At 66.3% G+C, this 113249-nt stretch carries 106 protein-coding genes and 2 tRNA genes (2 of these 108 only partly in view); 58 read left to right on the plus strand and 50 right to left on the minus strand.

Annotation, left to right across the window (positions count from 1 at the left end):
* Nucleotides 1-841, plus strand: the 3' portion of a protein-coding gene (locus ACFQRC_RS11955) for an S-methyl-5'-thioadenosine phosphorylase (RefSeq protein ID WP_379961501.1). It extends 35 nt beyond the left edge of the window; the window shows 841 of its 876 coding nt (coding positions 36-876); the start codon falls outside the window, past its left edge; its stop codon occupies nt 839-841.
* Here ACFQRC_RS11955 and ACFQRC_RS11960 read toward each other — a convergent pair.
* Together ACFQRC_RS11960 and ACFQRC_RS11965 are read right to left on the minus strand one after the other, a co-directional pair.
* Complete coding sequence (locus tag ACFQRC_RS11960) at nt 832-1485, minus strand: TIGR04283 family arsenosugar biosynthesis glycosyltransferase (RefSeq protein ID WP_379961503.1); 654 nt, start codon at nt 1483-1485, stop codon at nt 832-834. The two genes, ACFQRC_RS11955 and ACFQRC_RS11960, sit on opposite strands and share 10 nt — an antisense overlap.
* A complete protein-coding gene (locus ACFQRC_RS11965) occupies nt 1482-2498 on the minus strand; it encodes a radical SAM protein (protein ID WP_379961505.1) in 1017 nt (338 codons plus the stop codon). Before ACFQRC_RS11965 ends, ACFQRC_RS11960 begins: the two co-directional genes overlap by 4 nt.
* A 34-nt stretch (nt 2499-2532) precedes the next feature.
* Between ACFQRC_RS11965 and ACFQRC_RS11970 the strand changes: the two genes are divergently transcribed.
* The 3 genes from ACFQRC_RS11970 to ACFQRC_RS11980 are packed head-to-tail and all read left to right on the plus strand — an operon-like array spanning nt 2533 to nt 5698.
* Complete coding sequence (locus tag ACFQRC_RS11970) at nt 2533-4668, plus strand: FAD-dependent oxidoreductase (RefSeq protein ID WP_379961507.1); 2136 nt, start codon at nt 2533-2535, stop codon at nt 4666-4668.
* Nucleotides 4665-5312 carry a TIGR04282 family arsenosugar biosynthesis glycosyltransferase gene (locus ACFQRC_RS11975; RefSeq protein WP_379961509.1) on the plus strand — a complete coding sequence of 216 codons (648 nt, stop codon included), beginning with the start codon at nt 4665-4667 and terminating at the stop codon, nt 5310-5312. The genes ACFQRC_RS11970 and ACFQRC_RS11975 overlap by 4 nt, the downstream gene beginning before the upstream one ends.
* Nucleotides 5309-5698 carry a PaaI family thioesterase gene (locus ACFQRC_RS11980; RefSeq protein ID WP_379961511.1) on the plus strand — a complete coding sequence of 130 codons (390 nt, stop codon included), beginning with the start codon at nt 5309-5311 and terminating at the stop codon, nt 5696-5698. The genes ACFQRC_RS11975 and ACFQRC_RS11980 overlap by 4 nt, the downstream gene beginning before the upstream one ends.
* A gap of 31 nt (nt 5699-5729) precedes the next feature.
* Here the strand turns inward: ACFQRC_RS11980 and ACFQRC_RS11985 are convergent, their stop codons facing one another.
* From ACFQRC_RS11985 to ACFQRC_RS12000, 4 genes are all read right to left on the minus strand, one after another.
* The gene (locus ACFQRC_RS11985; RefSeq protein ID WP_379961513.1) at nt 5730-6152 is read right to left on the minus strand and encodes a hypothetical protein; all 423 of its coding nucleotides are present in this window, start codon (nt 6150-6152) and stop codon (nt 5730-5732) included.
* Between the two features lie 12 nt (nt 6153-6164).
* The gene (locus tag ACFQRC_RS11990) at nt 6165-7010 is read right to left on the minus strand and encodes a TIGR02587 family membrane protein (protein ID WP_379961515.1); all 846 of its coding nucleotides are present in this window, start codon (nt 7008-7010) and stop codon (nt 6165-6167) included.
* Between the two features lie 71 nt (nt 7011-7081).
* Nucleotides 7082-8197, minus strand: coding sequence for an acyl-CoA dehydrogenase family protein (locus tag ACFQRC_RS11995; RefSeq protein WP_379961517.1), 1116 nt, complete (start codon nt 8195-8197; stop codon nt 7082-7084).
* Nucleotides 8198-8351: 154 nt separating this feature from the next.
* Entirely contained in the window at nt 8352-9515 is a 1164-nt protein-coding gene (locus ACFQRC_RS12000; protein WP_379961519.1) for an acyl-CoA dehydrogenase family protein, read from the minus strand.
* 77 nt (nt 9516-9592) lie between these two features.
* Here ACFQRC_RS12000 and ACFQRC_RS12005 point away from each other — a divergent pair, with 77 nt between their 5' ends.
* The 3 genes from ACFQRC_RS12005 to ACFQRC_RS12015 all read left to right on the plus strand — a co-directional run bounded on the left by ACFQRC_RS12005 (nt 9593) and on the right by ACFQRC_RS12015 (nt 12666).
* The gene (locus ACFQRC_RS12005; RefSeq protein ID WP_379961521.1) at nt 9593-10840 is read left to right on the plus strand and encodes an acyl-CoA dehydrogenase family protein; all 1248 of its coding nucleotides are present in this window, start codon (nt 9593-9595) and stop codon (nt 10838-10840) included.
* Nucleotides 10841-10973: 133 nt separating this feature from the next.
* Nucleotides 10974-11753, plus strand: coding sequence for an SDR family NAD(P)-dependent oxidoreductase (locus ACFQRC_RS12010; protein ID WP_379961523.1), 780 nt, complete (start codon nt 10974-10976; stop codon nt 11751-11753).
* Nucleotides 11754-11871: 118 nt separating this feature from the next.
* Nucleotides 11872-12666, plus strand: a complete 795-nt coding sequence (locus ACFQRC_RS12015; RefSeq protein ID WP_379961525.1) for an SDR family NAD(P)-dependent oxidoreductase — start codon at nt 11872-11874, stop codon at nt 12664-12666.
* On the opposite strand, the gene ACFQRC_RS12020 is transcribed toward ACFQRC_RS12015, so the two are convergent.
* Nucleotides 12663-14555 carry a sulfatase-like hydrolase/transferase gene (locus ACFQRC_RS12020; protein WP_379961527.1) on the minus strand — a complete coding sequence of 631 codons (1893 nt, stop codon included), beginning with the start codon at nt 14553-14555 and terminating at the stop codon, nt 12663-12665. The two genes, ACFQRC_RS12015 and ACFQRC_RS12020, sit on opposite strands and share 4 nt — an antisense overlap.
* Nucleotides 14556-14768: 213 nt before the next feature.
* Between ACFQRC_RS12020 and ACFQRC_RS12025 the strand changes: the two genes are divergently transcribed.
* Nucleotides 14769-16829 (plus strand): 3-hydroxyacyl-CoA dehydrogenase NAD-binding domain-containing protein, encoded by a 2061-nt coding sequence (locus tag ACFQRC_RS12025; RefSeq protein WP_379961529.1) that lies wholly within the window; start codon nt 14769-14771, stop codon nt 16827-16829.
* A 161-nt stretch (nt 16830-16990) separates the two neighbouring features.
* Nucleotides 16991-18496 carry a calcium-binding protein gene (locus ACFQRC_RS12030; protein ID WP_379961531.1) on the plus strand — a complete coding sequence of 502 codons (1506 nt, stop codon included), beginning with the start codon at nt 16991-16993 and terminating at the stop codon, nt 18494-18496.
* On the opposite strand, the gene ACFQRC_RS12035 is transcribed toward ACFQRC_RS12030, so the two are convergent.
* Entirely contained in the window at nt 18487-18813 is a 327-nt protein-coding gene (locus ACFQRC_RS12035) for an ArsR/SmtB family transcription factor (RefSeq protein WP_379961533.1), read from the minus strand. The genes ACFQRC_RS12030 and ACFQRC_RS12035 overlap by 10 nt on opposite strands.
* 87 nt (nt 18814-18900) lie before the next feature.
* Here ACFQRC_RS12035 and ACFQRC_RS12040 point away from each other — a divergent pair, with 87 nt between their 5' ends.
* On the plus strand, nt 18901-19509 hold the full coding sequence (locus ACFQRC_RS12040) for an alpha-ketoglutarate-dependent dioxygenase AlkB (protein ID WP_379961535.1): 609 nt from the start codon (nt 18901-18903) through the stop codon (nt 19507-19509).
* On the opposite strand, the gene ACFQRC_RS12045 is transcribed toward ACFQRC_RS12040, so the two are convergent.
* From ACFQRC_RS12045 to ACFQRC_RS12060, 4 genes are all read right to left on the minus strand, one after another.
* Entirely contained in the window at nt 19478-20932 is a 1455-nt protein-coding gene (locus tag ACFQRC_RS12045) for a calcium-binding protein (protein WP_379961537.1), read from the minus strand. The genes ACFQRC_RS12040 and ACFQRC_RS12045 overlap by 32 nt on opposite strands.
* Nucleotides 20933-21127: 195 nt before the next feature.
* Entirely contained in the window at nt 21128-21505 is a 378-nt protein-coding gene (locus ACFQRC_RS12050) for a hypothetical protein (protein WP_379961539.1), read from the minus strand.
* 68 nt (nt 21506-21573) lie between these two features.
* Nucleotides 21574-22281, minus strand: a complete 708-nt coding sequence (locus ACFQRC_RS12055; RefSeq protein ID WP_379961541.1) for a cell wall hydrolase — start codon at nt 22279-22281, stop codon at nt 21574-21576.
* A gap of 241 nt (nt 22282-22522) precedes the next feature.
* Nucleotides 22523-22975 (minus strand): hypothetical protein, encoded by a 453-nt coding sequence (locus tag ACFQRC_RS12060; protein ID WP_379961543.1) that lies wholly within the window; start codon nt 22973-22975, stop codon nt 22523-22525.
* Between the two features lie 108 nt (nt 22976-23083).
* Here ACFQRC_RS12060 and ACFQRC_RS12065 point away from each other — a divergent pair, with 108 nt between their 5' ends.
* Entirely contained in the window at nt 23084-23692 is a 609-nt protein-coding gene (locus ACFQRC_RS12065) for a cytochrome b (protein ID WP_379961545.1), read from the plus strand.
* 115 nt (nt 23693-23807) lie between these two features.
* Complete coding sequence (locus ACFQRC_RS12070; RefSeq protein ID WP_379961547.1) at nt 23808-24206, plus strand: EVE domain-containing protein; 399 nt, start codon at nt 23808-23810, stop codon at nt 24204-24206.
* Between the two features lie 311 nt (nt 24207-24517).
* Here the strand turns inward: ACFQRC_RS12070 and ACFQRC_RS12075 are convergent, their stop codons facing one another.
* Both ACFQRC_RS12075 and ACFQRC_RS12080 read right to left on the minus strand, forming a co-directional pair.
* Nucleotides 24518-24934, minus strand: coding sequence for a hypothetical protein (locus tag ACFQRC_RS12075; RefSeq protein WP_379961549.1), 417 nt, complete (start codon nt 24932-24934; stop codon nt 24518-24520).
* A 48-nt stretch (nt 24935-24982) separates the two neighbouring features.
* A complete protein-coding gene (locus ACFQRC_RS12080; protein ID WP_379961551.1) occupies nt 24983-25516 on the minus strand; it encodes a DUF7010 family protein in 534 nt (177 codons plus the stop codon).
* Nucleotides 25517-25671: 155 nt separating this feature from the next.
* Here ACFQRC_RS12080 and ACFQRC_RS12085 point away from each other — a divergent pair, with 155 nt between their 5' ends.
* Nucleotides 25672-28122: a DUF305 domain-containing protein gene (locus tag ACFQRC_RS12085; protein ID WP_379961553.1), complete on the plus strand. Its 2451-nt coding sequence runs from the start codon at nt 25672-25674 to the stop codon at nt 28120-28122.
* Nucleotides 28123-28279: 157 nt separating this feature from the next.
* Complete coding sequence (locus ACFQRC_RS12090) at nt 28280-28492, plus strand: hypothetical protein (RefSeq protein ID WP_379961555.1); 213 nt, start codon at nt 28280-28282, stop codon at nt 28490-28492.
* A 73-nt stretch (nt 28493-28565) separates the two neighbouring features.
* Here ACFQRC_RS12090 and ACFQRC_RS12095 read toward each other — a convergent pair whose 3' ends face one another.
* Both ACFQRC_RS12095 and ACFQRC_RS12100 read right to left on the minus strand, forming a co-directional pair.
* Nucleotides 28566-30692, minus strand: a complete 2127-nt coding sequence (locus ACFQRC_RS12095; protein WP_379961557.1) for a peptidase domain-containing ABC transporter — start codon at nt 30690-30692, stop codon at nt 28566-28568.
* A complete protein-coding gene (locus tag ACFQRC_RS12100) occupies nt 30689-31933 on the minus strand; it encodes an HlyD family secretion protein (RefSeq protein WP_379961559.1) in 1245 nt (414 codons plus the stop codon). The genes ACFQRC_RS12095 and ACFQRC_RS12100 overlap by 4 nt, the downstream gene beginning before the upstream one ends.
* Nucleotides 31934-32123: 190 nt before the next feature.
* On the opposite strand from ACFQRC_RS12100, the gene ACFQRC_RS12105 reads away from it, so the two are divergent.
* Nucleotides 32124-33587: an efflux transporter outer membrane subunit gene (locus ACFQRC_RS12105; RefSeq protein WP_379961561.1), complete on the plus strand. Its 1464-nt coding sequence runs from the start codon at nt 32124-32126 to the stop codon at nt 33585-33587.
* Between the two features lie 11 nt (nt 33588-33598).
* On the plus strand, nt 33599-34345 hold the full coding sequence (locus tag ACFQRC_RS12110) for a 2OG-Fe(II) oxygenase (protein WP_379961563.1): 747 nt from the start codon (nt 33599-33601) through the stop codon (nt 34343-34345).
* Nucleotides 34346-34358: 13 nt separating this feature from the next.
* Here the strand turns inward: ACFQRC_RS12110 and ACFQRC_RS12115 are convergent, their stop codons facing one another.
* Complete coding sequence (locus ACFQRC_RS12115) at nt 34359-34949, minus strand: urate hydroxylase PuuD (protein WP_379961565.1); 591 nt, start codon at nt 34947-34949, stop codon at nt 34359-34361.
* A 79-nt stretch (nt 34950-35028) separates the two neighbouring features.
* Between ACFQRC_RS12115 and maiA the strand changes: the two genes are divergently transcribed.
* Both maiA and ACFQRC_RS12125 read left to right on the plus strand, forming a co-directional pair.
* Nucleotides 35029-35679: a maleylacetoacetate isomerase gene (gene maiA / locus ACFQRC_RS12120; protein WP_379961567.1), complete on the plus strand. Its 651-nt coding sequence runs from the start codon at nt 35029-35031 to the stop codon at nt 35677-35679.
* A gap of 161 nt (nt 35680-35840) precedes the next feature.
* Nucleotides 35841-36659 carry a class II aldolase/adducin family protein gene (locus tag ACFQRC_RS12125; protein WP_379961569.1) on the plus strand — a complete coding sequence of 273 codons (819 nt, stop codon included), beginning with the start codon at nt 35841-35843 and terminating at the stop codon, nt 36657-36659.
* Nucleotides 36660-36919: 260 nt separating this feature from the next.
* On the opposite strand, the gene ACFQRC_RS12130 is transcribed toward ACFQRC_RS12125, so the two are convergent.
* Genes ACFQRC_RS12130 through ACFQRC_RS12140 form a run of 3 tightly spaced genes read right to left on the minus strand, consistent with a single transcriptional unit; the run spans nt 36920 to nt 39335 of the window.
* Nucleotides 36920-37957, minus strand: coding sequence for a succinylglutamate desuccinylase/aspartoacylase family protein (locus tag ACFQRC_RS12130; RefSeq protein WP_379961571.1), 1038 nt, complete (start codon nt 37955-37957; stop codon nt 36920-36922).
* 2 nt (nt 37958-37959) lie between these two features.
* Nucleotides 37960-38865: a 30S ribosomal protein S6--L-glutamate ligase gene (rimK, locus tag ACFQRC_RS12135; RefSeq protein ID WP_379961573.1), complete on the minus strand. Its 906-nt coding sequence runs from the start codon at nt 38863-38865 to the stop codon at nt 37960-37962.
* Nucleotides 38862-39335, minus strand: coding sequence for an ATP-dependent zinc protease (locus ACFQRC_RS12140; RefSeq protein ID WP_379961575.1), 474 nt, complete (start codon nt 39333-39335; stop codon nt 38862-38864). The genes rimK and ACFQRC_RS12140 overlap by 4 nt, the downstream gene beginning before the upstream one ends.
* 179 nt (nt 39336-39514) lie before the next feature.
* Here ACFQRC_RS12140 and ACFQRC_RS12145 point away from each other — a divergent pair, with 179 nt between their 5' ends.
* On the plus strand, nt 39515-42451 hold the full coding sequence (locus ACFQRC_RS12145) for a beta strand repeat-containing protein (protein WP_379961577.1): 2937 nt from the start codon (nt 39515-39517) through the stop codon (nt 42449-42451).
* A 109-nt stretch (nt 42452-42560) separates the two neighbouring features.
* Nucleotides 42561-45593, plus strand: a complete 3033-nt coding sequence (locus tag ACFQRC_RS12150; RefSeq protein WP_379961579.1) for a hypothetical protein — start codon at nt 42561-42563, stop codon at nt 45591-45593.
* Between the two features lie 37 nt (nt 45594-45630).
* Here the strand turns inward: ACFQRC_RS12150 and ACFQRC_RS12155 are convergent, their stop codons facing one another.
* The 5 genes from ACFQRC_RS12155 to ACFQRC_RS12175 form a co-directional block, all read right to left on the minus strand.
* The gene (locus ACFQRC_RS12155) at nt 45631-46878 is read right to left on the minus strand and encodes an alpha/beta fold hydrolase (protein WP_379962425.1); all 1248 of its coding nucleotides are present in this window, start codon (nt 46876-46878) and stop codon (nt 45631-45633) included.
* A gap of 75 nt (nt 46879-46953) precedes the next feature.
* On the minus strand, nt 46954-47556 hold the full coding sequence (gene wrbA, locus ACFQRC_RS12160) for an NAD(P)H:quinone oxidoreductase (RefSeq protein ID WP_379961581.1): 603 nt from the start codon (nt 47554-47556) through the stop codon (nt 46954-46956).
* 123 nt (nt 47557-47679) lie between these two features.
* The gene (locus ACFQRC_RS12165; protein ID WP_379961583.1) at nt 47680-49353 is read right to left on the minus strand and encodes an MFS transporter; all 1674 of its coding nucleotides are present in this window, start codon (nt 49351-49353) and stop codon (nt 47680-47682) included.
* Nucleotides 49350-49964 carry a hypothetical protein gene (locus tag ACFQRC_RS12170; protein ID WP_379961585.1) on the minus strand — a complete coding sequence of 205 codons (615 nt, stop codon included), beginning with the start codon at nt 49962-49964 and terminating at the stop codon, nt 49350-49352. Before ACFQRC_RS12170 ends, ACFQRC_RS12165 begins: the two co-directional genes overlap by 4 nt.
* A gap of 254 nt (nt 49965-50218) precedes the next feature.
* A complete protein-coding gene (locus ACFQRC_RS12175; protein ID WP_379961587.1) occupies nt 50219-50707 on the minus strand; it encodes an Lrp/AsnC family transcriptional regulator in 489 nt (162 codons plus the stop codon).
* Nucleotides 50708-51039: 332 nt separating this feature from the next.
* Between ACFQRC_RS12175 and ACFQRC_RS12180 the strand changes: the two genes are divergently transcribed.
* Entirely contained in the window at nt 51040-51369 is a 330-nt protein-coding gene (locus ACFQRC_RS12180; protein ID WP_379961589.1) for a GNAT family N-acetyltransferase, read from the plus strand.
* 210 nt (nt 51370-51579) lie between these two features.
* On the opposite strand, the gene ACFQRC_RS12185 is transcribed toward ACFQRC_RS12180, so the two are convergent.
* From ACFQRC_RS12185 to ACFQRC_RS12200, 4 genes are all read right to left on the minus strand, one after another.
* Nucleotides 51580-54003, minus strand: a complete 2424-nt coding sequence (locus tag ACFQRC_RS12185; protein WP_379961591.1) for a membrane-bound PQQ-dependent dehydrogenase, glucose/quinate/shikimate family — start codon at nt 54001-54003, stop codon at nt 51580-51582.
* Nucleotides 54004-54198: 195 nt separating this feature from the next.
* The gene (locus tag ACFQRC_RS12190) at nt 54199-54687 is read right to left on the minus strand and encodes a Dps family protein (protein WP_379961593.1); all 489 of its coding nucleotides are present in this window, start codon (nt 54685-54687) and stop codon (nt 54199-54201) included.
* A gap of 60 nt (nt 54688-54747) precedes the next feature.
* Nucleotides 54748-54921 carry a hypothetical protein gene (locus ACFQRC_RS12195; protein WP_379961595.1) on the minus strand — a complete coding sequence of 58 codons (174 nt, stop codon included), beginning with the start codon at nt 54919-54921 and terminating at the stop codon, nt 54748-54750.
* A 4-nt stretch (nt 54922-54925) separates the two neighbouring features.
* On the minus strand, nt 54926-55822 hold the full coding sequence (locus ACFQRC_RS12200) for a VOC family protein (protein WP_379961597.1): 897 nt from the start codon (nt 55820-55822) through the stop codon (nt 54926-54928).
* Between the two features lie 153 nt (nt 55823-55975).
* Between ACFQRC_RS12200 and ACFQRC_RS12205 the strand changes: the two genes are divergently transcribed.
* On the plus strand, nt 55976-56896 hold the full coding sequence (locus ACFQRC_RS12205; protein ID WP_379961599.1) for a LysR family transcriptional regulator: 921 nt from the start codon (nt 55976-55978) through the stop codon (nt 56894-56896).
* A gap of 164 nt (nt 56897-57060) precedes the next feature.
* Here the strand turns inward: ACFQRC_RS12205 and ACFQRC_RS12210 are convergent, their stop codons facing one another.
* The gene (locus tag ACFQRC_RS12210; protein WP_379961601.1) at nt 57061-57669 is read right to left on the minus strand and encodes an outer membrane beta-barrel protein; all 609 of its coding nucleotides are present in this window, start codon (nt 57667-57669) and stop codon (nt 57061-57063) included.
* On the opposite strand from ACFQRC_RS12210, the gene ACFQRC_RS12215 reads away from it, so the two are divergent.
* The gene (locus tag ACFQRC_RS12215) at nt 57653-58048 is read left to right on the plus strand and encodes a catalase-related domain-containing protein (RefSeq protein ID WP_379961603.1); all 396 of its coding nucleotides are present in this window, start codon (nt 57653-57655) and stop codon (nt 58046-58048) included. The two genes, ACFQRC_RS12210 and ACFQRC_RS12215, sit on opposite strands and share 17 nt — an antisense overlap.
* A gap of 208 nt (nt 58049-58256) precedes the next feature.
* Here ACFQRC_RS12215 and ACFQRC_RS12220 read toward each other — a convergent pair whose 3' ends face one another.
* From ACFQRC_RS12220 to ACFQRC_RS12235, 4 genes are all read right to left on the minus strand, one after another.
* Entirely contained in the window at nt 58257-59771 is a 1515-nt protein-coding gene (locus tag ACFQRC_RS12220) for an amidohydrolase family protein (protein WP_379961605.1), read from the minus strand.
* Between the two features lie 233 nt (nt 59772-60004).
* Nucleotides 60005-60081 (minus strand) — tRNA-Pro (locus ACFQRC_RS12225).
* A gap of 83 nt (nt 60082-60164) precedes the next feature.
* A complete protein-coding gene (locus ACFQRC_RS12230; RefSeq protein ID WP_379961607.1) occupies nt 60165-61466 on the minus strand; it encodes an FAD-dependent oxidoreductase in 1302 nt (433 codons plus the stop codon).
* 61 nt (nt 61467-61527) lie between these two features.
* Nucleotides 61528-61857 (minus strand): polyhydroxyalkanoic acid system family protein, encoded by a 330-nt coding sequence (locus tag ACFQRC_RS12235; protein WP_379961609.1) that lies wholly within the window; start codon nt 61855-61857, stop codon nt 61528-61530.
* 179 nt (nt 61858-62036) lie between these two features.
* Here ACFQRC_RS12235 and ACFQRC_RS12240 point away from each other — a divergent pair, with 179 nt between their 5' ends.
* The 3 genes from ACFQRC_RS12240 to ACFQRC_RS12250 are packed head-to-tail and all read left to right on the plus strand — an operon-like array spanning nt 62037 to nt 64218.
* Nucleotides 62037-63284, plus strand: a complete 1248-nt coding sequence (locus ACFQRC_RS12240; RefSeq protein WP_379961611.1) for a pilus assembly protein TadG-related protein — start codon at nt 62037-62039, stop codon at nt 63282-63284.
* Entirely contained in the window at nt 63281-63781 is a 501-nt protein-coding gene (locus ACFQRC_RS12245) for a TadE/TadG family type IV pilus assembly protein (RefSeq protein ID WP_379961613.1), read from the plus strand. The genes ACFQRC_RS12240 and ACFQRC_RS12245 overlap by 4 nt, the downstream gene beginning before the upstream one ends.
* Complete coding sequence (locus ACFQRC_RS12250; protein ID WP_379961615.1) at nt 63781-64218, plus strand: TadE/TadG family type IV pilus assembly protein; 438 nt, start codon at nt 63781-63783, stop codon at nt 64216-64218. Before ACFQRC_RS12245 ends, ACFQRC_RS12250 begins: the two co-directional genes overlap by 1 nt.
* A gap of 12 nt (nt 64219-64230) precedes the next feature.
* On the opposite strand, the gene ACFQRC_RS12255 is transcribed toward ACFQRC_RS12250, so the two are convergent.
* From ACFQRC_RS12255 to ACFQRC_RS12265, 3 genes are read right to left on the minus strand one after another with little or no spacing between them, the layout of a single operon-like run.
* A complete protein-coding gene (locus ACFQRC_RS12255; protein WP_379961617.1) occupies nt 64231-64686 on the minus strand; it encodes a GNAT family N-acetyltransferase in 456 nt (151 codons plus the stop codon).
* Nucleotides 64687-64705: 19 nt separating this feature from the next.
* Nucleotides 64706-64912 carry a KTSC domain-containing protein gene (locus ACFQRC_RS12260; RefSeq protein ID WP_379961619.1) on the minus strand — a complete coding sequence of 69 codons (207 nt, stop codon included), beginning with the start codon at nt 64910-64912 and terminating at the stop codon, nt 64706-64708.
* A gap of 31 nt (nt 64913-64943) precedes the next feature.
* Entirely contained in the window at nt 64944-65204 is a 261-nt protein-coding gene (locus ACFQRC_RS12265) for a hypothetical protein (RefSeq protein ID WP_379961621.1), read from the minus strand.
* A 124-nt stretch (nt 65205-65328) separates the two neighbouring features.
* Here ACFQRC_RS12265 and ACFQRC_RS12270 point away from each other — a divergent pair, with 124 nt between their 5' ends.
* Nucleotides 65329-65763 (plus strand): ExbD/TolR family protein, encoded by a 435-nt coding sequence (locus ACFQRC_RS12270; protein WP_379961623.1) that lies wholly within the window; start codon nt 65329-65331, stop codon nt 65761-65763.
* A 57-nt stretch (nt 65764-65820) separates the two neighbouring features.
* Here the strand turns inward: ACFQRC_RS12270 and ACFQRC_RS12275 are convergent, their stop codons facing one another.
* Nucleotides 65821-66867, minus strand: coding sequence for a PRC-barrel domain-containing protein (locus ACFQRC_RS12275; protein WP_379961625.1), 1047 nt, complete (start codon nt 66865-66867; stop codon nt 65821-65823).
* Nucleotides 66868-67053: 186 nt separating this feature from the next.
* Here ACFQRC_RS12275 and ACFQRC_RS12280 point away from each other — a divergent pair, with 186 nt between their 5' ends.
* On the plus strand, nt 67054-69024 hold the full coding sequence (locus tag ACFQRC_RS12280) for a M1 family metallopeptidase (RefSeq protein ID WP_379961627.1): 1971 nt from the start codon (nt 67054-67056) through the stop codon (nt 69022-69024).
* A gap of 248 nt (nt 69025-69272) precedes the next feature.
* The gene (locus ACFQRC_RS12285) at nt 69273-71558 is read left to right on the plus strand and encodes a putative bifunctional diguanylate cyclase/phosphodiesterase (RefSeq protein WP_379961629.1); all 2286 of its coding nucleotides are present in this window, start codon (nt 69273-69275) and stop codon (nt 71556-71558) included.
* A gap of 30 nt (nt 71559-71588) precedes the next feature.
* Here ACFQRC_RS12285 and ACFQRC_RS12290 read toward each other — a convergent pair whose 3' ends face one another.
* Nucleotides 71589-73118 (minus strand): fumarate hydratase, encoded by a 1530-nt coding sequence (locus ACFQRC_RS12290; protein WP_379962426.1) that lies wholly within the window; start codon nt 73116-73118, stop codon nt 71589-71591.
* 79 nt (nt 73119-73197) lie between these two features.
* Nucleotides 73198-75003 carry a DUF885 domain-containing protein gene (locus tag ACFQRC_RS12295; RefSeq protein WP_379961631.1) on the minus strand — a complete coding sequence of 602 codons (1806 nt, stop codon included), beginning with the start codon at nt 75001-75003 and terminating at the stop codon, nt 73198-73200.
* Between the two features lie 126 nt (nt 75004-75129).
* On the opposite strand from ACFQRC_RS12295, the gene ACFQRC_RS12300 reads away from it, so the two are divergent.
* The 4 genes from ACFQRC_RS12300 to ACFQRC_RS12315 all read left to right on the plus strand — a co-directional run bounded on the left by ACFQRC_RS12300 (nt 75130) and on the right by ACFQRC_RS12315 (nt 78278).
* Nucleotides 75130-76944: a DUF885 domain-containing protein gene (locus ACFQRC_RS12300; protein WP_379961633.1), complete on the plus strand. Its 1815-nt coding sequence runs from the start codon at nt 75130-75132 to the stop codon at nt 76942-76944.
* 115 nt (nt 76945-77059) lie between these two features.
* Nucleotides 77060-77443, plus strand: coding sequence for a hypothetical protein (locus ACFQRC_RS12305; RefSeq protein ID WP_379961635.1), 384 nt, complete (start codon nt 77060-77062; stop codon nt 77441-77443).
* A gap of 73 nt (nt 77444-77516) precedes the next feature.
* Complete coding sequence (locus tag ACFQRC_RS12310; protein WP_379961637.1) at nt 77517-77765, plus strand: hypothetical protein; 249 nt, start codon at nt 77517-77519, stop codon at nt 77763-77765.
* A 51-nt stretch (nt 77766-77816) separates the two neighbouring features.
* Nucleotides 77817-78278, plus strand: a complete 462-nt coding sequence (locus ACFQRC_RS12315; protein ID WP_379961639.1) for a hypothetical protein — start codon at nt 77817-77819, stop codon at nt 78276-78278.
* A gap of 54 nt (nt 78279-78332) precedes the next feature.
* Here the strand turns inward: ACFQRC_RS12315 and ACFQRC_RS12320 are convergent, their stop codons facing one another.
* Nucleotides 78333-78989 (minus strand): glutathione S-transferase family protein, encoded by a 657-nt coding sequence (locus tag ACFQRC_RS12320; protein ID WP_379961641.1) that lies wholly within the window; start codon nt 78987-78989, stop codon nt 78333-78335.
* A gap of 471 nt (nt 78990-79460) precedes the next feature.
* Here ACFQRC_RS12320 and ACFQRC_RS12325 point away from each other — a divergent pair, with 471 nt between their 5' ends.
* The 7 genes from ACFQRC_RS12325 (at nt 79461) to ACFQRC_RS12355 (ending at nt 85612) form a co-directional block, all read left to right on the plus strand.
* A complete protein-coding gene (locus tag ACFQRC_RS12325; RefSeq protein WP_379961643.1) occupies nt 79461-81326 on the plus strand; it encodes a ribonucleoside-diphosphate reductase subunit alpha in 1866 nt (621 codons plus the stop codon).
* A 217-nt stretch (nt 81327-81543) separates the two neighbouring features.
* A complete protein-coding gene (locus ACFQRC_RS12330; RefSeq protein ID WP_379961645.1) occupies nt 81544-81855 on the plus strand; it encodes a hypothetical protein in 312 nt (103 codons plus the stop codon).
* Entirely contained in the window at nt 81855-82355 is a 501-nt protein-coding gene (locus ACFQRC_RS12335; RefSeq protein WP_379961647.1) for an endonuclease domain-containing protein, read from the plus strand. Before ACFQRC_RS12330 ends, ACFQRC_RS12335 begins: the two co-directional genes overlap by 1 nt.
* Nucleotides 82356-83405 carry a ribonucleotide-diphosphate reductase subunit beta gene (locus tag ACFQRC_RS12340; RefSeq protein WP_379961649.1) on the plus strand — a complete coding sequence of 350 codons (1050 nt, stop codon included), beginning with the start codon at nt 82356-82358 and terminating at the stop codon, nt 83403-83405. It begins immediately after the preceding gene.
* 304 nt (nt 83406-83709) lie between these two features.
* Nucleotides 83710-84576 carry a DNA-methyltransferase gene (locus ACFQRC_RS12345; protein WP_379961651.1) on the plus strand — a complete coding sequence of 289 codons (867 nt, stop codon included), beginning with the start codon at nt 83710-83712 and terminating at the stop codon, nt 84574-84576.
* Entirely contained in the window at nt 84576-85187 is a 612-nt protein-coding gene (locus ACFQRC_RS12350) for a BglII/BstYI family type II restriction endonuclease (RefSeq protein ID WP_379961653.1), read from the plus strand. Before ACFQRC_RS12345 ends, ACFQRC_RS12350 begins: the two co-directional genes overlap by 1 nt.
* Complete coding sequence (locus tag ACFQRC_RS12355) at nt 85184-85612, plus strand: DUF1937 family protein (protein ID WP_379961655.1); 429 nt, start codon at nt 85184-85186, stop codon at nt 85610-85612. Before ACFQRC_RS12350 ends, ACFQRC_RS12355 begins: the two co-directional genes overlap by 4 nt.
* On the opposite strand, the gene ACFQRC_RS12360 is transcribed toward ACFQRC_RS12355, so the two are convergent.
* Nucleotides 85547-86275 (minus strand): hypothetical protein, encoded by a 729-nt coding sequence (locus tag ACFQRC_RS12360; protein ID WP_379961657.1) that lies wholly within the window; start codon nt 86273-86275, stop codon nt 85547-85549. The genes ACFQRC_RS12355 and ACFQRC_RS12360 overlap by 66 nt on opposite strands.
* Before the next feature lie 257 nt (nt 86276-86532).
* Between ACFQRC_RS12360 and ACFQRC_RS12365 the strand changes: the two genes are divergently transcribed.
* Nucleotides 86533-87225 (plus strand): hypothetical protein, encoded by a 693-nt coding sequence (locus tag ACFQRC_RS12365; protein WP_379961659.1) that lies wholly within the window; start codon nt 86533-86535, stop codon nt 87223-87225.
* A 185-nt stretch (nt 87226-87410) separates the two neighbouring features.
* Here ACFQRC_RS12365 and ACFQRC_RS12370 read toward each other — a convergent pair whose 3' ends face one another.
* Nucleotides 87411-88517, minus strand: coding sequence for an alpha/beta hydrolase family esterase (locus ACFQRC_RS12370; protein WP_379961661.1), 1107 nt, complete (start codon nt 88515-88517; stop codon nt 87411-87413).
* A 76-nt stretch (nt 88518-88593) separates the two neighbouring features.
* Between ACFQRC_RS12370 and ACFQRC_RS12375 the strand changes: the two genes are divergently transcribed.
* Nucleotides 88594-88839, plus strand: a complete 246-nt coding sequence (locus tag ACFQRC_RS12375; RefSeq protein WP_379961663.1) for a hypothetical protein — start codon at nt 88594-88596, stop codon at nt 88837-88839.
* Nucleotides 88840-88854: 15 nt separating this feature from the next.
* Here ACFQRC_RS12375 and ACFQRC_RS12380 read toward each other — a convergent pair whose 3' ends face one another.
* Nucleotides 88855-89385, minus strand: coding sequence for a thermonuclease family protein (locus tag ACFQRC_RS12380; protein WP_379961664.1), 531 nt, complete (start codon nt 89383-89385; stop codon nt 88855-88857).
* Nucleotides 89386-89657: 272 nt separating this feature from the next.
* On the opposite strand from ACFQRC_RS12380, the gene ACFQRC_RS12385 reads away from it, so the two are divergent.
* Entirely contained in the window at nt 89658-90263 is a 606-nt protein-coding gene (locus ACFQRC_RS12385; protein WP_379961666.1) for a hypothetical protein, read from the plus strand.
* Nucleotides 90256-91092: a hypothetical protein gene (locus tag ACFQRC_RS12390; RefSeq protein ID WP_379961668.1), complete on the plus strand. Its 837-nt coding sequence runs from the start codon at nt 90256-90258 to the stop codon at nt 91090-91092. The genes ACFQRC_RS12385 and ACFQRC_RS12390 overlap by 8 nt, the downstream gene beginning before the upstream one ends.
* 13 nt (nt 91093-91105) lie before the next feature.
* On the opposite strand, the gene ACFQRC_RS12395 is transcribed toward ACFQRC_RS12390, so the two are convergent.
* Genes ACFQRC_RS12395 through ACFQRC_RS12405 form a run of 3 tightly spaced genes read right to left on the minus strand, consistent with a single transcriptional unit; the run spans nt 91106 to nt 95888 of the window.
* The gene (locus ACFQRC_RS12395) at nt 91106-93601 is read right to left on the minus strand and encodes an ABC transporter permease (protein ID WP_379961670.1); all 2496 of its coding nucleotides are present in this window, start codon (nt 93599-93601) and stop codon (nt 91106-91108) included.
* Nucleotides 93602-93654: 53 nt separating this feature from the next.
* Nucleotides 93655-95481 carry a DUF885 domain-containing protein gene (locus ACFQRC_RS12400; RefSeq protein ID WP_379961672.1) on the minus strand — a complete coding sequence of 609 codons (1827 nt, stop codon included), beginning with the start codon at nt 95479-95481 and terminating at the stop codon, nt 93655-93657.
* Between the two features lie 35 nt (nt 95482-95516).
* Entirely contained in the window at nt 95517-95888 is a 372-nt protein-coding gene (locus tag ACFQRC_RS12405; protein ID WP_379961674.1) for a hypothetical protein, read from the minus strand.
* A 350-nt stretch (nt 95889-96238) separates the two neighbouring features.
* Here ACFQRC_RS12405 and ACFQRC_RS12410 point away from each other — a divergent pair, with 350 nt between their 5' ends.
* The 5 genes from ACFQRC_RS12410 (at nt 96239) to ACFQRC_RS12430 (ending at nt 103768) form a co-directional block, all read left to right on the plus strand.
* Nucleotides 96239-96886 carry an outer membrane protein gene (locus ACFQRC_RS12410; RefSeq protein WP_379961676.1) on the plus strand — a complete coding sequence of 216 codons (648 nt, stop codon included), beginning with the start codon at nt 96239-96241 and terminating at the stop codon, nt 96884-96886.
* A 155-nt stretch (nt 96887-97041) separates the two neighbouring features.
* A complete protein-coding gene (gene dnaN, locus ACFQRC_RS12415; RefSeq protein ID WP_379961678.1) occupies nt 97042-98154 on the plus strand; it encodes a DNA polymerase III subunit beta in 1113 nt (370 codons plus the stop codon).
* A 202-nt stretch (nt 98155-98356) separates the two neighbouring features.
* A complete protein-coding gene (locus tag ACFQRC_RS12420) occupies nt 98357-98599 on the plus strand; it encodes a hypothetical protein (protein WP_379961680.1) in 243 nt (80 codons plus the stop codon).
* Nucleotides 98600-98847: 248 nt separating this feature from the next.
* The gene (rplQ, locus tag ACFQRC_RS12425) at nt 98848-99270 is read left to right on the plus strand and encodes a 50S ribosomal protein L17 (RefSeq protein ID WP_379961682.1); all 423 of its coding nucleotides are present in this window, start codon (nt 98848-98850) and stop codon (nt 99268-99270) included.
* Between the two features lie 175 nt (nt 99271-99445).
* Complete coding sequence (locus tag ACFQRC_RS12430) at nt 99446-103768, plus strand: Ig-like domain-containing protein (protein WP_379961684.1); 4323 nt, start codon at nt 99446-99448, stop codon at nt 103766-103768.
* Between the two features lie 50 nt (nt 103769-103818).
* On the opposite strand, the gene ACFQRC_RS12435 is transcribed toward ACFQRC_RS12430, so the two are convergent.
* Together ACFQRC_RS12435 and ACFQRC_RS12440 are read right to left on the minus strand one after the other, a co-directional pair.
* Nucleotides 103819-104628 carry an undecaprenyl-diphosphate phosphatase gene (locus ACFQRC_RS12435; protein ID WP_379961686.1) on the minus strand — a complete coding sequence of 270 codons (810 nt, stop codon included), beginning with the start codon at nt 104626-104628 and terminating at the stop codon, nt 103819-103821.
* 12 nt (nt 104629-104640) lie between these two features.
* Nucleotides 104641-105585 carry a complex I NDUFA9 subunit family protein gene (locus ACFQRC_RS12440; RefSeq protein ID WP_379961688.1) on the minus strand — a complete coding sequence of 315 codons (945 nt, stop codon included), beginning with the start codon at nt 105583-105585 and terminating at the stop codon, nt 104641-104643.
* A gap of 106 nt (nt 105586-105691) precedes the next feature.
* Between ACFQRC_RS12440 and ACFQRC_RS12445 the strand changes: the two genes are divergently transcribed.
* From ACFQRC_RS12445 to mnhG, 9 genes are all read left to right on the plus strand, one after another.
* Nucleotides 105692-105778, plus strand: a tRNA-Leu gene (locus ACFQRC_RS12445).
* Nucleotides 105779-105898: 120 nt separating this feature from the next.
* Nucleotides 105899-106156 (plus strand): hypothetical protein, encoded by a 258-nt coding sequence (locus ACFQRC_RS12450; protein WP_379961690.1) that lies wholly within the window; start codon nt 105899-105901, stop codon nt 106154-106156.
* Between the two features lie 2 nt (nt 106157-106158).
* Complete coding sequence (locus tag ACFQRC_RS12455; protein WP_379961692.1) at nt 106159-107034, plus strand: universal stress protein; 876 nt, start codon at nt 106159-106161, stop codon at nt 107032-107034.
* Between the two features lie 89 nt (nt 107035-107123).
* Nucleotides 107124-110027: a monovalent cation/H+ antiporter subunit A gene (locus ACFQRC_RS12460; protein ID WP_379962427.1), complete on the plus strand. Its 2904-nt coding sequence runs from the start codon at nt 107124-107126 to the stop codon at nt 110025-110027.
* Nucleotides 110027-110368, plus strand: coding sequence for a Na+/H+ antiporter subunit C (locus tag ACFQRC_RS12465; RefSeq protein ID WP_379961694.1), 342 nt, complete (start codon nt 110027-110029; stop codon nt 110366-110368). The genes ACFQRC_RS12460 and ACFQRC_RS12465 overlap by 1 nt, the downstream gene beginning before the upstream one ends.
* On the plus strand, nt 110368-111996 hold the full coding sequence (locus ACFQRC_RS12470) for a monovalent cation/H+ antiporter subunit D (protein WP_379961696.1): 1629 nt from the start codon (nt 110368-110370) through the stop codon (nt 111994-111996). Before ACFQRC_RS12465 ends, ACFQRC_RS12470 begins: the two co-directional genes overlap by 1 nt.
* On the plus strand, nt 111993-112475 hold the full coding sequence (locus ACFQRC_RS12475; RefSeq protein ID WP_379961698.1) for a Na+/H+ antiporter subunit E: 483 nt from the start codon (nt 111993-111995) through the stop codon (nt 112473-112475). Before ACFQRC_RS12470 ends, ACFQRC_RS12475 begins: the two co-directional genes overlap by 4 nt.
* Entirely contained in the window at nt 112472-112756 is a 285-nt protein-coding gene (locus tag ACFQRC_RS12480; protein ID WP_379961700.1) for a K+/H+ antiporter subunit F, read from the plus strand. The genes ACFQRC_RS12475 and ACFQRC_RS12480 overlap by 4 nt, the downstream gene beginning before the upstream one ends.
* Nucleotides 112753-113118 (plus strand): monovalent cation/H(+) antiporter subunit G, encoded by a 366-nt coding sequence (gene mnhG, locus ACFQRC_RS12485; protein WP_379961702.1) that lies wholly within the window; start codon nt 112753-112755, stop codon nt 113116-113118. Before ACFQRC_RS12480 ends, mnhG begins: the two co-directional genes overlap by 4 nt.
* Before the next feature lie 42 nt (nt 113119-113160).
* Here mnhG and ACFQRC_RS12490 read toward each other — a convergent pair whose 3' ends face one another.
* On the minus strand, nt 113161-113249 hold the 3' portion of the coding sequence (locus tag ACFQRC_RS12490) for a LytR/AlgR family response regulator transcription factor (protein ID WP_379961704.1). It continues 679 nt past the right edge of the window; 89 of the gene's 768 nt are visible here — the last part of the coding sequence; the start codon falls outside the window, past its right edge; its stop codon occupies nt 113161-113163.

The following is a 113249-nucleotide window of genomic DNA, read 5'->3' on the forward strand; positions in this document are numbered from 1 at the left end:
CGGCCTCTACGCAATCGACGCGCTGGAGGAGGCGCAATGGGTCGCCGTCGATACCCCATGGGGGCCGCCTTCCGACGAATTGCTGATCGGCCGCATTCATGGGATCAAGTTCGCCTTCCTGCCCCGTCACGGCCGCGGCCATCGGCTGCCGCCGACCGACGTCAACGCGCGCGCCAATATCGACGCGCTGAAGCGCGCCGGCTGCACCGATATCCTCGCCGTCTCCGCCGTCGGCTCGCTGAGGGAAGAGCTGCCCCCCGGCCGCTTCGTCGTCGTCGATCAGTTCATCGACCGCACCTTCGCGCGCGACAAGAGCTTCTTCGGCCCCGGCCTCGTCGCCCATGTCTCGATGGCCGACCCGGTCTGCCCCCGCCTGTCCGCTGTCGCCGCGGCCGCCGCCGAAACGGCGGGCGCCGACGTGACGCGGGGCGCGACCTATCTCGCCATGGAAGGCCCGCAATTCTCGACCCGCGCCGAAAGCGGACTGTACCGTGCCTGGGGATGCGATGTGATCGGCATGACCGGCATGCCCGAAGCCAAGCTCGCCCGCGAGGCCGAGCTTCCCTACGCGCTCGTCGGCATGGTCACCGATTACGATTGCTGGCGCGGCGGCGGCGAGGAGGTCGAAGTGTCGGCGCTCATCGCCCAGCTATCGGCCAATGCCGGGACCGCAAAGCGGCTGATCGAGGCGCTCGCCGAAGCGCTGCCCAGGGAACGCCCCGCATCGCCCATCGAGACGGTTCTCGACACGGCGCTGATCACCGCGCCCGACGCGCGCGACCCGGCCTTGCTGGCCAAGCTCGACGCGGTCTGCCGGCGCGTGCTGGACGCTCAGCCGTAAAGAGCGGCGACCCGCTCGGCCGGCACCCCCAGCCGGTAGAGGAGCAGGCAGAAGAGATTCCGCGCCGAGCGCGCGAACCAGCCGTCCTTGCGCCACCGGCCGGCGCGGGTCACCGCGTCGGCGGCCAGAACATCCGGGCGGCCGAGCCGCCGCACCAGATCGACATCCTCCATCAAGGGCAGCGGCCGGAAGCCGCCGACGCGCTCGTACAGCGCGCGCGGCACGAGCAGGCCCTGGTCGCCATAAGGAAGGCCGAGCAGCCGCACCCGCGCCGTCACCCCCCTCTCGATCACCCTCGCCTGCCAGGCGGGATCGTCGAGCCGGAAACGGAAGCAGGCGGGCGCCTCCGGTCGCCGCGCTATGTGGGCCGCGGCGGCTTCGCGCCAGTCGGAGTCCAGCCGGGTGTCGGCGTGCAGGAAGAGCAACCATTCCCCCCGCGCGGCTTCGCCGCCGGCCCGAAGTTGCGCGCCGCGCCCCCTGGGAGCGGCGAGAACCCGCGCGCCCTCGGTTTCGGCGATGGCGACCGTGGCGTCGGCCGAACCGCCATCGACGACCAGGATTTCGTCCGCGCCCCGAACCGCCTCCAGCGTATCGGCCAGATGCGTCGCCGCATCGAGCGTCGGAATGACGACGGACAGCCTCACCCCGAGCAGCTGGCCCCGCCCAGCACGCAGAAACGCGCGCAATGAGGGTGATTGAGCGTCACGTCCCCGCCCGCTCCCGCCAGCGTCTCGCCCATGGCGAATTGCGGGTCGTAGGGAAGCAAGGTGCAGGTCACGACGTGGGGCCGCGCCGCGCCTTTCGCCTTCACCACCATCCGGCTCGACGCGCACATCATCGCCGAGGGGGAGACGTCGAGGATGTTCCAGCAGGCCTCGGTGATTTCCGCCACATCGGCGGCGGCATCCATCTCCGGGAACAGGACGAGCCCCGCATCGACGCGGACGCCCAGTTCGTCGAACAATGCCGCATAGCCCGCGCGGGCCGCTTCCGCGCTCTCGCGCCCAAGCGTGCGTCCCGCCACGGCGAGCCGGAAGCCATGGTCCGAAAGCCATTTCAGGCCGTCCAGCGCCTTCGCCCAGCTGCCGGCGCCGCGTTCCGCCTCGTGCACGGCCGGGCTGTAATGATCGAGGCTGACCCGCATCGTCAGCCTGTCTCGATGCTCCGGCAGCGCCTTCAGCGCCTCCTCGAACCGCCGCATCGGCCGCATCGCATTGGTCAGCACCAGCACATCGAAGCCGCGCTCCAGCGCCGCGCGCATCATCGGCACCATGTCCCGGTTCATGAAGGGCTCGCCGCCGGTGAAGCCAATCTCGCGCGTGCCGAGCACCTTCGCCTCGTCGAAATAGGCCTCCGCCTCGGCGAGGCTCAGATAGACGAGCGCGTCGTTTGTCGGTGAGCTCTCGATATAACAGGTCGCGCAGGCGAGGTTGCAGAGCGTGCCGGTGTTGATCCACAAGGTGTCGAGCCGCTCCAGCGCGACATGAGCGCGCCTTTCCCCCTTCGCGGTGACGAGCGGATCGCGAAACTTGGCCGGATCGAGCGTCCGCGCCCGGGGGTCCGCGAACGGCGATGACAAGGCGGTGGCGATCTCGTCTCTCCTTCGCGGGCCGGGATAAACCAAAGGGCGCGCATATTCGATGCCAAAGCGAGGCATGCTTGCTAAACAGCCGTCCGGCAGCGGAGGAACGATGAAAGGCCAGGGCAAGATCATCCTCCTGCTGCTGATCGCCGCGGCCATCGCGGCGTTCCTCCTGTCGGGCGGAGCGGACCGGCTGAGCGTCGCGGGACTCAAGGAGGACCGCGATGCCCTGCTCGGCGTCGTCGCGGCCTGGCCGGTCGCGTCCGCCCTGGTCTTCGGCCTTGCCTATGTCGCCGTCACGGCTTTGTCGCTACCGGGCGCGGCCGTCATGACATTGGCCGCCGGGGCGTTGTTCGGCCTGATCGAGGGCACCATCGTCGCCAGCATCGCCTCGACGGTCGGCGCGACCCTGGCGATGCTGGCATCGCGCTTCGTCGCGCGGGACTGGGTGCGGGCGCGCTTTCCCAAGGCGGTCCGCGCGGTCGATCGCGGCGTCGAGAAAGACGGCAATTTCTATCTGCTGACGCTGCGCCTGGTGCCGCTCTTCCCCTTCTTCCTCGTCAATCTCGCCATGGGCGTCACCGCCATGCGGGTCGCGGCCTTCGCGGGGGTGAGCTGGATCGGCATGCTGCCCGGAACCGTCCTCTATGTGAATGCGGGCACACAGCTCGCCGAGATCGACAGCGCGGCCGGCATCCTCTCGCCCGGGCTGATCGGCTCGCTGATCCTGCTCGGCCTCTTCCCGCTCGCCGCCAAGCTCATCGTCGACCGGCTCAGGCGTCGCCGCGTCTACAAGGGCTGGCGGCGCCCGCGCCGGTTCGACCGAAATTTGATCGTGATCGGCGCGGGCGCGGGCGGGCTGGTCACCGCTTACATCGCCGCCACCGTCCGCGCGAAGGTCACCCTCATCGAAGCGAACAGGATGGGCGGCGACTGCCTCAACACCGGCTGCGTCCCCTCCAAGGCGCTGATCCGCACCGCCCGGCTGGCGCACGAGATCCGCACCGCCGACTGGTTCGGCCTCGATCCGCGCGAGCCCGTTTTCGACTTCAAGGCGGTGATGAAGCGCATCCGGACGATCATCGCGGTGATCGAGCCGGCCGACAGCGTCGATCGCTACACCGCGCTCGGCGTCGACGTCCGGCTCGGCCATGCCCGGATCGTCGATCCCTGGACGGTCGAGATCGACGGCGCCGAACGGTTGACCACGCGGGCCATCGTCATCGCCGCCGGCGGCGAACCGGCTTTGCCCGACATTCCCGGCCTCGCGACATCGGGCTACCTCACCAGCGACACGATGTGGGACATACTCGCCCACCGCGACGAGTTGCCCGCCCGCATTGCCATTATCGGCGGCGGCCCGATCGGCACCGAAATGGCCCAGGCCTTCGCCCGCCTCGGCGCGAAGGTGACGCAGGTCGAGCATGGCCCCCGCCTTCTTTCAAAAGAAGATGAGGACGTCTCGAACTTCATCGCCGAGCGGCTGGGAAGCGAAGGCGTGGACATCCGCACCGGCCACGAGGCGGTGCGCGTGGAGGACAAAAGCCTGATCGTCCGGTCGACGGCCGGCGAAGAGGCGATCCCGTTCGACGAGATCATCGTCGCCGTCGGCCGCAAGGCGCGGTTGACCGGTTACGGGCTGGAAGACCTAGGCATCGAGACGCGGAAGACAATCGTCACCAACGACTATCTGGAGACGCTCTATCCCAACATCTTCGCCGCCGGCGACGTGGCCGGCCCCTATCAATTCACCCATTTCGCCGCGCACCAGGCCTGGTATGCCGCCGTCAACGCCCTGTTCGGCACGTTCCGCAAGTTCCGCGCCGACTATTCGGTCCTGCCCTGGGTCACCTACACCGACCCCGAAATCGCCCATGTCGGCCATAACGAATTGTCCGCCAATGAGGCGGGCGTCGCTTTCGAAGTCGTCCGCTACGATCTCGCCCATCTCGACCGCGCTGTGACCGAAGGCGCCAATGCGGGCTTCGTCAAATTGCTGGTCGCGCCGGGCAAGGATCGCATCCTCGGCGCCACCATCGTCGCCCATAATGCCGGCGAGATGATCGCCGAATATGTGCTGGCGATGAAGCACGGGATCGGCCTGAACAAGCTGCTCGGCACGATCCACGCTTACCCGACCATGGCCGAGGCGAACAAATATGCGGCCGGCGAATGGAAGAAGGCGCACAAGCCCGAGCGGCTGCTGCGCTGGGTCGAGCTTTACCACCGATGGCGACGCGGATGACGCGGATCATCATCTTCGCCAAGGCGCCGGTGCCGGGAGAAGTGAAGACGCGGCTGATCCCCGCCCTCGGCGCGAAAGGCGCGGCCGAACTGGCGGAACGGATGCTGGCCGCTACGTGCCGGGAAGCGGTCGCCGCCGCCGTGGGGCCGGTCGAACTCTGCCTGAGCGGCGTTCCGGTCGGCATTCCCGCCGGCGTCGGTGTGACCGATCAGGGCGAAGGCGATCTTGGCGAACGCCTGTGGCGCGCCGCCGCGCGGGCCGACCCGCCTCTGCTGCTGATCGGGACCGACTGCCCCGGCCTCGACCGGCATCGGCTCCGAGCGGCGGCGGAAAGCCTGCGGGACCACGACGCCTTCCTCCATCCCGCCGAGGATGGCGGCTACGCATTGCTGGGCCTGAACAGGCTGGCCCCGTCGCTCTTCGCCGACATCGCCTGGAGCACCGACACCGTCGCGCGCGACACCGTCGCCAGGGTCACGGCGCTCGACTGGTCGCTCCACGTCGGCGAGACGCTGCGCGACATCGACGAGCCCGAGGACCTGGTCCACCTCCGTCATTCCAGCGAAAGCTGGAATCTCGATGGGCAAGAAAGGCGGGATTCCGGCTTTCGCCGAAATGACGGTGTAGCTAGGCTAGGCCCGTGAATCCCCTTCCTCCCTATGCCGAGCTGCTCGGCCTCAGCACGCGCCGCTCCGACGACGGCGAATTGCTGTGGGTGATGCCGTTCCGCGAGGCGGTGGTCGGCAGGCCCGGCTTCCTCCACGGCGGCGCCATTGCCGGGCTGCTGGAATTCGCCGCGCTCGGCACGCTCTACGACGCGCTCGGAGAAAAGGACGAAGTCAAGGTCAAGCCGATCAACGTCACCGTCGATTTCATGCGCGGCGGCACCGAGCACGAGACCTTCGCCGCCGCCACCGTCACCCGGCTCGGCAACCGCGTCGCCAATGTCGAGGCCCATGCCTGGCAGCAGGACCGCGCCAGGCCGATCGCGGCGGCGCACATGAATCTGCTGCTGAAGCGGGGTCGGTAGGTTCGTCCGCTTTGTCCCCCTACCGACGACGTCAGGGCTCCGCAAAACCGAGCACCCGCACCTCCAGCCGGGCGCGGCGCGGATCGTCGGTGAAGGACAGGACGGCGCGCCGGGTCGACTCGCCGGGCACATAATCCACGGTCGCCTGGCTGGTCGCGACCGTGCCGTCGGCCTTGGTCATCTCGCCCTCGATCTGGACGGCCGCCGCGGTGGTGGGAGAATCGTTGCGGAGCGCGATCTCGGCCACATAGCCGGCGCCGGCCGGGACGATACGCTCGACCCGTGTCTCGATCGCCGCCGGCCTGTCGCCGCCGCCAGTCATCGCCTCCCAGCCCATCGAGCCCAATATGCCCAATGTCATCACCAGTCCCACGGCCGCCGCGATCCATTCCAGCGCCGGCGTCTCGGCATGGCCGGGTTTCTTTCCACCCGCTGATTTCCGGCCTTCGCTCACATCCTGTTCCTTTCAGACAACCAGCCGCGCGATCGCCGCTCCGACCGCGGCCGGAAAGCCGAGCACCGCCGTCATCGTCGCTATCCGCGCCATATCCGCGCCGTCGGTGCGGCCGAAGGTCCACAGCACATAGAGGCTGACCAGCAGCGCGATGCCGTAGCCCGCGATCGTGTAGACCAGGAAGCGCCTGCGAAAGCCGTGCTCCGCGACCGGATCATGCTGTCCGGCGAAGCCGATCGAATAGACGAAGGCGTGAAGGATAAGGACGGAGAGCAGCACCAGCGCCATGCTCTGCCACGGCGACATCTTGAAGGCGATCAGGACCATTTCTTCCGTCGGCGCCACGTTGAAGGCGAGGAACAAAGCGCCCGCCATCATCAGGAACAGCTCGCCGCCGTAGCTCGTCTTCTGGAGCGCCTCCTCTTCCTCATCCGTGTCCTCGTCGCTGCCGCCCAATTGCTTGCGGGCGATGATGGCGCCGAAGCTTGCCGGCACGCTCTGCACCGCTATCTTGCCGACAATCTCGCTCCAGGGCATTTCCCAGTCCACTATCCCGAAGACGACGAGAATGACGGCCGAGGCGGTCACGCCGACGGCGAAGGCGGCGAATGCGTCGAGTACGTCTTCGAAGAGAGACGACGTGCGCTCGAACCCGCCGAACCGGGACAGGCCGACCAGCATGAAGAAATTGAGGACGAGAAAGAGAAGGAGACGGCCCCTGTCGAGATAGAAGCCGAGAAACCACATCTCCATCGTCATCAGCAACGGGATGCCGAATATGATCGCGCCACCAAAGGCCCGGGCCAGGCCGACCGCATAAGCGCGATTGCCCCCCTGCGCTTCGGCTCGGCCGACCATTTTGACCCTTCCTCCGCCAGCCCGTCGTTACAGAGGCAGAACGGACGCCGAAAGTCCGGGTTCCTTGGGGCTCAATATCCGTTGAGCCGGGCGACTTTGTCGGCGTGATAGCCAGCATCGCCGAACAGCTCGTTCAGCACGCGATCGCGCTTCATGTACAGGCCGATATCATATTCGTCGGTCATGCCGATGCCGCCGTGCATCTGGACGCCTTCCTGCGCCGCCAGCGTCGAGACCCGGCCGGCCTTGGCCTTGGCGACGGACACTATCATCTCCGCGTCCTCGCGACCCTCGTCCAGGAGCTGCTGCGCCTTCAATGTCGCCGCGCGGGCAATCTCCAGCTCCGAATAGAGATGGGCCGAGCGGTGCTGGAGCGTCTGGAACTCGCCAATCAGCCGGCCGAACTGCTTGCGCTGCCGCAGATATTCGACCGTCATCTCCATCGCGGCGGAGCCGAGCCCGACCATCTCCGACGCCGCCCCAACGCGGCCCGCATCGAGCACGCGCGACAGGATGATTCCGCCCTGGCCCACTTCACCGATCACCGCGTCCGCATCGACTTCGACATCGTCGAATTCGAGGCGCGCGCCGATGCTGCTGTCGGCCAGCCGCACGCCTTCGACGGTAAGCCCCCTCGCCTCCTTCTCGACCGCGAACAAGGTGAGGCCGTCATCCGCCTTGGCCGCGACCACGAAGAAATCGGCCGAGGCGCCCTGGACGACGAATTGCTTGCGGCCGGAGAGGCGAAACCCATTGCCGGAACGCTCCGCCGTCATCGCGATCGCATCGGGCCGGTGCTTCGGCCCTTCGTCGATTGCAAGCGCGCCGACCGTATCACCAGCGAGGATTCCGGGCAGCCAGCGCGTCCGAAGCGCGGTGCCCTTCAGCGCCTCCACCACTGTGACGGCGGTGATGAGGAAGGGCGAGGGCGTCAGGTTTCGCCCGATCTCCTCGAGCACGATCCCGGCCTCGACGTGGCCGAGCCCGAGCCCGCCGTCGGCCTCGTCGACGAGGATGCCGGTAAAGCCCATCTCGCCAAACTGGCGCCACAGCGCGTGGCCGAAGCCGTCCTTGCAACCCATGTCGCGATATTTGCGATACTGGCTGGCGATCGAGCCTTCGGCGGCCATGAACTCGCGCGCCGTGTCGCGGAGTAAGGATTGGTCGTCGGTGAGGTAGAGGGGCATCGGCGATCCTAGGAAAGAGATAATCCGTTCGCCCCGAGCGAAGTCGAGGGGTCCTGCCGAGCGAAGCCGAGGCTGTTTTTTCGGCTTCGCTCGAATGGATGTCTCGACTTCGCTCGACACGAACGGTTGGGAAGATGAGTCTTTGCGGTCACCTTCAAGCCCCCGGCAGCCGCAATATATGCTTGGCGATAATGCCGAGCTGGATCTCGCTGGTCCCGCCCTCGATCGAATTGGCCTTGGTGCGCAGCCACTCGCGCGCCGCCTTGCCGCCTTTCGAGCGGTCGCTCTCCCATTCGAGCGCGCTGGAACCGCCCGCCGCCATCACCAGCTGGTGCCGCGCCTTATTCAACTCGGTGCCGGCATATTTCATCATCGAGGGCTGGGCCGGGTGCGCCTGACCCGCCTTCAACTCGTCGATGAACTTCTCGCTCATCGCCCGGAAAGCCATCGCATCGATGTCGAAGCGGGCGACCTCGGTGCGCAGGACAGGGTCGTCGGCGAGACGTTCCCGGAGCGCGGCGCCCAGGCTCTCGCCGTCGCCGCCCAGGCCCATGCCGCTGATCATCTCGCGTTCGTGGCCGAGCAGATATTTGGCGACGTCCCAGCCCTTGTTCACTTCGCCCACCACCTGGTCCTTGGGCACCTTCACGTCGTCGAAGAAGGTTTCGCAGAATGGCGAGGAACCCGAGATGAGCAGGATCGGCTTGGTCGAGACTCCCGGGCTCGCCATGTCGAAGAGGATGAAGCTGATGCCCTTATGCTTGGGCGCGGACGGGTCGGTGCGCACCAGGCAGAATATCCAGTCGGCCTTGTCGGCGTAGCTTGTCCAGACCTTCTGGCCGTTGACCAGCCAATGGTCGCCTTCATCCTCGCATTTCGTTTGCAGGGAGGCGAGGTCGGAGCCGGCGCCGGGCTCGGAATAGCCCTGGCACCAGCGAATTTCGCCGCGCGCGATCTCGGGTAGGAAGCGCTTCTTCTGTGCTTCGGTGCCATATTTGAGCAAAGCCGGCCCGAGCATCGAGATGCCGAAGCTCATCAGCGGATTGCGCGCGCCGAGCGCCGCCATCTCCTGCTTCAATATCCTGGTCTCGGCCGCCGAAAGGCCGCCGCCGCCATATTCGGCGGGCCAGTCCGGCACCGTCCAGCCGCGCGCGCCCATCGCCTCCATCCAGTTCTTCTGCGCCTCGCTCTGGAACACCGCCTGGCGCCCGCCCCAGCAGGCGTCGCTCTCGCCGTGCATCGGCTCGCGCATCTCGGCGGGGCAGTTCGCCTCCAGCCACGCGCGCGTCTCTCGCCGAAAATCGTCCTGTTCCGCCATGGCCCTTGTCTCCGCTGCGCGTCCGCTATAGCCCGATGATAGGTTGACGGTAACGTAAAGCAAGCGAGAGGCCGGCGATGGATTTCACCCTGACGGAACGCGAGGCTTTCTACCGCGACAAGGTCCGCGCCTTCATCGAGACTCACGTCCGCCCCCGCGCCGGCGACTATCAGAAGCAGATCGCGACCGGTGATCGCTGGCAACCCGTCCAGGTGATCGAGGAGCTGAAGCCCAAGGCAAAGGCGGCCGGCCTGTGGAACCTGTTCATGCCACCCGCCCCGGCGCTGCCGCATGTCGACGACAGTTTTGAGTTCGAAGGGACGCAGCTCACCAACCTCGAATATGCCCTCTGCGCCGAGGAGATGGGCCGAATCCTCTGGTCAGCCGAAATCTTCAACTGCTCCGCCCCGGACACGGGCAATATGGAAGTGCTCCACCGCTACGGTACGCGGGAGCAGAAGGAGCGGTGGCTGCGGCCGTTGATGAACGGCGAAATCCGCTCCGCCTTTTTGATGACCGAGCCTGCCGTCGCCTCGTCGGACGCGACGAACATCGAGACCGCGATTATCCGCGACGACGACGATTATGTCATCAACGGCCGCAAATGGTGGTCGTCCGGCGCCGGCGATCCCCGCTGCAAGGTCGCCATCGTCATGGGCAAGACCGACCCGGAGGCGCATCGCCACCAGCAGCAGTCGATGGTGCTGATGCCGCTCGACGCCCCCGGCGTCACGGTAGAACGCGCGCTCACCGTCTATGGCTATGACGACGCGCCGCACGGCCATATGGAGATCGAACTGAAGGACGTTCGCATCCCGGCCGGCAATCTCCTGCTCGGCGAAGGGCGCGGCTTCGAGATCGCGCAGGGGCGGCTGGGGCCCGGCCGCATCCACCATTGCATGCGCACCATCGGAGCGGCCGAGGAAGCGCTGGAAGCGATGGTGCGAAGGCTCCAGACCCGCGTCGCCTTCGGCAAGAAATTGATGGAGCATTCGATCTGGGAGCAGCGTGTCGCCCGGGCGCGGATCGATATCGAGATGTCGCGGCTGCTGTGCCTGAAGGCCGCGGACATGATGGACAAGGCCGGCAACAAGGCCGCCGCCGCCGAAATCGCGATGATCAAGGTCCAGGCCCCGCAAATGGCGCTCCGCATCATCGACGACGCGGTCCAGGCCCATGGCGGCGCCGGCGTCAGCCAGGATTTCGGGCTTGCGGCAAGCTGGGCCGGCATCCGCACCCTGCGGCTGGCGGACGGGCCGGACGAAGTCCACAACAGGGCGATAGCGCGGGCGGAATTCGCGAAACACGCAGCGAAGGTGCGATGAGAAAGACCAAACTCTTCCGTTCGTCCCGAGCGAAGTCGAGGGACCAAGCCGAGCGCAGCCGAGGCATTCTTCTCGGCTGCGCCCGAATGGATGTCTCGACTTCGCTCGACACGAACGGATTTAGAAGGATTACATGACTACTTTATTCGACCTCACCGGCAAAGTCGCCATCATCACCGGCTCCTCACGCGGCATCGGCCGCGCCATTGCCGAGGCGATGGCGGAGCAGGGCGCGAAGGTCGTCATCTCCAGCCGCAAGGCCGAGGCCTGTGCCGAAGCGGCCGAGCGCATCAACGGCCAATATGGCGACGGCACCGCCATCGTCGTCCCCGCCAACATCTCGTCCAAGGACGACCTCCGGCACCTCGTCGACGAAACCCGCCGCCAGCTCGGCAGGATCGACATCCTCGTCTGCAACGCCGCGTCCAATCCCTATTACGGCCCGATGGCGGGCATCGCCGACGACCAGTTCCGCAAGATCCTCGAAAACAACGTCATCGCCAATCACTGGCTGATCGCGATGGCCGCGCCGGAGATGGTCGAGCGTAAAGAAGGCTCGATCATCATCGTCTCGTCGATCGGCGGCATGACCGGCTCGACGATGATCGGCGCCTACAACATCTCCAAGGCCGCCGACTTCCAGCTCGCCCGCAACCTCGCCGCCGAGTTCGGCCCCTCCGGCGTCCGCGTCAACTGCATCGCGCCGGGCCTCGTCCGCACCGACTTCGCCCGCGCCTTGTGGGAAAATCCGGACACGCTGAAGGCGGTGACCCGTGGCACTCCCCTCGGCCGCATCGGCGAGCCCCACGAAATCGCCGGGGCGGCGGTATTCCTCGCCTCCCCGGCCTCCACCTTCATGACCGGGCAGACGATCGTGGTGGACGGCGGCAGCACGATTGGAGTGGGACTGTGACGGCCCTGAACGGGAGGGAAACCCGCCATTCCAGCGAAAGCTGGAATCTCATTTCCTTTACCCCGGCAACGAGAAGAACAAGTGAGATCCCAGCTTTCGCTGGGATGACGAGGAGCGCATGACCCAACGCCTCGCCAACAAGATCGCCATCGTCACCGGGGCCGGTTCCGGCATCGGCCGCGCCACCGCCGAACTGTTCGCCGAGGAAGGGGCCACCCTCATCCTCGCCGATGTCACCGAAGCAGTCGATGAAACCGCCGCGCGCATCGGTCCCGCCGCCGTCCCGCTGCGCTGCGACGCCGGCAAGGAGAAGGATGTCGCCCATCTTGTCCGCTCCGCCGCCGCCCGCTTCGGCGGCCTCGACATTTTCTTCGCCAATGCCGGCATCTCCGGCGGCCTCGCCTCGATCTTCGAGCAGACGCCGGAAGATTGGGCCGAGATCCTTCGCGTCAACCTCACCGGCCCGGCGCTGGCGATCAAGCATGCCGCGCCACTCATCAAGGAGCGCGGCGGCGGCTCCATCATCTGCACCGCCTCGGTCGCAGGCCTGCGCTCGGGCGCCGGCGGCGCGGCTTATTCCGCGTCCAAGGCCGGCGTCATCAGCCTCGTGAAAACGGCCGCGCAGCAGCTCAGCGGCTCCAACATCCGCGTCAACGCGATCTGCCCTGGGCTGATCGAGACCGGAATGACCGAATTCGTCTACGAACGCGCCCGCGCCAAGGGCCAGGAAGAAAGACTCGGCCATCTCAATCCGCTCAAGCGCTGCGGGCAGCCGATCGAGATCGCCAACGCGGCCCTGTTCCTGGCCTCGGACGAATCCTCCTACGTCAACGGCCATGCGCTAGTAGTGGACGGCGGCCTGTCCGCGTCGCACCCGTATAACCGACAGGATTACGGCCGCACCGCGATCTAGCGCCGCGCCAGATGCGCCAGCCAGCGTTCGCGCGCCCACAGGTCGGTCAGGCGCCGGGAGCGGAGCGCCTCGGGCGAGCCCGCCGCCAGATCGGCGACGCGCACCCTTCGGCCCGTGTCGCTGAACCACAATTCGTCCGTCTCCAGCATCAGGGTCGTCCACGTGCCCTGCCCCTCGACCATGCCGATGGCGGTCGGCCAGTCGAGCCCCCCGATATGCTGGAACACGGGTCCGCCGCTCGCGCGCCCAGCGACATCGCCGCCCAGCGCGCGCAGGATAAGCGCCCGGTAATCCGCTAGTCCGACCGGCCCTTCAACCGGCACTTCCGGCGCGCTCAGCACCAGCGGTATGTGCGTCTGCTGCCGGTTAATGACATGGCCGTGGCCGAGGAAGGCGTCGTCGAACAGGGATTCGCCATGATCGGCGGTGACGACCAGCAACGTGTCCTCCCACACCCCCTGTCGCTTCAGCCGTTCGGCCACCTGGCCCACCAGCCAATCGCCATAAGCGACCGCGTTCCAATAGGTCGCTTCGACCCATTCGCGATTCTCGACCCCGATCTCGCCCCGCGGAATCGGATCGCCCGGAAGCAGGGCGGGCATATCCGGATGGTGATAGGGGAAATGGGCTTCCTGGAAGTTGAGATAGAGGAAATTCGGCCGCGCCCACGCCGCCGGCGCTCCGAACGCCCTGTCGAACTCGCGAAGCAGCTTGCGCCCGTCGACCAGCAGCGAGCCCTTGGCCGCGAAGCCGAAGGCGCGCTCGTCCTTCAACGTCTCGGCATCGACGAAGATATCGGCATTCTCCTTCATGCCGACCACGGCCGAAATGTCGCCGAAGCTCTCCGGCTGACCCGAATAGACGCCGATCCGATAGCCGTTCGCCTTCAAATCGCGGAACAGGGACGGGCCGCCCGCCGCCGGATCGAGCGCGCCCGAAAACAGGCTCTTCAGGGACGCGGTGGTGAAGCCGACATGGCTGTAGGCCTGGCGCGCGACGCTCCCTTCGCGGGCGAGCGCATTCAGCGTCGGCGTCACCGGTCGCCCCGCCACCTCCTTGCCGAGGGCGTCGCCGCGAACGCTTTCGAGGACGATCAGGACGAGATGCTTGCGACCCTCGGGCAATGTCGGGATCGGCGGGCCTGGCGCGACACCATCGAACCGGAAATCGCCGCCATAGCCGTCCTCGTCCACGCCATTGTTCGGCACGTCGAGCGCGAGCGGATGGCGGGCCGGGTCGAACGGGTGGCGGTCGATCCGGGCGCCGAACCAGCTATAGCCGTCGCCGTCGAAGTCGGTGAGGCCGGCGAGCGCCGTGTCGGCGATGGCGTATGCGTTGAAGCGGGTCAGCGCGTAGCGCGTGTCGGCGTCGCGATTGGCGGCGAAGGCGACGAAGGGCAAAGCGAGCGCCGGCCAGAGCAGGTGCTTCCATCGAAGCGGCGCCGGCGCGACCGAGGCTGGAGCGTAGCGCCGGACCAGTCGGAGGCCGACCCAATACGCCACCGCCGTCCACACCGCCGCCAGCCCAAGCAAGGCCGCCTCGTCCATCACGAACAGCAAGGCGTCGAACAGGCTGCCGCCGCCGAGGTTGCGGATCAGCTGAAACCCGATCGCGTCGCTGAAATAGCTCAGCACCTCATATTTGAGGGTGAGCAAGGCAATGCCGCCCGCGATGGCAAAAAAGACGAAGTTGAACAGGAACAGCGGCGTCCCGATCCGCCGCCCGTGGAGGGCGCGCATGACGAGGAAGAAGATGCCCACGGCCACCGCCTGCGAAAGAATCAGCGCGGCCGCGAACAAGAGCGCTTCCCCCGGCTGGTCGATCACGTGCGACGCGCCGAACCCGCCGCCGAATATGCCATATTTGCGTTCGACGAGCGCCGCCTCCACGCCCAGCAGGACGATGAAGACGGTCGCGGGGACCCACAGGGCTTTCAGGCGGGAAAGGATCGTGATCGGCCGGTCCCTGGCTGAGGAAAGCCCGACTGTAGAGCCGCCTGCCTTGAAAAAGCGTTGCCGCCCCCCGCCACGGCGGTCGCGCCTCTCCGATTGACGTTCACGTAAGGTCGCGCCTATCGCGGATACTATGCCAATACGGAGACCATGATGAGCCCCATCACCACCACGCGCCACGGCGATATCCTGATCGTCACCTCCAACAACCCGCCGGTCAACGCGCTCGGAAACGCGGTGCGCGAGGGACTTGTGAAGGCGATCGAGGAGGCCGATGGCGACGCGGCGGTGAAGGCGGTGGTCATACGCTGCGAGGGGCAGACCTTCTTCGCCGGCGCCGACATCTCCGAATTCGGCAAGCCGATGCAGATGCCGATGCTGCCGATGGTGGTCGACATCATCGAGAATTGCACCAAGCCGGTGGTCGCCGCGATCCACGGCACCGCCCTTGGCGGCGGGCTCGAGGTCGCCCTGGCCTGCCATTACCGCGTGGCCGTCCCCGATGCGAAGCTGGGCGTTCCGGAAGTGAAGCTCGGCATCCTCCCCGGCGCCGGCGGCACCCAGCGGCTGCCGCGCGCGGTGGGCGTCTCCAGGGCGCTTGAGATGACGACCAGCGGCAACCCGATCGGCGCCCGGGATGCCTTCGATCTTGGGCTGGTCGACCGGCTGATCGAGGGCGATCTGGAGCAGCATGCGGTCGCCTTCGCCGACGAGGTGAAGGCCGTCCGTCCGATCCCCAAGACCAGCGAGCGCGACGACAAGCTCGCCGAGGCGCGCGCCCATCCCGGCCTGTTCGACGAATTCCGCAAGGCCAATGCGCGGCGGATGAAGGGCTTCGACGCGCCCGAGGCCAATATCAAGGCGGTCGAGGCCGCCGTGGCCAAGCCCTATGCCGAGGGCGTCCTCGACGAGCGCCGCCTGTTCATGGAGCTGATGACCGGCACCCAGGCCCGCGCCCAGCAATATTTTTTCTTCGCCGAGCGCAAGGCCTCCAAGATCGACGGCCTGCCCGAAGGCACCAAGCCGCGCGACATCAGGCGCGCCGGCGTGATCGGCGCCGGCACGATGGGCGGCGGCATCTCGATGAACTTCCTCTCCGCCGGCATCCCCGTCACCATCGTCGAGATGGAGCAAGCGGCGCTCGACCGCGGAACCGGCATCATGCGCAAGAATTACGAAGCCACCGCCGCCAAGGGCCGCATGACCGCCGAGCAGGTGGAAAAGGCGATGGGCCTCCTGAAGCCGACGCTGAGCCTCGAAGACCTCGCAGACTGCGACCTCATCATCGAGGCCGTGTTCGAGAATATGGACGTCAAGAAGGACATATTCGGCAAGCTTGACAGGGTCGCCAAGCCGGGCGCGATCCTCGCCTCCAACACCTCCTACCTCGACATAGACGAGATCGCCGCTTCGACATCGCGGCCGCAGGATGTGCTCGGCCTCCACTTCTTCTCGCCGGCCAATATCATGAAGCTGCTGGAGGTGGTGCGTGGGGCGAAGACGGCACCGGACGTGCTCGTCACGGCGATGCAGCTCGCGAAGAAAATCCGGAAGGTCGCGGTCGTCGCGGGCGTCTGCTACGGCTTCATCGGCAACCGCATGCTGATCCCGCGCCAGATGCAGGCGATGCAGCTCCTGCTTGAAGGCGCGACGCCGGAACAGGTCGACAAGGTCCATGTCGAATTCGGCATGCCGATGGGTCCGTTCCAGATGGCCGACCTCGCCGGCGTCGACATCGGCTGGCACCGCGACCCGACCCGGATCGAGAATATCCGCGACGCGCTCTGCGCGATCGATCGCTGGGGCCAGAAGAAGGGCGCCGGCTTCTATGATTATGACGACAAGCGCCGCCCCTCCCCCAGCCCAAAGGTTCAGGAGATCATCGACGATTTCCGCGCCAAAGCGGGCGTCGAGAAGCGCGACATCTCCGATCAGGAGATCATGGAGCGCACCCTCTACACGATGGTCAACGAAGGCGCGAAAATCCTCGAGGAAGGCATGGCCCAGCGCGCCTCCGACGTGGATGTGGTGTGGGTCTACGGCTATGGCTGGCCCGTCTATCGCGGCGGCCCGATGTTCTGGGCGGATACGGTGGGGCTCCAGGAGATCGTCGCGGGACTGGAGCGCCAGAAGGAGCGGCTGGGTTCGGATTTCGCGCTTTCCGACCTGCTGACGCGAAAGGCCGACGCGGGCGAAAAGCTGACGCGCTGATCTGTCCCCCGGCAAGATCGGGGCCAAGCGAGCGGAGGGCGCGAATTTCGGATTGCTGAAATCCACATGTCGTGCTCGCGGGCTATTTCCCAAATCTTCGGAGGCAGCTAGATTGGCCGATGGCCCGTCGAGCATGACAGGGTGTGGGGAGAGCTTGGATCATGGCGACGCAGAACGGGACCGAGGGTGACGACACGCTGACCGGCGGCGGCGACGGCGACACGCTCAACGGGCTTGGCGGCAGCGACGATCTCGTCGGACTGGCGGGCAACGACATTCTCGACGGCGGCGCCGGCGCGGACCTTATGACGGGCGGCGCGGGCGACGACGATTATGTCGTCGACGACAAGGATGACGTCACCCGGGAAGCCGCCGGTGGCGGCGCGGACGGCGTGACCAGCAGCGCCGAAGGTTATTGCCTGCGCGACGAGATCGAAGAGCTGCTTCTCGCCGGCACGGCCGTTCTCGGCGTCGGCAATGCGGCCGCCAACACGATCACCGGCACGGTTGGGCTCAACCGCCTCAACGGCCGCGGCGGAACCGACACATTGAGGGGCGGCGCCGGCGACGACATCTATGTCGTCCGCAGCGCCGGGGCGGACGACCAGATCGTCGAGCTCGCTAGCCAGGGATCGGACACGATCCGCACCACCATCACCAATTACGCCCTGCCGGCCGAGGTCGAGAATATCCGCCTCGACGGCGTCGCCGATATCGACGCCAAGGGCAATGCCGGCAGGAATTCCCTGTTCGGCAACGAAGGAGACAATCTGCTCGACGGCGGCGCCGGCGCCGACCGCATGGGCGGCCGCGACGGCGACGACCGCTACCTCGTCGACCATGCCGACGACCGCGTCCTCGAAGGCGAGAATGGCGGCCTCGATCGCGTGACCAGCTCCGTCGATTATAATCTCACCACGAATGTCGAGGAAGTTACTCTGGCCGGCGCCGCGATCAGGGCCGTCGGCAACGACCTCGCCAATCGCCTGACCGGCACCGCCGGCAACAACGTCCTCGACGGGCGCGGCGGCAACGACATCATGGCGGGCGGCGCCGGCAACGACGTCTATGTCGTCGATCAGGCCGGCGACCAGATCACCGAGACCGGTGGCGTCGACCGCGTCATCAGCACCGTGACCTTCGTCGTCCCCAGCGGAATCGAGAATCTGACCCTGGCCGGCAGCGCCGCGATCGACGGCACCGGCGACGCCGCCGCCAACACCATCCTCGGCAACGTCGCGGCGAACGTCCTCAAGGGACTTGCCGGCGCCGACCGGCTTGTCGGCCGCGACGGCGACGACGATCTGCACGGTGGGGCCGGGAAGGACGAGCTGCTCGGCGGGCGCGGGCGCGACGATTTCTATTTCGACACCGCGCTCGACGCCGTCAACAACAACGACCAGCTTCCCGATTTCGCGGAGCAGGACGACACGATCCACCTCGATCGCGACATCTTCGCGGCCATCACCTCCAACGGCGTGCTGGGCGCGGCCGCGTTCCATACCGGCGCCACCGCCCAGGCGGCCGACGACCGCATCGTCTTCGACATCGCCACCGGCCAGATTTTCTACGACGCGGACGGCAGCGGCAGCGGCGCCGCCATCCTGTTCGCGACCGTCGACGCGGGAATCATGCTCAGCCACCTGGATTTCGTGGCTTATACCTGATCCGTGTCGTCCCCCGGTACCGCCAGCCGCCCGTCCCAGAAGCCTTCGTAAAAGGCGAGCCACTGGTGCGCCGCCTTGAGCGCGGCCGGATCGATCCTGCAGATATGCGAACGGCCCTCCCTTCGGCGGACGAGCAACCCGGCGGCTTCCAGCACGCGGACATGCTTGGAGGCGGCCGCGAAGGACATGGCGAAAGGGGCGGCGAGCTCGCCGATGCTGCGCTCGTCCAGCGCCAGGCTGCGCAACATCACGCGCCGGGTCGGATCGGCGAGCGCGTGGAATACGGCGTCGAGCGAGGCGGAGCTGGAAGCGGTCACGGATCAAGCCTAGACCGCTAAGACACGATTGGAAACCGGATGGTTGAGCGTCGGGAGCTTCGAGCGCGGCGATCCGTTCTCAATCCGATGGCTACCCAACCCGACCTCATTGGCGCCCGCTCCGGCTTGCCGGAGGGACTCGGCTACCAACCGGACTTCCTCACCCGCGACGAGGAAGCCGCCTTGGCGGAGCAACTGTCCGCCGTCCCCGTGACGCCGTTCGAATTCCAGGGCTTTCTCGGCAAAAGGCGCACGGCCTCGTTCGGGCTCCATTATGCCTTTGACGGCGGCGGGCTGGGCGAGGCCGAACCCATCCCCGCCTTCCTCCTTCCGATCCGCGACCGCGCCGCTCATTTCGCCGGCCTTGCCGCCGAAGCGCTGCGCCATGTGCTCGTCATCGAATATGATATCGGCGCCGGCATCGGCTGGCATCGCGACCGGCCGGAATTCGGCGACGTCGTCGGCATATCGCTGATCGCGCCGGCGCGGCTGCGCTTCCGCCGCAAGCGCGGCTCCGGCTGGGAGCGCGCCTCCCTGATGGCCGAGCCTAGCTCCGCCTACCTCCTGCGCGGCCCGGCGCGAAGCGAGTGGGAGCATAGCATCGCCCCGATGGACCGGCTGCGTTACTCGATCACCTTCCGCAGCCTTCGCGGCCCGGCGCCGGCTACAGGACCGGGATCAAAGCCTCGAAATTGAGGTGGCTGAGCTCCAGTCCGGGAGTCACGCTGGCGAAACCGATCGCGGCGCCGCCGCCATTTCCGTCCGCGTCGTAATAGACGATCCCGGTGGTCGGATCGTAGACGATGCGGTCGTCCGCGTCGTGGGCGGCGGCGCCGGAATGGAATTGCGCTTCGGTGATCGTCCCATCGGTGGCGAACTGGGTGAATATCCTGCGATCGAGGTAGAATTCGTCGTTCGCCACGTCGAAATCCTGGACCTCGTCGATCGGGCTGCCGAGCGGCGTCGCGAAATAATAATGATCGCCCCCGGCGCCGCCGATGAGGAGGTCGGTGCCGCCGCCGCCGAACAGCACGTCGCCGCCGCCGCCGCCTTCCAATATATCGTCGCCCTCGCCTCCGGCGACGACGTTGATGAGATTGTTGCCGATGCCGTGAAAGTCGCCGCTGCCGCCATATTGCAGGATTTCGACCTGATTCGGCAAGGTATAGGTCGACAGGATCGTGGCGATGGCGTCGCGCGTACCGCCACCCGACGCTTCGGTGACGATGTCGCCCGCATCGTCGACCCCATAAATGTCGTTGCCGAGGCCGCCGATCATCGTGTCGGCGCCGGTGCCGCCATCGATGATGTTGGCGGCGCCGTTGCCGGTGATCTTGTTGTTCAGGTCGTTGCCGATGCCGTTGATCGCGCCCGCGCCCGTCAGCACCAATTGCTCGACATGGTTGCCGAGCGTGAAGCTGATCTGGCTGTAGACGCGATCGACCCCGCCGCCGGCGCTCGTTTCGATCGCCTTGTCGCCGGCGTCGTCGACATAATAGAAATCGTTGCCGTTGCCGCCACGCATCGTATCGGCACCGCCGCGTCCGTCCAGCCGGTTGGCGCCCGCATTGCCGGTGATCGCATTGGCAAGCTCGTTGCCGGTCCCTCGCAGGTTCGCGGTCCCCTGCAGGGTCAGATTCTCGAGATTGGAACGGAGCGTATAGTCGATCCGGCTATAAACCCGGTCGTTGCCGCCCCCGCTCGTTTCGATCGCCCGGTCCCCGACGTCGTCGATATAATAAATGTCGTTGCCGAGGCCACCCTTCATCGTGTCGGCGCCGCCGCGGCCGTCCAGCCGATTGGCGCCGGCATGGCCGGTGATGGCGTTGGCGAGCGAATTGCCGGTGCCGCGCACCGCGGCGCCCGACAATATGAGGTCCTCGACATTGGCCGCGAGCGTGTGGTCGATGGTGCTGCGGACGAGATCCCGACCTTGGTTGAGCCTTTCGATCACCCGGTCGCCGACATTGTCGACATAATAAGTGTCGTTGCCGAGGCCGCCCTCCATCCTGTCGGCGCCGGCGCGGCCGTTGATCCTGTCGTCTCCGCCCAGTCCCTTCAGATCGTCGTCGCCAGACGTGCCATTGATGACATCATTGCCTTCGGTTGGATCGGCCACCGGACATCTCCCATGCTTGAGATTGTGTCACGCATACGCAACCACACCGGGCACTCTAAGGCGCCCCACGTCCACTCCTTCGATCGGTTGAACCCCACGACTCGAATTAGCTGTTTCTTACCATGGAATTGGCCGGCGACAGCCCGGAAAATCGCGGGCGCGGTCGGCGTCCCGCGATGGCGCAGCGGCGGGCCGCTAGAGAGAGCGTCCGCGCTGGTGCCGAGCGTGGAGGGCGCTGAGCCAACTGAAATCGAGCGGCTCGAAAAAGGCGAGCCCGACGAGACTCCGCCTGATCCAGCAGATGCGAGCCGTGGCATATTGGTCGGCGTCGAGTTCCAGGCCGACGATCTGGCCCTTCACCACCGGCGCGTCGGTCAGGCCCGAAGCGCCTTTGCACGACAGGGTCTTCATGTGGATGCCGAAGGGGACGATGCCGACGAACAGCCGTACCGAACGGCCGGTGAAATCGTGGCGGATGTCGAGCCGGCGATCCTCGGCAGGTCTCGCCGGGCGGGGGTTCCCAGCCTCCGCCGCCGATCCGTCGCCGCGGAAAATCTTCAGCAAAGATAGCACGAAACCTCCCGCGTCGTGCAGAGCACAGGTCGCGTAAAGATCGATTTAACGAGTGCCCGGCCCGCGGATCAGCTGTAGAAGATATGGACGCCGATCTTGTCGAATTCGTTAAGGCGCCGGCCCCATGAGGGCGACACATAGTCGGCGTGATACCACAGCACATCGGCGGGCACCCTGTCCGCGGCCTCGTCGAGCGCGATCCGCGAGATCGCGACCGCCTTGCGCCAGGCTTGGGAGCCGCGATCCGCCTCGGGGATCCGCCCGGTCGCGTTGACGAAGGAGAATTGCCAGGGCTGGGTCACCACTTCGCAGATCGTCGTCGGATATTGGCCCGAGCCCGCGCGGTTGAGGACGACCTCGGCGACCGCGAGCTGGCCGTCGACCGGCTCGCTGCGCGCCTCGAAATAGACGGCGCCGGCGAGGCATTCCTGCTCGGCATCCTCGATGTCGGCATCGCCATAAGCCGCCACCAGTTCGGCGAGTGTGCGCGGGCGCGGCACCGCGGCGCCGGCCAGCTCGACCATGCGGCCGGCGACGGTGGCGAGGTCGGCCGGCGTGGAGGAATCCGCGCCGTTCCGGCCGACCTCGGCGCGGTCGTTGACGTTGCCGGCGGCGAGGCCGTCGGCATCGATTGTGGCCGCGGCATGCTCGGTGAGGGCATCTACCGCGGGAGCCATATCTATCTTGGAAGCCTGCGAAGGGTCGGCGAACGTGGTGGCCGCCACAAGGGCGACAGCGGCCGCGGCGAAGCCGCCGGCACGAAGCATGTCGATCATCTGGTCTCTAGTCTGTGCGGTCGGCTGATCCCCCGGATGCAGAACGCATCCCGATCGCCCCCCGTCTTGCATGGCCGCGCGCCCTATTGGGTCTTACCGGCGGCCCCCGCTCTTTCGTGAAGTGCTGAGCCTCATCTGGCGGGCCGGCGCCCGATACGCAATCGCCGGAGCCTGTTTTATCGGCGAACCGAACCCATGCCGCGATGGTCCGACGGAACTAATTGATTAGACCGGCTTTTGCTCAGCCCGCGACGAGCTTGACGAAGGCGCTCGACACCCAGCCCGAGCGGCATGGGCCGTCATAAGCGCGGCGCGCGGTGACCGGCGCCGAGACGCCGCAGCCCAGATCGAGCGCGCCGCTGTCGTGGAACACCACCCCCATCCAGCGCTGGTCGTGCGAGCGGGCGCAGACGAAGAAGCGGCTTCCGGCGGCGATCTCGCCCCTTTCGGCGGCGGTATCGAATGGCGCGGCCCTGACGCCAAGTCCGCCGTCGCCCAGATTCCGGGTCGTGCCGGCGGCGTTGCAGGCGGCGAAGCTCGGCCCCAGCTCGCCGATCCGCACCGGCACCGCCTCGGTATCGACCGGCGTCGGCGCCGGCCGCTCCTCGTCGATCGGCTCGGCGAAATGATCGTCCTCAACCGCCTCGCCGCAACCGGCGAGCAGAGCGAGGGACATGAGGAGGGCGCGTCGCATCGGACCCTATTGGCCCGCCCCGCCGCTGAAATCCAGAGCGGGGCTTGCGGAACAGCTTCTTGCGACGGATGTTGCATCGATACGATGCCGATACGGAAAGGATCTTTTGTGACCGCGACCGTCCCCGAAGCCGTTCCGCAGCCCGACACGATCCTGCGCTACAACAATGTCGCCGCCTTCATCCACTGGCTGACGGCGGCACTGGTGCTGACCCAGGTCTATGTCGGCTTCACCTTCCACAATATGGAGCGCGGCCCGGCGCGCGGCGAATGGTTCGAATGGCACAAGACGATCGGCGCCACGATCCTGGTCTTGGCTTTGGTCCGGCTCGCCTGGCGGCTGATGCACAAGCCGCCGCCCTTCCCGGTCGAGCTGCCCCGATGGGAGCGGATCGCCGCCGTCTGGAACCACCGCGCTTTCTATTTCCTGCTGATCGCGCTGCCGCTGACCGGCCTTGCCGCCGTATCGGGTGGCTCCGACGAGGCGACGACGGGCCTGGTCGGAGGATTGCGGCTGCCGCTCATCCCCGGCCTGTCCGAAGGAATGGGCGACGCCTCGGGCGGGATTCACGAATGGCTGGTCAAGATCACCTTGGCGCTGGTGGTCCTCCACGTCGCCGCCGCGCTCAAGCACCAATTCTTCGACCGAAGCCGAGCCGAAGGCCGGATGCCCCCCTTCCGGGAACGCGACGGCACGCCGACGGCGCCGGTCGACTAGCGCTCGTCATTGCGAGCGGAGCGAAGCAATCCAGACCGACCTCTGTGCCAAACTGGATTGCTTCGTCGCTTCGCTCCTCGCAATGACGGAAGGCAGAAGCAATCAGGGGAAACCCATGGCCTATTGGCTGATGAAATCGGAACCCGGCACGTACAGCTGGGACGACCTCGTCCGCGACCGCGCGACCGACTGGGACGGGGTGCGCAACAACGCCGCCCGCCTCCACCTCCGCGCGATGAGACAAGGCGACGAGGCCTTCTTCTACCATAGCGGCGCCGAACGCGCCGTCGTCGGCATCATGCGCGTGACAGGAGAGGGCAAGCCCGACGGCGAGGACGGGGCGTGGGTGAAGGTCCCCGTCGAGCCGGTGCGGCCCCTCGCCGCGGTCACGCTGAAGGCCATCAAGGCCGCGCCCGCCCTCGCGAAGATGGAACTCATCCGCCAATCCCGCCTCTCCGTCAGCCCCGTGCGAGACGATGAGTGGGCGCGGATTCTGGAGATGGCCGGATCATAACCCCGTCCGTCCAGCGCAAGCTGGAATCTCCCTTCAAGCTTCTCTTTGCGTCTTTGCGTGAGACAGACTTCCTTTTTTTGCACGCAAGGACGCGAAGACGAAGAAGAATGAGATTCCAGCTTCCGCTGGAATGACGATCAGAATCAGGCCGCTTGGTCTGCGTTACGCGCCCGCCTCCCCCTCATCCTGAGGAGGGGCTGAGCCTGGCGAAGCATGTCCTGAGCGACGCCGCAGGCGGCGTCGAAGGGACCCGTCTCGAAGTGCCTTCGCCGCCAGCGCCGCAGCATCATATTATTCGGCCCATTCCCAACTCACCGCGTCGGGACGGACTGGCCTGCGCCAGGCACGGCACCCTTCCAGGCTGTCGGCGCAGTGGCCGCAACGAACAGCATGAATCCGATCTGACCGAGGAGGAAAGGACTGGTGGCGGTGTGGATAAGGAATTCGCCTTCGGGAACGTATCGTGCCGTCACGGCGAGGTTATGGATGACGTTCGTGACGATGAGGAGGACCGTGCCCGGAATTCCAAGCTTTGGGCGAATGAACAGAAGAGCCGCGACAAGCGGATCGAGGATCGTCAAGCTGGACCAATAAACGGCGCTCGCCCAACCCACTCCGTTATAATCCCACAAGAGCCCGTGCTGGAGCAAGATGCGGGCGTGGTTGATCCCACCGATCAGGAGGCAGGCAGCCCAAATAGCTCTCACGATCATGCTGCCACGCTTCACAATCGGTTCCTGCGCGGCCGATGGCCGTCGTTCAAGTTGCGTCCGCCGTCATGCCGGTTTCCGCATTGCCACCAGTGAATAAACGTAAGACAGCGCGACCACCGCGCAGATGCATGTCGCCCTCAGATCATCGGGCGAGAGCCAATAAGCGAGATAGCAGCCGACCGCCCGCAAGATCGCGTGGCGCAGACCCACTGGATCGTTGGCTCCCCAGCCATATGGTATCCAGACGATACCCGCGAGAATCGCGACACCGAGCACCAGTATGTCGGGATTGCCGGCGGCGTCGGCGGCGCCGATCACCAGCGGAAACATCAGTCCGATGCCGATGATCGACTGGAAGAACAGCTTGGAGACAGGATTGTCGTCCTTCACGAACGGATTGCGGCCGCGCAACTTCTCGATCGCGAAGGCGAGGGGCAGGATTGCCGCCATGACGTAGACCGCCATCCAACCGACCAGCGCCTTCGGCACGAACAGGGCTGCCATCCCCAGTACCGACCAGACAATCAGGCCCGCAAGCGGCATCGAGATCGTGCTCGTCGCGAGGAAGCGTTCGCGCAGCTCTGCGAGGGAGGTCATTTCGGCACGCTACGGTGAGGCGCAATCGTGTCAATGTCCGATGCACGCCGGAAACCCCGCCGCAGCCGTCTTGGTTCACCCGCCTTTTCCGTCCTTAATATTCGCGGCCGGCCATGCTACCGCCTTGCCGGTGCTGGCGTAAGGGGAGCGAAAAGTTGATCTTCAAATCCGGACTGACCCGTGGATTCCTCGGGCGTTGCTCCCTCCTGGCCGGCCTCGTCGCGGCGGCCGGCGCCGGCGTGGCTCAGGAGGTACCGATCGTTCAGCCCGGCGCGCCCGGCGAGGCGTCGAGGACGCTCAGCCCGGAGCAGGCGGTCCGGATCGCCGACACGCGCTTCTCGCCGGACGACGTTCGGTTCATGCAGGACATGATCGCGCATCATCATCAGGCCGTCCTGATGGCGGCTCTGGTCAAGGACCGGACCAACCGGCAGGCGCTGATCGACGTGGCGGGGCGGATCGCGGCCTCGCAGGCGGACGAGATCGCGTTCATGCGCGGGTGGCTGGGCGAACGGGGCAAGCCCGCGCCCGAGCCCGCCGCCGCTCACGCCACCCACCAGGCCGGCACCATGATGGGCATGGCCACGCCCGAGCAGATGGCCGCGCTCGCCGCGGCGAACGGGCCCGCCTTCGACCGGCTCTTCCTCGAACGGATGATCGCCCATCACGAGGGCGCGGTGAAAATGGTCGAGAAGCTGCTGGAGCAGCCAGGTTCGGCCTATGACCCCATCCTGTTCGAATTCACCAGCGAGGTGACCAACGAACAGCAGGCCGAGATCGACCGCATGAGCGCTTTGCTGGTCGAGCTTTCCAGCGATCCACGTTCCAACTTGGCGGCCGGGCTCGGCAATGCCGGGCAGGCGATCAGCAACCTCACGCTCGTCGCCTCGCTCGCGAAACCGGCGGGCTTCTTCGATCGCGCCAACCCGGCCGGGCTGCCGCCGCCCAAACCCGCCGACGAGGCCGAGGCCAAGAAGGAGGGGGAAAAGCCGAAAGCCGACGAAGCGGAAAGCGACGCCGAGTTCGGCGAACGCTCCCCGCTGCTGAACTTCGCCAATACCGACATGGCCTTTTCCGGCGACCTGCTCGCCGTCGGCAATTATCACGGCTTCAACCTTTACCGATTGGGCGCCGAGGGCGTGCCGAGCCTGGTCAGCTCGGTCGTCTGCCCGGGTGGACAGGGGGACGTCTCGATCGTCGGCGACATCCTCATCATGTCGGTCGAGCAGACGCGCGGCCGGGTCGATTGCGGCCTCCAGGGGGTCGCCAAGGATGTGAGCCCGGAGCGTTTCCGGGGCCTGCGCATCTTCGATATCGGCGACCCGGCGCGGCCGACCCAGGTCGGCCAGGTCCAGACCTGCCGGGGATCGCATACCCATTCGGTGGTGTCCGATCCGAACGCCAGGGACGCGATCATCGTCTATGTTTCGGGCACCTCATCGGTTCGCGACGAGGAAGAGCTGGCGGGCTGCGTCGGCGACGTGCCGGGCGACGAGCGCACCGCCTTGTTCCGCATCGACGTCATCGAGATTCCGCTGGGCGATCCGTCGAAATCGCGGATCATCGACAGCCCCGCCGTGTTCGCCGACGAGGAAACCGGGCGCCTCGCCGGCCTGTGGCTGGGCGGAGACCATGGCGAGGACACGCAGGACACGAGCCGCACCGACCAGTGCCATGATATCACCGTCTTTCCGACCCGCGATCTCGCCGCCGGCGCCTGCTCGGGCAACGGGATCATCTTCGACATCTCCGATCCCCGCAAGCCCAAGCGGATCGACGCCGTGGTCGACGAAGGCTTCGCCTACTGGCATTCGGCAACGTTCAACAATGACGGCACCAAGGTGCTGTTCACCGACGAATGGGGCGGCGGCTCGCGGCCGCGCTGCCGCGTGCAGGACCCCAGGAACTGGGGCGCCAACGCGATCTACGACATCGAGGGCGGCGAGCTCGTCTATCGCGGCCATTACAAGCTGCCCGCCGCGCAGGGGGACGAGGAGAATTGCGTCGCCCATAACGGCTCGATCATCCCGGTTCCGGGCCGCGATATCTTCGCCCAGGCCTGGTATCAGGGCGGGCTGTCGGTGATCGATTTCACCGACTCCGCCAACCCGGTCGAGATCGCCTATTTCGATCGCGGCCCGGTCGATAAGGAGCATCTGGTGCTCGGCGGTTATTGGTCGACCTACTGGTATGACGGCAAGATCTATGGCACCGAGATCGCCCGCGGCCTCGACGTGCTGGCGCTGAAGCCGAGCCAGTATCTGACCGCGAACGAGATCGCGGCGGCGGCGCTCGCCGACCAAGGCGGGGTGTTCAATCCCCAGCAGCAGTTTCCGGTGACCTGGCCCGACCATCCCCTGGTGGCGCTCGCTTATGTCGACCAGCTCCGGCGCGGGCAGAAGCTGCCGCCGGCGATGATCGCGGACCTCACCGCCGCGCTGGACCGGGCGCGATCGCGCATCGACGCCGGCCAGGACGACCCCGCGCTGGCGGAGAATGTGGAATCGCTGGCGGCAAGGCTGGGAGATTCGGGCGAGGCAGGGATGGAAGACAGGAAATCGGCGCTTCGGGAAACCCTGACTGGAATAGCCGGAAAGCTCCGCTGACGAGGGGAGTGCCCGTCAAGAGGATTGCCAGTTCTTCGATAATCTTTTCAGCGTCATTGTCCCGGCAAGAGACGCCCGATTCTTGGCGCTTGCATCACTCAAGCCGTCTGGCACTCATGGCGTGGCACTCTCCAGTGCGCCTACGAGGAGACATTCGATGCGCGACCTTTACAACGACGAACTGCAATATGTGAGCGGCGCCGGTTGCTCGCCCTGCCCGCCCAGCTGCCCGCCGACCAAGGGCAAGGGCAAGAAGGGCAATAACGGCTTCGGCAACGGCGCCGACGCGAACACCGCCGCGCCCGGCAACTCGGGCAAGACCGGTGGCGGCAAGGAAGGCAGCGTCGGCGACCACCGCGGTCCCCGCTAAGCGCCACGTCGCCACGAGCGATTGGAAAGGGGCGGTGTTTACCGCCCCTTTTTCATGTTCGCGGTCCCCGGCCTCACCGGCGCGCGTCGATCCCGACGCGTCGGCTCCGGGCGGCCGGCGACAGCGCCCCGTCCTTCAGCTCGAACACGAGATGCGCGCGCTCGACGAGCAGCGGCCGGTGGGCGATGACGATCCGGGTGATCGGAAGCTGCGAGATCATCGCGCCGACCGCGCGCTCATTCTCTTCGTCCAGGTTTGCGGTTCCTTCGTCGAGGAACAAGGCATCGGGATCCCGATACAGAGCGCGCGCGAGCATCACCCGCTGCCGCTGGCCCGACGAGAGCGCCGCCCCCATGTCGCCGATGAGGCTCTGATAATCCATCGGCATCGCGAGGATGGTGTCGTGGATGGAGGCGAGGCGCGCCGCCGTCTCGATCCTTTTGTCGTTGGGACGGTCGTCGAAGAAGGAAATGTTGTCCGCCAGCGTGCCCGTCAGGAGGTGATCGTCCTGGAGTACGGCGCCGATCCGCGCGCGCCAGGCGGCGGTCGACGCCGGCGTCAGCGGCATTCCGTCGATCAGCAGCTTGCCCGAAGTCGGCTCGAGCAGGCCGAGCAGGATTCGCATCAAGGTCGTCTTGCCCACCCCCGACGCGCCAACGATGGCGGCGAAGCTGCCGCCTGGTATCTCGAAATTCATGTCGCGCAGGATCGGCGGCTCAGACGGCGAATAAGAGAAAGTGAGCCCCTCCGCGCGGATCGAGGGCGCCGTTTGGGGGCCGGGCCTGGGCGTCGCCGCGGCGATCCGCTCCCGGGGATGGGCGACGATGTCGGAAAGCCGCTCCAGATGCACCGACAGCAAGCGGTAATTCTCGCCATGATCGAACAAGGACGTGGCACTGGCAATGAAGCTGGCGCGGTAGGCGAGGAAGGCGACCAGCATGCCGACCGTCATGTCGTTGCCGATGACCGCGCCGGCGGCGATATAGACGGTGATGAGCAGTTGAAGGCCGAACAGCAGATCTTCAACGAGCTGCGTCCCGATCCTGAAGCGCTGCTCGCGATAATCGGCCGAGACAACCGCAGCATAGCGGTTGCGCCAGCCATTTTCGCGCATCGCCTCGTGGACGTGGAGCTTGATCGACCGGATCGCGCGGATGCTCTCCATGAGGAAGGTCTCCTCATTGGCCCGGCACACGATCTCCTCTTCGGTATGGCGGCGAAGCGTCGGATAGACGGCCAGCCGGAACAGCATGTAGACGAAAGTGGTGCCGAGCACGAACAGCATCAGCTCGACGCTGAGCAACGCCATCACGACCAGAGTCGTGATCGCCAGAGCGGCGTCGATGACGGCGTTGACGAGCCCGGTCGTGAGCAGCACCTGGATGGGCTGGATCGATCGGATCCGCGACATCAGGTCGCCGACATGGCGGCTCTCGAAATAGCTCATCGGCAGGCGGACGAGGTGGCGGAAGACATTGCCGCCGAGCTGGAACGAGATCGACTGGCCTAGGGTCAGGACGACCCAGGACCGAAGCCCCTGGAGCAGGCCGTTGATCACGTAGACGACACCGAACCCCACCGCCAGCAGCGCGAGCAGGCTCGCATCGCTCTGGCCGATCGCCTCGTCGATCGTCAGCTGCAGGAAGAACGGGATGGCGAGGACGGTGAGCTGGAGCAGCAGGGACAGGCAGAGCAGCTGAACGGTCGCGCCGCGATAATTGGCGAGCCGGCTCCACAGATCGCTGAGACGGGTGGCGACGCGCGCCTTGACCGGCTTGAAGTCCGCGCTCGGCGTCAGCTCTAGCGCGACACCGGTGAAGTGCCGGCTCAGCTTGTCGAGGCCGAGGCGGCGTCGTCCCATCGCCGGATCGAGGATGGTCGCCTCGCCGCCCCGAAGCTTTTCGAGCACGACGAAATGGTTGAGGTCCCAGTGAAGCACGGCTGGCAATTGGAGCTGCGCCAGCTCGTCCAGCTCCAGCCGCACCCCGCGCGGCGAGAGGTCGAGATCGGCCGCGACGTTGATGAGGTCGGCGATCGTCGCGCCCTTCATCGAAGACGGGAAGCGCCGGCGCAGCCCGCCTATGTTGACGTCATGGCCATGATGGCTCGCGATCATCGCGAGGCACGCTAGGCCGCATTCGGCCGCTTCCGACTGCATCATCACCGGCATTCCGCCGGCCCACGGCCATTCGAAGCTCATCGCCGGATGCCGCGCAGAATGGGATCGAGGAACACTTCCCACAGCGACCGCCGCTCCAGCATCAGATTGGCCGACAGGGTCATGCCCGCCCGGAGCGATCGTCCCGCGAACGCCTGTTCGACTACGGTCGGATCGATCGCCACCCGGACGCGAAAGACCGGTTCGGTGATGCCGAGGCCGGGAGCTAGCGCCGACGGATCGATCGGCACGCGCGACACATCAACGACCGCGCCGCGCCCGGCGCCATATTTCTGATAGGGGAAGGCGTCGAAATAGAGGCGGACCTCCTGCCCCGGCTTGACGAATCCGACGGCTCGCGACGGCGCGTAGAGCTGGATTTCGAGGCTGCTGTCTCGCGGCACGACCGTCGCAAGCGGGGTATCCGGCTGCGCGCGCAGGCCCGGCCGCGCGACGATCTCGCCGACGATTCCCGACACCGGAGCGGTCAGCACGAGCCGGTCGAGCCGCGACAAGGTCGCCGTCTGCTCGGCGAGCGCCGCCCGGCGGGCCGCTATCTCCGATTGCGACTGGCTGGTGCCGATCCGCCGCGCGGCGATCTGAGCATCGACCGCGCGCAGCGTTTCGCGCTCGCTGATGATCCGTTCGTCGATTTCCTCGAGCGCGAGGCGGCGCGACAGCAAGGCGGCGCGGCTCTCCTCGACCTGCCGCTGCGTTCCCGCGCCCTCCTCGGCGAGGCGAATTGTCCGCCGGCTGTCCGACTGGGCCAGCGCGATCTGGCTCGCGGTAAGCTCCCGCTGACGCTGGAGCGACGCGACGGTGGCGGCGAGGCTCGATTTCTGCTGGCGCAACGCGCTGGTCTCCGCCGATCCCAGATCGGCCGCGAGCGCCTGCTGACGGGCCAGTTCCATATCCTGCCGGCTCAGTTCGGCCAGCCGCCCCGCGACCCCTTCGCCGCTGCTGTCACGCCCCTGCGTCATGGAGAGGGTGACGAGGGGAGCGCCCTTTTCCACGAACGCGCCTTCGGCCACATGGACCGCGCGCACTTCGGCGCTCGCCGGCGCGAAAACCCGGCCGATCGCGCCGGCATAAGCGACGTTGCCCCGAACCTGCACCCGGCTCGAATATTGCCCGACGACCAGCAGCAGGACCATCGCCGCGACCACCGCGCCGAGCAGGATCGTGTACAGGCGCGAGCCCGGGGGCACGGCCGCGACCACCGCTCCCGTCAGGCGCTCCCGCTTCGCCTCGATCACTTCTTGCCGGAAAAGCCTGGTGGCCATGGATGATGCCGTCGTCCCTGCGATTTTGCCGGCCGATGCTAGCGGCGAAGTCTCAAAGCAGAGTTAAGGGCGCGCGAACCACGATGCGCCGGCCGGCGGGCTTTCCTCATCCTTAACCCTCGGCGGCTAAGGTCCGGGCCGCTTCGACAAGCTCCCTGTCGACGGCGCGAACGGATGACGAGATATTGAGGTGACCGCCAGTTCTTCCCATCGTCGCCGCGCGGCCTGGCTGTGCGTCCTGGCCGCCGGCGCTTCCGGCTGCGCTCCGAACATCGCCCTCGCGCCGACGCCTGCCGTTTCTTCCGGCGAATGGCGGGCGGCCCGTTCGCCGCTCGCGGCGGCCTCCGTGGATACGGGATGGGCGGCTTTCGGATCGCCCACCTTGAACGGCCTCATCGCGCGCGCCCGCGCGGCGAACACCGATGTCCGGGTGGCGACCGCCCGGATCGTCCAGGCGCGGGGAGACTTGAAGGTCGCCCGCTCGGCGAGCCTCCCGACCGTCGTCGCCGCCGCCTCCGCCGGCGCGCTGACGGGCGGCGACGGAGAGCTTTTCGACCGGCGGGACGAAGCGCTCGGCCTCGATGTCGCCTACGAGCTGGATCTGTTCGGATATGCGAAGGCCGGCAGCCGCTCGGCCCGCGCGCGGCTGGCGGCCTCGGGCCATGATCGCGACGCGGTCGCGCTGGCGGTGGAGAGCGATGTCGCCCGCGCCTTCTTCCAGTTCAGCGCGCTTTCGGGCCAGCTCGACCTGCTCGGCCGCGCGCTCGACAATGCGCGCGAGCTCGACAGGATCATCGGGGTCCGGGTCCGAGAAGGGATCGCCACCCGCTACGACAGCGGATTGCAGGCCGTCGAGGTGACCCGCATCGAGACGGAGATTTCGCGCCTCGCCGAAGCGCGGGACCGCACCCGAAACGCGCTGGCGGTGCTGGTCGGAGAGGAGGCACCCTCGTTCGACGTCGAGGCCGACGCGCTCACGACGCTCGCGCCACCGATGTTCGCGCCGTCGCAGCCGGCCGAATTGGTGTCGCGCCGTCCCGACGTGAGAGCGGCGGAGGCCCGCATCGCGGCGGCGAACGGCGATGTCGCCCGGGCCCGCGCGGCGTTCCTCCCCGGCCTCCGCATCTCGGCGGGAGCGATATTCGAAGGCGCGGCGGGCGGACCCGTCGGCCTCGCGCTCTCGACCGGTTCCAGCCTGCTCGCCTCGATCTTCGACGGCGGCCGCCTCAAGGGCAACCTCCTGAGCGCCGGCGGCGCCCAGCAGGAGGCGGCGGAGACGTATCGCAAGGCCTTGCTGGTCTCGCTCGCCGACGCCGAGGATGCGATGACCGGGCTCGACCGGTCGCGCCATCGCGAAATGCTGCTGCGCGAGACGTTGAGCATCGCCCACGAGACCGCGAGGATCGCGCGTCGCCAATATGTCGAGGGCGCGGCCGATCTGCAGATGGTGCTGGATGCGGAGCGCAACGCCCTGGACGTGGAGAATGCCCACATATTGGCGGTCCAGGACCGACTGAATGCCGCGGTCGACCTGTTCAAGGCGGTCGGCGGCCATCCGGTGGCAACGCCCGGGGCCATCGCGGGCCAGGCGCGCCCTCCGGAGGACGCGACGCCGCCGTCGCTCACCTCGTCCGGCCGAGGTTCAGGTTCATGAAGGGACTCCCGATGCAGGTTCGAAAGCAGGATCAGGCCGCCGGGTTCGACCTCAATCCCGATCTGGACATAGAAGGGCTTGCCGCCGCTTATGCCGCCACCGGGCGAGTCCGCATCCACCGCTTCCTCGCCGAGGAAGGCCTTCCGGAATTTTACGACAATCTGTGCGGGCGCGACGATTGGTGGCATCTGATGAACGGCCCCGACGGGATCGTCGAGATCGACCGCGCGATGCGGGCCACCATGAGCGAGGCCGACCGCCGGCGGCTCGACGACATGGTCGACGCGGGCGCGCGCACCGGTTTCCAGTATCGCTACGAAGGCCTGCGCGTGCCCGAGGGCCGGGCCGACCCCGCGATGGGCGCCGACCCGCTCGACGCCTTCGCGGACCTGATGTCGAGCGAGCCGATGCTGAAGGTCCTGCGCGTCATCACCGGCTGCGGCGCGCTTTCCTTCACCGACGGGCAGGCGACCGCTTATGGACCCGGCGACTTCCTCACCCGCCACGACGACGACGTCCCCGGCAAGAACCGGGTGGCCGCCTATGTCTTCGGCCTCACCCCGAACTGGCGGCCCGAATGGGGCGGCATCCTGACGTTCCACGGATCGCCGCTCGAACCGGTGATCGGGCACGTCCCGCGCTTCAACACGCTCGACCTGTTCGCCGTCCCGCAGGATCACAGCGTCTCCTACGTGAGCCCGGCCGCGCCCCGCCGCCGCTTCGCGGTGACAGGCTGGCTGCGAACCGGCGAGCGCTGATGAGACCCTCCGGTCACTCCGGCAGGTAGAATTGCGTGACCATGCAATAGAGCATCGGGATGGACAGCACGAAATTGATGCGCGACGCGATCATCGCGGTGCGCGCCGATTTCGCCTTGGCTTCGTCATCCGCCGGCTTGAGGCCCAGCGCCTTCTTCTGGTTCGGCCAGATGACGAACCACACGTTCGCCGCCATGATGAGCCCCAGCCACATGCCGAGTCCGATCACCCGATAGCCCTGCTCGAAGGCGAGCGCCGGCATCAGGTAGCGCCCGGTCGGGTTGGTCTCGGCCAGCGCCACGCCCAGGATCACCGTCGCCAGCGCCGACCAGCGGAACCAGAACAGGGCTTCGGGCGCGATATATTTGGAGACGCCGCCCTTCAGTTCGGCCGGCACCTTGGGCATGGTCGGAATCTGGACCATGTTGAAATAATAAAGCAGGCCGATCCACAGCACGCCGGCGATGACGTGGAAGAAGCGCAGCCACCAATGGGCATAATCGCCCTCGCCCATCGCGTCGCCATGGAGGCCGAACATCGTCGCCAGCAGCAGGACGATGCCAAGCGCCAGCGCGAGATTGAGGTTGCCGAATATCCTGCCCATCACCGATCCCCCTTTTGATTATGCGAGGCGCAATCTATCGTTCCTGATCCGCAATGATAAGCCCCAAGCGAGTGTTCCGATGACCAAGCCGGTCCTTTACGATTATTTCCGCTCCTCCGCCGCCTACCGCGTCCGCATCGCCCTGAACCTCAAGGGGATCGACTATGAAAGCGTGCCGGTGAACCTCGCCGAAGGGGCGCAGAAGGAGGCCGGCTATCGCGCCCGCAACCCGCAGGGCTTCGTGCCGATGCTGGAGATGGAGGGGCAGCGCCTGACCCAGAGCCTCGCCATCATCGACTGGCTCGACGCGACCGTCCCGGAGCCGCGCCTCGTCCCCGCCGATCCGGCGGATCGCGCTCATGCCATGGCGCTGGCGCTGGCCATCGCCTCCGACATCCATCCGCTCAACAACCTTCGCGTGCTCAAATATCTCGGCGGACCGCTCGGCCAGGATGAGGAGACGCGGAACGCCTGGTACGCTCATTGGATCGCCGAAGGCTTCGCGGCGCTGGAGATGCTGGCGGCGGCGCGGGCCAGCCGCTTCCTGTTCGGCGACGCGCCCGGCATCGCCGACGTCTGCCTCGTCCCCCAGATGTTCAACGCCCGCCGCTTTGCCGTTCCGCTGGACGATTTCCCGACATTGCTGCGCGCCGATGCCGAAGCGTGCCAACTCGGCGCGTTCGCCGCCGCCCATCCCGACAAGGTCGCATCCGTCGGCGCGGCGCGCTAGAGCGGGCTGCGGTTACATTGAATCGTCACCCTGAACTTGTTTCAGGGTCCACCTACCCACCAGTTGCGTGGCTCGGATATGGATGCTGAAACGAGTTCAGCATGACGAGATGGTGCAATCCAAACTCATCATGCCCTAAGAAGTAGCGAGGAGACAAAAGCATGGGCAGGATCGACGCGATCGGAAAGAGCATGGCCGATGTGAAGGCATTGTCGGCGATCGAAATCCCCAGCCTGGAGGGCCGGGTGAGCGCGGAGGAGTGGAAGATCCGCGTCGATCTCGCCGCCGCTTACCGGCTGGTCGCGCATTACGGCTGGGACGATCTCATCTTCACCCATCTCTCCGCGCGGGTGCCGGGGCCGGAGCATCATTTCCTGCTCAACCCCTATCAATTGATGTTCGAGGAAGTGACCGCCTCGTCGCTGGTCAAGGTCGACATGAGCGGCAATCCGGTCGGCGAGACGCCCTTCATCACCAACGCCGCCGGCTTCACCATCCACTCCGCGCTGCACATGGCGCGCGAGGACGCGCAGGCGGTGATGCACCTCCACACGCCGCATGGCCAGGCGGTGTCGGCCCATGCCGAGGGCCTGCTGCCGCTGACCCAGACGGCGATGCTGATCCGCGAGGACGTCGCCTATCACGATTATGAAGGCGTCGCCGTCGACCTCGACGAACGCGAGCGGCTCGTCGCCGACATCGGCGACAAGGGCGCGATGCTGCTCAGGAACCACGGCACGCTGACCGTCGGCGAGACGGTCGGCGAGGCCTTCGTCCGCCTCTATTTCCTGGAGCGCGCCTGCCAGGCCCAGATCCTCGCTCTGTCCGCCGGCGAGGGCAACCTCAACAATCCACCCCAGGGCGCGCCGGAAGTGACCGCCCAGCAGGGCAGGATGGGCCTCAAGATGGCGGCGGGCGCCCTCGCCTGGCCCGCCTTGCTGCGGAAGGCGTACAGGCTAGACCCGACCTTCGCGAGCTAGGATCGCTCATAGTCGGAGATTTTCCGGTTCCCCGGCGAAAGCCGGGGTCCAGCTACGGCCTCGGAAACTGGGCCCCGGCGTTCGCCGGGGAACGACAGCGCTGGAAACGAATTCCAGGCCTTGAGGGCATGATGAGTTTGGATTGCACCATCTCGTCATGCTGAACTTGTTTCAGCATCCATTCCCGAGCCACATGCCGCGCGAGTAGGTGGACCCTGAAACGAGTTCAGGGTGACGATTGAATGTAACCGCATCCCGCTTCAAATGATCTCATCCTCGTCGAGCAGCCGCTCCGTCTCGGCCGCCCGGCCCAGAGTCTCGTAATGCTCGCCGAGCTTGGACGCATTCTCGACATTGGCGATGTGGAACAAGGCGTCCCCCTGGTTGACGGCGGGGATGTTGGCGCGGCCGATGACGATGCCGGCCATGCTCGCCTTCACATCCGTCTCGCGCTCGCCATAAGGGTCGGCGACGACGCCGATGCGCTCGCCGGCCGCGACATGGTCGCCGATCTGCTTGAACGGCCGGAAGATGCCGCTCTCCTCGGCCCGGACCCAGCGGCTGCTGGTCGACAGCACCGGCGCCGGCCCGCGCCGGCCGCGCCGCCTGGCGATCATGCCGAGATGAGCCATCACCCGGAGCACGCCGCGCATGCCGACGCTGACCGAAAGCTCGTCGACGCGCAGCCCCTCGCCGGCTTCATAGACGATCACCGGCACGCCCCGATCCTGCGCCGCCTTCCTCAGCGACCCTTCGCGGTGGCCACTATGGACGATGATCGGCGCGCCGAACGCCTGGGCGAGGCGGTAGGCGGGCTCGCGGTGGCTGTCGACGCGGATCTGCGGCAGGTTGGAACGGTGGATGGCGGCGCTGTGGAGGTCGATGCCGTAGTCGCTCCGCGCCACCACTTCGGCGAGGAATATGTAAGCCAGCTGCGCGGCGAGCGATCCCCTGGGGCTGCCGGGAAAGCTCCGGTTGAGGTCGCGCCGGTCGGGAAGGTAGCGGCTGTGGCCGATGAAGCCGAAGGCATTGACGATCGGCACCATCAGCAGGGTGCCGCGGGCCAGAACCAGCGCCTTGGACGCGAGCAGCCGCCGGCAGATGGCGACGCCGGTCAGCTCGTCGCCATGGACCGCGGCGCTGACGAACAGCGTCGGCCCCTCGCGCCGGCCGTGGATGACGCAGACCGGAAGCGCCATCGGCGTGCGGTTGGCGAGCGCGCTCATCGGCAGGTCGACGAGCCGGCGCTCGCCCGGCGCCACCTCTTCTCCACCGATGCTGAACGCGGCCCGCGCCAATCCTAGCCCTTCCCCTTCGTCCTGGTCTTGCCAGGCTCGGCATTGTTTTCGACAAACTGGACGATCTTGGCGGCGACGTCCACGCCCGTCGCCTGCTCGACGCCCTCCAGACCCGGCGAGGAGTTCACTTCCATCACCACCGGGCCATGATTGGAGCGCAGCATGTCGACGCCGCAGACGTTGAGGCCCATGGCCTTGGCCGCGCCGATCGCCGTCGCGCGCTCCTGCGGCGTGATCTTGATCGGCCGCGCGGAGCCGCCGCGATGCAGGTTCGATCGGAAGTCGCCCTCCTTGCCCTTGCGCATCATCGACGCAACCACCTTCTCGCCGACCACGATACAGCGAATATCCTCGCCATTGGCCTCCTCGACATATTCCTGGACGAGGATGTTGGTGTTCACCCCGCCGAACGCCTGGATGATGCTCTCGGCGGCCTTGGGAGTCTCGCCGAGCACGACACCGATGCCCTGCGTGCCCTCCAGCAGCTTGATGACGACGGGCGCGCCGCCCGCCAGGCGGACGATGTCCTCGGCGTTGGAGGTCTTGTGCGCGAAGACGGTGACGGGGAGCCCAATCCCCTTGCGCGACAGGAGCTGGAGGCTCCTCAACTTGTCGCGCGAGCGGGCGATGGCGACCGATTCGTTGACGCAATAGACGCGCATCATCTCGAACTGCCGCACCACGGCGGTGCCGAAGAAGGTGACCGACGCGCCGATCCGGGGGACGACCGCGTCGTAGCCGGTCAGCGCCCGGCCCTGATAATGGATCTTGGGCCGGTGCGATGCGATGTCGATGGTACAGCGCAGATGGTCGATCGTGTCGATCTCATGCCCCCGCGCCCGCGCCGCCTCGATGATGCGCTGGTGCGAATAAAGCTGCGGGCTGCGGCAGAGCAAGGCGATCTTCATGGGGAAATAGTGTCCAGGCTTTCGATGACGGCGGGATGACGTTCGGAGAGGCGGAAGGAGCGCCCCGGATCGATGACGAACCGGCGCCGAATCGCCTCGCGTCCGAGCAGCATCCGAAAGCCCATCACGTCGCGCGAAGCCAGGGTCAACTCGATCCGCCACTCGGTGGCGCCGAGCCGTGCCGGGGTCTCGATCACGATCCTCTTCTCGGCCTCGCCATTGGAGCTGCGCACCCAGCGTTCGTCCTTGACCGGCGCGACGGCGGCGATCTCGGGAACGGCATGGCGCTGGATGGGATGGAGCAGGAATTCGACCCAGGGCGCGCCGCCCTCGGTGAAGCGCCGCGTGCCGAAGCTGTGCAGCGACGAGGTCCGGGCGCCGCTGTCGATCTTGGCCTTGATCGGCAATTCGAGGAGCGCGGGGAGTTGCACCCATTCGCGCCATCCGATCACCGGTCGTTCGCGCTTCACGGCATGTCCTTCCGACGCTGACGACCCCTTTATCAGCTTGAGCCGGCGTTTGAAAAGCGCGGGCGCTCGCCGGCGGATCGTCGACGCGGGTGATGATTCCGGCTATGGAATCCTGCCCCCGGCCCCAGCCCGGGCGCCCGTAAGCTTCGCATTCCCTCGTTCAGATGGAGAAGCGACCCATGGCCACGTTCACCGGCACCGACGCGAACGAATCTATCACACCCCAGTCCGTCTCCGCCTCGGTGACGACGAGCGGCGGATCCGTCCCCTCGTCGGCGGTCGACATGATCGATGCCGGCGGCGGGAACGATCATGTCAATGGCGGCGGCGGCAATGATTCGATCTTTCTGGGCGCGGGAGACGACTCGGTCCAGTGGGTCGCCGGCGAAGGCAGCGACCTTGTCGAGGGCGGCACCGGTTTCGACGCGTTGCGGACTCTCGCCTTCAATCCGTCCGAGGATATCGAGATCACCGCCAACGGCACGCGCGGCCGGTTCAGGAGCGGCGTCGAGTTTCTCGACCTTGACGGTATCGAATCGATTGATTTTCAGGCCGGAGGGTCCGTGAACGGCGCCGACACGATCGAGATCGGCGACCTCGACGGCACCGCGATCCAGCGCATCCAATTGTACCTGTCGGCCAGCCAGGTCGATCCCGTTCCTGACAATGGCGCCGACAACGTGATCCTCAGCGCCGGCGACGGGTTCGACACGATCACTTTGGCCTATCAAAACACCAACCCCTCGATCCTCACCGTCTTCGGGCTGGGCCAGACGGTGGAAATATATAGCGGCGGCGTCACCGACCGCCTGACGATCAATGGCGGCGGCGGGATCGACGTCATCGACGGCTCCGCCATTCCGTCCGGCGCGATGCTGCTGACCCTGAACGGCGGCGCGGCGAACGACTTCCTTACCGGCGGGCGCGGCGCGGACACGCTGGATGGCGGCGACGGCAACGACGTTCTGGACGGCGGCATCGGCGCGGACCTCCTCATCGCCGGCGCCCATAACGATACCGTCACGGGGCGCGACGGAGATGATGTGGCTCTGCTCGGGGACGGCTCCGACCGGTTCATTTGGCGGCCGGGCGATGATAATGATGTGATCGAAGGACAAGGCGGGTCCGATACGGTCGAGTTCCAGGGCTCCGGCGTCGGCGAGACTGTCGAGATTTCGGCCAATGGCGCGCGCACGCTTCTATCTCGCGACGTGGCCGCGGTCTCGATGGACATGGATGGCGTCGAGCTGATCGATTATTTCGCGCTCGGCGGGGCCGACACGGTCATCGTCGGCAACCTCGCGGGCACCGAAGTCGTCAAGGTCAATGTCCACCTGGAAGCCGCGCAAGGCGGCAATGCGGGTGACAATCAGCAGGATATGGTGCGCCTCAACGGCGGCGAGGCGGCCGATACGGTCGCCGTGCGCGGTTTCGACAACGCGATCGGCGTCGAGGGCCTGGCGGCCATCGTGGAAATCTTCAATCCGGAGGCGAGCGACCGGCTCGTCGTCGCGGGCAATGGCGGGAACGACGTCATCAGGGCGGGGACGATGCGCTCCGCGCTGACCATCGACGGCGGCGCCGGCGACGACATATTGATGGGCGGCGCCGGCCGCGACCTGCTGATCGGCGGCCTCGACACCGACAGGGTGGAATATACCGACTCGACCCGCGCGGTGTCGGTCAATTTGGTCTCCCAGAGCGGCTTTGGCGGATTCGCGCAGGGAGATACGTTGAGCGGAATCGAGGATGTCACCGGCTCGGCCTTCGCCGACATATTGAATGGCAACATCCTCGGTAACCTGCTCGCTGGCGGCGGCGGCGGCGACCAGCTTTATGGCGGCGGCGGCGCGGACCGGCTGATCGGCGGCGCCGGCGCGGACTTGAGCGACGGCGGATCGGGCGACGACCTCCATTACGTCAATTCCGTCGCCGACGAAGTCGTCGAAGCCGTCGGCGAGGGCCTGAAGGACCGGGTGCTGGCCAGCGTCGACTATGCGCTGGCCGCCGGCGCCGAGGTGGAATTGCTGTCGACGGACAAGAATGGTGGCACGCTGGCGATCGACCTCACCGGCAATGCATTCGCCAACCGGATCACCGGCAATGCCGGCTTGAACCGGCTCGACGGTGACGGCGGCGACGATACGCTCATCGGGCTCGGCGGCGACGACCGGCTGGACGGGGGAGCGGGCGCCGACCGCAGCCAGGGAGGAACGGGCGACGACATCCACTTCGTCGACGATTCCGGCGATGTCGTCGTCGAGCGCGCCGGCGAAGGCGCCGACCGTATCTTCGCCAGCGCCAGCTATGTGCTGGGCGCCACGGCGGCGGTGGAGATATTGTCCACGGACAGCGCTGGCGGGACGGCGGCGATCGACTTGACCGGCAACAATCTCGACAACCGCATCATCGGCAATGGCGGCGCGAACAACCTGGCGGGGCGGGGCGGGAGCGACGTGGTGGCCGGGGGCGCCGGCAACGACCGCCTGAACGGCGGCGCCGGCATCGACAGGACGGATGGCGGGGCGGGCGACGACGTTCACTTTATCGACAATGCCGGCGATATCGTCGTCGAAGCGGCGGGCGGGGGCGCCGACCGCGTCCTCGCCAGTGTCAGCTATACGCTCGCGGCCGGCGTGGAGGTCGAACAGCTGACCACTGCCAGCAGCGCCGGGACCGACGCCATCGCGCTCACCGGCAACGCCTTCGGCAACCGGATCGTCGGCAATGCCGGCGGCAATATCCTGTCCGGCAGGGGCGGCGCCGACATGCTGGTCGGCGGCGGCGGCGTCGATCGCTTCCTGTTCGCCTCGCCGTCGGATTCCGGCATCGGCGCGGCGCGCGACCTGATCGAAGATTTCGAAGGCGGCGGCGCGGCCGGCGGCGACGTGATCGACGTCAGCGGGATCGATGCGATCACCGGCGGGGGCGACGATGCGTTCGCATTCATCGGCAATGCCGCCTTCAGCGCCGCCGGGCAGCTTCGCATCGTCTTCCTCGCCGACAGCAACGAGACGGTGATCCTCGGCAATATAGACGCCGATGCAAACGCCGAATTCCAGATCGCGCTGAGCGGTAATGTGAGCCTGTCGGACCCGGGGGACTTCAACTTCTGATCGGCGGACAAGGTTCGACGCGAATCGATATCTGTCGTAAGAAGCCCTGCCCTCGCCCCACCGGGCGGTCCGAGTCCCGCTTGCCTTAGTCAATGCTGGAGGATCGATCATGGCCACCTTTACCGGCACGATCGCCGACGAAACCATCACCCCCACGACCGTCTCGCCCAGCGTCACGACCAGCGGCGGCGCCCTGCCCTCCGACGATCCCGACATGATCGACGGAGCCGGCGGCGACGACATCATCGACGGCGGGGGCGGGGACGACGTCATCATCGGGGGCGACGGCGACGACAATATCGCCGGCGGCGCCGGGGCCGACACGATCAATGCCGGCATCGAGAACGACAATGTCACCGGCGGGGGCGGCGACGACCTTGTCTTTCTCGAGGACGGCTTCGATCGCTTCACCTGGAATCCCGGCGACGGCAGCGACATGGTGGACGGAGGCGCATCCAGCGACGATCTCAACTTCAACGGATCGGCCATCGCCGAGACGATCGGCCTCTCCGCCAGCGTCGCCCGCACGAACCTGACCCGCGATGTCGGCGCGGTCGCCCTGGATTCGAACGCGTTCGAGTTCATCAACATCAATGCCATGCACGGCGCCGACAGGATCGACGTCGGCAACCTTCAGGGCACCGGCCTCCTGCGCCTGACGGTCAATCTCGGCACCGACAATTCCGACCCCTTCGCCGAAGCCGGAGACGGCGCCCTCGACCAGCTCGTCGTCGCGCGCGGCGACGGCGACGATGTGATCAGCGTGTCCCGCTTCAGCGATTTCGGACCGGGGCTCGGAACCGTCAGCGTGAACGGCCTCGGCCATCAATTGTTCGTCCAGGGCGGCGAGGCGACGGACCGGATCGTCCTCAACGGCCTTGGCGGGAACGATTTGCTGGAGGCGCGGGAATTCGACCCGTTCCTGTTCACGTTCACGCCCATCGCCATGCAGCTCACTCTCGACGGCGGCGACGGCAACGACACGCTGGCCGGAGGGTCGAGCAACGACATGCTGCTCGGCGGAAGAGGCACCGATGTCGCCAACGGGTCCCGGGGCGACGATCTCGTCCTGCTCGGGTCGGGCAATGACCGGTTCACCTGGAATGCCGGCGACGGCAGCGACATCGTGGAAGGCCAGACCGGGAACGACCGCATCGACTTCAACGGCGCCGGCATCGGCGAGACCATCGTCATCTCCGCCAACGGCGGGCGGGTAAGCTTGTCGCGCGATGTCGGCGCCGTGACGATGGACCTGAACGAGGTCGAGCGGATCGCGCTCACCGCCCAGGGAGGCGCCGACTCGATCCTGGTCGGCGACCTCACCGGCACCGGTACCACCCTCTTGGACATCGATCTTTCGAACATGCCCGGCGGCGGTGCCGGCGACGGCGCGAGCGACCATGTCGGCCTAAGCGGAAGCGAGGCCGGAGATTCGATCGAGCTGCGGTTCGTCGATCGCTCGCTGGCGGTAAGCGGCCTGCCGTTCGCCGTTTCGATCGACGAGTTCGAGGCGCTGGACCGGATAAGCGTCGACGGCCTTGGCGGCAACGACATTATCCTCGCCGGCATCGCGCCGAGCCCGGAGACCATCTTCACTTTCTCGGGAGGGGCGGGCGACGACCGGCTGCGCGGCGGAGCGGGCGGCGACGTGCTCGACGGCGGCGACGATGCCGATATCGTCGACTACAATCTCTCCGAGGCGGCGGTAGCCGTCGATCTGGCGACGCAGTCCGCCTTTGGCGGCCATGCCCAGGGCGACCTTCTCTCCGGCTTCGAAGGCGCGATCGGCTCCGACTTCGGCGACATATTGAACGGCGCCGGCGGGAATAACGTCCTGAGCGGCGGCGGCGGCGGCGACCAGCTGTTCGGCCAGGCCGGCAACGACCGGCTCATCGGCGGCCGCGGGGTCGATCGAAGCGACGGCGGAGCGGGCGACGACGTCCATTTCGTCGACCAGGCCGCCGACATCGTGACGGAGCGCGCGGGCGAAGGCACGGACCGCGTGGCGGCGAGCGCCAGCTACGCCTTGGCGGCCGCGGCCGAGGTCGAGATGCTGACCACCACGAACGCCGCCGCGGCCCGGGCCATCGACCTGACCGGCAACTTTATCGCCAACCGGATCACCGGCAATGCCGGCGCCAACCGCCTCTCCGGCGAAGACGGCGACGACGTCCTGATGGGACGCACCGGCGACGACCGGCTGATCGGCGGGGCCGGCGCCGACAGGAGCGACGGCGGGCTCGGCGACGACGTGCATCTGGTCGACAATGTAGGCGATGTCGTCATCGAGCGCGCCGGCCAGGGCAGCGACCGCGTCCTCGCCGAAATCAGCTACAGGTTGCGGGCCAATGCCGAGGTCGAGACATTGTCGACCGACCGCGCCGCCGGGACCGAGGCGATCGACCTCACCGGCAGCGACCTCGCCAATCGGATCGTCGGCAATGACGGCGCGAACAGCCTCGCCGGCCGCGGCGGCGCGGATATAGTGTTCGGCGCCGGCGGCGGCGACCGGCTGAACGGAGGGCTGGGCGCCGACCGCACCGACGGCGGGCTCGGCAACGACACCCATATGGTCGACGACGCCGCCGACATCGTCGTCGAAGGCACGGGCGAGGGCACGGACCGCGTCCTCGCGAGCGTCAGCTACGTCCTCACCGGGGGCGCGGAAATCGAACAACTGGCGACCACCCGCGCATCGGGAACGGACGCGATCGACCTGACCGGGAACGAGCTGGCCAACCGGATCGTCGGCAATGCCGGCGCCAACGTCATCGACGGCGGAGGCGGCACCGACCGGCTGTTCGGTCTGGCGGGTGACGATCTGTTCCGATTCGCGGACGCCGGCGACAGCGGCATCGGCGCGGCGCGCGATATCATCGACGATTTCGAAGGCGGCGGCGCGGCGGGCGGCGACGTGATCGACCTCGCCCTCATCGACGCGATCGATGGCGGCGGCGACGACGCCTTCACCTTGATCGCCGGCAGCGTCTTCACGGCTCCCGGCCAGCTCCGTCTCGTCTTCCTCGCCGACAGCAACGAGACCGTGATCCTCGGCAATATGGACGCCGATTCCGGCGCCGAATTCCAGATCGCGCTGAGCGGCCAGGTGAGCCTCTCGAACCCCGGCGATTTCAATTTCTAAGCGCGGGCTTTCCGGAACCTGCCATATTCGCCCGCCGCTATTTGGTTTTCGCCAGCTGCGCCCGATCCTGTGCATGGGCCCCGGGCTTCTCCACCGTCGCCTCGGCCAGGCTGCCGCCTTCGGCTGTCTCGATCTCGGCGCCGCGATGAAGCGTGCGGTGCACGGGGCATTTCTCGGCGATCTCGACCAGCTTGCGCCGCTGCTCAGCGCTAAGCTCCCCCTCCAGGTGCAGGCGGCGCACGAACGGGTCCGGAGGCTCCATGCCGGTGCGCCGGCTATGGCCGACCTCCACCGACACGCGGTCGAGCGGCAATCCCTTGCCGCGCGCGTAGAGGCGAACCGTCATCGCCGTACAGGCGCCAAGCCCCGCCGAGAGCAGGTCGTATGGCGTGGGACCGGAGCCGAGGCCGCCCACTTCGGGCGGCTCGTCCGCGAGGAAGCTCACGCCGCCCGCCGACACTTCGACCTGGAAGTCGCCCTGGCCGGTCTCCACAATTGTGACCACGCCGGACTGCTCGGCCGTGCGCGGCGGCGCTTCGGGCAGATAGCGCCGTGCCCAACCCGACACAATGGACGCGACGAATTCGGCATCCTCGCGTCGGGTCAGGAGATGGTCGGCGCCGGCCAGCGAAACGAAGCTTTTCGGGTGGCGCGCCGCCTGGAAAATGGCGCCGGCATTGTCGATGCCGACGGTGGCATCCTGAGGGGAGTGGAGGATCAGCAGCGGGCGGCCCAGCCGCCGGATCCGCTCGGCCTGATCGTGGCTGCGAAGGTCCTCGATGAAGCTGCTGCGCATCCTGAACGGACGTCCGCCGATTCGCACCTCGGCTTCGCCACGCTCCATCAGCTCGTCCAGATTGGTGAAGAGCTTCTCGGCATGGGTCGCGTCGAAGGGCGCGGCGATCGTGACCACGGCCCGCACATCGGGAAGATCGGCCGCCGCCGCGAGCACGGCCGCCCCGCCGAGACTGTGACCTATGAGCAAAGAGGGCGCGCGTCCGGCCGCGCGCATGGCGGCGGCGGCGGACAGGATGTCGGCGATGCTGCCGCTGAAGCTGCTGTCGGCGAAGTCGCCGCCGCTTTGCCCGAGGCCGGTAAAGTCGAAGCGCAGGACGCCGAAGCCGAGGCGGGTGAGCTCCTTCGCCACTCGGGCCGCGGCCAGCGAACTCTTGGTGCAGGTGAAGCAATGGGCGAAAAGCACGTGAGCCGATGCCGGCCCCTCGGGCAGGTCGAAGCGGCCGGAAAGAATCTGGCCACTCTCGCCCGGAAAGTCGAAATCCTCCATTGCCACTAGGACGACCGTTGCAAGGGGCGGTGGAGACCGGAATCGATCTCCACCGCCGATTTCAGCGTCAACGCCTCAGCCATGCAGCTTTTTGGCCACCTCGGCAACCAGGCGCCCCTGGAAGCGCGCGCCTTCAAGCTCGTTCTCGCTCGGCTGGCGGGAGCCGTCGCCGCCGGCGATCGTGGTCGCGCCATAAGGGGTGCCGCCGGTGATCTCGTCGAGCGTCATCTGGCCGGCCCAGCTGTAGGGCAGCCCCACGCAGACCATGCCCAGGTGCATGAGGTTGGTGTGGATCGCCATCAGCGTCGTTTCCTGGCCGCCATGCTGGGTGGCGGTCGACGAGAAGGCGGAGCCGACCTTGCCGTTGAGGGCGCCGCTCGCCCACAGGCCGCCGGTCTGGTCGAGGAAGTTCGCCATCTGGGACGCCATCCGGCCGTAGCGTGTGCCGACGCCGATGATGATCGCGTCATAGCCCGGCAGCTCGTCGACCCTCGCAAGCGGAGCCTCCTGGTCCATCTTGTAACCGGAATTCCGCGCGACCTCCTCGGGCACGAGTTCCGGCGCCCGGCGAATATCGACTTCCGCGCCTTCGACCGAGCGCGCGCCTTCGGCCATCGCTGTCGCCATCGTCTCGATATGACCGTAAGTGGAATGATAGAGAACGAGGATCCGGGGCATAATTTCAGTCCATTCAGCAGGAAATGTGTTCCGTCAGGCCGGGTTACGAGCTGTCAACGCATCGCGGCCATGATGTTCCCAAAGTCCGGCATGACCGGCGGCGTGGCTCGACCGATCCCAGTCTCAGGAGAGGCGCGATTGATCGGTCATGGGCGGCGCCAGAACCCGTGAATCGAGGTCGGCGCCGTCGGGCGGGAAACCGGTCTGCCGCTCGACGAGACGTCGGACGGGCGGTTCGCCCGGTCCCCGGTGCAGAGCCCTGATCTGCTTGCCGATCAACGCGTCGTCGCGCGTGAAGCGGCCGTTATGGCGGAGATATTCGGTCCAGGTCGGGCTGTGATAGCGCTCGATCCACAATTCTGGTTCGGCGAGGTCTCGCAGCAGGGACCAGCGCCGCGCTCCGTTCCTGCGTCTGATCACCCGCCGCTCCGCCATCGCGCCCAGGAACGCGTAAATATCCTCCTGGGCGATTCGATATTCGATGGTGACGACGACGGGGCCCATGCGGCCGCGCACCGGCACCATCGTTGCCGGCTCGCTGAAATCGAGCAGGTCGAGGTTCATGTCCTCGGTCTCGGGCAGGCGGAACCAGCGGCCGAGCGCGACGCAGCCAAGCTGCACCCCCGCCCCGATCAGCAAAGCGGTCGAAAGGTCCGACTCCTCCGTGATATAGCCCCATAGCCAGGCGCCGCCGGCCATGCCGCTGAAGGTCGCCATCTGGTAGAGCGAAAGCGCGCGCGCCACGACCCATCGCGGCGCCGACATCTGCACCGTCGCGTTAAGCAGGGAAACGATCAGCACCCAACCCAGGCCGCACAGCGCCATCGCGGCCATCGTCAGCGCGAGCCAGCTGCTGAAGGCGCAAATGGCGATGCCGAGCGCCGATCCCAAGAGAGCGAAGCGAACGATCAATTCGTTCGGGTAGGCGATGCGCAGCCGATGAGACCAGAGGGCTCCCCCCACCGCGCCGACGCCGAACGCGCCTAGCAGGAGCCCGTAGATCGCCGGGCCGCCCCCGATCAGGTCACGGGCGATCAGCGGCGACAGCGCGGAGACCGAGCTCGCCCCGACTCCGGTCACGAAACCGCGAACGAGGGTCGAGTTTATGCTCGGGTTCATCGCGACATAGCGGACGCCCGATATGATGGCGCTGCCGAGCCGTTCGCGCGGAAGCAGGCGCGTCTCGGCCGCTGGGCGCCAGCGCGCCAGGACGATGATGAGCGCGACATAGCTCAGCGCATTGACCGTGAACGCGGCGGCCGCGTTCGCGGCCGCGACGATCAGGCCGCCGATCGCCGGCCCGACGCTTCGCGCCAGGTTGAAGCCCATGCTGTTGAGGGTGACCGCGGACGGAATGTCCTCGCGCGGGACCATGGCTCCGACCGAGGCCTGCCAGGCGGGCGCGTTGAGGGCTGCGCCGCAACCGATGAGGAAGGTGAAGAGAAGCAGCAGCCACGGCGTGATCAGATCGAAATAGGCGAAGCCGGCCAATATGGTCGACGCGACGAACATGAAGATTTGCGCCGTGAGCATCAGCTTGCGCCGATCGAACGCATCGGCGAGCGCGCCGGCGACCAGCGCGAGCATCACGATCGGCAATGTGATGGATGCCTGGACCAAGGTCACCATCTGCGCCGACGCGCCGAGCGCGACCATCATCCAGGCGGCGCCGACGCCCTGGATCATTCCGCCGAAGCTGGAGGCCAAAGTGGCAATCCACACCGACCGGAAGATGCCCTGGCGGAACGGCGCGAGCGCCGATGCCTGCTCGGAAACAGGCTGCGCGGAGTCGTTCATGGCCGCATCTTCGGCATCTCGCGCGCAGTCCGCGATTGCCGGCGTTCCGCAAGCGCAATGGCGACCTGCGCGACACCGGTCACGAGAAAGCTCGCGGCCAGGATCAGCGCGAATTGCGCCACGATTTCGCGCGTGGGGCCGAACAGGGTCACGACAAAGGTCGTTATCTGGAGCCCGAGAAGAAGTCCGACGCCGAGCAGCACGTCCGCCACGCCGCCGATCGCGAGCCACGGCCGAAGGCGGGCGCCGCGCACTCTGGGAACCATGACGAGCACCCACGCTCCGCGAAGGAGCAGCCATGCCATCACGACATTGGCGACCGGGAAATAGTGAGCGAGCGGGTTGGCGACGAACAACAGGCCCGCCAGGACGGTCAGAGCCCCCGCGCCGACGGCTGTCTTGCCGACCGCATCGAGGCCCCGTTTCCAGCCGAACATCATCTCCAGTCCGCCCGCCAGGAACAGCAGCCACCCGACAAGCCCGCCCCGGGGCGCCCATTCGATAATCGGGAGCAGCGCGGCGACCGCGGCAAGAAGGATCGTCGAGCCGCCGGAGCCCAGCGTCCAGCGCCATTCCCGCTCGGGCATCCGGTGAGCCGCGTCTTTCGTCATCCTAGTCATGCCCCCTTCGGGATGAAACGGAGGAGCAGGATGAGCGCGAAATAGACGATCGTGGCACTGAGACCGATCTCCCAGAGCGGCTTCGTAAGTCCGAATATCTCCGCCACTCGCGTTTCTCCACACCTGCCACAAGCAAAAGCGGACTGAAGCCCGCTGGTTCCTTGGCGAGCGGTGGTGCGCTTCGACGATCGCCGGTCAGTTTCCGGATCGGGATGCCGCGCGGCGCGGCGTCCAGCGCGGAAAAATCATCGATCCGGCACCGGATATCCAACGAACTTCTTGGGTTTGCGCATCAGCACATGGGTGGTGACGCGCTCAACGCCGAGGTCGCCGCCGGTGAGCTGCTCGCGCAGGCGGTTCCATTCGGCCATGTTGCCGACGACGATCTTGAGAATGTAATCGACATCGCCGCTGACGTCGGAGACTTCGACCACTTGGGGCAGCGCCGCCATCGCCTCCTCGAAGCGCGCCGTTTCGTCGGAACGGCTGCCGGCGAGCGAGACCTCGACGTACAGAACCAGCCCGACCCCAAGCGCGAATGGATCGATCCGCGCATTATAACCCTGGATGACGCCGGTCCGCTCGAGATGGCGAATCCGGGCCAGGCAGGCGCTCGGCGACAAGGCGACGCGTTCCGCCAGCGCCTGGTTGGTGAGTCGTCCCTCCGCCTGCAATATCCGCAGGATCTTCCGGTCGATCCGGTCGAGAGCAGCTTCGGCGTCCACGGCCGTCATTCACCGCAGAAACTGCGGAGAACGTCAAGAAGTTCAGCGGCACATGCGACGCGTTCAAGCCTATCTAAGGAGGCACGCCCGCCGAATTTCCGGCAGCGTTGTCGACCCCCTGGAAGGAGACCAATCATGGAACTCACCGAACGTAGCGGAATTGCCCTGTTCACCGCGGCCCTCGCCCTCTTGCCGGCCCTGATCGCAATTACCAGCCTGATCGCCCGCTGACGGACCCGGCGGGGCGGAGCCCGACCCGCGCTGCTTGCGCCGGGGCCACTGGCCGCGGATCGGCCACGGGCTATCATCCGATGGCCATTCATGATCTAAAGACCGCCATCATGGAGCGACAATCTTCATCTCGAGGCGACTGGCAGGTCCGCGACAATCCGGATCGGAAGCGCTTCGAGATCGATCTTGGCGATGCGTGCGCTGTCGCCGAGTATAATCTGCCCAAGGGCATGATCATGTTCACGCATACCGAGGTTCCGCCCGAACATGAGGGCAAGGGAATCGGGAGCGCATTGATCCGCGCCGGCCTTTCCGCCGCGCGCGAGCGCGGACTGAAAGTGATCCCGATCTGTCCCTTCTTCGCCGCCTACATCAAGAAGCATGCCGAAGAGCATGACCTCGTCGACGTAACCTGGCGGCGTCAGCTCGGTCTATCCTGATCGAGATCGGTAGAGCGGGATGCGGTTACATTGAATCGTCGCCCTGAACTTGTTTCAGGGTCCACCTACCCACCCGTCGTGTGGCTCGGAATGGATGCTGAAACAAGTTCAGCATGACGAGATGGTGCAATCCAAACTCATCACGCCCTACTCGCAGTGGCAAGAACGGACTGGGTTACGGGCACTGGCAATCCAATCCGATGGCTGCCCTCACCTTGCGTCATCCAGTAGGGCATAAGCGATCAGCTCGTCACCGATCGGCGTCTCCATGAAGTGATGGCCGCCGGCCATGATGACGAGATATTGGCGCCCATTCATTTCGTAGACCATCGGCGTCGCCTGACCGCCGGCCGGCAGCACATCCTGCCACACCGTCTCCCCGGTGCGAATGTCGATCGCCCGGATGAGGTCGTCGGTGGCGGCCGCGATGAAGACGAGCCCGCCTGCCGTCACCACCGCTCCGCCATTGTTCGGAGTGCCGATGTTGATCGGTAGCATCGACGGAATTCCCCAAGGTCCGTTCTTGCGGGCGGTCCCCAGCGGGCGGTCCCAGATCGTGCGGCCGGTTCGAAGATCGATGGCGCGGATGCCGCCATAAGGTGGCTCCTTGCACAATAGGCCGGTGAACGGCAGCCGCCAGCCGGCGTTGACGTCGACCGCATAGGGCGTCCCCCATTGCGGATCGCCGGCGCCTTCCGCGCCGCCGCCCATGTCGCCGCCGCGCGCTTCGCTGCGCGGCGCCCAGCCAAGCTCGTCGGCCTTTGCGCGGGGAACGAGCCGGACATAGTTCGGCATATTATTGTAATTGGCGATGATGAGCCCTCGCACCGGATCGACCGCGATCCCGCCCCAGTCGGTGCCGCCATTATAGCCCGGATATTGGACGGAGCGGCGGTCCGAGCGGGGCGGCGTATAGGGGCCTTCATAAGCGGCGCGGCGATACTGGATGCGGCAGACCATCTGGTCGATCGGCGACATGCCCCACATGTCGCGCTCGGTGAGCTTCGGGAAGGCAAGACTATGGTAGGTCGAGAAGGGCTGGGTGGGGCTGCGCTGCTCCGGCTCGACGCCTCCCTGCGGCACCGGCCGCTCGTGGACCGGGAATAGCGGCCGGCCGGTGCGGCGATCGAGGATGTAGATGTCGCCCTGCTTGCTCGGCAGCACCAGCGCGGGCACCGATCCCTGATTGGCCGGGAAATCGACCAAGGTCGCCTGGCCGCCGAAATCATAGTCCCAGACATCGTTATGCACCGCCTGGAAATGCCAGCGCGGCTCCCCTGTGGTGACGTCGAGCGCAACCAGCGAGGTGGCAAATTCATTCTCGGGAGGCCGGCGACTGCCGCTCCAGTAATCGACCGCGGCATTGCCCATCGGCAGATAGACGAGGCCGAGGGCCTCATCACCGCTTGCGATCGTCCACATGTTGGGCGTGCCGCGTGCGTACATCGCGCCCGGCGGCGGGTCGGCGGTCCAGGTCGGGTTCATCAGGTCCCAGGCCCAGCGCTTCTCGCCCGTCACCGCGTCGAAGCCCTGAATGACCCCTGAAGGCGCGTCGCGCCGCTGCCCGTCCAGCACCTGGTGGCCGGTGACGAGCACGCCCCGCACCAGAGTCGGCGGCGAAGTGATCGACACCATGCCCGGGAACACCGGCCCCATGCCCGCCTTGATATCGACCTGGCCATTATTCCCGAAATCGGGGCAGGGACGCCCGGAGCGCGCATCGACGGCGATCAGCCGCGCATCGAGCGTCCCCTCGATGATCCGGGTCGCGCAGAGCGCATCGGCGGGCGAGTCCGGCACGGCATAATAAACGACACCGCGGCAGGCGGCCGTGTACGGAATCCATTCGTCCGAAACCCGCGGATCATAGCGCCAGCGTTCCCGCCCGGTTGCCGGATCGAGCGCGATGAGGATGTTCTTGGCCGAGCAGAGATAGAGGGTGTCGCCGATCTTGAGCGGCGTCGTCTGGGCGCCATACTTATTGTCTCCCGTGCCCGCCGCTGGGAGGTCGCGCGTGTGATAGACCCAGGCGCGCTCGAGACGGTCGACATTCTCGGGCGTGATCTGCGCGAGCGGAGAATGGCGCCGCGCGCTGTAGCTGCCGCCATAAGCGGGCCAGTCCGCGCCCGCGGTCATCACCGCGGGGTCCGCCATCGCCGCGGCCAAAACGGGCGGAAGCGGGCCGGCCTCGCTCCTGCCCGCGATCGCCGTCACGATTCCGCCGGCGATCAGAAGGACCGCTATTGCGCCCACGGCCGCCAGCGCCTTGCCCCACCCCCAGCGCGCCGGCACCAGCAGCGGCAGGACAAGCAGGACCAGGATGGCGAGGACCGCCGGTCCGATGACGCGCGGAACGAGTGCCCAGCCATCGAGACCCACTTCCCAGAGGGCCCAGATGAGGGTGAGTACGAAGATTCCGAGATACAGCCAGGCGCCTGTCGGACGGCCCCGGAAGAGCAGCGCGCCCGAGCCGATCAGTCCCAGGCCGGCGAGAAGATAATAAAGCGAGCCTCCGAGTATCGCGAGCCAGGCGCCGCCGGCGGCCAATATGAGCCCGATGAGTCCCAGAAGTAGGGCGACGCCCTTGACGAGCCATGAGCGGTTGGGCGGGCGCTGCGGAACGGTATCGGACATTCGACCCCCTGAGTTCTGAACCACGCTGATGCACTGGACGCGAACGACAGGGCGGCTTGGAACTCCGCCAATCTCTTGGCGCTAACCGCTCAGCTTGCTCCTTGGTTCCCGCAGCCATCGGGCATTGACGAGGGACAGAAGCGCCAGGGCCTCACCCGCGCGCGGTTGAGGCCCTGCACCAGCAGTCGCGCTCCCTTACTGGAGAGACGCGAACAGGAACCAGGCGCGCTCCTCGGCCTGGTCGGTCCAATCGTCGAGCATGCCGGCGGTGGCATTGTCGCCGCCCGCGTCGACCGCTTCCTTGGCCTCGCGCAGATATTCGACGAGCTTCAGATTGTCGCGATGGAGTTCGGTCAGCATGTCGCTGGCGCTGACATAATCGTCATTATTGTCCTCGATACGCTGCAGGCGCGCGATGTGCCCGATCGACGTCAATGTGGTGCCGCCGATCTTCCGGACGCGCTCAGCGATGGCGTCGGTCGTCCCCAATATCTGCGCCGCCTGCTCGTCCAGCATCAGATGGTAGTCGCGAAAATGCGGGCCGGTGACGTGCCAGTGGAAATTCTTCGTCTTGAGATAGAGCGCATAGCTGTCCGCGAGCACCGCGTTCAATGCTTCGGCAACCGATCGAACCGAGTTGCGCTCGAGGTCGGTCGGGGTCTTGAGTTCGGTAACGGTCGACATGTCATTCTCCTTTGATGGTGTGGGTCTTCCTCTTTTCCGGAGTTGGAACATCCGGACGGATCAGTTGATCCGGGCCACGCTCACCGGGTCGCTTGCGGGGAAGGTCTCCTTCAGCGCCTCGTCGAGAAGCTCGTCCTGCCGCTTCGCTTCCCGATGCCGGCCGGCGACGCCGCTGCTGGCGACGATCGCCGCCACCGGCGGCAAGTGAGGCAACCATTTTCCGTCGATGATCATGTTCCTATCCTCCTTGGTCCGGTCGGGCGGACCGCAATGTGATCGAAGTGCCCCAGGGATCGCGCAGCGAGATGCGCCGCGGGCCCACGACATGACCTTCCGACGATGTCCGTGAACGCACCGCGTCGATGACCTCGTCGTCGACGATGAGCTCGACGTCGGCGAGGCCGGTCGCGCGATCGGAGCGCACAGGCGCGCCCCGGCTGTTCCAGATGTTGCCGGCGAGCTGATGGTGATAGCCACCGGAGCCGTAGAAGCTCGCGCCGCGGTAGCGGCAGGTGATGTCGAACCCGAGCACGCCCCCGTAAAAGGCGTCGGCCGCGGCGATGTCGCAGACCTGCAGGTGGACGTGGCCGATGACGCCATCCTCGGGAAAGGCGGACCAGTTGCGTCCCGCGGCTGCGTTCATGAGGCCGTCCAGATCCAGCGGATCGCTGGCCATCTCGATCATGCCGTTCGCGCGAGGCCAGTCGGCGCTCGGGCGGTCGACGTAGATTTCGATGCCATTGCCTTCCGGATCGTCCAAATAGACCGCCTCGCTGACGAGGTGATCGGCGGCGCCGGTCAGCTCCACGCCCTCCCTTATCGCAAAGGACAGCCAGGCTCCCAACTCGGCACGGTCAGGCAGGAGAAAGGCGGTGTGGAACAGGCCTGCCTCACGGCGGTCGCGGATCCGCGCATCGGGATCATGTTCGAGCTCGAGCAGAACCGACGAGCCCGTGCCTAGGCGGACCGCGCCCGGCGCTTGTTCCAGAACCCGCAGCCCGAGCGTGGACTGGTAGAAACGCGACAGGCGATCGAGGTCGTGGACGATGAGCGTGACTCGGCCGACGCGGTGAGGTGCATATCCGAGCACCGGATCGCGGCCGTCGGCCACCGCTGTGGCGAGAGCTGTCGTCACCGCATTCCTCCTGAAATTGCTTTGACAGAAGGAATATGGTGATCGTCGACGTACAATTTTAGTAGACAAATATGGAACGAACCATTCAACTCTTCCGAAAAGTGGCGGCGGTCCAGACCGTGCTGTTGGCCCCTATTGTTCGAGGAACCGGAAATGTCTGAACCGGGCACGCCGACATTCGATCAGCTCAGAATTTTCCTCGCCGTGGTGGAAACGGGCAGCTTCGCGGGAGCCGGGCGGCGGCTCAATCGCGCCACTTCGGTGATCAGCTACGGCATCGCGAACCTCGAGGCGCAGCTGGGGCTTTCGCTTTTTGAAAGACAAGGCACGCGCAAGCCTCGGCTGACGGTCGCCGGGCAAGCCGTGCTGGCCGAGGCGCGGTCGATCGGTCAGGGGGTGGATGGGCTGCGGGCGAAGGTCCGAGGCCTGCTTCAGGGCCTCGAAGCCCAGGTCGATCTCGCGGTCGACGTCATGCTCCCCTCGGCCTGGCTGGGTGAGGCGCTGAGAGCCTTCTACGAAGAGTTTCCGACCGTCGCGCTCAACCTCCACGTGGAGGCGCTGGGCGCGGTGACGGCGCTGGTGCTGCAGCGCAAGGCGGTGATCGGGATCAGCGGTCCGCTCGCCGCCGATATGCCGGGCATCGAGAATGTGATCGTCGGGTCCGTGCCGCTCATCCCGGTGGCATCCCCGGACCATCCTTTGGCGAAAGAAGACGCGCTTCACCCGGGGATGGGGCGCGATCATGTGCAGCTCGTGCTGACCGACCGGTCGCCATTGTCGGAGGGGCGAGACTTCGCGGTCGTGAGCCCCCATACCTGGCGCCTCGCGGATCTGGGGGCAAAACGAGCGCTTCTTCGGGAGGGGATCGGCTGGGGCAACATGCCGAAGCCGATGGTCGAGGACGATCTGCGAACAGGGAAGCTGGTCAAACTGGCGATGCCGGATGAAACCGGGGTGAGCTATCGCATGTCGGGTATCTACCGAAGCGACTCGCCGCCGGGCCCGGCGGCGGCCTGGCTTCTGGAGCGGTTCGTGAAAGTGGGCCAGGAACGACAAGGCGAGATTAGAGCCTGATGCGATTGGGCTGATCCGTCATTGCGAGCGGAGCGAAGCAATCCATACTCGGTGCGTATGGATTGCTTCGTCGCTCGCGCTCCCCGCAATGACGATTCAAACCTGAAAAAGGCAGGGAGAGGGCCGAGGCGCCTTGCGCGCGCCTCAGCCCTCTCCACGACTCGTCAGAAGCGATAGGCGATACCGAAAAGCGCCTGGTGGCGGTCGAACTTGCCATCGCCTTCGCTAAGGTCGGAATAGCGATATTCCGCCCGCGCCGAGACGTTGTCGCTGAGCGCGTGCTCAATGCCGCCGCCGACCAGCCAGCCGTCGCGGTTGGCCGAGGCCGAGCGGATGCCGCCCGCATTCTCGACCGACGTTTGCACCCGCGCATTGGTATAGCCGCCGCGCGCGTAGAGCATCGTATTGTCGGTCATCAGGTAACCGGCGCGGGCGGTGAGATCGAGCGAGCGCTTGGGATCGATGGTGATCCGCGCCGCGCCGTTGTCGCGGACGATGCTGTCGTCGGCGCCGAACTGTACCCCGGCCTCGGCGCCCAGCACGAAGCGAGGGCTGACCTTGTAGTCGTAACCCGCGAACACACCGCCCGAGGCGGAATCCCGCGAACGATCGACCGCCCTGTCGCCGAGCGGGGTCGACGGCGTGCCCAGATCGTCCTGGTTCCAGCCGGCCTGCGCGCCGACATAGGGTCCGTTGAACGGCTCGGCTGACGCCGCCGTGGCCAGGCCCGTCGCCAAAGCCAGGGCTGCTACGGAAGTGACGATACGCTTCATTTTTCAAACTCCTTTGATCGGGCCATCGTTCGGCCTCGTGCCAAAGGATCTAGGGTGCCAAGCCATTATAAGGCAGCTGAATAATATCGAACGGATTGTTCAGCTTTTTGGAATAGCAGCAACGGCGACAAACTTTCTGGAATGTTCCGTTCCAACTTATTCGGCTGCTCGGAATGGCCGGCGGGAGCGAAACGATGCGCAGCGCCAGAAGCTGGTCGACCAGGTCGCCGGCAGCCTCTCGGGCGGCGTCCGCGAGCCGGTGCTCGGCCGCGCATTCCAATATTGGAAGAATGTGGATGCCGGTGTCGGCCAGCGAATCGAGGACAAGGTGCGCACCGGCGCCGCGCCGCAGCCGGCCGAAGGCATGGGCGAAAGCTGACCGGGAGCCGCCGCTGTCCCGCCGCCCAAAAAGCGGGAGAGCGGCCGGACTGCCGCGCGGGAATCGCAACCCATTCTGCCCCCTCCACATCATTCCCGCGAAAGCGGGAATCCCACTTCTTCTTTCTCGACACGCCTCAGCCAGAAAGGAAGCGGGATTCCCGCTTTCGCGGGAATGACGGGAGAACGTAACCTAAGATGATCTTACTTCAGGTGAAGGTGATCGTCTCCATGGCCGCCTCGATGCGGGCCTGCATCGCGGCTATGCGGGCGTTGAGGGCGCGCCAGTCGATGCCGACCATCGCGCCGCCGCTCTTGAGCAGCCGCCCCGCCACCCAGACGCTGTCGACATCCGTCCGCGCCGCGAAGTTCACGACCCGGTCGGCGAGGGTTCCGGCGGTGGGGAAGCCCGGCCGATCGGTGCCGAGCAGGACGAGGTCGGCGCGGCGGCCGACGGCGATCGAGCCGCCGATGTCGCCGAGCCGGATCGCGTCATAGCCGCCACGGGTGGCGAATTCGAGCATGTCGGGCGAATGGTAGCGATTGGCGATGGCCTCGCTCTCCGGGTCCAGGAACAGGCTCAGGAACGAGGCGCGGATATGCTCGAAATAATCCTGGGTGAGCGAGAGCGGCGTGTCGGTGCCGATGCCGGTCCGCACGCCGAAGGCCCGCGCGCGGCCATGGGCCGGGTCGCGGCGGGCGAGCGGCCGGCTGGGGAAAGTCTCGGCGATGGCGGTGGCGCCGAGCATCACCCCCGTCTCGGCCATCAGCTTGAGCTCCTCGTCGGTCGCGGTGACGCCGTGCGAGCAGTGGAAATCCGGGCCAAGCAGGCCGGCCTCGTGGAGGTCGAACAGGCCGAGCCCCCGATGCCCGAAATAGCCCGGCGGGATGTCGGTCGGCCCCGGATTGGCATGATGGGTGATGATCCCGATCCCCATCGCCCGCGCCCGCCCGAACTCCTGCTCGGCGACGCGGGCGAGGGGCTGGCCCTTGGATCCGACGCTGAGCGCGATGCCGAGCCGGAGCAGCCCGTCCGGATCGCTCAGCACCTCCTCCTGCAACCGCGCCACAATCTCCCAATGATCGTCGGTGGTGAACGAGCCAAGCTGCGCCCGTGCCTCGGCGAGCGGCAGGCTGTCGCCGGGGCCCCAGCCGATGCGGTTGCTCACCTGATAGGCGAACCAGCCGGCGATGCCCGACTCCTTGAGGCCGCGCGCCGACGCCAGGGCGCGATCCGCCGTATGCTGGCCATGAGCGACGTCGAGCAAAGCCGTGACGCCGGAATCGATCGCCTGCAGCCCGCCATAATAAGCGGCGAGATGGTGGTCCTCCGCGGTCGCGCAGGGCATCCACTTCATCTTCCAGATCTGGTAGCCGGCGGCGAACTCCTTGACATTCGTCTTCACCAGCCGCCCGGCATCGGCGATCTGCCAGATATGGCGGTGGCCGTCTGCCATGCCCGGCATCAGGATCATGCCGTGCCCCTCGATCACCACCGCGTCGTCGGCGGAGAGGCCCTTGCCGACGGCCGCGATCCTGCCATGCTCGAGGATCACGTCCGCGCCCGACAGCTCGCCGAGCGTCGGATCCATGGTGAGAATGTCGGCGCCCCGAATGAGCGTCCGAGGCGGCGCTTCCGTCGTTGTCCGTTGCGCCGTCGCGGCCGCCGCGCGGGTGGACCCAAGTCCAAGTCCCGCCGCCCCGCCCAGGGCCGCCAGCCGCATGAACTCCTTCCGACTAAGCTCTACCATAGCCCTGCCCTCCCTGGGAACGGGATCGTATACTATGTACGAGGTGTCAACAGCCGCCGATTCAGGCTCGTTGGCGACAGGGCGGAGGGCCGGCGTCCCGATGCCGCTTTTCCAAAGGAGATATGCGCGATGACGACAGCGCTCTCACGCTCAAGCCATCCGCGGCGACAGGCCAATAGGCGGAAATGCGTCGCTTTTGGATAAAGTGGTCGGGGAGAGAGGATTCGAACCTCCGGCCCCTGCCTCCCGAAGACAGTGCTCTACCAGGCTGAGCTACTCCCCGACCGGTGCGTCTGGCTCGAAAGCCAACCGGGAGACAGGTGACGGGCCTATAAGGAGGGCCAGGGGGGAGCGCAAGCGGACTTGTCAGTCGCCCCTTGCCCCCAGCATGTCGGCGATGATTGTAAACTTCTCGCGCGGGCTGCCTTCGCGTGCACGGGCGGTTTCGGCCGCCTCGATCCTGCGCCAATCGCGGAAGGTGACGACATCGGCGCCGCGGCTTTCGAGCAGGGTGTCGAGGCCCGCGCGGCCGGGCTTGCGGGTCGATCCGGGGCCGAGGTCCGCCTTGATCCGCTCCGCCACTTCATAGCCGTCGGGGCGGTTGGTGCCGATCGTGCCGCTTGGGCCGCGCCGCGCCCAGCCGACGCAGTAGAGGCCGGGGCCGATCACTCCGTCGGCATTGGCGAAGCGGCCCCGGCCATGCTCGTAGGGCACACCCTCGATCGGCGGCGTCGTATAGCCGATGCAGCTCACCACCAGACCGCATTCAATGGCATAGGTTTCGCCGGTGCCGACCGAGCGCAAGTCGTCGGTCAGCCGCGTGCGCTCGACGATCACCCGCTCGACTTTGCCTTCCCCCTCGATCGCGATCGGCATGGCGAAGAAGTCGAAGGCGATGGTCTTGCGCTTCGCCTCCCCCGCCGCGGCGAAGGCGCGCAGATGCGTGACCGATTTGCGCAGGCCCGGTTCGAGCAAGGCGTCGTCGAGCTCGGGCGGAAAATCCTCGATATCGACCCTGGGGGCGGCCGCCTCGAGATGGCCGAGCTCGCCAAGCTCCTTGGGCGTCATCGCGATCTGGTGCGGCCCGCGACGGCCGAGCACATGGATGTCGCGAATATCGGAATTGCCGAGCGCCTCGAAGGCGTGGGCGACGATGTCCGAGCCGACGAATTCGGCCGGCGTCTTGGAGAGGATGCGGGCGACGTCGAGCGCGACATTGCCGTTGCCGATCACCATGGCCGCCGCGACGTCGAGCCGCGGATCGAGGTCCGCGAACTCGGGGTGGCCATTATACCAGCCGACAAAGGCTGCCGAGCCGACCACGCCGGGCAGATCGTGGCCGGGAATATCGATTGGCCGGTCATTGGGCGCGCCGGTGGCGAGAATGACCGCGTCGTAGAGCGACTTGAGCTCGTCGATGCTCACGTCCCTGCCCACCGTGACGTTGCCGACGAAGCGGGCGGTGTCGGACAGCGCCACTTTCTCGTAGCGCCGCGCCACCGCCTTCAATGACTGGTGGTCGGGGGCAACGCCGGAGCGGACCAGGCCGAACGGCGTCGGCAGCCGGTCGATCACGTCGATCCGCACCTCCTCGCCATATTCCTTCTGGAGCGCCTCGGCGCTGTAATAGCCGGCGGGTCCGGACCCGATCACCGCGATATGCCGCATCCCCGTCTCCGCTAATTGCCGGCCGGATGCTAGCGCGGTGGCGCGCCGTGGCAAGGGGGCGTCATCCGCCCTTCCCGCCGGATTTGTCCTCGAGCAGTTCGGCGCCTTTGGATTTGAGCAGGCCCTCGATCTTGCCGGCGAACAGAGCGAGGAAGGCGGGCAGGGTCAGCTCCAGCCGCACTTTGGTCTCCAGCACGTCGATATGGCCGTCCACCTCCTGGCCCATGGCGCGGACGTTGAGGAACATCCGGTCGCCCTCCCAGCGCGAGGTCACTTCGGCCGCGCCGCCGGGGATATGGTCCTTGAGGCGGCCGATCCCGCCTTGCATCCGCCGCTTCGCCTCCTCGGCGCCGAGTCTGTGGGGAAGGTTGACGACGATCGGCTGGGTCATGGCGCGATCTTGCCCGCCCCGGGCGCCGCGCACAAGCGTCTCGCGCGCGACGGAGGCGGCGGACCGACAGCGAGGACAACCGCGCGTTAAGGATTTTCCTCAAGGTTCCGTCAATCGGCGTGGCCTACCAGCTTCTCCGTTGGGAATATTTTTTCCAGCGTTGGTCGAGGAGTGATTCCATGAGTGCGTTCCGCTGGATGAAGCAGCTCAGGAAGAATGAGCGCGGCAATGTCCTGGTCCTGGGCGCGGCTTCGATGCCGCTGCTGATCGGATCGGCGGCGCTCGCGATCGACACCATCCAGCTGAGCCTGTGGAAGCGCCAGCTCCAGCGAGCGGCGGATTCGGGCGCGATCGCCGGCGCCCATTCCATCCATCAGAGCGCGTCGGTCAACGACGCCGTCACGAGCGACCTCGCGCTCAACAACACCCTCCCCCTCGCCGTCCCGGCAACCATCGAGAATGCGCCCACGGCGGGCGCCCATGCCGGCGATGCGCGCGCGGTCCGGGTCGTCCTGTCGACGCAGCGTTCCCTGCCCTTCATGGGCTTTTTCATCAGCACGCCCCCCGTCATCAGCGTCGAGGCGACCGCGGCCGTGGTTGAGGACGGCGATTTCTGCGTCATCTCGCTGGAGGAGGGCGAGAATGTCGGCATCGAATTCAAGGGCAACACCAATATCAGCCTGGGATGCGGCATGGCGACCAACAGCCGGGCCGCCAACGGCGTCACCGCCGGCGGCAGCTCCACCGTGCTCGCGACGCCGATCGCGGCGATGGGCGGCCTGAGCCCCAGCGGCAATTATATAGCCCCGACAATCCTCAAGCCTTATTCTACCGCCCAGGACGATCCGTTCGCCGCGCTGCCGGACCCGGTCGTGCCGAACGGCTGCCTCAACAAGAATGTAGGCCCCCAGGACACAGTGGCCTTCACGCCTGACCAGTGCTTCAAGGGCCTGGACATCAAGGGCACGGCGACATTCGCCGCCGGCGTCTATTATATCGATGGCGGCACCCTGAGCTTCGGCTCCCAGGCGAAAGTCACGGGCGAGGGCGTGACCTTCATCCTGACCAGCAAGAACGCGAGCTCGAACGGCAATTCGGTGGCGTCGCTCGACATGAACGGCGGTGCCCAGGTCAATCTGTCCTCGCCGACGAGCGGCACCTATGAGGGCGTGCTCTTCTATCAGGATCGACGGGCGTCGGCGGGCGGCACCAACAAGATCAACGGCAATGCCAGCTCGCTCTTCGAAGGCGGCTTCTACTTTCCCAAGCAGGATATCAGGATGAACGGCACCGCCGGCATGGACACAAGGTGCCTCCAGCTTGTCGCGCGGCGCATCTCGTTCAGCGGCAACAGCAGCATCCAGAACGAATGTCCGGAGAACGGCGCCAAGGCGTTCGAGGGAACGAGGGTAAGACTGGTCGGATGACGCGCCTCGCCTCCCTCCTGCCGCGCGCGTCAGCGCTCGGTCGCGACGATCGCGGCGTCAGCACCATCGAGCTGGCGCTGATCGCGCCGTTCCTCGCGCTGCTGGTGATGGGGCTGGGCGATCTCAGCCGCGGGCTCTCGCTCAAGTTCGATCTCGAACAGGCCGCCCATCGCACCCTGGAGCGCAGCATGGACGGCGCCGACACGTCCACCGGCGAGCTCGACTATGATTATCTCGTCGCCGAGGCGGCCGCGGCGGCCGGCGTCGACGAGGACGATGTGACGCTCGAAAAATGGCTCGAATGCGACGGTGAGAGAATGGGCGATTTCGAAGATTCCTGCGCGGCGGGAGAGGAGATCGCGCGCTATCTCGGGCTGGAGATCGAATCGTCGGTTGATCCCCTCTTCGGCTATGGGCCGCTCGGCTCTTCTTATGCCGACGCCAATGCGGACGGCAGCATTCCGATCTTCGCCGACGCTTCGCTGCGGGTGCAGTGATGCGCGGGCCGAGAAATCTGCTTCGCGACGAAGGCGCCGCCGGCGCCGTCGAGTTTGCGCTGATCGCTCCTGTCTTCTTCGCGATGCTGATCGGCATATCGCAGCTCGGCATGCTGTTCTTCGCCAATGCGGGCATCCAGAACGCTCTGTCCGAGGGCGCGCGCTTCGCGACCATCTTCCCGCTCCCCACCAACGCCGAGATCGGGGCGAAGATGACGGACAAGCGTTTCGGCGTCGATCCGGCCAATTTGATCGGGCCGACGATCGCGCACTCGCCCGACGAGGACAATGACGGCGTGCCCGATCCGGACGCGACCGAGGCGACCTATGCCGACATCACGATCGGCTATGAGATGCCGCTGAACTTCATCTTCTTCGAGGTCGAGCCGGTCACTCTGTCCCACACCCGCAGGGTCTACACCCAGCCCGCCACCTGACGCGCGGCCGCCTCACATCTTGTACTGGATGAAGCCGGTGCGCAGCGCGACCTTGTCATAGAGCGCCCGCGCCCCGGCGTTCGATTCATGCGTCAGCCAGTAGAGCCGCGCCGCGCCGGCGGCTCGCGATGCCTCCGCCACCGCCTCGATGAGCGCCCGCGCCACCCTGCGGCCACGCGCTTCCTCGGCGACGAACAAATCCTGCAAGTAGCAATAATCGCCGATCGTCCAGCTGCTGGGGTGGAACAGATAATGGGCGATGCCGACGAGCCGCCCGCCCTCCGCATAGGCACCAAGGCCGTGCAGCGGCCCTTTGGGATCGGCCAGCCTCTCCCACGTCCGCGCCGTCACGTCATCGGCGTTGCGCGTCTCGTAGAAAAGCTGATAGCCCTGCCAGAGCGGCAGCCATGCCTCCCGGTCGCCGCTCACCAGCGGCCGTATCCGCACCCCTTCCATCGGAACGTTCATAGGTAAGCGGCGCTTTCGCTCAATCCCCGTCGAGGCGCTCCTCATAACGATAATGTCCGCGGATGTGGCGGTTGAAATACGGCCCCTTGATACGCGCCGCGCGGAAGGCGGCGGCCGCTTCGGCGGGGACGTCGCGATAGACGTAGCGCCGCCCGGTCGTGAACAGCACGTCCAGCTCCGCCGTCTCCGGCCGGTAGGCTATCGAGCGAATGACGGTGGAAGGCATTGGCTCGTGTAGCCCGGTCAAGCGGCGCCGGTCAGCATTCCCGCGTCTCGCGATATTCGCCGGTCCTGGTCTTCTCGCGAATGGTGACGCAATCGCCCCGGCGGATTTCCTCCCGCCAGGATCCGTCCGCATTCACCCGCCTTTCGCCCTTGGGCACGCGCTTGCCGTCCTTGATCTCGTAGGACCAGCTGGACGGCGTCTTCGCGTCGTTCTTGCGGGGCTTCTCGGCCATGGCCGTCCCCGCGGAGCCGAGCGCCAGCGCCGCCACGATCGCCAGGGTTAAAGCCTTCATTTCCCGTTCCTTCTTCACATCGTCCATATAATGCCCAACGCCCCGATCGCCAAGACGGCCGCATTCGCTTGCCCGCCTCGCTCGTCGATGTTACGTTATTGCATAACAAGAGAAGGAGAGTGACATGCGCCAGCGCCGCCCCACCCCTTACTACCGCATTCCCTCCGAAGCGCCGATCCGCGATCTGAACACGACGCCCCTCATCGACGTCATGCTGGTGCTCCTCGTCCTATTCATCATCACCATGCCGATGGCGAACCACAAAGTGGCGGTCGATCTGCCGCAAGCGGGGCCAGCGGCCGGAGTCGAGCCCGTCGTGCAGCGGCTCGACATCGACGCCGCGGGCCGACTCAGCTGGAATGGGGCGCCGATCGCGCCCGCCGCCCTTCCCGCCCGACTCGAGGAAGTGCGCAACGATCCGCGCGGCGAGCTTCACCTCCACGCCCATGCCGAGACGCGCTACAACGATTTCGACCGACTGCTGGCGGTCGTGAAGGGCGCCGGGATCGAACGGCTCGGACTGGTCGACAATGCGCGCTTCGCGAAATCGGGGAGCTGAACAAACACGAAAGCCGCCCCGGTTGCCGTCGGCAGCCGGGGCGCGCCTTCCAGCCTCTTATAATGCGCTGGAGGGTTGAGGGGTCGTCGACGCGCTCGAGCCCGCGCCGCCGCTCCTGTCGCCGCCGCCGATCGCCGACCGGCTCTCCGCGCCCGCTCCGCCGGCCGAGGCCGAGGACGCGGTGATATCCGACGGGCGATAGAAAACCAGTATCTGGCGGCGATATTCGGGGCTGAACTCGGGCTCGTCGCTCGGCTCGAATCGCGGCGCGGCGGCCAGCTCCTCCTTCGAGATATCGAGCGCGTAGCCGTCCTTCTCGACATCGTAATCGAGCAGCGGCCAAGGCAGCGGGAACAGGCTCGCGCCCAGGCCCATCGTGCCGCCGAACGACATCACCGCATACGCGACGCGGCCGGAATATTTGTCGACCATGAAGCTCTGGATCGTGCCCAATTTCTCGCCGTCACGGCCGACCACCGGCGTTCCCTCGACCTTTTTCGACGAGATCAGGCGAAGGGTTTCGTCGGTCTCCAGCCTCAGCTCGAAATCGTCGTCGCTCCGGCCGCTGCTGCGCCGGCCCGAATGGAAATAGCGGTTGGCGGCATAAGCCGCGCCCGCCACCGCCGCCGCTCCGGCGACGCCCATGCCGACCCGGTTCCAACTCCAGTGACCGCCGTGGAGGCGCTTGATCTTGGCCTTCTCATACTGGTCGCCCAGGTCGGTCTGGCCGCCCCGGTCGCGGGCCTGCGCCGCCAGCGCGTCGTGACGCTTGCAGGCGACGTCGAACCGTTCGAGGAAGGTGCGGAACTCCGCCGTCCATTCGAAGCTGCCCTTGTCGCTGCGGTCGAGCAAAGAGAGCGATTTGCGCAGCTCCTTGTGCAAGGCCTGCACGTCGGACAGCGCCGCCTTGGAATCCTCATTCTTCTTCAACGGCGGGAACAGGACGTCCTCGGCGACCGCCAGGTGGCGCCGTACCTGCAGGTCGTACAGGTCGAACTGATTGTCGCGACCGCCGACGTCCGCGCCGTCGCCGCTTTTCACGATATCCTGGCCGAGCGCGTGGATCTGCTTGTGGTCGTGTTCGAGATGCCGGGTGATGTCCATTTTTCGTCCTCCATGTCGGTGGGTTGCCCTCGGCGATTCAACGGAAGGCGGCGGCGACTGTTCCGCTCCGGCGGGCGACCCGTGCAGCAGAGAGGACGGACTTGGGCCGACGGCGGCCTTGCCCCGGCGGCGAGGGACCGTTAGCGTCTCCGGCACCCCCCAAGCTGCCACTGGACCCTAGCAACCGTGCCCCATTTCTCCCCTTCGCGTACCGCCGGAGCGGCCTTTGCCGCCGCTTTGCTGTTCCTCGCCGCCTGCTCGCCCGAAAAGCAAAGCGAGGCCCCCAAGGCGGCTTCGACCGAGCGGATGGTGGCGCCGGTCCTCCTCACCGAGGATGCGAAGGATATTCACAGCTATGCGCGGCCGGAAATCGCGAGGGTGACCCACGTCGCGCTGGACCTGGTCACCGATTTCGACGCCAGGCGGATCGGCGGCACGGCGACTCTCGATATCCAGGCGGCCGAGGGCGCCCGCGAGATCATCCTCGACACCAAGGGCCTCGAAATCCATTCGGTGACCAATGCCGAAGGCCAGCCATTGCCCTGGAAGCTTGGGCCCGCGGACGAGAATCTCGGCGCTCCGCTCATTGTCCAGCTGAACGGCGCCGACCAGATCCGCATCGCCTACAAGAGCGCGCCCGACGCGGCGGCGCTGCAATGGCTGAGCCCCGCCCAGACGGCCGGCAAGAAATATCCGTTCCTGTTCAGCCAGGGCCAGGCGATCCTCAACCGCACCTGGATCCCGACCCAGGACAGCCCCGGCATCCGCCAGACCTGGGAGGCGCGGATCGTCGTTCCGGCGCCGCTCAAGGCGGTGATGAGCGGCCGCAACCTCATGCCCGAGGGCGAGGAAGTGGAGGGCGACGGCCGCGCCTTCCATTTCGAGATGGACAAGCCGGTCGCGCCCTATCTGATCGCGCTCGCCGTCGGCGACATCGCCTTCCAGTCGCTCGGGCCCCGCACCGGCGTCTATGCCGAGCCGTCGATGCTGAAGGCCGCGGCCAACGAGCTCGCCGACACCGAGAAGATGATCGACGCCGCGGAATCGCTCTACGGCCCCTATCGCTGGGAGAGGTACGACATGATCGTGCTGCCGCCCTCCTTCCCGTTCGGCGGCATGGAAAATCCGCGGCTCACCTTCCTGACGCCGACCATGATCGCCGGCGACCGCAGCCTGGTCTCGCTGATCGCGCACGAATTGGCGCATAGCTGGTCGGGCAACCTCGTCACCAACGCGACCTGGGCGGATTTCTGGCTCAACGAGGGATTCACCTCCTATATCGAGGGCCGCATCATGGAGCGGCTCTACGGTCCCGAGCGCGCCGCCCAGCTCGTCGAGCTCGGCTGGGAGGATCTGAACGCCGAGATCGAGGCGATGGAGGGCGGCATGGACTCGCCCGATTCCCGCCTCCACATCGATCTGGAAGGCCGCAATCCGGACGACGGCATGAGCGGCGTCCCGTATGACAAGGGCGCCGCCTTGCTCCGCACGATCGAAGCCGCCGTCGGACGGGAACGGTTCGACGCCTGGCTGCGCGGCTATTTCGACCGGCACGCCTTTCAGCCGATGACGACCAGCCTCTTCCTCGAGGATCTGCGCACGCACCTCATCCAGGGCAACGAGACGCTGGAAGCCAAGCTCGACCTGCAGGAATGGATTTACGAGCCGGGCATTCCGGACAATGCAATGGTCCTGCGCTCGCGCGGCTTCCGCGATGTGGACGCGGCGGCGCAAGGTTTCGGCACCGGCGCGCCGGTGGCATCTTTGGGCTTTCCCAAGTGGAACAGCGCCCAGCGCGTCCGCTTCCTGAACGCGCTGCCGCGCGCGCTCCCCCCGGAGCGGCTGGCGGAGCTGGACACGACCTTCGGCCTCTCCCGCTCGACCAACAGCGAAGTGCTGTTCGCCTGGCTTCGCCTCGCGATCGCCAACCGCTACGAACCGGCCGTGCCCGCCCTCGAGCGATTCCTCACCAGCATGGGCCGGCGCAAGTTCGTCGAACCTTTGTTCGAGGCCTTGCTGGCCGAAGATGAATGGGGCCGGCCGATCGCGGAGCGCATCTACGCCCGGGCGCGGCCGACCTACCATGCGGTCACCAGCGGCACCATCGACGCGCTGATGGAAGCGGAGCCGGAAGAGGAAGAGACCGCGGCACGCTAACGTTTGGCCATCGATCGATGGCCGGCCGGCGCCGCATCGCCGGGACGGGATTCAGCTTGGTTTCCAACGGCCTGTCCAAAGCGCCGCGAGCGGTCGCGCGGCGTGGCCCGCGCGGAATTCGGCGCGCTCTTAATACTCCATCAAAACTCTGCGGTTAGTGGAATAGCTCCGATCGGTTGCATTGGATGCCCATGAGTCACCCTCCTGTTTCCGCAGATGCAGCGCCCGCCGGGGACGCTGAGAATGAAATGCCGGAGGCGGAGCTTCCCTGCGACGACGGCAACGATCGTTTGCGCGAAGCCCATCTCAAGAATGGCCAGGCCGAGACGACGGCTTTGTTCGCGCCTTATTTCGCGCTCGCCGGCCTCAGCGCGGCCTTGCTCGTCGCCTGGTCGATGGCCGAGCATGGCCGGATCGCCCATATCGTCCTCTGGCTCGCCGCCGTCTCCGCCATTTACTGGTGGCGATATCGCAAGGCGATCGAGGCGGGCACCTCCGCCGGCAGCCGCAGCGCGCGGGCGCAGTCGGAATGGCGCCCGGTGCTGGAGGCGGTCGGGCTGGCCGCAATCTGGTCGTCGCTCCCGGTCTATGCCTTCGCCAACCATCCGGCGGGCGTCCAGGTCGTCATCGCCGGCGCGATGGGCGCGCTTATTATCGCCGCGATCGCGCTTTCCGCCGTTCCGGCCGCGTCAATGGCGTGGATTTCGACGATGACGCTCGCTTTGTGCGTCGCTTACTGGTTCGGCAGCCCGTCCATCGATCCGGCGCTGGCCATCACCATCATCGGCTTCGCCGCCATCGCGATCGTCGGCGTCGCCCGCCTCACCCGCTGGACCTATGCCCAGCTGCGGGACATGGCCAAGGTTCGCACCCAGGCCGAATCGGTCCGTTTGCTGCTGCGCGAATATGAGCATCGCGGTGTCGGCTGGCTGTGGCAGGTCGATCACGAGAATCGCGTCGTCTATATTTCGTCGCGCATGACCTCGCTGCTCGGCCGCTCGACCAGCCAGCTGATCGGCCATTCGCTTCCCGCCTCGCTCGGCGGCAACAGCGCGCTTGGCCGCACTTTGCTCGCCCGCCAGCCCTTCGCCAATCTGGAAATGGAATTGCGGACCCGCCGCGGCGCGCGCTGGATCAGCCTCGCCGGCGATCCGATCATCGACATGGCCGGCCAGTTCCAGGGCTTCCGCGGCGTCGGCTCGGACATCACCGAGGTCAGGAAGACCCAGGAGCGCCTGACCAACCTCGCCAATATGGACGTGCTGTCGGGCCTGCCCAATCGCGGCCGCGTCCGCCAGTTGCTCGGCGAGGCGCTCTCGACCGCGCAGGCCACCAACGTCCCCTGCGCGATCATGTTTCTCGATCTGGACGGCTTCAAGCCGGTCAACGACACGTTCGGCCATCCCAAGGGCGACGCCGTGCTGAAGGGCGTGGCCCAGCGGCTGGTCAAGGAGGTCGGCGCCAGCGGCCATGTCGGCCGGATGGGCGGCGACGAGTTCGCCATCGTCATCCGCGATGCCCAGGGTCGCAAGACCATCGAGAATCTGGCCGCCCGCCTGATCGAGTCGGTCGCGCGGCCCTATCATATCGACAAGGTCGAGATCCGCATCGGGGTCAGCATCGGCTGCGCCTACGGCCCAATCGATGGGCAGAGCGTCGATGACCTCATCCAGAAGGCCGACATGGCGCTCTATCAGGCCAAGGGCCAGGGACGCGGCACCTGCTGCTATTTCAACGACGACATGCGTAGCGTCGCCGAGCACAAATTGAAGCTGGAGCAGGATCTGTCCAACGCCATCTCCGCCGGACAGTTGAGGCTCCTCTATCAGCCGCTGATCAACGCTTCGGATCAGGCCCTGGTCGGGTTCGAGGCTCTGATCCGCTGGCACCACCCGACCCGCGGCATCGTGCCCCCCAACGACTTCATCCCGCTCGCCGAGGAAACCGGCCTCATCATGCAGCTCGGCGACTGGGTAATCCAGGAAGCGTGCCGCGCCGCTTCGACCTGGCCCGAGCATATCAGCGTCGCCGTCAACCTCTCCGCGCGCCAGTTGGTGATGCCGGCGCTCCCGGCGACGGTCAGCGCCGCCCTTTCCAAATATCGGGTCCAGGCCAACCGGCTCGAGCTGGAAGTGACCGAGACGGTGTTCTTGGACGATTCGGAAGGCTCGCTCGACGTGCTCAAGCGCCTGCGCGGCTTGGGGGTCGGCATCGCGCTCGACGATTTCGGCACCGGCTATTCATCGCTCGGCTATTTGAACAAGGCGGTCTTCCACAAATTGAAGATCGACGGCAGCTTCGTCCGCGAAGCGGCGACCAACAAGGAGACGGTGGCGATCATCCAGTCGATCGTCCAGCTCGCCAAGAGCTTCCGCATGACCATCACCGCCGAAGGGGTCGAGACGGCCGACGATTTCACCCGGATGCGCGACCTGGGCTGCAACCAGATCCAGGGCTATCTTTTCGGCCGCCCGATGGACTTCGACCGCGCCAGCGAACTGGTCCACGGCATCCAGAGCAAGATGACGGCGTAACCGTAGCCCCGGCCTCGGCCGGGGTTACGATTACGCTTCTTCCAGGCTCTTCATCCGGGCGATCTTCTCGCGCCACACCAGAGGCGCGAGGTGGTGGACGCTCTGGCCGTCGCTGTCGACGGCGACCGTCACCGGCATGTCCTTGACCTCGAATTCGTAGATCGCCTCCATGCCGAGGTCTGCGAAGCCGACGACCTTGCTGCCCTTGATCGCGCGCGCGACGAGATAGGCGGCGCCCCCGACGGCCATCAGATAGGCCGATTTGTGTTCGCGTATCGCCTCGATCGCCATGGGGCCGCGCTCGGCCTTGCCGACCATGGCGAGCAGGCCCTGCTCCAGCATCATCCGCGTGAACTTGTCCATGCGCGTCGCGGTGGTGGGGCCGGCCGGGCCGACCACCTCTTCGCCGACCGGATCGACCGGGCCGACATAATAAATGACGCGGCCGGCGAACTCGACGGGGAGAGGCTCGCCCCGGTCGAGCATGTCCTTGATCCGCTTGTGCGCCGCGTCACGCCCGGTCAGCATCTTGCCATTGAGGAGCAGCCGGTCGCCATGCTTCCAGCTCCGCACCGCCTGTGGCGTCAGCGCGTCGAGATCGACCCGGATCGCGGCCTTGTCCGGCGTCCAGTTGACGTCCGGCCAGTCGGCGAGGTTCGGCGTCTCCAGAAAAGCGGGGCCGGAGCCGTCGAGCGTGAAATGGGCGTGGCGGGTGGCGGCGCAATTGGGAATCATCGCCACCGGTTTCGACGCCGCATGGGTCGGCCAGTCGAGGATCTTGACGTCGAGGATGGTGGAAAGCCCGCCCAGCCCTTGCGCGCCGATGCCGAGCGCGTTGACCTTGTCGAACAATTCGATCCTCAGTTCCTCGATCTTCGTTTGCGGCCCGCGCGCCTTCAATTGCGCCATGTCGATCGCACCCATCAGGCTTTCCTTGGCGAGCAGCATCGCCTTTTCGGCCGTGCCGCCGATGCCGATGCCCAGCATTCCCGGCGGGCACCAGCCGGCGCCCATTTGCGGCACCATCTCCAGCACCCAGTCGACGATCGAGTCCGACGGGTTCAGCATCTTGAACTTGGACTTGTTCTCGGAGCCGCCGCCCTTGGCCGCGACGTCGATCGAGACCGTGTTGCCCGGGACCATCTCGACGTGGAGCACCGAGGGCGTGTTGTCCTTCGTGTTGACGCGACCGAACGCCGGATCGGCGAGGATCGAGGCGCGGAGCGGATTCTCCGGATGACGATAGGCCCGCCGCACACCTTCATCGATCACCGCCTGAAGGCTCTTGTCCGACTCCAGCCGGCAATCCTGCCCCCATTTCACGAAGACGGTGACGATGCCCGTATCCTGGCAGATCGGCCGATGTCCCTCAGCGCACATCCGGCTGTTGGTCAATATCTGCGCGATCGCATCCTTCGCCGCCGGCGACTGCTCGGCCTTGTAGGCGTCGCCCAGCGCCCGGATATAATCCATCGGGTGGTAGTAGGAGATATATTGAAGGGCATCGGCGACGCTCTCGACGAGGTCGCTCTCACGAATGGTGGTGGTCAAGGTCCGTATCCCGCTGCAGGAATGTCGGCGTGGCTATTAGCGGGTGGGGCCGCGCGGAGCAAAGGCCCTCCGCCTGCCCGCATGAAAGTCATGCCGGGTTCCACTCCTCGACCATTCTGCCCAGCACCTCGATCGGGACCGGACCCGATTTCAGCACAAGATCGTGGAAGGCGCGTACGTCGAACCTGTCGCCAAGCCTTGACCGCGCCGCCTCGCGAAGTTCCACGATGGCATTGGCGCCGACCATGAAGCTGCACGCCTGGCCGGGATAGACGCAATAGCGGTCGATCTCGCGCTCGGCGGGGGCGCGGGGCTCGCCGGCATGGTCGACCATCCAGGAGACCGCCTGCTCGCGCGTCCAGCGCTGGTGGTGGAGGCCGGTGTCGACGACGATCCGCGCCGCGCGGAACAGCTGCGACTGGACGAGGCCGATGCGGCCGGCGGAATCGGCCTCATAGGCGCCGAGCTCGTCCGCCACCTGTTCGGCATAGAGAGCCCAGCCTTCGGTGTAGGCGGAGAAGCCGACCAGCCGGCGATGGAGCGGCAGCGTGGCGGCGGTGTCGAGCACGGCGTGCTGGAAATGGTGGCCGGGAATGCCTTCGTGATGCGTCAAGGTCGGCAGGCGCCATAAAGGATGGTCGTGCGTACGCTTGAGGTTCAGCGAATAGACGCCCGGCTCCCCCGGCGCGCCGGGGCTGTAGAAGGCGCCGGGCGAGCTGTCCTCGATCGCCACCGGCGTGCGCCGCACCACGATCGGCGCCGCCGCGACGGTGCCGAAGGCGCGCGGCAGCCGGGCGGAGATGGCGTCGAGCTGGCGCTCGGCGGCGGCGATCAGGCGAGCGCGCCCGGCATCGTCGTCGGAGACGAGGAAGCGCGGGTCTTTGTTGAACGCCTGGATGCGCGCGCCGACCGATCCCGAGGTGAGCCCCTGCTCCGCCAGCATCGAATCGAGCTCGGAAGACAGCCGCGCCACCTGATCGAGGCCCTGCCGGTGCAGCGCGCCGGGATCGACCGGCATCGTCGTGTTGGAGCGCAGCGCGGAGCGGTAATAAGCGTCGCCATCGGGGAGCGCCCACACGCCGGCCGTCTCCGGAGCCGTCGGCCGCCGAGCCTCCAGCGCCGCGATCTGGCGCGTCAGCGCCGGCGCGACCGATTGGGCGAAGACGCTTTCGGCCCGCGCCGCGAGTGCGCTCTTGTCGGCCGCGCGGGCGACCGCCGAAGCAATCAAGGGATTCTCGGCCGCCGGCGAATCGCGCAGGCCGGCAATCTGCCGGACGGTCCGATCGATGATGAAGCCGGGCGGCACGATCCCCGCAGCGGCGTCTCTTCGGATGCGGTCCGTCTCCTGGTCGAGCGCTGCCCCCAGCGCCGCCAGCCTCGCGTAATAAGCCTCGACGTCGCCGGCGCTTTCGAGCGGATGACGCGCGCCGATAAAGCCCGGCAGCCAGTAATAAGCGCCGTTCATCTGGCTGACGACATAGGGGCTGGGGCGGAGGTTCAGGTCGACATAGCCGTAGCGGCCGAGCAGGTCGCCGAGCGAATCGTAGACGAACGCCGCCACGTCATGGTCGATGCGGGCGGCGGGAGAGAGGCGGGCGCGGTCGATCCCCGCCAGTTCGCGCTTCGCCACGGCAATTGCGGCGCCATCGCGCGCCACGCGCTCGGCCGAGCGGTCGCGAAGCTGCCCCCGGAGGCCGGCGAGGGCGCCGACGTCGAGCGACTGGCCGGTGGCGGCTTCCGGGGCGGAGCGCAGATAGAGGTCGGCGTGACGTGCCAGCAGATCGGCGAGGCGCCGGTCCTCGCCGGCCTCGCTTTGGGCGACGGCGGCGAAGGGCAGCGCGGCGGCCATCGCGCCGCTCAGCAGGACGGCGCGGCGGGTGATCGTCAAAGGCATTTTTCTCCTTCCCGGTTTCGTCGCAGCATCGGCGATGGCGGCGCGGATCGCAAACCCGAAAAGACCCCTCTTGCGCTCCCCGCCGCCGCCGCCGAAGGTGCCGGGCGTATCGGGCGGGAGGGGCGAGTGGTTCAGCGCAAATTGCTATCGAAGCTGGCTTTGGCGCCGATCCTCCTCGCTTTCGCCGGCCCGGCGGCGGCGCAGGAGGCTCCGCCGCCGCCGGCGGTGACGGACAGCGCCTCCGAGCGGCTGCGGGACCTGCTGGCGCGAGCCGAGCGGGCGGAAAGGCTGCGGGAGCCGCTCAGCACGCCCCGCCCCGGCGAGACGTTGGACCTGCCGGCCTTCGTCGACCCGCTGAGCGACGCCTATGCCCGCCATCTCGAGGCCGACACCCGCGCAGCATGGGCGGCGCTCCAGGCGATCGATCCTGCTCGGCTCTCATCCATCGAGCGCATCCAGTACGACGTCCTGCGCTACCGCACGGCGCGGACGCTCCATTTGTTCGACACCGGCCTGTCCGAGGTCGGCCGGCAGGCCGCGCTCAACCCGTCCTTCGGCCTCCACGTCGCCTTGCCCGATTTCGTCGCCGGCGGCGGCGCCCGCTTCGAGAGCGACGCGGATTACGAGCGCGGCCTCGCCCGCCTCGAAGGCTTCGCTTCCTATCTCGAGAATGTCGTGGCGCAGCTCCGGCGCGGAGTCGCCGCCGGTCGCGTCCAGCCGCGGATCATCGTCGAGAATGTGCTGGCCCAGGTCGACGCGATGCTGGCGCTCCCCGTCGAGGAGAGCCCGTTCCTGGCCGCGACCCGGAAATTTCCCGACGCCATGGCGCCCGCCGAGCGCGCCCGCTTCGCCGCCGCCTATCGCGAAAAAGTCGAGAACAAAGTCTATCCCGGCTATCGCCTCTGGAAGACTTATCTATCCGAAACCTACCTGCCGCTGGCCACGGCCGCCCCCGGCCGTTCGGCGATGAAGGACGGCGCCGCGCTCTATGCCGCCGAGCTCGCCCGCCATACGACGACCGACATGAGCGCCGAGGCGATCCACAGCCTCGGCCTCGGCGAAGTCGCGCGGATCCGCGCCGACATGGAAGCGACCAGGCAAAAGATCGGCTTCGACGGCGACCTCAAGGCCTTCTTCGAACATGTCCGGACGAACCCCAAATTCTATTACACCCGGCCCGAGGATTTGATCGCCCATTTCGAGGCGATCGAGGCGCGGATCAGGGACAAGCTGCCGACGCTCTTCCACGCCGTGCCCAAGGCGGCCTTCGAGGTGCGGCCGCTGCCGGCGATCGGCGAGCAGCGCGGCACCGGCTATTACCGCTCCGGCCCGGCGGATGCCTCGGGTCCCGGCATCCTCTTCTTCAACATGGCGATGCTCGACACCCGGCCGATCCCGACCCTGGAGACGCTGACCCTGCACGAAGGGCTCCCCGGCCACCATTTCCAGCTGTCGCTGGTGCAGGAGGATGCGGGCCTGCCGCCCTTGCTCCGCTTCGGCGGCTCGACCGCCTACACCGAAGGCTGGGGCCTCTATTCCGAATCGCTCGGCCGCGATCTCGGCCTGTTCGACGACCCGTATCAATGGTTCGGCCGTCTCGACATGGAGATGCTCCGCGCCGTCCGGCTGGTCGTCGACACCGGCCTCCACGCCAAAGGATGGGGCCGCCAGCAGGCGATCGACTATATGCTCGCCAACACCTCGATGGCGCCCGGCGACGTGGTGGTCGAGATCGACCGCTACATCGCCTGGCCTGGCCAGGCGACCGCCTACAAGATCGGCGGACTGAAGCTCCAGGCGTTGCGCGAGCGCTCCGATCTGGCGCTTGGCCCCGCCTTCGACATCCGCGATTTCCACCAGCAGGTCCTCGACACCGGCGCCCTGCCGCTCGACGTACTGGAGGGGAAGATCGACCGCTGGCTGGCGGAGGCGGCCCGGTAAGCTAAGTGCCCTAGGTCAATCGGACGCTCGGAGCGATCGGGGCATGGAACGTCCGCATTCGGGCCATTGCGGACATTCGCACACGGTGCGATCTTGGCAAGGATGCAGCTTCGGGATGAAAGACTTGAATCGGCGTAAATTGATGGGTGCTATCGCGCTCGGCCTGCTACTGTTACTCGGCTGGGCAAGCCGCTCCGTGCTGGAGCTTTCCAAAGACGATTGGGGGGCATGGTGGAAATTGGCTTATGTCATCGCCGTGTGCGCTGCCCTCTTTGCCGCCTTCTACGACCGGAAGAATTTTCCGGAGAAGACGTGGGACTTCAATCCAAAGCGCGGCCTTCTCTATTTCTTTCTCGGATGGATCATCTTCCCTGTGATGATTGGCATCGAGGCCATATCCGGAACAGACTTCACCTTGAGCCGAATGGTGCTGGGAACTCTAGCTCTATCAGTTCTGGTGGGCATCGCTGGAACGTTCACCGAAAACGTCGGGGTCTGAGCTACCGAATGTCCGCTTTCCATCCATTGCGGACACCGGGCCGAGCATGCCCGTTGGAGATCAAGAGGGGTACATGCCTGAGGAGCTTGAGAGGGGAAAAGTTCGGGCGCGGCGGATTCCGCTGTGGGGTTGCGCCCTCTTTGTCGCCGTCTTGGCTCTTGGCCTGTATGCCCTGTACCGCCTTGCGATCTGGCTAGGCTTCGCTTGGTCCGGCAGTCTCCTCTTAGTTGCCGCCGTGATGGGTCTCTTCGTGTACGGGCTCTATCGGTTCGCAATATGGCTGGGCTTCGCGGCGACCAGCGATCGAGGCGGCGAAGGCTAAGGTCCGCTTTCGACCCATTGCGGACGTTCGGGGAGGCTGTAGGCTCTCCGAATGAAGCTATATCTGGTCGCGCCGAAACTTGCTGACAACTCAGACAATGCGGCGGAGGGTGCCCGGCTTCGCGCATGTAACGAAATTATTGCCGAGCTCATATGTCGTCACGTTTCGACCGATCCGGCATTGTTCGGGATGAGGGATGTCAATGACAACTCAGACCCGCCCGTCGAACTAGGGACGCGCTACGGCTGCGCCGACACCGTCCGGCTTGCCGATCCGAACATGCTTCGAGAGATACTCGTGGCTTGTGGCGATCCGAACAGTGGCGAGTGGATACTCATCCGCTCTCTCGTGACGTGCCGGACGGTGGTTTTTGGCTATGACGGTCAGGCGTTCGTATGCCTTCCCAGCGACGCTGACCCGATCGTATCGCCGGACGAGACGCTCGTTACGGTCGAAGAGTGTTCGCATCTGCTGACCGAAACGGATTGGGTGGATGGCTTGAGCGGAAACTGACGAATGTCCGCCTTCCACCCATTGCGGACACAAGCTCAAAATCTTTCCACCCTCTCAATCCCGATCCGGCGCGCCGCCGGGGAAGAAGGGGCGATAGGGCCGCGCCTCGTCGATGCAGCGCTGGAAGGCGGGGCGGGCTTTCAGGCGCTCGCGATAGGCGGCAACGGCGGGGAAGCGGCCGGCCAGCGGGTGGCTCCAGTCGGCATAGAAGAGGAAGGGGCCGGCGGCGCAGTCGGCGAGGCTGAAATCATCGCCCGCCCCCCACTCGCGGCCCGCCATGCGCGACTCCAGCCAGGCATAGGCCTTGTCGAGCATCGCCCGCGCCTCGGCGACGCCGCGCGGGTCCCGCTCCGCTTCGGGGCGGAGCAAGTCGGCGACCAGCTTCTGCTGCGGCGTCGCGACATAATTGTCGAAGAAGCGGTCGAGCCTCCGCACCTCCAGCGCCGCGTCGGCATCGTCGGGGATCAGCCGCACCGGACCGGAATGGTGGACATGGAGATATTCGATGATGCTCGTCGCCTCGGGCACGACACCCTCGCCCTCGCGTAGCAATGGAAACTTGCCGATCGGCCAGATCTGCGTCAGCTCCTCCCACGCCGCGTTGCCCGGCTCCAGCATCCGGAATTCGAACGGGATGCCATTCTCGTAAAGGGCGGTGATCGCCTTTTGGCAATAAGAGGAGAAGGGATGGGCGAAGAGCTCGATCGTCATGTCTGAATCCCCTCTGCCTTCTTTTCCCGGCGAAAGCCGGGATCCAGTCCCGCCCCGCCCGCTGGACCCCGGCCTCCGCCGGGAACGGCGACCCGAGGCACCGCGCCGCCTTGCTTGTGACCCTGAAATGGCACCGGGCGCAAGGCGCTCCCGCAAAGCGCGGAAATCCGCCAATGCGACGAGTTGAAGGGTTAAATTTCGCTGAACACCCTTGCATCGGAATCCAGTTCAGGCACTATGGGTTGTGGCGCTGCCAAGGGGGTAACGCTAGACGTTGTAGGCGCTGGCCGCGGACCCTATATTCGCGGGAGAGGCTTTTCGTGCCCTGTGGATATCGGGGACAAGCCGAAATTAGCGCCCCGCCCCCATGGAAAAGCGCCTAGGCTCGGGATAATCGCCGAGTCGAACGGAACAAGAACAGGGGATGAAGCGATGGACCTTTCAGGCAGCGGCGAAGTGGGAAACGAAGACATGGCGACCATTCTCGAAGCGGCTCCGAAGGCGAAGGCGGCCCGGCCCGCCGCCGATTCGAAATCGATCAGGCCGCAGCTCTTCCCGGTCGAGATCGACCATAGCCGCGACGCCCTGCTGACCGATTTCGGCAAGGAGACGCTGAAGGACCGCTATCTGCTGCCCGGCGAATCCTACCAGGACCTGTTCGTCCGCGTCGCCTCGGCCTATGCCGACGACGCCGAGCACGCCCAGCGCGTCTACGATTACATCTCGAAGCTCTGGTTCATGCCGTCGACCCCGGTGCTGTCGAACGGCGGCACCGGGCGCGGTCTGCCCATCTCCTGCTATCTGAACAGCGTCCCCGACAGCCTCGAAGGCATCGTCGAGACCTGGAACGAGAATGTCTGGCTGGCCTCGCGCGGCGGCGGCATCGGCACTTATTGGGGCAGCGTCCGCGGCATCGGCGAGCCGGTGGGCCTCAATGGCAAGACCTCGGGCATCATCCCGTTCGTGCGCGTCATGGATTCGCTCACCCTCGCGATCAGCCAGGGTTCGCTTCGCCGCGGCTCGGCCGCCTGCTACCTCGACATCTCGCACCCCGAGATCGAGGAGTTCCTCGAAATCCGCAAGCCCAGCGGCGACTTCAACCGCAAGGCCTTGAACCTCCATCACGGCGTTCTCGTCACCGACGAGTTCATGGAAGCCGTCCGCGCCGGCGACGAATGGGCGCTGCGCAGCCCCAAGGACGGGTCCGAGCGCGCCAAGGTCGACGCGCGCTCGCTCTTCCAGAAGCTGGTCGAGACCCGCCTCGCGACCGGCGAGCCCTACATCATCTTCATCGACCAGGTGAACCGGTCGATGCCCAAGCATCACCGCGACCTCGGGCTCAAGGTCTCGACCTCGAACCTGTGCTCCGAGATCACGCTGCCCACCGGCCGCGACCATCTGGGCAACGATCGCACCGCCGTCTGCTGCCTCTCGTCGCTCAATCTCGAAACCTGGGACCAGTGGAACGGCGACAAGCAGTTCATCGAGGACGTGATGCGCTTCCTCGACAATGTGCTGACCGACTATATCGAGCGCGCGCCCGAGGAGATGGCGCGGGCCAAGTACAGCGCGGAGCGCGAGCGCTCGGTCGGCCTCGGCGTGATGGGCTTCCACTCCTTCCTCCAGGCGCGCGGCCTCCCCTTCGAGGGCGCCATGGCGAAGAGTTGGAACCTCAAAATCTTCAAGCACATCGCCGCCCAGGCGCAGGAAGCCTCGATGCAATTGGCAGTCGAGCGCGGACCCTGCCCCGACGCCGCCGACCAGGGCGTGATGGAGCGCTTTTCCTGCAAGATGGCGATCGCGCCGACCGCTTCGATCAGCATCATCTGCGGCGGCACCTCGGCCTGCATCGAGCCGATCCCGGGCAACGTCTACACCCACAAGACGCTGAGCGGCTCCTTCTCGATCCGCAACCCGCATTTGGAGGCTCTGCTCAAGGACAAGTCGAAGAATTCGGAGAGCGTCTGGAACTCGATCCTGGAGCAGGGCGGCTCGGTCCAGCATCTCGATTTCCTCAGCCCCGAGGAAAAGGACACCTACAAGACCAGCTTCGAGATCGACCAGCGCTGGCTCTTGGAGCTCGCCGCCGACCGCACGCCCTATATCGACCAGGCGACGAGCCTCAACCTGTTCATCCCGGCCGACGTCGAGAAATGGGACCTGCTGATGCTCCACTTCCGCGCCTGGGAGCTCGGCATCAAGTCGCTTTACTATCTCCGCTCCAAGTCGGTGCAGCGCGCCGGCTTCGCGGGCGGGGTCGAGGCCGACAACACGCCCGATCTGAAACAGATCGAGCTCGAAACGACGGATTATGACGAGTGCCTGGCATGCCAGTGACGGGTGTCATTGGACCAAGACATGCTTTTGGCCTGCCAGTGTTCGCGGGCCTGTCCTCCCCGAGCGGGGGGATGAAGCCCGTGCCTTATCTCCCTTCGGCACGGGCGATGGACGGGGGACGAGACGGCTTTGGTTTGGCTCCGGCGGCTTGCTTTCGCCGCCATGGCGCCCTGTGCCGCGCCGCGTCCCCCGTCTTTTTGAAGCCAGGGACCGCGGGATGAACCGTCCCGCCGCCCGCCGCGCCCCGGCCGCCCTCGCGGCTGTGCTGCTGCTGGCCGCCTGTGCGACCCAGTCTTCGGCGGGGGTCGAGGCGGAAGCGCCGGGCTTCCTGCTCGGCCTCTGGCACGGCTTCATCTTCCCGGTGGCGTGGGTAATCTCGCTCTTCATGCCCGACGCCGCGGTCTATGCGGTGCCGAACAATGGCGGCTGGTACGATTTCGGCTATTTCATCGGCGTTGTCTTTTTGGGTGTCGGTGCCCGCAAGAGCCATGTCGTCTACCGCGAGCGCATCGTGCGGGTGAGAGGGTGATGAGGCTGCGAACCTCGCCGCCTTTGTCGCGCCAAACGGTGGCGCGCTCGCGCCAGCTTCGCCGGGGGATGACGCCGGCCGAGCCGGCGTTGCGGGCGGGCATCCGCAAGAGCTTCCCTGACAAGCACTTTCGCTATCAGGCACCGATCGGCCCATATTATGCCGATGTCGTTTGCCACGGCGCCCGGCTGGTCATCGAAGTGGATGGCAGCCAGCACCATGAGGCGGCGACTTACGATGGCGAGCGGACTGCCTTCCTCGAAAACCAAGGCTATCGCGTCCTGCGCTTCTGGAACAACCAGGTCCTGCGCGAACTTGACGGCGTCCTCGCCGCCATCGCCGCCGCTTTCCCTTCCCCCCTTGCGGGGGAAGGTGGCGCGCAGCGCCGGATGGGGGGTGCGCGACGAAGTCGCGCGCGGACCTCCGGTCCGCACCCCCTCCCCAGCCCTCCCCTCAAGGGGGAGGGCTTTGATGGTCAACCTCCGGTTGGAGTTAATTAGATGTCCCTCACCGAAGCCCGCAAGCAGTATAAGCCCTTCGAATATCCCTGGGCGTTCGATTTCTGGAAGCGCCAGCAGCAGATCCACTGGATGCCCGAGGAGGTGCCGCTGGGCGAGGATTGCCGCGACTGGGCGCAAAAGCTGACCGACCACGAGCGCAACCTGCTGACCCAGATCTTCCGCTTCTTCACCCAGGCCGACGTCGAGGTGCAGGATTGCTACCACGACAAATATGGCCGCGTGTTCAAGCCGACCGAGGTGAAGATGATGCTGACCGCGTTCAGCAACATGGAGACGGTCCACATCGCCGCCTACAGCCACCTCCTCGACACGATCGGCATGCCCGAGAGCGAGTACGGCATGTTCCTCCAATATAAGGAGATGAAGGACAAGCACGACTATCTCGCCACCTTCGGAGTCGATTCCGACGAGGACATCGCCCGCACATTGGCCATGTTCGGCGGCTTCACCGAAGGCTTGCAGCTTTTCGCCAGCTTCGCGATGCTGATGAACTTCCCGCGCTTCAACAAGATGAAGGGCATGGGCCAGATCGTCTCGTGGAGCGTCCGCGACGAGTCCCTCCATTGCGAGGGCATCACCAAGCTGTTCCACGCCTTCTGCGCCGAGCGCGACTGCCTGACGGCCGCGGTCAAGAGCGACATACGCGACGTCTGCCACACCACGGTCGGGCTCGAGGACGCGTTCATCGACCTGGCGTTCGAGCAGGGCCCGGTCCCCGGCATGACGCCCAAGGAGATCAAGAAGTACATCCGCTACATCGCTGACTGGCGGCTGGGGCAGCTTGGCCTCAAGCCGATGTTCATGATCGACGATCACCCCCTCCCCTGGCTCGCGCCTTTGCTCAACGGCGTCGAGCACGCCAACTTCTTCGAAACCCGCGCCACGGAATATTCGAAGGCCGCGACAAGGGGGAATTGGGGCGAAGTCTGGGACAATTTCGACCGCCGCAAGCAGGCCAAGGCGAACGACACCGTCGAGGAAGAAGGCGGCGACGATATGTTCACGCGGGCGGGCGTGGCTGCGGAGTAGCGTTCTTAATTGACACCCGTTCTGGTCTCTATATGTTCCATGTGCCCAACTAGGGAGATTGGCATGGCTAGCTACTACGTGAATGACGACGCTCAGACGAACGGGGATCATGAAGTGCATGTGCCGAGTTGCAGCTTCTTCCCCTCTCAGCGAACCTATCTGGGAGAGTATGATAGCTGTAAGCCAGCTGTAACTAAGGCAAAGGAGTACTATTCACAGTCCAATGGCTGCTATTGGTGCTGCAATTCCTGCCACACAAGTTAACGAATCCAAATAGTCGGCTCCGCAAACGGGGAGAGATCAGATGCACGGCAGGGCAACAGTGCAACGCTTGCCTGTATGCAGAAATGTGAAGATGGAGTGTCAGGACAATCTCGCTTTCATGCGCCCCTTGCCGGACGGAATGATGCATCTGATTGTCACGTCGCCGCCTTACAATATCGGAAAACGCTACGAGCGCCGGTCGCCGCTCGACGCCTATATTCAGGCGCAAGCTCAGGTTATCTCGGAATGTGCCCGTTTGCTCAGCGATCGTGGCTCCCTATGCTGGCAGGTCGGCAATCACGTCGATAATGGCGAGATATTCCCGCTCGACATCTACCTTTATCCGATTTTCCGTGAGCATGGCCTGAAGCTTCGCAACCGGATCGTCTGGCATTTCGAGCATGGGCTCCACTGCTCGAAACGATTTTCCGGGCGTTATGAGACGATCCTTTGGTTCACCAAATCCGACGATTACATCTTCAACCTCGATCCGGTGCGTGTGCCCTCGAAATATCCTGGAAAGAAGTATTTCAAAGGCCCGAAAGCTGGTCAGCTTTCTGGAAATCCTCTTGGTAAGAACCCCGGCGACATCTGGCTTATACCGAACGTCAAGCACAACCATGTCGAAAAGACGTCGCACCCCTGCCAGTTCCCGGTAGAATTGGTGGAGCGGCTGGTCCTTTCAATGACAAATGACGGCGACAACGTTTTTGATCCCTACATGGGCGTGGGCTCCAGCGTCGTGGCTGCCGTCAAGAATGGCCGCTGTGGCTATGGCTGCGACATAGACAAGGAATACGTGAATACTGCCTGGGAGCGCGTGCATCTTCAGCGGGCTGGCCTTCTAAAGACCCGACCTATGGGTAAGCCGGTTTACGATCCGAAACTGCCGAACGGTGGTCATTGATGAAGATCGCAACCTACTATTCGCATCTGAATGGGTACGAGTTCCTCAAGGTTCACAAGCCGAAGCTGTGGAAGGAAATCGTCGACGCCATCAAAGCGGTCGATGCTGAGGCGTGCAAGACAAAGGTCAGCCGCGAGGTAAGGACTAAGGATAAACTGCTCTTCTCGCCAATCGCCATGAACAAGTGCGTGGACGCCGAGCTTGCGAGCCGTGGCTGGTCTGAGGAGCGAACGTCGTATTGGGTAACGGCGGACGCCAAGCTAATTCGACGGACCCTCAACCTCACTCCAGCGGAGCAGAAGGCCGAGATCGAAGCCGCAGGCCAGCAGGCCTTCCTCTCGTACAATCAGACTGATTTCGTGAAGGACCGCGTGGCTGTCGAGGTGCAATTCGGCAAGTACGCGTTCGTGGCCTACGACCTTTTTGTGAAGCACATGGCCTTCTACGTCGGCGACAAGATCGACGTGGGGATTGAAGTGTTGCCAATGAAGTCGCTGCAAACGCAGATGTCTTCGGGCGTCGGCTATTACGAAGGCGAACTGTACAATTTAATTCGCGAGGGTCGTGGCGTGCCAGCGGTTCCACTCGTGCTGGTAGGAGTTACGGAATGACCGCTAAGTCGCACGAGATCATTTATCTGGCCTGCCCATACTCACACCCAAATATGGATGTGAGAGTTGCGCGGTTCGAGGCGTCGGCCCACGCCGCAGCAGATCTGATCCACCGGGGTAGGTTCGTATACAGCCCAATTACGATGACGCATCCTATCGATTTGGTCATGGCCGCAGAGGGCGAAACGATGGGATCGGACTACTGGTGCGACTTCGACGAAGCTTTCATGCGCGTCTGTAGCGAAATGATCATTCTAGCGATTCCAGGATGGGATCAGAGCCGCGGCATCCAACGAGAAGCAAAATTCTTTGCCGCCCATGGGAAGCCCGTTCGTTATCTAATCCCGGCGTCTGATGGGTCATATACAATTGCCGACTCGTTGGACCAGCACGACGATGGCGGTAAGCGCGAGGCCGCCTGTTAGGGGAGCTAGGTAGCTGTATCGGAGACTGTCACGATATCGCCCCTTGTTATAGCGGTAACCCGCCAAGCCGAGCAGTACGAACATCGCCAAGATAAAGGTATCGAAGCAAAAATCGTTCCTAGAGATGAGCCAAAGCCAAAGGAAATAGATCGCCCAAACTGCGGTTATTACAAGCCCGCGATCCGAGTTTGGAGCCCCGATTAGCCCCTGCCAATAGAGTCTCCAAAGCGGTGTATCTTCAGTCGCCTTGTACCATTCGCGATGCCAATAAGCGGTAAGAAAATCCCACACCATGTAAATGCCGAACGTAATAGCGTGCAGTGCAAGCCAAAAGTACGGAAATTTTGACGTCAGAAGCAAAAATAGGTATAGAAACACCAATGCTATATCTATGAAATACCTAGGAAATTCGAACAGACGCTTAGTTGAGATCGATAGAAGGTATCCCTCCCAGCTCAAAACGGTAGCCGTCAGCGCAGCCCCCAAACGAAAGAGCTGCTCCCATTCCTGGTAGTTGGGTGCCCTTCCCTCATCGACCCAGGGCATCTGAACAACTGTCGCCGCGAAACCTACACTGATAGCAATCGCAAACCAGCGTCGCATGAAATCTTCACGAGTGGACGCAAGCTTTTCTAGGCGCTCTTGTGGGATCGGCACGGCCATTTCACTCCCCCTGTCTTAACGGCAGTAAACTAGCCTTGCGTTTCTAGAAGCGCCACCCTCCGCACCTCCCTATGATCGAGTTCGTATCGTCTTGTGAGCGGAAACGACGGCAGCCCGGCTTCGCGCCGGATGGTCCAGAGTTCGTAGGTCGGCATCAGCTGGTCGGGGCATCTCCGCGCCCGCAATAAAATCCATTTTCCTACAGCGCACCAAATGGGATAAATGGCTCGCTCCTACGAATCACGGGAGCGAAAATCATGAAGCCCATCGCACGAGAAATGAGTGTCGAGGAGTTCGACGCCTGGGCGGCGGCGAGCGACCGCGAGGAGGCGGTTGCCAAGGCGGCGGACGAGGAGGGCGGTCCGCGCCTGTCGCTGGTGCCGCCGACAGATCAAAACATCGCCTGGCCGACCGACCTGCTGCCGCCTGCCGGGGAAAGCGTCCCCGACGCGGCCCCCGGCGAGCCGCCGGTCGCGGCCACGCCGTTCGACGGCGTTCCGCTGGAGGACAGCCGCAAGCGGCTCGCCGGCTGGAGCGCCGAGCGCCAGCGCCTTTTCCTGACCTGCCTCGCCGAAACCGGTTCGGTTCATCTCGCCAGCGCTACCGCGCGGCTGACGGCGCGCTCGGCCTACCGGCTTCGCGCCCGCTCGCCGGCTTTCGCCGCGGCCTGGGACACGGCGGACCAGCTCGCGGTCGGCCGGCTCTCCGCGCTCGCCTTCGATCGCGCCATTCACGGGCGGGTCGAGCAGGTCTGGCAAGGGGGCGAGCTCGTCGCGGAGAAACGGGCGCCCAGCGACAAGCTGCTGATGTGGCTGCTGGCCCGGCTCGATCCGCGCCGCTTCGCCGCCCCGTGGGAGCTGCGCAAGGATTCCACCGCCGATCCCCAGGCCGAAGCCCGGCAGGCCTTCCCGGCGCTGCTCGAAGCGCTGGCCGACCTGGCGGCGGACTGAGCCGGCAATCGCCATGGCCAGTGCGAACATTGGTGACCATTCGCGGACCTGCGGCATGTCGGCCTCCTCCTCGGTCGATGGCGGAAAAGCGCCGCACCGCGCGAGAGGAGCGCGGTCCAGCCCGTCTGACCTATCTCGGCGCTATGGCGTCTCGGAACGCCGCGTCGGGGAGGAACGGGCTCAGCTCAGCGCATCAGCCCCGCCGATTTCAGCGCCTTCTCGATCACCGCCTGAACCTCGTTCGCGGGCTCCGGCCGCGCCACGGAACGCGCGACGCCGGCCCCTCTGGCTTTGGCCGGGGGCTTGCGAACCGGCGCCTCCGCCACCGCCGGGGCGATGCCGAAGAAGGCGGCGATGCGGTCGGTGGAGCTCAGGCCCACGTCCAGCATGTGCGCGCCCGCCTCGCCCGACTGGCCCTCGCCGGTGCCGGGATCGAGCGGGATGCCGTGGGCCATGCCGGCGATCCGATATTCCTCGATCAGCGCCGTCCCGTCCTTGCCTTCCCACATGCGGCGGGGATGGCCGCCCGCTTCGTCGGCGCGGGTCGGTTCGGGTGGGAGGCCGTGGAGGTCGGTCCATTGCAGCACGATCGCGTCGGCGTTGCTGGGGACGACGGTCGTGTCCGCGCTCCCCTGCCACACCTGCACGCGAGGCCACGGCCCCTTGTGCGGGCTTGCGCGGCGCACCCGGGCGCCCAGCTCCGCCGCGTCGCTCCGCGCCCGGCCGCCCATGCAGTCGAACGCTTCGGCGACTCCGCTGGCGCAGCCATAAGCGACGCCGGCGATGATCGCACCGGCCGCGAACATCTCCGGATACGCGGCGAGCATCACCGAGGCCATCGCCCCGCCGGCGCTGAGGCCGGTGACGAAGATGCGCTCCCGGTCGATGGCGTGCGCTTTGGCCATCGCGTCGATCATCGAGCGGATCGACGCCGCCTCGCCCATGCCGCGCTGGGCGTCGTTGCCCGAAAACCAGTTGAAGCAGAGCAGAGGATTGTTGGCGCGGACCTGCTCTGGAAAGAGCAGGATGAAGCCGTGCCGGTCGGCCAGCCGCGACCAGCCCGATCCCTGGTCGTAGACCGCGGCATTCTGGGTGCAGCCGTGGAGGATGACGACGAGGGGCGCGGGGCCCGTCAGCCCCTCGGGCACGTAATAGCGGCCAAGCAGGTTGCCGGGATTGTTCGGGATCGCATCAAGGTCGGACAGGCGGTCCGCCGTTTCCGACGCGGGCGCGAACCCGGGCGCGCCCTTGCGGCTCCGGCCGATCCGGAGGGCTGGTCTGATTCTCGGCATAGGATCCTCCCGCCGAGCCCGGAACGGGTGGCGTCTCATCCCCAACCCTTTGCCACGCATTTTGTTGCAGTGCAGCATGAATGCGACAGGCGGATTTGGTTTCGGCGCCGCCTTGTCCTATACCGGCCGCATGACCCAACCCACCACTCTGGAACGCGCCTTCGCCCTCGCCCGCTCGGGCGATTACGCCACCGTCAACGACATACGCCTGAAGCTCAAGAGCGAGCGTCTCGATCAGGTCGACGCCCATCTCGCCGGCCCCGCTTTGGCCCGCCAGCTCCGCCGCCTCTGCGAGGAAGCCCGCCGCGCCCGCGCCGCCTGAAGCGCCGCCGGCGCCTCAACCGCACCAGCTTCGCCGCCGTCCCTCCCAAGGCCGCGCCAGGCCTTCGGCGACCAATATTTCCCCGAGCGAGCGACCGTCCCGCTCGACGATCCGGAGCTTGCGGCCGTAGCGGTCCTCGTCGCGGCCGATCGGGCGCAGCTCGAACCCGCCGCCGCCCAGCAGCGCCTCGAGCCGCGCCGTCGCCCGCGCGCCAAGCTCCGCTTCGCGGGCGCAGCGCGACGGGTGGGTCTCGGGCGTGTCGATGTCGGCGATGCGGATCGTCTCGCCGCCATGACGGAAAGTGTCGCCGTCAATCACCTGGAAAGAGGCATCGACCGGTACGGCCGGCGCTCCTGTTCGCTCCGTCGGCAAAGCGGAGGGCGGTGCGCCCTCCTGCCGGCGCAGGATTTCCATCGATTCACGCGATCGGGCATAAGGGTCCGGGACGGGCAGCGACGCCAGGTCCGGCTCGGCCCGCGGAACGCTCCATCCGCTGTCGATCTGGTGATAGAGAAGGCCGATCAGCAGGCCCGCGAACATGGTCACGCGAATATCGCGCGCGCTGTACCGCGCGCCGCGCCGGGCTTTTCCCGAAAGAAATGCCATTCTGGCCACTGGACCTCCGCCGCTCGCGCCGTGCGGCGACGATGCTAGGGGAGCCGAGCCAATAAGCGCTTAACGCCGCCGGCCGCTCGCGTCGCCTGCTCCGTTCCGGACCCATCTCGGCCCGTTTCCAGCCGTTGCGGCGGCAATGGCACCCGCCTCGCGCCCTCCTGGATGCTATGCCGAGGGCGCTTTCGAGCGGGGGAGTCTCGCGCATGGGAATGCAACCGGGCGGCAACGCGCCGTCCTACATCGTCGGCCTGCTCGCCACCCTGCTCGGCTGGCACCTGTCCGAGCTGGCCGACGACATCCGCTCGACCCGGGCCGTCTCCTACCGGATCGAGCGGCCGGAGCCGGGCCGGATCGTCGCCGAGGTCCACAATGTCTCCAAGACCCGTTTGCTGGTCGAGGTCGATTTCGCGCTCGCCTGTCCGGGCAGGGACCCGTGCGTTGCCCCCGACACGCACCGGGTCGAGGTCCATCCTCCCAACGCGCCGGGCGCCACCACCATCCGTTCGGGGCCGAGGGTGGTGCGGGTCACGACGACGCTCGCGGCCGGAGGGCGGCTCGAATTCGGCGCCGCCCTCAGCGATAAAGGTGTGGCGCCGCGCTTCCTGTTCGTGCCGAGCGAGACCAACCCGCTCGACATCTACGTCTTCGACGCCGCCAGCCCCCGCGGCTTCGTGGTCGAGAACTATTTCGAGATCATACTTGCCTCGTTCGCGCTGCTGTCGATCGCGTTCGTCGCCCTGCTCGTCCGAGCATCCTGGCCGAAAGGCGGCGCTCGCCGGCAGCCGCCCCCGGAGGCCGCCAGTGCCTAGGCTCGTTTCGGCCGCCGCCGCGCTGCTGCTGCTCGACGCCGTCGCCGCCACGGCCCAAACCCCGCCGCGCGTCGTGGTCCGGGTCGTCGAGCCCGACGGCACCGGCGTCCAGAGCTATGTCAGCCGGCGCGTCGGGGAGGTCGAGGTGGAGACCGAGACCGACGCCAACGGCCGCGTCACCTTCGAACCGTTGAGCTGCACGCCCGGCACCTTGTTCCGCATCAGGTCCTTCTATCCGATGTACGCCAACCAGGGCAGCTGGCGCGCCTGCAAACCCGAGCTCGTCGTCATCCTCCATCCGATCGGCTACGCCTCGTCGCTGGCGGGTCTGCTGTCGGGAGATTTGGCCGAAGCCGGATCCCCGGCCGGGGAAGCGGGCGCCGACGCAAGGGCGCGACTGGCGGCGGCGGCGGAAACCGGGCGCTGGGGAGCCATCGCTTTCGAGGCCAACGAGCTGGCGGCGATCCATCGCGCGTCCGGCGACGCCGAGCGGGCCGCCGCCTACGGCGCCCTCGCCATCGAGAGCGGAGGCCGCGCCATCGCCGCCGCGGCCGAGGCTCCGGTCGCCGCGCCGCTGCTGGTCGAAGAGCGCGCCGGCCTGATCGAGAGCCAGGCGGCCAATGCGGTGCTGAAGGACTTCCAGGCCGACCGCGCGCTCCCGCCGACCGGGCAATGGGACTACCGCACTTTCGCCGCCATCCGCTCGCTCGACGACGCGGCGCCCGCGATAGCGCCCGGCTCCCTGCCCGCGGAGGCTTTCGTCCAGACTGGGGAGGCCGACGCCGAGGCAATGGATGCGCAAGAAGCGTCGGATCCCGATTGCTGCTGAGCGCGGTTGTCGACTACAGCGAGCGCAGCGCCCTCGCCGGCCGCGCCGCCAAAGCCGGGAGCGAGCCGAGCAGCCCGAGGATCAGGGTCACCAGCGCGCCGAGCGCCAGGGTGGCCGCCACGACCGACCAGTCGGGCGCCCATTCGAGCTCCAGCACCTCGACCACCACGTACCAGCCGGCACCGGCGCCCAACGCGAAGGCGATGAAAGAGAGGATGAGGGCGAGCGTGGCGAACTCGATTCCCTGGGCGGCGAGGATGCGCGCCCTGGTCGCGCCGAGCAGCTTGAGCATGACGCTGTCATAGGTTCGGGCGCGGCGGCTCGCGGCCAGCGCGCCGATGAGCACGGCGATGCCGGCGAGGATGGCGACCGAGGCGGCCGAGCGGACGGCGACGGAGAGCTGACCGAGCATTCCGGCCACGGTCTCGACCACTTCCTTGACCCGGATGACCGAGACGGTGGGAAAGGCATTGGCGACGGCGCGCGAGAAAGCCTGCTCCTCAGCCGCCGGCATCGAGATCGTCGCCATGAAGCTGTGCGGGGCGTCCTCGATCGCGCCGGGGGCGAACACGATCACGAAGTTGAAGCCCATCGTGTCCCAGTTGATTTCGCGCAGGCTCGCTATCTCCGCCTCAATCTCGCGGCCGAGGATCGAGATGGTGAGCCGGTCGCCGACGCCGATGCCGATCGCCCTCGCCGCTTCGACGTCGAGCGAGATGAGCGGCGGCCCGCGATAATCGGCGGGCCACCATTCGCCTTCGACCAGGCGGCTGCCGTCCGGGATTTCGCGGGAATAAGTGAGGCCGCGGTCGCCGCGCAGGAACCAGGCGCCCTCGGGAATCTCGGTCATCTCGGAGACGCGCTGGTCGCCGACCGCGACAACGGCTCCGCGCAGCGACGGGATCGTGACGAGGTCGCCTTGCGGCGCCGCTTGGCTTGCGAGAGCGCGGAAGCGGTCGACCTCGGCGACCGGTATGTCGAGCATGAAGAAGCTCGGCGCCGTGTCCGGGATGGTCGTGCGGATCTGGCCCGACAGGTTGGTCTCGATCACCGCCAATGTGGTGAACAACGTAAGGCCGAGGCCGAGAGCGACGACCAGAGTGCCGGTCTGCGCGGCCGGCCGGTGAAGGTTCGCGAGGGCGAGGCGGAAGAGCGGGTTGCGCGGGCGCGGCAGCCTCGATGCGCTCCAGCGGATCAGCCAGCCGATCAGGGTGAGCATGAGCAGGAGGGCGAGCGCCGACCCTATGAACCCCGCGGCGAAACCGGGCTCGCGCGCCGTGGCGATGGCGAGGGCGGCGATGAGGCCGGCGGCGACGGCGATGGCGAGCATCATCCTCCAGCCGGGCCGGCGAAGCGGCTCCAGACTGCCGCGGAAAAGGCTGGCGGCGGGCACGATGCGGGCGCGGGCGAGAGGCAGCAACGCGAAAACCAGGGCGATGAGCAGGCCGTAGGCGGCGCTGATCGCGAGCGGCAGCGGGTAGAGCGAGATAATGGGCGGGACCGGCAAGGCGCTGCCCGCGATCATGGTGACGACCCACGGCACCAGGGCGCCCGCGGCGAGCCCGGCAAGGATGGCCGCGAGCGCGACGATTCCGATCTGGAACAGATAGGAGAGGAAGATGGTGCGGCTGGTGGCGCCGAGCAGCTTCAAGGTCGCGATGACGCCCCTCTTGCCGTCCAGCCACGAGGTGACGCCGTTGCCGACGCCGATGCCGGCGACGACGAGCGCGGTGAGGCCGATCAGGGTGAGGAACTGGCCGAGCCGCTCGATGAAACGGCGGGTTCCGGGGGCGCCGTTGGAGCGGTCGTCTATGTCGAAGCCGGCCTCGGGGAAGCGTTCTTCTATCCGCTGAGTGACCTCCTCGGGCGAGACGCTTGCGGGAAGCTTCATGCGATAGGCGCTGGTGTAGAGGCTGCCCGGCTGGACGAGGCCGGTGGCGTCGAGCCCGGCGCGGTCGACCAGCGCGGTGGAGCCGAGCGCGAAGCCCTGCCCGACTCGGTCGGGCTCCTCGGCGATGAGGCCGATGATGCTGAGGGTGGCCGAGCCGATGCGGAGGCTGTCGCCGACCTCGAGCCGCAGGCGCTCGGCCAGTTCGGGCCCGACGGCGACCTGGTTGCCCGTCGGGCGCGGCGCGAGGGCGCCGGGCTGGAGGCGGAAGGCGCCATAAAGCGGATAGGAATCGTCGACGCCCTTCAGCTCGACCAGCAGGCTGTCGGCGCCGTCGAGGCGGCCGGCCATGGCGCGCATCCGCGTGACATGGCTGAGCTGCCCCTCTGCGCGGAAGGCGGCCAGTTCATCCGGGGTGGCGGCGCGCTGCGCGATCTCGACCTGAACGTCGCCGCCCAGGATCGACTGGCCCTTGTCGGCCAGGCCGTAGACGATCGCGGCGGAGAGCGAGCCGACCGCGGCGAGCGCGGCGACCCCAAGAAACAGGCAGATGGCAAGCAGGCGCAGGCCGGCCAGTCCCCCGCGCAGATCGCGCAGGGCAAGGGTGAGCGGAAGGTTCACCTATCCCTCCCCGGCCCGCGCCGGGGAAGGGAGAGGATTTGGCGCGGCATCCATCAGGCTTTCTTGGCCGCGATCCAGTCGTCGATCTTCTTTTCCAGCACCGCCATCGGCAGCGAGCCGGTCATCAGCACCTGAGCGTGGAATTCGCGAGGATCGAAGCGGTCGCCCAGCGCCGCCTCCGCCTTGGCGCGCAGCCGCTGGATGGTGAGCGCGCCGATCTTGTAGGCCAGTGCCTGGCTCGGGATGGCGATGTAACGTTCGACCTCGGCGGTGGCGTCGGTGCGGCTCATGCCCGAATTGGCGAGCATATAGTCGATCGCCTGGTCGCGGGTCCAACCCTTGGAGTGGATGCCGGTGTCGACCACCAGCCGCATCGCGCGCAGCATCTCGTCGTCGAGATGGCCAAAGCGCTGATAGGGATCGGTGAACAGGCCCAGCTCCTCGCCCAGCGTCTCGGCATAGAGCGCCCAGCCCTCGACATAGGCGGTATTGCCGCCGAAGCGCATGAAAGCCGGAAGCGCCTCATTTTCCTGGGCCAGGCTGATCTGGAAATGGTGGCCGGGCGCGCCCTCGTGGAGGTAGAGCGTCTCCATGCCATAGGTCGTCCGCGACGGCAGGTCATAGGCGTTATAGTAGAAGATGCCGGGGCGCGACCCGTCGGGCGTACCCGACTGGTAGGAACCGCCGGCCGCGGTCTTCTCGCGGAACGGCTCGACCGCGCGTATCTCCAGCGGGCTCTCGGGGATGGTCGAGAATTGCTCGCCGATGCGGGCGTCGACCTTCTTGCCGATCGCATAATAGCCGTCGCGCAGAGCGTCGCGCGATGCCGCCTTGAATTGGGCGTCGGTGCGCAGATGCTCGAAGAATTCGGGCAAGGTGCCGTCGAAGCCGACCTCTTGGCGGATCGCCTCCATCCCGGCCTTGATCCGCGCGACCTCGGAGAGGCCGAGCTCGTGCACTTCGCCCGCCTTGAGCGGCAAAGTGGTCGTGCCTTCGATCAGATAATCGTACAGGCGCTCCCCGCCCTTCATGTGGACGAGGCCGACGCCCTCGCGCGCCCTGGGGAGATAGTCGGTCTTCAGGAAATCGCGGAGGCGAGCATAAGCCGGATAGATTTCGTCGCGCACCGCGGCGAGATAGGCGGCGCTGAAGCGCGCCTTGTCGGCGTCCGAAAAGTCTTCCGGAAAGGCCAGAGCCGGCGCGTAATAAGGCGATTCCTCCGGCTTTTGCGCAAGCTGCAGGTCGAGCTGGTCGATGACGTTCTGGGTCGTCAGCTTCGTCTCGACGACGCCCGATGCCAGGCCTTCGCGAAAACGGCCGATAGCGCGGTCGATAAGCGTCACGAACTCCTTGTGGCGCTTCAGATTATTCTCGTAATCCTCAACCGTCTTGAACGGCGCGGCGCCTTCGCCCGAAGCGAAGGTCGGGTAGAAGGTGTGGAAGCCGCTGAAATGGTTGATCGGGCGAACGACGGTCAACGCCATAATCTCGGGCGCAAAGCCTTCGAGGTCGGATTCGCGGCTGAACTTGAAGACATCATAGGCAATCCGGTCGGTCTCGCCCAGTTGCGCCCGGTCGATCCCGGCCAACGCCGCCAGCTCGGCTTCGGCCGCCGCTTTCTCGGCCGCGAAATATTCGTCGGTGAGATAGTCGCCGAGCCGATCCGCGTAACGCATGTCGCCGCGGAAGAGCGCGCCGATCGGGTTGCGGCGCAGATTGTCCTCGTCGCTCTGCTTGAACAAAGCGTGGAGCTGTCGCGCGGCCTCGGATTGCGGCGCGGCCGCCGGGGTGGACGCGGCCGTCTGCGCGGTCGCGGCGCCGGCGGCCGTGAAGGAGAGTGCCAGCAAAGAGGAAGCGGCGGCGAGAAGCGTGCGGTTCATGGACGGCCTTTCAAGGAAAATGCTGTATTGGCGATCTAATACGCCGAGCCGTGCTCGGCAAGCGCCGATCCGATGGCCGTCGGCTCAGCGCGTCGCGCAGGCGATGGCGGCGGCGTCGACCGCCGTCGCCGCGCCGCGCAGGCGATGGCGGCGGCGTCGACCGCCGTCGCCGCGCCGCGCAGGCGGTAATAATCCCGGACGCGCGCGCCGCGATCCGATCGGGTGGCGACCGTCATGTCGATGCCGGTGCGCATCGCGGCGACGATCTCGGCATCGGCCCGCCGGTCGGCCGCCCAGGCATTGTTGCCGCTGGCGACGAGCTGCCAGGTGCGGTCGTCGATCGTCAGCAGCACTGCCGATCCCTCCCTCTTCTCGCGGCTCAGCCGGATGTGGAGCTGTCCCCGCACTTCCCGGTCCGGCCAATATCCGATCGACGCGAACGGCTTCCAGTCTCGCGCCCGGGGCGAGCGCTCGGGCTCCGCGATCGCATAGCAATGCGTCCCTTCACGGAACGCGCCCCATTGAAAAAAAATTCCGAGCGAATCCTGGCGGCCCTGTCCCCGGATTGGGGCAGGCAGCGCAAGCCCAACGAAAAACAGCAGGAAAAGAGCCAAGCGCATGGTTCCGACAGATCAACGGTCTGTGGCGCCAAGGCAACAGAAAATCGCGTTTATCTGGGGTTCATGCAACTTCCGCCAGCCGCGTTCGCTGGGCTCGCCGTTCCCCAAGCGGGTTCCGTTAACCAATGGAGTTACCCATGCGTAAGTATATTCTCACCGCCCTCCTCGCGGGCACCGTCGCCGCCCCGGCGCTGGCCCAGAACGCCTCCCTGTTCACCGGACCGCGCGTCGAGGGTCTGGTCGGCTACGATTCGCTGCGCTCGGGCGAGCGCGAGAACAATGTCGACGATGCCGACAATGAAGGCGACGAGACGATCGACGGCGTCGCCTTCGGCGTCGGCGCCGGCTATGATTACGATGCCGGCGGCGTGATCCTGGGCGTCGAGGGCGAATTCATGGAATCGACCGGCAACCAGGATGCCGACGAGAGCATCGACGGCTTCCAGCGCAGCATCGAAACCGGCCGCGACCTCTATGTCGGCGCCCGCGTCGGCGTCCCCGTGGCGAGCCGCACGATGGTCTATGCCAAGGGTGGCTATACCAACCTCGCCGTCGAGGCGAATTACGAGGGCGCGGACGACCGCTTCGAGTTCGACACCAACGCCGACGGCCTGCGCGTCGGCGCGGGCGTCGAGCATGCGTTCGGCGAGAATGCCTATGGCAAGGTCGAATATCGCTATTCGAACTACAACAATGTCCAGCATAACATGGTGGACACGGACTTCTCGCGGGAGATCGACCTCGACCGTCACCAGGTCGTGGCCGGCGTCGGCTTCCGATTCTGAAGCCAGCCACTTCCCCCGGATCGCACCGGGGGTTCGGATCGAGAGGCCGGGGCGGCAACGTCCCGGCCTTTTTTTGAGCATCCCCACTGGCAGGCTTGAAAAGGGCCGCTATAACTCCAGTCCAAACCGAAAATTCGGCCGACAAGGGGTAGTAGATGAAGGCGACGATCGAGCGGGCCACTCTGTTGAAGAGCCTCGGCCACGTCCAGTCCGTGGTGGAGCGCAGGAACACGATTCCCATCCTCTCCAACGTCCTCATCGAGGCGACGGAGGACGGCGGCATCCGGCTGATGGCGACCGATCTCGACCTTCAGGTCAACGAGACAGTCGAGGCCAACGTGACCCAGGCCGGCGCCACCACCGTCTCTGCTCACACCTTGTTCGACATCGCCCGCAAGCTGCCCGAGGGAAGCCAGGTCGAGCTCAATGCCGCCGAGGGCAAGATGCAGGTCAATGCCGGCCGCGCCCGCTTCAACCTCCAGACCCTGCCGCGCGACGATTTCCCGGTGATCGCCGAAGGCGATCTGCCGACGAAATTCGAGCTGCCCGCCGCGACCTTGCGCCAGATTATCGACAAGACCCGCTTCGCCATCTCGACCGAAGAGACGCGTTATTATCTGAACGGCATCTTCCTCCACGTCTCCGACGAGGCGCAACCGGTGCTCAAGGCCGCCGCCACCGACGGCCACCGCCTCGCCCGCGTCACCGTGCCGCGGCCGGCCGGCGCGGAAGGCATGCCCGATGTCATCATCCCCAGGAAATGCGTGGCCGAATTGCGCAAATTGCTCGACGAGCTCGACGGCACCGTCGAAATCTCGCTCTCCGAATCGAAGATCCGCTTCGGCCTCGGCAACGCGATCCTGACGTCCAAGCTGATCGACGGCACCTTCCCCGATTACAGCCGGGTCATCCCGACCGCCAACGACAAGCTGTTGAAGATCGACCCCCGCTCCTTCGAGGAAGGCGTCGACCGCGTCGCCACCATCGCCAGCGAGAAGACCCGCGCCGTCAAGATGGCGCTCGACCGCGACAGGATCACCCTCTCGGTCACCAGCCCCGAAAATGGCACCGCCGCAGAGGAAGTCCCCGGCGATTATGCCTCCGAAGGCTTCGAAATCGGCTTCAACGCCCGCTACCTCCTCGACATCCTCAACCAGATCGAGGGCGACACGGTGGAGGTCCACCTCGCCGACGCCGCCGCGCCGACCCTGCTCAGGGAGAACGACAAGGCGCCCGCGCTCTATGTGCTGATGCCGATGCGGGTCTGAGGACCGAAGGATTCGGCGGGCGCCTCGAATATAATGTCGATTGGACACGGCTGGACGAGGCCGGCGAACGCCGCTGCCTTGCGCCGCCGCTTATGAGACAGACCGGCCTTCATCAGCGGCGCAAGCCCGCGCGGGCGGTAACATTCGCGGCGCCGAAGGGTTAACCCCCAAGTCCCCCGATCGATAGAAGAGAGGAAAAACCATGATATCGAAAAGGATAGCAACCTTGCTCGCGGCCGTGGCCGTGGCGGGGGCCAGTCCGGCCTTTTCCCAGGCGACGGCCGCTCCCGCGCCCGCCGCCGAGACGTCCTTCCAGGGCAGCGCCCAAGCGGGCGAATCGAACGTCGCGGCCTATATCGTCGCGGCGGTGGTGTTCGGCGGGCTCATCTACGGCTTCATCGAATTCCTCGACGACGACGAGGGCGGCGTTTCGGTCAGCCCCTGACCCGGCGATGCGGCGCCCCGGTCCGAAGCGGCCGGGGCGACGCTCCCCGCGCGGGGCGCCTTGACTTTTCGCCGGCCCTCCGCTCTAGGGGCGCCACGAGTGCGGGGCCGCGGCCCCGTTCTTCATTTCGGGGTCTTGGCGGTGCCCCATTTCATCGCCTGGCCGGAGCTACCAGAAGGCTCCCATCAAAGTACCACTTTGATGGGTACCCGCTAAACGGGCTTCGGACGAACGAGAAGGAAGTTTCCATGCGTCATCGCGTCGCCGGCCGCAAGCTGCAGCGCACCTCGAGCCACCGCGCGGCCCTGTTCCGCAACATGGCGGCCGCGCTCATCAAGCACGAGCAGATCACCACGACGACGGCCAAGGCCAAGGAGCTGCGGCCCTATGTCGAGAAACTGATCACGCTGGCCAAGAAGGGCGGCCTCTCCAACCGCCGCCTCGCCCATGCGCGGATGCTCGACGATACCCAGCTCAAGAAATTGTTCGACGTCATCGCGCCGCGCTACGCCGAGCGCGCCGGCGGCTATACCCGCATCATCAAGGCCGGCATCCGCGCCTCCGATGCGGCGCCGATCGCCATCATCGAGCTGGTCGACCGCGATGTCGACGCCAAGGGTCAGGATTCTGGCCCGGTGATGTCCGACGAGGACGCGTACGAAGCGGCCTGAACCGGACGACCGGCGGATCAAGGAAGGCCTCCCTGCTTGGGGGGCCTTTTCCTTTTGGGGCGAAAGCGGCCGCCCGCTTATCCCCAAATTGGGGGATGAAGTCGCCGCCTTCCGATGCTAACGCATTGAAAGCTTGGGGGCGTCAGCCTCCGCGTTAATGTGTCGGGGGGGTATGATGGCGCGTTCCATAGTTCAGCGGATGACCGGCGACGAGTCGATCGACGGCCTCCTGTCGGGCACGCGCTGGGTGGGCACGGTCACAATCGGCTTTCCCGACAGCCCGGACGATTATCCGGCCGGCTATGCGGACGAGCCGCGGACCGATTTTTTCGCCGTCTCCGCCGAGCAGCAGCGCGTGATCGGCGAAGCCGTCGACATGATCGAATCCTACACCAATCTGAGCTTCAAGCTGGTCGGGTCCCGCTATGCCGACATCGCCATCGCGCAATCGTCCATGCCGGAGACCGCTTATGCCGCCTATCCGGGCGAGGGGCGGGGCGGCGACATATGGTTCGGAAGCACCAACAATTACCGGACCCCGAAGATCGGCGACTACAGCTACCTCACGCATCTCCACGAATTCGGGCATGCGCTGGGCCTGAAACATCCCCATGAGGGGACGGCGCTGCCTTCTAGCGAGGATTGGCTCGGCAGCACCGTGATGAGCTATCGCTCGCACATCGGCGCTCCGACCACCGGCTATATCAACGAGACGTTCGGCTATCCCACGACGTTCATGATGAACGACATCCTGGCGCTGCAGACGATGTACGGCGCCGATTACACGACCGAAGCGGGCGACACCGTTTATACGTGGAGCCCGATCAACGGCCAGCAGTTCATCAACGGCGTCGGCCAGGCGATACCGGGGAGCGGCGTCGGCGGCGTCTTCGACGGTTCCGCCAACCGCATCTTCATGACCGTGTGGGACGGCGGCGGCAACGACACCTACGACCTTTCGCTCTCTACCGAAAACGTCAGCATAGACCTGGACCCCGGACAGGGTTCGATCTTCTCGCAAGTGCAGCGGCCCAATCTCGGTAACGGGAGGTACGGCCTCAACGTCTATAACGCTCATCTGTTCGAGGGCGACGAGCGGTCGCTGATCGAGAATGCGGTCGGCGGCATCAGCAACGACTCGCTGAGGGGCAACCAGGCCGCCAACCGGCTGACAGGCGGCGATGGCGACGATTATCTATCCGGGCGGGCGGGCAACGACCGGCTGGTCGGCGGCGCCGGCAACGACACGATCATCGGGGGCGCCGGCGCGGACACGGCAGTGTTCGATTTCGACTATCGCGACGCGCTGCTCATCTTCCAGGACAATGGGGAATTGAGCATCGGCACGGCCGGCGCGATCGACACCGTGCAGGCAGTTGAATTCCTGCGGTTCAACGACCGGCTGGTCCGTGTTACCGACATCGCTCCGCCGGACGACGTCGCACCGCAATTGAGTGGGTTCGACGATAACCAAGTCTATGTCTATCAGCACAACTTGAACATCTCGTTTAACGAATATGTCGAGCTGGGCGAGGGCGAGGTCCGCCTCTTCTATTCGGATGGAACACTTTTCCAGACGTACACTCTCGACGATTTCAATTCCACCGAAACCGGTGGGTATTTCAACATCATCATATCTGACTTCGAAGGTAATTTCTATTTTGAGATCGACGCGGGCATCGTGGTCGACGCGGCCGGCAACGCATTCGAAGGCCTCTACGGCCCCAATACGTGGAACTTCACCGTCGGGCCGGTCGACGATTATCCCGCCTATCCGCCAACTTCGGTCCTGGTGACGCCGGACGGTCCCGCCGTCGATGGCTATATCAACGACAGCAACGACGTCGACTATCTCGCGCTAAGCCTCACGGCCGGCCAGCTGTACGAAATCGAGGTTGAGGCGCACGGGCCGAACGGAGCCAGCGGCCTCACCTACGATCTCTACGACAATATCAACGACTATTACGGATATACCTTCCTCGCCCGCGGAGGAGAGGCTGCGCCGATCCACTACCTCGCCGATCGGACCGGAACATATTATTTCAAGGTCGACGGGGATGGCGCCGGCGACTACGCGGTTTCCGCGCGAACCCTCGCCGACGATTTCGCCGGCGATGCCAGCACCATCGGGAGGCTGAGGGCGGATGGCCCCGCCGTGGATGGCATCCTCCACAATGACGATCGGGATTGGCTCAAGATCGACCTCGTGGCGGGCGAGACCTACCGCTTCAACATCCGGTCCGGCTCGAGCGCGTGGCCGGATGGTGGCGCGCCCGCCTTGTTCGCCTCATTGCGCGACGAGTCCGGAATCTATTCCGGCGGTACGGGGCTGGAGACCGACGAGGGTCAGTTCGTCGTCACCGCCACCACATCCGGCATCCATTATCTGGAGTTCGGTAACGGCGGTTCCTACCTGCGCGAAACGGGTTCCTACTCCGTTGAGGTCGAACGCGGCGCCTTCTCGCCGCCGACGCTGGTGGCGATGACCCCCACCCCGGGAAGCACCGGCGTTCATCCCGGCGCCGACATCGTGCTCACTTTCAGCGAAGCGATCCAGGCCGGCGGCGGCGACATCCTCCTCTACACAGGCGGGCCGACGCCGATGCGGATCGATGTCAACGACGATTCGCAGGTGACGATCGATGGATCGACGCTGATTATCGATCCGACCAACGATTTGCGGGCGGGCAGTGTCAGAATCGATCTGGAGCCGGGCGCCATCCAAGACCTTGATGGCACTCACCTGATCCTCTCCTCCGACTCCATCGCGGGTTCCGCAAACAGCTTCGGAGAAGCCGGCCTCGATGGCGACTCTTTGATCATCGAGATCGGCGACGGCCGCGACGATTATGGTGAGACGATCGCGACGATCGGAAGCATCGCCGACGGCGGCACCGTTACCGGCGAGGTCGGCTCCTACCTCGATTCCGACTGGTTCAAAATGTCGCTGATCGGCGGCCAGACCTATGACCTCAGGCTGATCAACGGCGACGGCCGCGCACCCCATGACGCGTTCAGCAACAGCCGCCTCGCGGTTCGCGACGGCGCGGGAACGCTGCTCGTGGAGGATGCGCTCAACAGCGGCGGCGGCGCCAACAGCCGGCTCTTTTTCACCGCGCCCACCAGCGGCGACTATTTCATCGAAGTGCGCGGAGAATATGCCGGAACGAGCTTCGGCTACAGGCTCGAGGCGCGCAGGCCCGCGCCGACCGAAGGCGCTGACAATATCGTCATGGGCGGCGGCGGCGACGCGATCGCCGGCGAGGGCGGCGACGACCGGCTCGACGGCGGCGCCGGCAACGACCACCTGTCAGGAGGGTTCGGCGACGACGTGCTGATCGGCGGCGACGGCGACGACATGCTCGACGGCGGCGAGGGCATCGACCGCATCATCGGCGGCGCCGGCACCGATACCTTGACCTATGCGGCCGCGGCCGCCGCGATGACGCTCGATCTGGCGGCGGGCATTGCCCGGCCGATCGGCGGAACCGGCACCGAGAGGCTCTCCTCCATCGAGAATGTGATCGGATCGAGCGGCTCCGACAAGGTGATCGGATCGGATCGCGCGAACCGGGTCGAGGGCGGCGCCGGCAACGACAACCTCAACGGCATGGCCGGCAATGACGTCCTGTTCGGCGGCACCGGCAATGATGCGCTGAACGGCGGCGGAGGCGACGACCGGATGGTCGGCGGCCATGGCGACGACGTCTATTCCGTGCGCGACGATTCCGACGCGGTGATCGAAGGAGCGGGGCTCGGCTCGGACAGCGTACGCGCCTTCCTCGATTATGTGCTCGGCGAGCATGTCGAGACGTTGCGGCTGTACGGCGGGGCGCTGAATGGCACCGGCAATGCGCTGCACAATTTGATCGTCGGCAATTCGGGCGACAATGTGCTGGAGGGGCTCGGCGGCGCCGACCGGATCAGCGGCGGCAGCGGAACCGACAGCCTGTCCGGCGGGATCGGGCGCGATCGCCTTTATGGAGGGCTGGGCAACGATCTGCTGACGGGCGAAGGCGGCGACGACCATTTGAACGGGGATCAGGGCGTCGACAGCCTCGATGGAGGCAACGGCCTCGACCGCCTGGCCGGCGGGGACGGCGCCGACATCCTGGCGGGCGGAGACGGCGACGACAGCCTGATCGGCGGCGCGCAGCGCGATACCATGACCGGCGGCGCCGGCGCCGACATGTTCATCTTCTCCGACGGCGACAGCGACGCGCTGCGCGGCCAGGCCGACCGCATCCTCGATTTCAGGCGTGTCGACGACGACCAGATCAACCTGCGCCAGATCGACGCGGACGTGAACCGCGGCGGCAACCAGGCCTTCAGCTTTGTCGGCCGCGACGCGTTTTCGGACACCGCCGGAGAGTTGCGCCTGCTGACCGCCAATGGCTTCACTTATGTCGAAGGCGATGTCGACGGTGACGGGCGAGCGGATTTCTCGATTCGCCTGGACGGCGAAAAGGCATTGCTCGCGTTCGACTTCATCCTCTGACCCGGCCGCCGGGCCATCCATCGGTCGATGCCATCTGGCCGGAAATCGCCCTAGCGGGCGAGCAGCCAGACGAGAGCGGCGGTGCCGGCGACGATCCGGTACCAGGCGAACGGCGCGAAGCCGTGGCGGCCGACGATGCCGACGAACCAGCGGATGACCGCGATCGCGACCACGAACGAAACCAGGAAGCCGATCGCGATCAGGCCCCAGTCGACGCCCGCGGCGGCGATCTCCTCATGGTGCTTGGCGACCGAGAGCGTGGTCGCGCCGACCATTGTCGGCACAGCGAGGAAGAAGCTGAACTCGGCCGCCGTCCGGCGCTCGACTCCGAGCGCGAGCGCACCCATGATGGTCGCGCCCGAGCGGCTGACGCCGGGAACCATCGACAGGCACTGGACCAAGCCCACGCCGAACGCGCGCTTCAAGGGGATCGCCGCGACGCCGGGCTCGATGCTCGCCGGCTTGACCCAGCGCTCGATCAGCAGGATCGCAATCCCGCCGAGGATCAGCGCGACCGCCACGACCACGGCATTGCCGAGCATCGCCTCGATGGCGTCGATCAGTATCAGGCCGAGCACCGCCGACGGAAGGAAGGCGACGAGGATGTTGAGGGCAAAGCGCCACGCTCCAGCCTCGCGCGCGAACAGGCCGGTCGCGACCGTCCAGAAGGTGCGCCAGTAAAGCACGATCACGGCTAGGATCGCGCCGAGCTGGATAATGACGTTGAACGTCGCCCATTGCTCGGCGCGGTAGCCGAGCAATTCGGCGGCAAGGATCAGGTGGCCGGTCGAGGAGACCGGCAGGAACTCGGTCAATCCCTCGACGATGCCGAGCAGGATCGCCGTCAAGATCAGCGGCACGGGGAAAGTCCTTCAGTAAGGAGATTTGGCGGCGAAGCGGCCGTGGCGGCGGTAGGCGGTGAGCCACCCTTCGGTGACGGCGGCGAACGGCGTGGGCGAGACGCCGAGGTCGGCGAGGCCCTTGGCGCCGGGAGCGACGACATTGTCGTGCTGCAGCATCAGCCACTGGTCCCAGGTCATCGGCGCGCCCGGAAGCCAGCCGAGCAGCCCCGCCATTGCCGAGGCGACGCCGTCGGGGACGTCGACCAGCGGCCGGTCGTAGCCGGTCGCGGCGAGGATGCGCTGGTTGAGGCCGCGCATGGTCATCACCTCGGGGCCGCCCAGCTCGAACCTCTTGCCGCCGAAGGCGCGCGGATCGAGCGCGGCGGCGGCGATGGCGCGGCCGGCGTCGGCCGCATAGACCGGCTGGAGCTTCACGCCGCCGCGGATGACGGGCAGGATGGGCAGCAGCCGGGCCATGGCGGCGAAGCGGTTCACGAACCGGTCCTCCTGTCCGAACAGGATCGACGGGCGGACGATGGTGGCGCCCGGGCAGGCGGCGCGCACCGCCTCCTCGCCTTCGCCCTTGCTGCGCGCATAGCCGGACTGGCCGGCGGCGTCCGCGCCGATGGCGGAGACGTGGACGAGGGCCGCCCCCGCCGCCGCCGCGGCCTCGGCGATGTTGCGGGCGCCGTCGACATGGACGCCGTAGAAATCGCCCTTGAGCACGCCGACCAAGTTGACGACGGCGTCGCTGCCCTGGACGGCGGCCGCTACCCGGTCGGCGTCACGAATGTCGGCGGCGACGAGCTGGGTCTGGCCGAGCCCGCCCAGCGGCTTGAGGAAATGGGCGCTGCCCGGCTGGCGCTCGGCGATGCGGACGCGGGCGCCGGCGCGGTAGAGCGCCTGCGCGACATAGCGGCCGGCAAAGCCGCCGCCGCCGAATATCGTGACCAACCGGTCGGTCTTCCGCACCATCTCACTCGCCTTCAAAGCTCGCGCCCCCATTGCCCGCTCGGTCGCGCGTTGACAAGCGCCGCGGGGGACCGCTAAGCGCGCCGCCTACCGTTGTTTTGTTCTCTGTGCCCAGGTGGCGGAATTGGTAGACGCACCAGCTTCAGGTGCTGGCGCTCGCAAGGGCGTGGAGGTTCGAGTCCTCTCCTGGGCACCATGTTGTAGGATCGGCAGAAATCCGCCAATTCCTGGCAACCCGCAGAGAAACTCCTGAGAACCAGTCCTGACAATCAGCGCTGTAGCCGGCCCGTCCGAGGTCTGCTTTCCAATAATCATCGTGACGATCATGGCCGTGAACAACGAAACCGGTGCGATCCGGGATCTCGAAGCCATTGGCGCGATCCGCCGCGGGCGCGCGGCGCTGGGCGATACCCATTTCATCAAGGCGTACGGCAAGTCCCGCTCGACCGGCGGTGCGCGGTCCACCTTCCAACTGTGGGGAGTCCTTGCAGATGGGGAACCGGCCGTTCAGGGTGGGGTTCAACCGAGCGCCGAAGGCGTTCGAATGCTCCCAGGGATGTTGCGAGGACCGTGACTATGGACCGCCTGTTGCTGGCCACCGACTTTTCGACCCGTTCCGACCGCGCCCTGCGCCGGGCGGCCTTGATAGCGGACAAATCCGGTGCGGCGATCACGCTTCTTCACGTCATCGACGACGACCAGCCCAAATATCTGATCGAACGTCATCACCAGGCCGCCGCAATGCTGCTCGAGGATGCCGTTAAGACGATCAGGCAGTTCGACCGGGTCGAGGCGGACATGAACATCATGACGGGCGATGTCGCTTCGAGCATCGTCCAGGTCGCCGAGGAAATCGATGCCGCGATGATCGTGGTCGGGCCGTATCGCCGGAAGCTGAAGAACATCTTCATCGGAACGACCGCGGAGCGGACCATCGAGCGAAGCGACCGGCCGGTCCTGATGGCGAACGGCATGCCGTCGGGCGTTTACGAACGAACGTTCCTGGCGCTCGATCTCGACGATGCCTCGCGATCCGCGGTTCGGGCCGCGCGCGCATTAGGTGTAATCGAAGGAACGGTCGTGACCGCCATGCATGCCTTCGATGCGCCGGCGGCGGGGATGATGAAGCGCGCCATGGAGGTGCCGGATGCCATCGATCATTATGTGGCGGGAGAGGAGGCGCAGGCGCGCCCGAAAGTCGAGGAGTTCCTCGCCGAGCTCGATATCCGGCCCGAATTGCTGCTGCTGCGACCGATCGAGGCTGTTCCGGCGCAGAGCATCCTCGCTTGCGCGGAGGCCGAAAATGCGGAACTCGTCGTCGTCGGCACCAATCGCCGCAGAGGCGCCGAGCGGCTGCTGCTGCGCAGCGTGGCGACGGAGATTTTGAGGCAGGCCGATTGCGACGTCCTCGTCGTGCCGGCCGACCCTCGCGGCCCTTCGCCTAAGCAATAGGTTGCAACGACGCGTCTGGCGCAGCACTGCGTCACCTAAAGGCGAATGCTGGAATCAGGAGGCCGGGAATAGCTGCGTCAAACGATAATCTGCTGTGGGTGATCCTCGCGCTTCCGTTCCTGGGAAGCCTGTTAGCCGCGTTCCTCCCGGTCACGGCCCGGAATATCGCAGGGCTGCTGGCGGGAACGGTCGCGCTGGCGGGGACGGTGCTGACCGCGCTCTTCTATTCGTCGGTGTCCGGCGGGGTGGTTCGGGCGGAGATCGAATGGCTGCCGTCGTTCGGGCTCAACCTGCTGATCCGTCTCGACGGGCTCGCCTGGGTGTTCGCGCTGCTCGTGCTGGCGATCGGTTTCCTGGTCGTCCTCTACGCCAGATATTATATGTCGGCCGCGGACCCGGTGCCGCGCTTCTTCTCCTTCCTGCTCGCCTTCATGGGCTCGATGCTGGGGCTGGTCCTGTCCGGGAACCTCATCCAGATGGCCTTCTTCTGGGAGCTGACGAGCCTCTTCTCCTTCCTGCTGATCGGCTATTGGCATCACAACCAGACCGCGCGCGACGCCGCGCGCATGGCGCTGATCGTCACCGCCGCCGGCGGCCTGTGCCTGCTGGTGGGCGTCCTCCTCATCGGCAAGATCGTTGGCAGCTACGACCTCGATCAGGTGCTGGCGTCCGGAGACCTGATCCGCTCGAGCGAGCTCTACCTCCCAGCCCTGATCCTCATCCTGCTCGGGGCGTTTACGAAGAGCGCGCAATTCCCCTTCCACTTCTGGCTGCCGCACGCGATGGCCGCGCCGACGCCTGTCTCGGCCTATCTCCATTCGGCGACGATGGTGAAGGCGGGCATCTTCGTTCTCCTCCGGCTCTGGCCGGTGCTGGCGGGAACGGAAGCCTGGTATTTCATCGTTTCGACAGCCGGGCTGATCACCTTCGTTATCGGCGCGTGGGCGGCGATGTTCCAGCAGGACCTGAAGGGGCTGCTCGCTTATTCGACGATCAGTCATCTTGGGCTGATCACCCTGCTGCTCGGCCTCGGAAGCCCGCTCGGCGCGGTGGCGGCGATCTTCCACACGCTCAATCACGCGACCTTCAAGGCATCTTTGTTCATGGCCGCCGGGATCATCGATCATGAGACCGGCACGCGCGATCTCCGCCGGTTGAGCGGCCTCTATCGGTTCATGCCGATCACCGCGACCCTGGCGATGGTCGCGGCGGCCGCGATGGCCGGCGTGCCGTTGCTCAACGGATTCCTCTCCAAGGAGATGTTCCTCGCCGAAGCCCTCGTCCGGGATAGCGGATCGCTGACCGACCGGATGTTGCCGGTGCTGGCGACGCTGGCCCTCGCCTTCAGCGTCCTCTATTCGCTGCGCTTCATTCATCAGACCTTTTTCGGACCGCCGCCCACCAGGCTCGCCCGCGAGCCGCGGGAAGCGCCGGTGTGGATGCGCCTTCCGATCGAGGTCCTCGTCCTCGCCTGCCTGCTGGTCGGGATATTCCCCAGCGTGACGATGGGACCCTTCCTCGATAGCGCCGCGCGCTCGGTGCTGAGGGATGACATGCCGGTTTACAGCCTCGCCGTCTGGCATGGTTTCACCGCGCCCCTGCTCCTCAGCGTCATTGCGCTCGCCGGCGGCGCCATCGGCTATCTGCTGGCCCGCGAACGGCTGAACCGGATGGAGGGCGCGCCCCTGCTCTCGCGCCTGAAGGGGCGGAGAGCCTTCGAGTGGGTTCTCGCCGCGATCATCTCGGGCGCACGCTGGCTCGAGCGCCTGCTCGGGACGCGGCGGCTCCAGACGCAGTTGCGGCTGATCGCCCTCATCGCGTGCGTCGCGGGGCTGCTGCCGTTCCTCCGTCAGGGGTACAGCCTTGGCGCCGAGCCGGGCACGCTGGTCGATCCGGGTTTTGCCGTTATCTGGATCGTCGGCGGCGCCTGCGCCATCGGCGCCGCCTGGCAAGCCAAATATCACCGCCTCGCCGCGCTCATCCTGACGGCGGGGGCGGGGCTGGCGAGCTGCATCAGCTTCGTCTGGCTTTCGGCGCCGGACCTGGCGATCACCCAGTTGCTGGTCGAGACGGTGACGACGGTTCTCCTGCTGCTCGGACTGCGCTGGCTTCCGAAGCGGATGCCGGACAGGTGGCCGAAGGGACGGACGCCCTGGCGCGTGAACCTGCGCCGGGGCGCCGATCTCACCCTCGCCGTCGCAGCGGGGATCGGCATGACGCTGATCGCCTATGCGGTGATGACGCGGCCCCGGCTCGACAGCGCTTCGGACGAGTTCGTGAGGCGCGCCTATCCGGAGGGCGGCGGCACCAATGTGGTCAATGTCATCCTAGTGGATTTCCGGGCCTTCGACACGCTCGGCGAGATCACGGTGCTGGCGATTGTCGCGGTCACCATATTCTCGCTGCTGCGGCGCTTTCGCCCGGCCGAAGAAAGCATCGCGACGCCCGAGCAGCAACGCTCGCAAAACGCCTATGACGATTCCCATCGCGAACGGGAGATAGGCGACACCCTGACCGATTATCTGCTGGTGCCCAGGGTCATCATGCAGTGGCTGTTCCCGGTCATCACGCTTTTCGCTTTCTATCTTTTCATCAGGGGCCACGACATGCCGGGCGGCGGGTTCGCTGCTGGGATCACGCTGTCGATCGGGCTCGTCCTCCAGTATCTGGCCTCGGGTACGCGCCGGACCGAAGCGCTTCTCGCCGTGCAGCCGCTGCGCTGGACCGGACTGGGATTGCTCATCGCCGTCGCGACGGGTGTCGGCTCCTGGCTGTTCGGCCACCCCTTCCTGACATCCTCGTTCGCCTATCTCGAATTGCCGGTGCTCGGCCGGATTCCGCTCGCAACCGCTTTGCTCTTCGACCTGGGCGTCTTCCTGCTCGTCGTCGGCGCCACCGCGCTCATCCTGATCGCGCTTGCGCACCAGTCGATCCGGACGCCCCGGGCCGGGACGCGGCCGACGGCGGATCCGGCCATCGCGAGGGAGGATTGATGGAGATCGTCCTCGCCCTCGCGATCGGCGTCCTGACCGGATCGGGAATATGGCTGATCCTGCGGCCGCGCACCTTCCAGGTGATCATCGGGCTGTCGCTGATCTCCTACGCGGTCAACCTCTTCATCTATGCCATGGGGCGGTTGCGCGTCGATGCGCCGCCGATCGTCGAAGCGGGCGTGGCAGTCGATCCGTCGCAGGTCGCGGACCCGCTTCCCCAGGCGCTGGTCCTCACCGCGATCGTGATCTCCTTCGCGATGACGGCGCTGTTGCTGGTGGTCCTGCTCGCATCCCGCGGGCTGACCGGCACCGATCACGTCGACGGCGAGGAACCCGATTGATGGCGGAATGGACCGACCATCTGGTCGTCGCGCCCATATTGGTGCCGTTGGTGGCGAGCGCGACGATGCTGCTGTTCGACGAGCGGCGGCGGTGGCTGAAGAACGCGATCAGCGCCGCCGCCACCTTCGCGCTGCTCGTCATTACGCTGATCCTCCTGCAGCAAGCCTTTTCCGCCGGATTGGCGGGGCAATCGGCGACACGCGCCTATATGATCGGGGATTGGCCGGCCCGCTTCGGCATCGTCCTGGCGGTCGACCGGCTGTCGGCGCTGATGCTCGTTCTGACCAGCATCCTCGGGATGACGACGCTGGTCTACGCGCTCGCGCGCTGGGATCGGGCGGGGCCGAGGTTCCACGCGCTCTTCCTGCTCCAGCTCGTCGGCCTCAACGGCGCCTTCCTGACCGGAGACCTGTTCAACCTCTTCGTCTTCTTCGAGGTGCTGCTCGCCGCCTCTTATGGGTTGATGCTGCATGGATCCGGCGCGCCCAGGGTCAAAGCGGGGCTGCATTATGTCTCGATCAACGTCGCCGCCTCGCTGGTCTTCCTGATCGGCGTGAGCCTGATCTACGGCGTGACGGGAACCCTCAACATGGCCGATCTGGCGACGCGGATACCCGCTTTGTCGGGAGCCGAGCTCGCGCTGTTCCAGAGCGGCATGGGCATTCTCGGCGTCGCCTTCCTGCTCAAGGCCGGAATGTGGCCGCTGGGATTGTGGCTTCCCAGGACCTATGCAGCGGCGACTCCGCCTGTCGCCGCCTTGTTCGCGATCCTCAGCAAGGTCGGAGTCTACGCGCTGCTTCGCGTCTATCTGCTGCTGTTCGGGAACGCCGAAATCCCAATGGCGACGTTCGGCGACGAATGGCTGTTGTTCGGCGGAATGGCGACGATCGCATTCGGCACGATCGGAGTGCTCGCCTGCCGCACCCTGTCCCGCCTTGCCGGCTTCAGCGTCCTCATCTCGTCGGGCACCTTGCTCGCCACGATCGGCGCCGCGCAGGGGACGGTGCTGAGCGGCGCCCTTTACTATCTGGTCAGCTCGACGCTGGCGATCGCCGCCTTCTACCTCCTTACCGAGCTGGTCGAGCGGCAGGAGACCGGCACCGTCCCGACGGCCGTGGTGGAGCCGGTGTTCGACGACGAATATACCGGCGCGCTGGAGCAAGGCGACGATGACGAGGTCGGGGTCGTGATTCCGGCCACGATCGCGATATTGGGCGGCGGCTTCGCCTTCTGCGCTCTGCTGCTCGCCGGGCTGCCGCCATTGTCGGGCTTCATCGCCAAGTTCGCGATCATCGACGGCTTGCTCGGCGTCGAAGAGGCGATCGCGCCGACGACCTGGTGGCTGATCGCGCTGATCGTCGTTTCGGGGCTCGCTACGCTGATCGCGACCACCCGCGCCGGCATCGATCTTCTGTGGGCGCCGTCGGACCGGCCGCAACCGGCGCTTCGCATCGCCGAAGCCGCGCCGGTGGGCGCCCTGCTCGCGATCTGCCTCGGCCTGATGGTCTTCGCCGGACCCGTGATGAGCTATATGGAGGAAACCGGCTTCTCGCTCCAAGACCGGCAGGGCTATGTTCAATCGGTGCTGACCGCTCCCCGTGAACGGGAGGGCGTGGGCGAGCCATGAGGCGCTGGATACCGCACCCGCTGTTAGCGCTCGGCCTCACCCTCATGTGGCTTCTGCTCAACCAGTCCGTTTCGCCGGGGCATATACTGCTCGGCGCCGCCCTGGCGGTGGTGGCCACGCATGGCCTGGCGGCATTACGGCCCGAGCCGGTCCAGATCGCCTCGCTGCGGCCGGTCCCGCGGCTGCTGTTCACGGTCGCCGCCGACATCGTCCGGTCGAACATCGCGGTGGCGCGGATCATCCTCTTCGGAAAGCGCGGCGTTTCGGAATTCGTCCGATTGCCGCTCGAGCTCGGCAACATCCACGCGCTCACCGTCCTCGCCCTGATCATCACCGCCACGCCGGGGACGATGTGGGTGCAGTTCAATCGGGCCAGCGGAATCCTCCTCGTCCATGTCCTCGACCTCAAGGACGAGGAGGAGTGGATCCGGCTCATCAAGGACCGTTACGAGAGGCTGCTGCTGGAAATCTTCGGATGACGACGAACCTGATCCTCGCTTGGGCGCTCACCGCCGCCCAGATCATGCTTGGCCTGGCGATGGGCTGCGCGGCCTGGCGCATGTTCTTCGGCCCCCGCGCGCAGGACCGGATCCTCGGCCTCGACACTTTTTACGTGAACGCGATGCTGCTGCTTCTCCTGTTCGGCATCCAGACCGGCCGCATTGTCTATTTCGAGACGGCGTTGATCATCGCGCTCCTCGGCTTCGTCGGCACGGTGGCATTGGCAAAGTTCCTGATGCGCGGCGAGGTGATCGAATGACGCAGGCACCGGATCTTCCCGGCTGGGCCGCCATATTCGTGGCCATCCTCGTCCTGGCCGGAGCGGGTATCACGTTGATCGGATCGCTGGGCCTGCTGCGGCTCAAGGACTTTTACGAGCGCGTCCATGCTCCGACGCTCGGCACGACCCTTGGCGTGCTCCTCATCGTCCTCGGCTCGATGACCTGCTTTTCAGTGCTGGAATCGCGTCTGCTGATCCACGAGATATTGATTGCCCTGTTCGTCACCCTCACGACGCCCGTCACGCTCATGTTGCTGGGAAGGGCGGCGCTCTATCGGGATCGCGCGGCCGGCATGGCCACAATGCCGAGCGACGACAGTGAACGGCGCCCGCTCGAATGATCTGATATCCGGCTCCGGCGACGACTTTTCCGCCGCTGTGAATCATAGGGCAATGTCGAAGGCCGACCGCACTGCGTCGCGGTACTTGCGCCCAACCGGCAGCCGGTGCCCGTCGTCAAGCTCCAGCACAG

Source organism: Enterovirga sp. GCM10030262 (assembly GCF_042666435.1).
Taxonomy (GTDB): Bacteria; Pseudomonadota; Alphaproteobacteria; order Sphingomonadales; family Sphingomonadaceae; genus Allosphingosinicella.

Bases quoted from the DNA above. Each gene is read 5' to 3' on its own strand.
- ACFQRC_RS12095 (WP_379961557.1), bottom strand. From the start codon at position 30,692: ATGAGCTTCGAATGGCCGTGGGCCGGCGGAATGCCGGTGATGATGCAG.
- ACFQRC_RS12480 (WP_379961700.1), top strand. From the start codon at position 112,472: ATGACGACGAACCTGATCCTCGCTTGGGCGCTCACCGCCGCCCAGATC.
- ACFQRC_RS11965 (WP_379961505.1), bottom strand. From the start codon at position 2,498: ATGCCTCGCTTTGGCATCGAATATGCGCGCCCTTTGGTTTATCCCGGC.
- ACFQRC_RS12370 (WP_379961661.1), bottom strand. From the start codon at position 88,517: ATGCCGAGAATCAGACCAGCCCTCCGGATCGGCCGGAGCCGCAAGGGC.
- ACFQRC_RS12385 (WP_379961666.1), top strand. From the start codon at position 89,658: ATGGGAATGCAACCGGGCGGCAACGCGCCGTCCTACATCGTCGGCCTG.
- ACFQRC_RS12430 (WP_379961684.1), top strand. From the start codon at position 99,446: ATGGCGCGTTCCATAGTTCAGCGGATGACCGGCGACGAGTCGATCGAC.
- ACFQRC_RS12070 (WP_379961547.1), top strand. From the start codon at position 23,808: ATGGCCTATTGGCTGATGAAATCGGAACCCGGCACGTACAGCTGGGAC.
- ACFQRC_RS12055 (WP_379961541.1), bottom strand. From the start codon at position 22,281: ATGATCGACATGCTTCGTGCCGGCGGCTTCGCCGCGGCCGCTGTCGCC.
- ACFQRC_RS12465 (WP_379961694.1), top strand. From the start codon at position 110,027: ATGGAGATCGTCCTCGCCCTCGCGATCGGCGTCCTGACCGGATCGGGA.
- ACFQRC_RS12005 (WP_379961521.1), top strand. From the start codon at position 9,593: ATGGATTTCACCCTGACGGAACGCGAGGCTTTCTACCGCGACAAGGTC.
- ACFQRC_RS12420 (WP_379961680.1), top strand. From the start codon at position 98,357: ATGATATCGAAAAGGATAGCAACCTTGCTCGCGGCCGTGGCCGTGGCG.
- ACFQRC_RS12275 (WP_379961625.1), bottom strand. From the start codon at position 66,867: ATGGACATCACCCGGCATCTCGAACACGACCACAAGCAGATCCACGCG.
- ACFQRC_RS12025 (WP_379961529.1), top strand. From the start codon at position 14,769: ATGATGAGCCCCATCACCACCACGCGCCACGGCGATATCCTGATCGTC.
- ACFQRC_RS12310 (WP_379961637.1), top strand. From the start codon at position 77,517: ATGCCTGAGGAGCTTGAGAGGGGAAAAGTTCGGGCGCGGCGGATTCCG.
- ACFQRC_RS12400 (WP_379961672.1), bottom strand. From the start codon at position 95,481: ATGAACCGCACGCTTCTCGCCGCCGCTTCCTCTTTGCTGGCACTCTCC.
- ACFQRC_RS12470 (WP_379961696.1), top strand. From the start codon at position 110,368: ATGGCGGAATGGACCGACCATCTGGTCGTCGCGCCCATATTGGTGCCG.
- ACFQRC_RS12455 (WP_379961692.1), top strand. From the start codon at position 106,159: ATGGACCGCCTGTTGCTGGCCACCGACTTTTCGACCCGTTCCGACCGC.
- ACFQRC_RS12170 (WP_379961585.1), bottom strand. From the start codon at position 49,964: ATGACGAAAGACGCGGCTCACCGGATGCCCGAGCGGGAATGGCGCTGG.
- ACFQRC_RS12210 (WP_379961601.1), bottom strand. From the start codon at position 57,669: ATGAAGCGTATCGTCACTTCCGTAGCAGCCCTGGCTTTGGCGACGGGC.
- ACFQRC_RS12205 (WP_379961599.1), top strand. From the start codon at position 55,976: ATGTCTGAACCGGGCACGCCGACATTCGATCAGCTCAGAATTTTCCTC.
- ACFQRC_RS12125 (WP_379961569.1), top strand. From the start codon at position 35,841: ATGGGCAGGATCGACGCGATCGGAAAGAGCATGGCCGATGTGAAGGCA.
- ACFQRC_RS12285 (WP_379961629.1), top strand. From the start codon at position 69,273: ATGCCGGAGGCGGAGCTTCCCTGCGACGACGGCAACGATCGTTTGCGC.
- ACFQRC_RS12255 (WP_379961617.1), bottom strand. From the start codon at position 64,686: ATGAACGTTCCGATGGAAGGGGTGCGGATACGGCCGCTGGTGAGCGGC.
- ACFQRC_RS12440 (WP_379961688.1), bottom strand. From the start codon at position 105,585: ATGGTGCGGAAGACCGACCGGTTGGTCACGATATTCGGCGGCGGCGGC.
- ACFQRC_RS12305 (WP_379961635.1), top strand. From the start codon at position 77,060: ATGAAAGACTTGAATCGGCGTAAATTGATGGGTGCTATCGCGCTCGGC.
- ACFQRC_RS12115 (WP_379961565.1), bottom strand. From the start codon at position 34,949: ATGGGCAGGATATTCGGCAACCTCAATCTCGCGCTGGCGCTTGGCATC.
- ACFQRC_RS12185 (WP_379961591.1), bottom strand. From the start codon at position 54,003: ATGTCCGATACCGTTCCGCAGCGCCCGCCCAACCGCTCATGGCTCGTC.
- ACFQRC_RS12090 (WP_379961555.1), top strand. From the start codon at position 28,280: ATGCGCGACCTTTACAACGACGAACTGCAATATGTGAGCGGCGCCGGT.
- ACFQRC_RS12080 (WP_379961551.1), bottom strand. From the start codon at position 25,516: ATGACCTCCCTCGCAGAGCTGCGCGAACGCTTCCTCGCGACGAGCACG.
- ACFQRC_RS11970 (WP_379961507.1), top strand. From the start codon at position 2,533: ATGAAAGGCCAGGGCAAGATCATCCTCCTGCTGCTGATCGCCGCGGCC.
- ACFQRC_RS12150 (WP_379961579.1), top strand. From the start codon at position 42,561: ATGGCCACCTTTACCGGCACGATCGCCGACGAAACCATCACCCCCACG.
- rimK (WP_379961573.1), bottom strand. From the start codon at position 38,865: ATGAAGATCGCCTTGCTCTGCCGCAGCCCGCAGCTTTATTCGCACCAG.
- ACFQRC_RS12060 (WP_379961543.1), bottom strand. From the start codon at position 22,975: ATGCGACGCGCCCTCCTCATGTCCCTCGCTCTGCTCGCCGGTTGCGGC.
- mnhG (WP_379961702.1), top strand. From the start codon at position 112,753: ATGACGCAGGCACCGGATCTTCCCGGCTGGGCCGCCATATTCGTGGCC.
- ACFQRC_RS12030 (WP_379961531.1), top strand. From the start codon at position 16,991: ATGGCGACGCAGAACGGGACCGAGGGTGACGACACGCTGACCGGCGGC.
- ACFQRC_RS12235 (WP_379961609.1), bottom strand. From the start codon at position 61,857: ATGACCCAGCCGATCGTCGTCAACCTTCCCCACAGACTCGGCGCCGAG.
- ACFQRC_RS12190 (WP_379961593.1), bottom strand. From the start codon at position 54,687: ATGTCGACCGTTACCGAACTCAAGACCCCGACCGACCTCGAGCGCAAC.
- ACFQRC_RS12260 (WP_379961619.1), bottom strand. From the start codon at position 64,912: ATGCCTTCCACCGTCATTCGCTCGATAGCCTACCGGCCGGAGACGGCG.
- ACFQRC_RS12165 (WP_379961583.1), bottom strand. From the start codon at position 49,353: ATGAACGACTCCGCGCAGCCTGTTTCCGAGCAGGCATCGGCGCTCGCG.
- ACFQRC_RS12360 (WP_379961657.1), bottom strand. From the start codon at position 86,275: ATGGCCGTGCCGATCCCACAAGAGCGCCTAGAAAAGCTTGCGTCCACT.
- ACFQRC_RS11990 (WP_379961515.1), bottom strand. From the start codon at position 7,010: ATGGTCGGCCGAGCCGAAGCGCAGGGGGGCAATCGCGCTTATGCGGTC.
- ACFQRC_RS12365 (WP_379961659.1), top strand. From the start codon at position 86,533: ATGAAGCCCATCGCACGAGAAATGAGTGTCGAGGAGTTCGACGCCTGG.
- ACFQRC_RS12475 (WP_379961698.1), top strand. From the start codon at position 111,993: ATGAGGCGCTGGATACCGCACCCGCTGTTAGCGCTCGGCCTCACCCTC.
- ACFQRC_RS12230 (WP_379961607.1), bottom strand. From the start codon at position 61,466: ATGCGGCATATCGCGGTGATCGGGTCCGGACCCGCCGGCTATTACAGC.
- ACFQRC_RS11995 (WP_379961517.1), bottom strand. From the start codon at position 8,197: ATGCCCCTCTACCTCACCGACGACCAATCCTTACTCCGCGACACGGCG.
- ACFQRC_RS12015 (WP_379961525.1), top strand. From the start codon at position 11,872: ATGACCCAACGCCTCGCCAACAAGATCGCCATCGTCACCGGGGCCGGT.
- wrbA (WP_379961581.1), bottom strand. From the start codon at position 47,556: ATGCCCCGGATCCTCGTTCTCTATCATTCCACTTACGGTCATATCGAG.
- ACFQRC_RS12320 (WP_379961641.1), bottom strand. From the start codon at position 78,989: ATGACGATCGAGCTCTTCGCCCATCCCTTCTCCTCTTATTGCCAAAAG.
- ACFQRC_RS12345 (WP_379961651.1), top strand. From the start codon at position 83,710: ATGCACGGCAGGGCAACAGTGCAACGCTTGCCTGTATGCAGAAATGTG.
- ACFQRC_RS12100 (WP_379961559.1), bottom strand. From the start codon at position 31,933: ATGGCCACCAGGCTTTTCCGGCAAGAAGTGATCGAGGCGAAGCGGGAG.
- ACFQRC_RS12195 (WP_379961595.1), bottom strand. From the start codon at position 54,921: ATGATCATCGACGGAAAATGGTTGCCTCACTTGCCGCCGGTGGCGGCG.
- ACFQRC_RS12250 (WP_379961615.1), top strand. From the start codon at position 63,781: ATGCGCGGGCCGAGAAATCTGCTTCGCGACGAAGGCGCCGCCGGCGCC.
- ACFQRC_RS12335 (WP_379961647.1), top strand. From the start codon at position 81,855: ATGAGGCTGCGAACCTCGCCGCCTTTGTCGCGCCAAACGGTGGCGCGC.
- ACFQRC_RS12355 (WP_379961655.1), top strand. From the start codon at position 85,184: ATGACCGCTAAGTCGCACGAGATCATTTATCTGGCCTGCCCATACTCA.
- ACFQRC_RS12110 (WP_379961563.1), top strand. From the start codon at position 33,599: ATGCAGGTTCGAAAGCAGGATCAGGCCGCCGGGTTCGACCTCAATCCC.
- ACFQRC_RS12245 (WP_379961613.1), top strand. From the start codon at position 63,281: ATGACGCGCCTCGCCTCCCTCCTGCCGCGCGCGTCAGCGCTCGGTCGC.
- ACFQRC_RS12295 (WP_379961631.1), bottom strand. From the start codon at position 75,003: ATGCCTTTGACGATCACCCGCCGCGCCGTCCTGCTGAGCGGCGCGATG.
- ACFQRC_RS12240 (WP_379961611.1), top strand. From the start codon at position 62,037: ATGAGTGCGTTCCGCTGGATGAAGCAGCTCAGGAAGAATGAGCGCGGC.
- ACFQRC_RS12375 (WP_379961663.1), top strand. From the start codon at position 88,594: ATGAATGCGACAGGCGGATTTGGTTTCGGCGCCGCCTTGTCCTATACC.
- ACFQRC_RS12180 (WP_379961589.1), top strand. From the start codon at position 51,040: ATGGAGCGACAATCTTCATCTCGAGGCGACTGGCAGGTCCGCGACAAT.
- ACFQRC_RS12270 (WP_379961623.1), top strand. From the start codon at position 65,329: ATGCGCCAGCGCCGCCCCACCCCTTACTACCGCATTCCCTCCGAAGCG.
- ACFQRC_RS12155 (WP_379962425.1), bottom strand. From the start codon at position 46,878: ATGGAGGATTTCGACTTTCCGGGCGAGAGTGGCCAGATTCTTTCCGGC.
- dnaN (WP_379961678.1), top strand. From the start codon at position 97,042: ATGAAGGCGACGATCGAGCGGGCCACTCTGTTGAAGAGCCTCGGCCAC.
- ACFQRC_RS12340 (WP_379961649.1), top strand. From the start codon at position 82,356: ATGTCCCTCACCGAAGCCCGCAAGCAGTATAAGCCCTTCGAATATCCC.
- ACFQRC_RS12010 (WP_379961523.1), top strand. From the start codon at position 10,974: ATGACTACTTTATTCGACCTCACCGGCAAAGTCGCCATCATCACCGGC.
- ACFQRC_RS11975 (WP_379961509.1), top strand. From the start codon at position 4,665: ATGACGCGGATCATCATCTTCGCCAAGGCGCCGGTGCCGGGAGAAGTG.
- ACFQRC_RS12000 (WP_379961519.1), bottom strand. From the start codon at position 9,515: ATGGCGGAACAGGACGATTTTCGGCGAGAGACGCGCGCGTGGCTGGAG.
- rplQ (WP_379961682.1), top strand. From the start codon at position 98,848: ATGCGTCATCGCGTCGCCGGCCGCAAGCTGCAGCGCACCTCGAGCCAC.
- ACFQRC_RS12145 (WP_379961577.1), top strand. From the start codon at position 39,515: ATGGCCACGTTCACCGGCACCGACGCGAACGAATCTATCACACCCCAG.
- ACFQRC_RS12040 (WP_379961535.1), top strand. From the start codon at position 18,901: ATGGCTACCCAACCCGACCTCATTGGCGCCCGCTCCGGCTTGCCGGAG.
- ACFQRC_RS12350 (WP_379961653.1), top strand. From the start codon at position 84,576: ATGAAGATCGCAACCTACTATTCGCATCTGAATGGGTACGAGTTCCTC.
- maiA (WP_379961567.1), top strand. From the start codon at position 35,029: ATGACCAAGCCGGTCCTTTACGATTATTTCCGCTCCTCCGCCGCCTAC.
- ACFQRC_RS12410 (WP_379961676.1), top strand. From the start codon at position 96,239: ATGCGTAAGTATATTCTCACCGCCCTCCTCGCGGGCACCGTCGCCGCC.
- ACFQRC_RS12325 (WP_379961643.1), top strand. From the start codon at position 79,461: ATGGCGACCATTCTCGAAGCGGCTCCGAAGGCGAAGGCGGCCCGGCCC.
- ACFQRC_RS12175 (WP_379961587.1), bottom strand. From the start codon at position 50,707: ATGACGGCCGTGGACGCCGAAGCTGCTCTCGACCGGATCGACCGGAAG.
- ACFQRC_RS12330 (WP_379961645.1), top strand. From the start codon at position 81,544: ATGAACCGTCCCGCCGCCCGCCGCGCCCCGGCCGCCCTCGCGGCTGTG.
- ACFQRC_RS12220 (WP_379961605.1), bottom strand. From the start codon at position 59,771: ATGCGGCTGGCGGCCCTGGGCGGGGCGGCGGGACTTGGACTTGGGTCC.
- ACFQRC_RS12265 (WP_379961621.1), bottom strand. From the start codon at position 65,204: ATGAAGGCTTTAACCCTGGCGATCGTGGCGGCGCTGGCGCTCGGCTCC.
- ACFQRC_RS12315 (WP_379961639.1), top strand. From the start codon at position 77,817: ATGAAGCTATATCTGGTCGCGCCGAAACTTGCTGACAACTCAGACAAT.